The 106,499-nt window shown below is 69.6% G+C and carries 85 protein-coding genes, 1 tRNA gene and 1 riboswitch; of the genes, 39 read left to right on the plus strand and 47 right to left on the minus strand.

Translation table 11 applies throughout. The features are described 5' to 3' along the window. The first annotated feature begins 493 nt into the window (after nucleotides 1-493). The gene (locus CYJ26_RS08270; protein ID WP_101638261.1) at nucleotides 494-1,033 is read left to right on the plus strand and encodes a DoxX family protein; all 540 of its coding nucleotides are present in this window, start codon (nucleotides 494-496) and stop codon (nucleotides 1,031-1,033) included. Nucleotides 1,034-1,171: 138 nt separating this feature from the next. Here the strand turns inward: CYJ26_RS08270 and CYJ26_RS08275 are convergent, their stop codons facing one another. The 4 genes from CYJ26_RS08275 to gatC form a co-directional block, all read right to left on the minus strand. Further along, complete coding sequence (locus CYJ26_RS08275) at nucleotides 1,172-2,557, minus strand: NAD-dependent malic enzyme (protein ID WP_101638262.1); 1,386 nt, start codon at nucleotides 2,555-2,557, stop codon at nucleotides 1,172-1,174. A 326-nt stretch (nucleotides 2,558-2,883) separates the two neighbouring features. Next, nucleotides 2,884-4,380, minus strand: coding sequence for an Asp-tRNA(Asn)/Glu-tRNA(Gln) amidotransferase subunit GatB (gatB, locus tag CYJ26_RS08280; protein WP_006549300.1), 1,497 nt, complete (start codon nucleotides 4,378-4,380; stop codon nucleotides 2,884-2,886). A 1-nt stretch (nucleotide 4,381) separates the two neighbouring features. Beyond that, nucleotides 4,382-5,917: an Asp-tRNA(Asn)/Glu-tRNA(Gln) amidotransferase subunit GatA gene (gene gatA / locus CYJ26_RS08285; RefSeq protein ID WP_034236063.1), complete on the minus strand. Its 1,536-nt coding sequence runs from the start codon at nucleotides 5,915-5,917 to the stop codon at nucleotides 4,382-4,384. Continuing rightward, nucleotides 5,914-6,219, minus strand: a complete 306-nt coding sequence (gene gatC, locus CYJ26_RS08290) for an Asp-tRNA(Asn)/Glu-tRNA(Gln) amidotransferase subunit GatC (RefSeq protein ID WP_006549298.1) — start codon at nucleotides 6,217-6,219, stop codon at nucleotides 5,914-5,916. Before gatC ends, gatA begins: the two co-directional genes overlap by 4 nt. Before the next feature lie 182 nt (nucleotides 6,220-6,401). On the opposite strand from gatC, the gene CYJ26_RS08295 reads away from it, so the two are divergent. Beyond that, entirely contained in the window at nucleotides 6,402-8,240 is a 1,839-nt protein-coding gene (locus CYJ26_RS08295; protein WP_101638263.1) for a L,D-transpeptidase, read from the plus strand. Between the two features lie 80 nt (nucleotides 8,241-8,320). Here the strand turns inward: CYJ26_RS08295 and ligA are convergent, their stop codons facing one another. Both ligA and CYJ26_RS08305 read right to left on the minus strand, forming a co-directional pair. Next, entirely contained in the window at nucleotides 8,321-10,804 is a 2,484-nt protein-coding gene (gene ligA, locus CYJ26_RS08300; protein WP_034236100.1) for an NAD-dependent DNA ligase LigA, read from the minus strand. A 16-nt stretch (nucleotides 10,805-10,820) separates the two neighbouring features. Then, the gene (locus CYJ26_RS08305) at nucleotides 10,821-11,597 is read right to left on the minus strand and encodes an SOS response-associated peptidase (RefSeq protein WP_006549294.1); all 777 of its coding nucleotides are present in this window, start codon (nucleotides 11,595-11,597) and stop codon (nucleotides 10,821-10,823) included. 111 nt (nucleotides 11,598-11,708) lie between these two features. Between CYJ26_RS08305 and CYJ26_RS08310 the strand changes: the two genes are divergently transcribed. Together CYJ26_RS08310 and CYJ26_RS08315 are read left to right on the plus strand one after the other, a co-directional pair. Then, nucleotides 11,709-15,062, plus strand: coding sequence for an FtsK/SpoIIIE domain-containing protein (locus CYJ26_RS08310; protein WP_101638264.1), 3,354 nt, complete (start codon nucleotides 11,709-11,711; stop codon nucleotides 15,060-15,062). Nucleotides 15,063-15,324: 262 nt separating this feature from the next. Continuing rightward, nucleotides 15,325-15,573 carry a WhiB family transcriptional regulator gene (locus CYJ26_RS08315; protein WP_006549291.1) on the plus strand — a complete coding sequence of 83 codons (249 nt, stop codon included), beginning with the start codon at nucleotides 15,325-15,327 and terminating at the stop codon, nucleotides 15,571-15,573. 87 nt (nucleotides 15,574-15,660) lie between these two features. Here CYJ26_RS08315 and CYJ26_RS08320 read toward each other — a convergent pair whose 3' ends face one another. Next, nucleotides 15,661-17,121 (minus strand): sensor histidine kinase, encoded by a 1,461-nt coding sequence (locus CYJ26_RS08320; protein ID WP_024035037.1) that lies wholly within the window; start codon nucleotides 17,119-17,121, stop codon nucleotides 15,661-15,663. A 124-nt stretch (nucleotides 17,122-17,245) separates the two neighbouring features. Here CYJ26_RS08320 and CYJ26_RS08325 point away from each other — a divergent pair, with 124 nt between their 5' ends. From CYJ26_RS08325 to CYJ26_RS08350, 6 genes are all read left to right on the plus strand, one after another. Beyond that, a complete protein-coding gene (locus CYJ26_RS08325) occupies nucleotides 17,246-17,743 on the plus strand; it encodes a DUF2505 domain-containing protein (RefSeq protein ID WP_006549289.1) in 498 nt (165 codons plus the stop codon). A 129-nt stretch (nucleotides 17,744-17,872) separates the two neighbouring features. Further along, nucleotides 17,873-18,316 carry an OsmC family protein gene (locus CYJ26_RS08330; protein WP_006549288.1) on the plus strand — a complete coding sequence of 148 codons (444 nt, stop codon included), beginning with the start codon at nucleotides 17,873-17,875 and terminating at the stop codon, nucleotides 18,314-18,316. Between the two features lie 10 nt (nucleotides 18,317-18,326). Next, a complete protein-coding gene (locus CYJ26_RS08335) occupies nucleotides 18,327-18,998 on the plus strand; it encodes a hypothetical protein (RefSeq protein ID WP_006549287.1) in 672 nt (223 codons plus the stop codon). Then, nucleotides 18,995-19,882 (plus strand): thymidylate synthase, encoded by an 888-nt coding sequence (locus CYJ26_RS08340; protein WP_006549286.1) that lies wholly within the window; start codon nucleotides 18,995-18,997, stop codon nucleotides 19,880-19,882. The genes CYJ26_RS08335 and CYJ26_RS08340 overlap by 4 nt, the downstream gene beginning before the upstream one ends. After that, complete coding sequence (locus CYJ26_RS08345; RefSeq protein ID WP_006549285.1) at nucleotides 19,879-20,484, plus strand: dihydrofolate reductase; 606 nt, start codon at nucleotides 19,879-19,881, stop codon at nucleotides 20,482-20,484. Before CYJ26_RS08340 ends, CYJ26_RS08345 begins: the two co-directional genes overlap by 4 nt. 30 nt (nucleotides 20,485-20,514) lie before the next feature. Continuing rightward, the gene (locus CYJ26_RS08350) at nucleotides 20,515-21,834 is read left to right on the plus strand and encodes an MFS transporter (RefSeq protein WP_006549284.1); all 1,320 of its coding nucleotides are present in this window, start codon (nucleotides 20,515-20,517) and stop codon (nucleotides 21,832-21,834) included. A gap of 61 nt (nucleotides 21,835-21,895) precedes the next feature. Here CYJ26_RS08350 and CYJ26_RS08355 read toward each other — a convergent pair whose 3' ends face one another. Further along, nucleotides 21,896-22,198 (minus strand): DUF1304 domain-containing protein, encoded by a 303-nt coding sequence (locus tag CYJ26_RS08355; RefSeq protein WP_006549283.1) that lies wholly within the window; start codon nucleotides 22,196-22,198, stop codon nucleotides 21,896-21,898. 857 nt (nucleotides 22,199-23,055) lie between these two features. Here CYJ26_RS08355 and CYJ26_RS08360 point away from each other — a divergent pair. Beyond that, nucleotides 23,056-23,679 (plus strand): GntR family transcriptional regulator, encoded by a 624-nt coding sequence (locus CYJ26_RS08360; RefSeq protein ID WP_006549281.1) that lies wholly within the window; start codon nucleotides 23,056-23,058, stop codon nucleotides 23,677-23,679. Between the two features lie 159 nt (nucleotides 23,680-23,838). On the opposite strand, the gene CYJ26_RS08365 is transcribed toward CYJ26_RS08360, so the two are convergent. The 5 genes from CYJ26_RS08365 to CYJ26_RS08385 all read right to left on the minus strand — a co-directional run bounded on the left by CYJ26_RS08365 (nucleotide 23,839) and on the right by CYJ26_RS08385 (nucleotide 30,762). After that, on the minus strand, nucleotides 23,839-25,356 hold the full coding sequence (locus CYJ26_RS08365) for a carboxylesterase family protein (RefSeq protein WP_169305830.1): 1,518 nt from the start codon (nucleotides 25,354-25,356) through the stop codon (nucleotides 23,839-23,841). Continuing rightward, nucleotides 25,349-26,641: an MFS transporter gene (locus CYJ26_RS08370; RefSeq protein WP_006549279.1), complete on the minus strand. Its 1,293-nt coding sequence runs from the start codon at nucleotides 26,639-26,641 to the stop codon at nucleotides 25,349-25,351. The genes CYJ26_RS08365 and CYJ26_RS08370 overlap by 8 nt, the downstream gene beginning before the upstream one ends. Nucleotides 26,642-26,848: 207 nt before the next feature. Then, nucleotides 26,849-28,270, minus strand: coding sequence for a class II fumarate hydratase (fumC, locus tag CYJ26_RS08375; protein ID WP_006549278.1), 1,422 nt, complete (start codon nucleotides 28,268-28,270; stop codon nucleotides 26,849-26,851). A gap of 171 nt (nucleotides 28,271-28,441) precedes the next feature. Then, complete coding sequence (locus CYJ26_RS08380) at nucleotides 28,442-29,302, minus strand: purine-nucleoside phosphorylase (RefSeq protein WP_006549277.1); 861 nt, start codon at nucleotides 29,300-29,302, stop codon at nucleotides 28,442-28,444. Nucleotides 29,303-29,304: 2 nt separating this feature from the next. Next, nucleotides 29,305-30,762: a purine-cytosine permease family protein gene (locus CYJ26_RS08385; protein ID WP_006549276.1), complete on the minus strand. Its 1,458-nt coding sequence runs from the start codon at nucleotides 30,760-30,762 to the stop codon at nucleotides 29,305-29,307. A gap of 216 nt (nucleotides 30,763-30,978) precedes the next feature. On the opposite strand from CYJ26_RS08385, the gene CYJ26_RS08390 reads away from it, so the two are divergent. Then, a complete protein-coding gene (locus CYJ26_RS08390) occupies nucleotides 30,979-31,173 on the plus strand; it encodes a CsbD family protein (protein WP_034236111.1) in 195 nt (64 codons plus the stop codon). A gap of 105 nt (nucleotides 31,174-31,278) precedes the next feature. On the opposite strand, the gene mnhG is transcribed toward CYJ26_RS08390, so the two are convergent. The 7 genes from mnhG to CYJ26_RS08425 all read right to left on the minus strand — a co-directional run bounded on the left by mnhG (nucleotide 31,279) and on the right by CYJ26_RS08425 (nucleotide 38,817). Next, a complete protein-coding gene (mnhG, locus tag CYJ26_RS08395; RefSeq protein ID WP_006549274.1) occupies nucleotides 31,279-31,677 on the minus strand; it encodes a monovalent cation/H(+) antiporter subunit G in 399 nt (132 codons plus the stop codon). Next, a complete protein-coding gene (locus CYJ26_RS08400) occupies nucleotides 31,674-32,126 on the minus strand; it encodes an MrpF/PhaF family protein (protein ID WP_006549273.1) in 453 nt (150 codons plus the stop codon). Before CYJ26_RS08400 ends, mnhG begins: the two co-directional genes overlap by 4 nt. Then, nucleotides 32,123-32,770 carry a Na+/H+ antiporter subunit E gene (locus CYJ26_RS08405; RefSeq protein ID WP_006549272.1) on the minus strand — a complete coding sequence of 216 codons (648 nt, stop codon included), beginning with the start codon at nucleotides 32,768-32,770 and terminating at the stop codon, nucleotides 32,123-32,125. Before CYJ26_RS08405 ends, CYJ26_RS08400 begins: the two co-directional genes overlap by 4 nt. After that, entirely contained in the window at nucleotides 32,770-34,410 is a 1,641-nt protein-coding gene (locus CYJ26_RS08410; protein ID WP_034236074.1) for a Na+/H+ antiporter subunit D, read from the minus strand. The genes CYJ26_RS08405 and CYJ26_RS08410 overlap by 1 nt, the downstream gene beginning before the upstream one ends. Continuing rightward, nucleotides 34,407-34,835: a Na(+)/H(+) antiporter subunit C gene (locus tag CYJ26_RS08415; RefSeq protein WP_006549270.1), complete on the minus strand. Its 429-nt coding sequence runs from the start codon at nucleotides 34,833-34,835 to the stop codon at nucleotides 34,407-34,409. Before CYJ26_RS08415 ends, CYJ26_RS08410 begins: the two co-directional genes overlap by 4 nt. Next, a complete protein-coding gene (locus tag CYJ26_RS08420; RefSeq protein ID WP_006549269.1) occupies nucleotides 34,832-37,732 on the minus strand; it encodes a Na+/H+ antiporter subunit A in 2,901 nt (966 codons plus the stop codon). The genes CYJ26_RS08415 and CYJ26_RS08420 overlap by 4 nt, the downstream gene beginning before the upstream one ends. Nucleotides 37,733-37,884: 152 nt before the next feature. Beyond that, nucleotides 37,885-38,817 (minus strand): NADP-dependent oxidoreductase, encoded by a 933-nt coding sequence (locus tag CYJ26_RS08425; RefSeq protein ID WP_101638266.1) that lies wholly within the window; start codon nucleotides 38,815-38,817, stop codon nucleotides 37,885-37,887. 3 nt (nucleotides 38,818-38,820) lie between these two features. Here CYJ26_RS08425 and CYJ26_RS11140 point away from each other — a divergent pair, with 3 nt between their 5' ends. Beyond that, entirely contained in the window at nucleotides 38,821-38,943 is a 123-nt protein-coding gene (locus CYJ26_RS11140; protein WP_006549267.1) for a hypothetical protein, read from the plus strand. Between the two features lie 149 nt (nucleotides 38,944-39,092). Here the strand turns inward: CYJ26_RS11140 and CYJ26_RS08430 are convergent, their stop codons facing one another. Next, nucleotides 39,093-39,905: an IclR family transcriptional regulator gene (locus tag CYJ26_RS08430; RefSeq protein WP_006549266.1), complete on the minus strand. Its 813-nt coding sequence runs from the start codon at nucleotides 39,903-39,905 to the stop codon at nucleotides 39,093-39,095. Between CYJ26_RS08430 and CYJ26_RS08435 the strand changes: the two genes are divergently transcribed. Next, on the plus strand, nucleotides 39,889-40,899 hold the full coding sequence (locus CYJ26_RS08435; RefSeq protein WP_006549265.1) for an MFS transporter: 1,011 nt from the start codon (nucleotides 39,889-39,891) through the stop codon (nucleotides 40,897-40,899). The genes CYJ26_RS08430 and CYJ26_RS08435 overlap by 17 nt on opposite strands. A 139-nt stretch (nucleotides 40,900-41,038) precedes the next feature. On the opposite strand, the gene CYJ26_RS08440 is transcribed toward CYJ26_RS08435, so the two are convergent. From CYJ26_RS08440 to CYJ26_RS08450, 3 genes are read right to left on the minus strand one after another with little or no spacing between them, the layout of a single operon-like run. Then, a complete protein-coding gene (locus CYJ26_RS08440; protein WP_006549263.1) occupies nucleotides 41,039-41,821 on the minus strand; it encodes an ABC transporter permease in 783 nt (260 codons plus the stop codon). Between the two features lie 5 nt (nucleotides 41,822-41,826). Beyond that, entirely contained in the window at nucleotides 41,827-42,591 is a 765-nt protein-coding gene (locus CYJ26_RS08445) for an ABC transporter permease (protein WP_006549262.1), read from the minus strand. Next, nucleotides 42,588-43,583 carry an ABC transporter ATP-binding protein gene (locus tag CYJ26_RS08450; protein WP_006549261.1) on the minus strand — a complete coding sequence of 332 codons (996 nt, stop codon included), beginning with the start codon at nucleotides 43,581-43,583 and terminating at the stop codon, nucleotides 42,588-42,590. Before CYJ26_RS08450 ends, CYJ26_RS08445 begins: the two co-directional genes overlap by 4 nt. 129 nt (nucleotides 43,584-43,712) lie before the next feature. Between CYJ26_RS08450 and CYJ26_RS08455 the strand changes: the two genes are divergently transcribed. The 4 genes from CYJ26_RS08455 (at nucleotide 43,713) to CYJ26_RS08470 (ending at nucleotide 47,610) form a co-directional block, all read left to right on the plus strand. Further along, nucleotides 43,713-45,131 carry a sensor histidine kinase gene (locus tag CYJ26_RS08455; protein ID WP_180950875.1) on the plus strand — a complete coding sequence of 473 codons (1,419 nt, stop codon included), beginning with the start codon at nucleotides 43,713-43,715 and terminating at the stop codon, nucleotides 45,129-45,131. After that, nucleotides 45,128-45,868: a response regulator gene (locus CYJ26_RS08460; protein ID WP_006549258.1), complete on the plus strand. Its 741-nt coding sequence runs from the start codon at nucleotides 45,128-45,130 to the stop codon at nucleotides 45,866-45,868. Before CYJ26_RS08455 ends, CYJ26_RS08460 begins: the two co-directional genes overlap by 4 nt. Nucleotides 45,869-46,136: 268 nt before the next feature. Next, nucleotides 46,137-46,556 carry a PadR family transcriptional regulator gene (locus tag CYJ26_RS08465; protein WP_006549257.1) on the plus strand — a complete coding sequence of 140 codons (420 nt, stop codon included), beginning with the start codon at nucleotides 46,137-46,139 and terminating at the stop codon, nucleotides 46,554-46,556. A 16-nt stretch (nucleotides 46,557-46,572) separates the two neighbouring features. Next, entirely contained in the window at nucleotides 46,573-47,610 is a 1,038-nt protein-coding gene (locus CYJ26_RS08470; RefSeq protein ID WP_141560528.1) for a hypothetical protein, read from the plus strand. A 94-nt stretch (nucleotides 47,611-47,704) separates the two neighbouring features. Here the strand turns inward: CYJ26_RS08470 and CYJ26_RS08475 are convergent, their stop codons facing one another. Continuing rightward, the gene (locus CYJ26_RS08475) at nucleotides 47,705-50,854 is read right to left on the minus strand and encodes a VaFE repeat-containing surface-anchored protein (protein ID WP_034236078.1); all 3,150 of its coding nucleotides are present in this window, start codon (nucleotides 50,852-50,854) and stop codon (nucleotides 47,705-47,707) included. Nucleotides 50,855-51,125: 271 nt separating this feature from the next. Here CYJ26_RS08475 and CYJ26_RS08480 point away from each other — a divergent pair, with 271 nt between their 5' ends. Further along, nucleotides 51,126-51,518: an NUDIX hydrolase gene (locus CYJ26_RS08480; protein WP_006549254.1), complete on the plus strand. Its 393-nt coding sequence runs from the start codon at nucleotides 51,126-51,128 to the stop codon at nucleotides 51,516-51,518. Between the two features lie 106 nt (nucleotides 51,519-51,624). Here CYJ26_RS08480 and CYJ26_RS08485 read toward each other — a convergent pair whose 3' ends face one another. Then, on the minus strand, nucleotides 51,625-52,080 hold the full coding sequence (locus CYJ26_RS08485; protein WP_006549253.1) for a PIN domain-containing protein: 456 nt from the start codon (nucleotides 52,078-52,080) through the stop codon (nucleotides 51,625-51,627). A gap of 621 nt (nucleotides 52,081-52,701) precedes the next feature. Between CYJ26_RS08485 and CYJ26_RS08490 the strand changes: the two genes are divergently transcribed. The 3 genes from CYJ26_RS08490 to CYJ26_RS08500 all read left to right on the plus strand — a co-directional run bounded on the left by CYJ26_RS08490 (nucleotide 52,702) and on the right by CYJ26_RS08500 (nucleotide 54,228). Continuing rightward, entirely contained in the window at nucleotides 52,702-53,370 is a 669-nt protein-coding gene (locus tag CYJ26_RS08490; protein ID WP_081449208.1) for a tyrosine-protein phosphatase, read from the plus strand. Nucleotides 53,371-53,690: 320 nt separating this feature from the next. After that, entirely contained in the window at nucleotides 53,691-53,957 is a 267-nt protein-coding gene (locus tag CYJ26_RS08495; RefSeq protein ID WP_006549251.1) for a type II toxin-antitoxin system RelB/DinJ family antitoxin, read from the plus strand. A 4-nt stretch (nucleotides 53,958-53,961) separates the two neighbouring features. Beyond that, nucleotides 53,962-54,228: a Txe/YoeB family addiction module toxin gene (locus CYJ26_RS08500; protein WP_006549250.1), complete on the plus strand. Its 267-nt coding sequence runs from the start codon at nucleotides 53,962-53,964 to the stop codon at nucleotides 54,226-54,228. 864 nt (nucleotides 54,229-55,092) lie between these two features. Here CYJ26_RS08500 and CYJ26_RS08505 read toward each other — a convergent pair. Both CYJ26_RS08505 and CYJ26_RS08510 read right to left on the minus strand, forming a co-directional pair. Continuing rightward, nucleotides 55,093-55,166, minus strand: a tRNA-Met gene (locus tag CYJ26_RS08505). A 212-nt stretch (nucleotides 55,167-55,378) separates the two neighbouring features. After that, nucleotides 55,379-58,756 carry a UPF0182 family membrane protein gene (locus CYJ26_RS08510; protein WP_244902050.1) on the minus strand — a complete coding sequence of 1,126 codons (3,378 nt, stop codon included), beginning with the start codon at nucleotides 58,754-58,756 and terminating at the stop codon, nucleotides 55,379-55,381. A gap of 185 nt (nucleotides 58,757-58,941) precedes the next feature. Between CYJ26_RS08510 and CYJ26_RS08515 the strand changes: the two genes are divergently transcribed. Next, the gene (locus CYJ26_RS08515) at nucleotides 58,942-59,520 is read left to right on the plus strand and encodes a PPA1309 family protein (protein WP_006549247.1); all 579 of its coding nucleotides are present in this window, start codon (nucleotides 58,942-58,944) and stop codon (nucleotides 59,518-59,520) included. A 7-nt stretch (nucleotides 59,521-59,527) separates the two neighbouring features. Here the strand turns inward: CYJ26_RS08515 and CYJ26_RS08520 are convergent, their stop codons facing one another. Further along, nucleotides 59,528-61,003 carry a zinc-dependent metalloprotease gene (locus tag CYJ26_RS08520; RefSeq protein ID WP_006549246.1) on the minus strand — a complete coding sequence of 492 codons (1,476 nt, stop codon included), beginning with the start codon at nucleotides 61,001-61,003 and terminating at the stop codon, nucleotides 59,528-59,530. A gap of 173 nt (nucleotides 61,004-61,176) precedes the next feature. Here CYJ26_RS08520 and CYJ26_RS08525 point away from each other — a divergent pair, with 173 nt between their 5' ends. Both CYJ26_RS08525 and CYJ26_RS08530 read left to right on the plus strand, forming a co-directional pair. Then, nucleotides 61,177-62,376, plus strand: coding sequence for a YlbL family protein (locus tag CYJ26_RS08525; protein WP_412186118.1), 1,200 nt, complete (start codon nucleotides 61,177-61,179; stop codon nucleotides 62,374-62,376). A 234-nt stretch (nucleotides 62,377-62,610) separates the two neighbouring features. After that, entirely contained in the window at nucleotides 62,611-63,594 is a 984-nt protein-coding gene (locus CYJ26_RS08530; protein WP_050765676.1) for a hypothetical protein, read from the plus strand. On the opposite strand, the gene CYJ26_RS08535 is transcribed toward CYJ26_RS08530, so the two are convergent. After that, a complete protein-coding gene (locus tag CYJ26_RS08535; protein WP_040319763.1) occupies nucleotides 63,582-65,675 on the minus strand; it encodes an ATP-dependent helicase in 2,094 nt (697 codons plus the stop codon). The genes CYJ26_RS08530 and CYJ26_RS08535 overlap by 13 nt on opposite strands. 82 nt (nucleotides 65,676-65,757) lie before the next feature. Further along, complete coding sequence (gene nudC, locus CYJ26_RS08540) at nucleotides 65,758-66,831, minus strand: NAD(+) diphosphatase (protein WP_006549242.1); 1,074 nt, start codon at nucleotides 66,829-66,831, stop codon at nucleotides 65,758-65,760. A gap of 54 nt (nucleotides 66,832-66,885) precedes the next feature. Here nudC and CYJ26_RS08545 point away from each other — a divergent pair, with 54 nt between their 5' ends. Both CYJ26_RS08545 and mnmA read left to right on the plus strand, forming a co-directional pair. After that, nucleotides 66,886-68,184, plus strand: a complete 1,299-nt coding sequence (locus tag CYJ26_RS08545; protein ID WP_006549241.1) for a cysteine desulfurase family protein — start codon at nucleotides 66,886-66,888, stop codon at nucleotides 68,182-68,184. 196 nt (nucleotides 68,185-68,380) lie between these two features. After that, nucleotides 68,381-69,580 carry a tRNA 2-thiouridine(34) synthase MnmA gene (gene mnmA, locus CYJ26_RS08550; RefSeq protein WP_006549240.1) on the plus strand — a complete coding sequence of 400 codons (1,200 nt, stop codon included), beginning with the start codon at nucleotides 68,381-68,383 and terminating at the stop codon, nucleotides 69,578-69,580. Nucleotides 69,581-69,599: 19 nt separating this feature from the next. On the opposite strand, the gene CYJ26_RS08555 is transcribed toward mnmA, so the two are convergent. The 4 genes from CYJ26_RS08555 to CYJ26_RS08570 all read right to left on the minus strand — a co-directional run bounded on the left by CYJ26_RS08555 (nucleotide 69,600) and on the right by CYJ26_RS08570 (nucleotide 73,966). Next, nucleotides 69,600-70,427 (minus strand): hypothetical protein, encoded by an 828-nt coding sequence (locus tag CYJ26_RS08555; RefSeq protein ID WP_006549239.1) that lies wholly within the window; start codon nucleotides 70,425-70,427, stop codon nucleotides 69,600-69,602. Further along, a complete protein-coding gene (locus CYJ26_RS08560) occupies nucleotides 70,427-71,179 on the minus strand; it encodes an ABC transporter ATP-binding protein (protein ID WP_006549238.1) in 753 nt (250 codons plus the stop codon). The genes CYJ26_RS08555 and CYJ26_RS08560 overlap by 1 nt, the downstream gene beginning before the upstream one ends. Next, a complete protein-coding gene (locus CYJ26_RS08565; RefSeq protein WP_034236088.1) occupies nucleotides 71,176-71,556 on the minus strand; it encodes a GntR family transcriptional regulator in 381 nt (126 codons plus the stop codon). The genes CYJ26_RS08560 and CYJ26_RS08565 overlap by 4 nt, the downstream gene beginning before the upstream one ends. A gap of 223 nt (nucleotides 71,557-71,779) precedes the next feature. Next, nucleotides 71,780-73,966, minus strand: a complete 2,187-nt coding sequence (locus CYJ26_RS08570; RefSeq protein WP_101638270.1) for an alpha-galactosidase — start codon at nucleotides 73,964-73,966, stop codon at nucleotides 71,780-71,782. Between the two features lie 209 nt (nucleotides 73,967-74,175). Between CYJ26_RS08570 and CYJ26_RS08575 the strand changes: the two genes are divergently transcribed. Further along, a complete protein-coding gene (locus CYJ26_RS08575) occupies nucleotides 74,176-75,177 on the plus strand; it encodes a LacI family DNA-binding transcriptional regulator (protein WP_101638271.1) in 1,002 nt (333 codons plus the stop codon). 292 nt (nucleotides 75,178-75,469) lie between these two features. Next, entirely contained in the window at nucleotides 75,470-75,742 is a 273-nt protein-coding gene (locus CYJ26_RS08580) for a DUF1540 domain-containing protein (protein ID WP_006549233.1), read from the plus strand. 10 nt (nucleotides 75,743-75,752) lie between these two features. Here the strand turns inward: CYJ26_RS08580 and CYJ26_RS08585 are convergent, their stop codons facing one another. The 3 genes from CYJ26_RS08585 to CYJ26_RS08595 form a co-directional block, all read right to left on the minus strand. After that, nucleotides 75,753-76,673: a hypothetical protein gene (locus tag CYJ26_RS08585; RefSeq protein ID WP_244902052.1), complete on the minus strand. Its 921-nt coding sequence runs from the start codon at nucleotides 76,671-76,673 to the stop codon at nucleotides 75,753-75,755. A gap of 82 nt (nucleotides 76,674-76,755) precedes the next feature. Continuing rightward, nucleotides 76,756-77,814 (minus strand): electron transfer flavoprotein subunit alpha/FixB family protein, encoded by a 1,059-nt coding sequence (locus CYJ26_RS08590; protein WP_244902053.1) that lies wholly within the window; start codon nucleotides 77,812-77,814, stop codon nucleotides 76,756-76,758. A gap of 45 nt (nucleotides 77,815-77,859) precedes the next feature. Then, nucleotides 77,860-78,672 carry an electron transfer flavoprotein subunit beta/FixA family protein gene (locus CYJ26_RS08595; RefSeq protein ID WP_034236090.1) on the minus strand — a complete coding sequence of 271 codons (813 nt, stop codon included), beginning with the start codon at nucleotides 78,670-78,672 and terminating at the stop codon, nucleotides 77,860-77,862. Nucleotides 78,673-78,865: 193 nt separating this feature from the next. Here CYJ26_RS08595 and glgX point away from each other — a divergent pair, with 193 nt between their 5' ends. From glgX to CYJ26_RS08630, 8 genes are all read left to right on the plus strand, one after another. Then, nucleotides 78,866-81,196: a glycogen debranching protein GlgX gene (gene glgX, locus CYJ26_RS08600; RefSeq protein ID WP_006549228.1), complete on the plus strand. Its 2,331-nt coding sequence runs from the start codon at nucleotides 78,866-78,868 to the stop codon at nucleotides 81,194-81,196. Between the two features lie 831 nt (nucleotides 81,197-82,027). Then, complete coding sequence (gene trpS, locus CYJ26_RS08605; protein ID WP_006549227.1) at nucleotides 82,028-83,155, plus strand: tryptophan--tRNA ligase; 1,128 nt, start codon at nucleotides 82,028-82,030, stop codon at nucleotides 83,153-83,155. Nucleotides 83,156-83,482: 327 nt separating this feature from the next. Beyond that, on the plus strand, nucleotides 83,483-85,465 hold the full coding sequence (locus tag CYJ26_RS08610) for an alpha-1,4-glucan--maltose-1-phosphate maltosyltransferase (protein ID WP_231550214.1): 1,983 nt from the start codon (nucleotides 83,483-83,485) through the stop codon (nucleotides 85,463-85,465). Beyond that, nucleotides 85,462-87,024 (plus strand): phosphotransferase, encoded by a 1,563-nt coding sequence (locus CYJ26_RS08615; protein WP_006549225.1) that lies wholly within the window; start codon nucleotides 85,462-85,464, stop codon nucleotides 87,022-87,024. Before CYJ26_RS08610 ends, CYJ26_RS08615 begins: the two co-directional genes overlap by 4 nt. Beyond that, a complete protein-coding gene (gene glgB / locus CYJ26_RS08620; protein ID WP_006549224.1) occupies nucleotides 87,021-89,264 on the plus strand; it encodes a 1,4-alpha-glucan branching protein GlgB in 2,244 nt (747 codons plus the stop codon). The genes CYJ26_RS08615 and glgB overlap by 4 nt, the downstream gene beginning before the upstream one ends. Before the next feature lie 603 nt (nucleotides 89,265-89,867). Next, nucleotides 89,868-90,599: a hypothetical protein gene (locus tag CYJ26_RS08625; protein ID WP_006549223.1), complete on the plus strand. Its 732-nt coding sequence runs from the start codon at nucleotides 89,868-89,870 to the stop codon at nucleotides 90,597-90,599. Nucleotides 90,600-90,832: 233 nt separating this feature from the next. Next, entirely contained in the window at nucleotides 90,833-90,973 is a 141-nt protein-coding gene (locus CYJ26_RS10745) for a hypothetical protein (protein ID WP_006549222.1), read from the plus strand. Nucleotides 90,974-91,168: 195 nt separating this feature from the next. Beyond that, on the plus strand, nucleotides 91,169-93,535 hold the full coding sequence (locus CYJ26_RS08630; protein ID WP_006549221.1) for a glycogen/starch/alpha-glucan phosphorylase: 2,367 nt from the start codon (nucleotides 91,169-91,171) through the stop codon (nucleotides 93,533-93,535). 150 nt (nucleotides 93,536-93,685) lie between these two features. On the opposite strand, the gene CYJ26_RS08635 is transcribed toward CYJ26_RS08630, so the two are convergent. The 3 genes from CYJ26_RS08635 to CYJ26_RS10750 form a co-directional block, all read right to left on the minus strand. Beyond that, complete coding sequence (locus CYJ26_RS08635; RefSeq protein ID WP_101638273.1) at nucleotides 93,686-94,660, minus strand: tetratricopeptide repeat protein; 975 nt, start codon at nucleotides 94,658-94,660, stop codon at nucleotides 93,686-93,688. A 75-nt stretch (nucleotides 94,661-94,735) separates the two neighbouring features. Further along, nucleotides 94,736-95,752: a DUF8094 domain-containing protein gene (locus CYJ26_RS08640; RefSeq protein ID WP_180950877.1), complete on the minus strand. Its 1,017-nt coding sequence runs from the start codon at nucleotides 95,750-95,752 to the stop codon at nucleotides 94,736-94,738. After that, entirely contained in the window at nucleotides 95,752-97,146 is a 1,395-nt protein-coding gene (locus CYJ26_RS10750; RefSeq protein WP_101638275.1) for a hypothetical protein, read from the minus strand. The genes CYJ26_RS08640 and CYJ26_RS10750 overlap by 1 nt, the downstream gene beginning before the upstream one ends. Nucleotides 97,147-97,531: 385 nt before the next feature. On the opposite strand from CYJ26_RS10750, the gene CYJ26_RS08650 reads away from it, so the two are divergent. Continuing rightward, nucleotides 97,532-99,034 carry a coiled-coil domain-containing protein gene (locus CYJ26_RS08650; RefSeq protein WP_101638276.1) on the plus strand — a complete coding sequence of 501 codons (1,503 nt, stop codon included), beginning with the start codon at nucleotides 97,532-97,534 and terminating at the stop codon, nucleotides 99,032-99,034. 21 nt (nucleotides 99,035-99,055) lie between these two features. Here the strand turns inward: CYJ26_RS08650 and CYJ26_RS08655 are convergent, their stop codons facing one another. After that, the gene (locus CYJ26_RS08655) at nucleotides 99,056-99,421 is read right to left on the minus strand and encodes a GntR family transcriptional regulator (protein ID WP_006549215.1); all 366 of its coding nucleotides are present in this window, start codon (nucleotides 99,419-99,421) and stop codon (nucleotides 99,056-99,058) included. 80 nt (nucleotides 99,422-99,501) lie between these two features. Here CYJ26_RS08655 and CYJ26_RS08660 point away from each other — a divergent pair, with 80 nt between their 5' ends. Continuing rightward, a complete protein-coding gene (locus CYJ26_RS08660) occupies nucleotides 99,502-99,975 on the plus strand; it encodes a hypothetical protein (protein WP_006549214.1) in 474 nt (157 codons plus the stop codon). 292 nt (nucleotides 99,976-100,267) lie between these two features. Here CYJ26_RS08660 and CYJ26_RS08665 read toward each other — a convergent pair whose 3' ends face one another. The 5 genes from CYJ26_RS08665 to purH form a co-directional block, all read right to left on the minus strand. Then, a complete protein-coding gene (locus tag CYJ26_RS08665) occupies nucleotides 100,268-100,558 on the minus strand; it encodes a hypothetical protein (protein WP_101638277.1) in 291 nt (96 codons plus the stop codon). 354 nt (nucleotides 100,559-100,912) lie between these two features. Next, the gene (locus CYJ26_RS08670; RefSeq protein ID WP_006549212.1) at nucleotides 100,913-101,902 is read right to left on the minus strand and encodes a malate dehydrogenase; all 990 of its coding nucleotides are present in this window, start codon (nucleotides 101,900-101,902) and stop codon (nucleotides 100,913-100,915) included. A 573-nt stretch (nucleotides 101,903-102,475) separates the two neighbouring features. Continuing rightward, entirely contained in the window at nucleotides 102,476-103,804 is a 1,329-nt protein-coding gene (locus CYJ26_RS08675; RefSeq protein ID WP_006549211.1) for a dicarboxylate/amino acid:cation symporter, read from the minus strand. 214 nt (nucleotides 103,805-104,018) lie between these two features. Next, a complete protein-coding gene (locus tag CYJ26_RS08680) occupies nucleotides 104,019-104,372 on the minus strand; it encodes a DUF3017 domain-containing protein (RefSeq protein WP_082144820.1) in 354 nt (117 codons plus the stop codon). An 87-nt stretch (nucleotides 104,373-104,459) separates the two neighbouring features. Further along, nucleotides 104,460-106,211 carry a bifunctional phosphoribosylaminoimidazolecarboxamide formyltransferase/IMP cyclohydrolase gene (gene purH / locus CYJ26_RS08685; RefSeq protein WP_101638278.1) on the minus strand — a complete coding sequence of 584 codons (1,752 nt, stop codon included), beginning with the start codon at nucleotides 106,209-106,211 and terminating at the stop codon, nucleotides 104,460-104,462. 24 nt (nucleotides 106,212-106,235) lie between these two features. Beyond that, a riboswitch (ZMP/ZTP riboswitch) is annotated at nucleotides 106,236-106,322 on the minus strand. Between the last annotated feature and the right edge of the window lie 177 nt (nucleotides 106,323-106,499).

Genomic DNA, 106,499 nt, shown 5'->3' on the forward strand with positions numbered 1-106,499 from the left:
AACCAAGGCAGGCAAACCAAAACAAAACAAGAACAACCAACCCCAAAAAACCAGGGCCAGCCATCCCACTATGGCATAAAAAACATGACACACTATCGAGTTCTCAAACAACACACCCACCCGGATCTTGGTGACCTTCGGAAGGCCATCTCGCTCCGGCGAGCGACATCCGCAAGACTAAGACATTTGCAGTTTCGATGTCAACCTCAGGACCATTGATCCCGGTCACATCAGATGCGATCGTCATCTTGGGGTTAGGCGATCGATCGGGCTTTTGACTCGACCTCTCGGCGCAACGGGAAGTACTTTAGCCAGATGCCACCGGGCTTCGTCAACTTGAGAGAGCATGACCTGACCCACATAGGCAAGCCTAGCCACACCGACCCGATCTCCCACCTCCTCGCACAGAGAGCCCTATGGTTTGCGCCGAGTTGCTTCAACCCTCAACATCCCTGAGTCCGGCACAGCTGGGTTCTTAGACCGAGGAGGTCTGTTGGCTACATCCAACACCCCCGTCGTCTTCCAGGACGACATCATCACTCGCCCAGGCGCGCGCAAGGCCCGGGCGATTCTGCGCATCCTCGTTGGCTTCTACTTCCTGTGGGCCTTCACCGACAAGATGTTCGGGCTGGGCTTCTCCACACCTAGCGAGCGCTCAGTGCTCCATGGCGGTCGGCCTGCGCAGGGCTTTATCAAGGCGGTGCCCCAGGGACAGCCGCTGGAGTCCTTCTTCTCCCTGTTCGTCAACCCCGTCGGTGACTGGCTGTTCCTCCTGGGTCTGCTCGGCCTCGGCCTGGCCCTCATCCTGGGGATGGGGGTCAAGGTCGCCGGTGTCGCAGGTCCGCTGCTCATGGCGCTGATGTGGCTTGCCGAGCTCCCGCCGATTCACTCCGGCGAGGCGTCGAACCCGCTCATTGACGACCACTGGTTCCTGGCGCTCATCTTCGTCGTCGTCATGCTGACGCGAGCAGGCGACACCTGGGGCCTGGGACGCTGGTGGGCGTCCAAGGTCGGCGACAGCTGGCTGCGCTAGGGCCACCGGTTCCCGGCCTGGCCGGATAAGACGTTGGGGGTGCACACGATCCCGTGTGCACCCCCAACGTCTTATCCTTGTCTTGCCTCCGTTGCCGGTCCCAGGCTGTAGCCGCCTCAGGCCGGCAGCAGCCTCGGCTCAGGACTCGGCAAACTTGCGCACCGCGCGAGCCACGGCCTCAGCCACCCGGGTGTCAAAGGCACCGGGGATGATGTAGACGGGGCTGAGCTCCTCAGCAGCAATGACGCCGGCGATCCCGGTGGCGGCCGCCCGCAGCAGGTCGGTCGAGATGTCGACGATGCCAGTGTCCAGCAGCCCCCGGAACAGTCCAGGGAAGACCAGCACGTTGTTGATCTGGTTGGGGAAGTCCGAGCGCCCGGTCGCCACGACAGCCGCGTAGTCCGCAGCGCCGATCGGGTCGACCTCAGGAGTCGGGTTGGCCATGGCAAAGACGATGGCGTCCTTGTTCATGACCGCCAGGTCCTCGGGCTGAAGCAGGTTGGGCCCCGACACCCCGATGAACACGTCCGCGCCCGTGAGCCCCTCCTTGAGGGAGCCGGTGACCCCGCGCGGGTTGGTGTTCTCAGCCAGCCACTTACGGTGCTCGTTCATGCCCTCGGTGTGCGCACCGTCCAGCGCCCCGTCACGTCCGTAGCCAACGATGTCCGTGGCGCCGTGAGCCATGAGCAGCTTGGCAATGGCGGTACCGGCGGCGCCCACGCCCGACAGCACGATGCGCACGTCCTCGATCCTCTTGCCGACGATCTTGAGGGCGTTGATGAGCGCTGCCAGCGTGACGACGGCGGTGCCGTGCTGGTCGTCGTGGAAGACGGGGATATCCAGCTCCTCACGCAGACGTGCCTCGATGTCGAAGCACTTGGGGGCGGCAATATCCTCCAGGTTGATGCCGCCGTAGACCGGGGCGATCGCCTTGACGATCTGGATGATCTCCTCGGGGTCCTTGGTGTCCAGGGCAACCGGCCAGGCGTCAACGCCACCGAACTGCTTGAACAGCACCGCCTTGCCCTCCATCACCGGCATCGAGGCCTTGGGGCCGATGTCCCCCAGACCCAGGACAGCGGTGCCGTCCGTGACGACGGCGACCGTGTTGCGCTTGATGGTCAGCTGACGGGCGCGCTCGGGGTGATCGTAGATGGCCTTGCACACACGAGCCACACCAGGGGTGTAGACCCGGGCCAGGTCACGGCGGTTGTGGATCGGGGTTCGCGGCGCGATCTCAACCTTGCCACCCACGTGGGCCAGGAAGGTGGAGTCACCCACGTTGTGAACCGTCACGCCCTCCAGGGCCTTGAGGGCCTCAACCAGCTCGCCGCGGTGCTTGGAGTCGCGGGTGTCCGCGGTCAGGTCGACGATGAGGGTGTCACCGTCAGTGTCAGCGACGTCGACGCCGTTGACGATCGCACCGGTCGCCGAGGCGGTGTCCACCAGGGTCGTCACCGCCTTCTGTGAGGCGGGCACCTCCAGGTGAAGGGCGACGGTGTAGCTGGGGCTTGGCTGGGCCATGAGGTCTTCCTCTGCGTAAGCGGTCAGCGCAGACGCTGCGCGATTGTCGTTGCGGGACACCACGAGCCTAGTCCGAAGACGCGAACACCTGTTCACGCGGCGTCCACGTTTCGAGATGTTGCCGTGGGACGACGACGCAGCCTCCCCTCCCCGCACATCCGTGCCCCGGCCACCGGCTCTCCGTCAGGCCCACTGGACAGGCAAGGACCGCCAGCAGAGGCAGGACAAGGCGGAGCACAAGCAGCACAAGGGGCCCGGCTGGCAGGATCGCCTGCCAGCCGGGCCCCAGGGCGCAGAGCACTCGGCGGGGAGCACTCGTGCCTTCATCAGGCGCCGACGCGCTCCATGACCAGCTCACGCACGCGCTTGGCATCAGCCTGACCACGCGTGGCCTTCATCACGGCACCGACGATCGCCCCGGCTGCCTGGACCTTGCCACCGCGGATCTTGTCCGCAATGTCAGGGTTGGCGGCCAAGGCCTCGTCAACGGCAGCCAGCAGCGCCGAGTCGTCAGAGACAACCTCCAGGCCACGGGCCTCAACGACAGCCTCGGGGTCGCCCTCACCGGCCAGGACCCCCTCAAGGACCTGACGCGCGAGCTTGTCTGTCAGGCGGCCCTCGTCAACCAGCTTCTGGAGCTCGGCAACCTGCTCCGGAGTGACAGCCAGCTCCTCCAGTGCGACCTCCTGCTCCTTGGCGGTGCGGGAGAGCTCACCCATCCACCACTTACGGGCAGCCTGGCCAGAGGCTCCAGCCAGCGTCGTCGCCTCAATGAGCTCCAGGGCGCCGGCGTTGACGACGTCGCGCATCTCCTCATCCGCCAGGCCCCACTCCTCCTTGAGGCGACGGCGCTTGGCGGCCGGCATCTCCGGCAGGGAGGCGCGGATCTGCTCCACCCAGTCCCGGCTCGGGGCCACGGGCACGAGGTCAGGCTCTGGGAAGTAGCGGTAGTCGTCAGCGTCCGACTTGACGCGGCCTGGCTTGGTGGTGCCATCAGCCTGACCGTGACGGGTCTCCTGGAGGACCTCTCCCCCAGCCGCCAGGATGGCGGCCTGACGCTGGATCTCGTAGCGGATGACGCCGTCAATCCCACGGAAGGTGTTGACGTTCTTGGTCTCGGTACGCGTGCCCAGCGGGGCGTCAGGGCTCGGGCGCAGGGAGACGTTGACGTCGGCGCGCACGTTGCCGCGCTCCATACGGGCCTCGGAGACTCCCAGGGCGCGGAAGATGTCACGCAGGGTCCGCACGTAGCTCGCCGCGACCTCGGGAGCCTTGGCACCGGCGCCGATGATGGGCCGCGAGACGATCTCCACCAGAGGCACACCGGCGCGGTTGTAGTCCACCAGCGAGTGGTCCGCGCCTTCGATACGGCCGTCCGCACCACCAATGTGGGTGTTCTTGCCGGCGTCCTCCTCCATGTGGGCACGCTCGATCGGCACGGTGAAGAAGCTGCCGTCCTCCAGCTCGACCTCCAGGGCGCCGTCGAAAGCGATGGGCTCGTCCGACTGCGAGGTCTGGAAGTCCTTGGCCAGGTCCGGGTAGAAGTAGTTCTTGCGCGCAAAGCGGCAGGACTCGGCGATCTGACAACCCAGTGCCAGACCGATACGGATGGCGTACTCCACGCCCTTGGCATTGACCACCGGCAGCGCGCCAGGCAGGCCCACCGAGGTGGGGGTCACGCGGGAGTTCGGCTCCCCGCCGAAGGCGACAGGGGCGGCGTCGAACATCTTGGTAGCGGTGCCCAGCTCGACGTGCACCTCCAGGCCGATGACCGGGTCGAAGCGGCGCACCGCCTCGTCGTAGTCCATGAGCTCGTCAGCCATCTCAGGCCTCCTTCTCGTTCAGCTCGGGGGCGCGGTCCAGCAGGTGGCCGCCCCAGCTCTCCTCCAGCGTGGCCTCCAGGACAGCGCCCACCCGGTACAGGCGGTCGTCGGCCCGCTGCGGGGCGAGGACCTGGAAGCCGACCGGCAGGCCGTCGTCGCTCAGCCCGGAGGGCAGGCTCATGCCGGGGATACCAGCGAGGTTGGCAGGGATCGTGGTGACGTCCAGCTTGTACATCGCCAGCGGGTCATCCTTCTCCCCGAAGCGGTAGGCCGTCACCGGCGCCGTGGGCGAGACCAGGACGTCAAAGCGCTCCCACGCGGCGTCAAAGTCACGCTGGACCAGCGTGCGCACCTTCTGAGCGCTGCCGTAGTAGGCGTCGTAGTAGCCGGCGCTGAGTACGTGGGTGCCCAGGATGATGCGACGCTTGGCCTCATCGCCGAAGCCGGCGCCGCGAGTGGCTGCCATGACGGTCTCCGCCGTCACCGGACCGGATGTGGGCTCCACGCGCAGGCCATAGCGCATGCCGTCATAGCGGGCGAGGTTGGAGGAGACCTCAGCAGGCATGATGAGGTAGTAGGCGTCCAGCGCGTACTCCAGATGAGGCAGGGAGACGGTCTCGATCACCGCACCGGCCTCCTCCAGCAGCGTCAGTGCCGCGTGGAAGGAGTCCAGGACACCGCTGTGGTACCCCTCTCCCCCGTCCAGCTCGGCGATGACGCCGACGCGCAGACCAGTGAGGTCACGGCCGGCCTGGGCCGCACGCACCACTTCAGCCATGCCGCGCGGAGCGTCGGACAGCGAGGTCGAGTCCAGCGGGTCGTAGGAAGCCATGACGTCGTGCAACAGGGCTGTGTCCAGGACGGTGCGGGCCATCGGGCCAGGGGTGTCCAGAGACGAGGCCATGGCGATGACGCCGTAGCGCGAGACGGTGCCGTAGGTCGGCTTGACGCCGACGGTTCCGGTGACAGCCGCGGGCTGGCGGATCGAGCCGCCGGTGTCCGTACCCAGGGCAAGCGGGGCCTCAAAGGCGCCGACGGCGGCCGCCGATCCGCCCGAGGAGCCGCCCGGGATACGTCCCAGGTCCCAGGGGTTGGCGGTGCGGTGGAAGGCCGAATGCTCGGTCGAGCCACCCATGGCGAACTCATCGAGGTTCGTCTTGCCCAGGATCGGCATGCGGGTCGCACGCAGGTTTGCCACGGCGGTGGCGTCGTAGGGCGGGATCCAGCCCTGGAGGATCTTTGAAGCAGCTGTGGTGGCCTGACCGCGAGTGACAAAGAGGTCCTTGACCGCCACCGGGACACCGGTGAGCTCAGGAACCTCGCGTCCCTGGCTACGGGCCTCGGCCCGGGCGGCGTCCGCAGCGTCGGCGTCGGACAGGGCCTTGGCGGCGTCGACGTCCAGGAAGGCACCCACGGCGCCGTCGACGGCCTCGATACGGTCCAGGTGGGCCTGGGTGAGCTCGCGTGCGCTCAGGTCGCCGTGGGCCAGGGCGGCCGCCTGCTCAGCGGCGGTGGCCTTGATGAGGGAGGTGGTCATGAGGCGGAGTCCTCTCCCAGGATCTGCGGCACGAGGAACATGGAGTCCTCACTCGCCGGGGCACCGGCAAGAAGCTCCTCGACGTCGAGCGTGGGGCCCGGCACGTCCTCACGCAGCACGTTGGTCAGCGGAACAGGGTGTGAGGTGGCCGGAAGGTCAGGCGTGACAACGCTGGTAACCCGGGCGAAAGAGGACGCGACGGCGTCCAGCTCCCCGGCCAGGCGCGTCACCTCCTCATCGGTCAGGGCCACGCGCGCGAGTGCCGCGACTCGGGCGACCTCGTCCTTGGAGATGGCAGACATGCGGCTGAGTCTAGCCGGAGCGCCCGGTGCCAGCGTTACGGCACATGCACGATCTCACAGCATTGAGACAGCCAAGCTGATTGACAATCGGACTATCTCCCGTTGTCATGGGCCTTACAGACTCTGCGTCAGGTGGAGCATGACCGGGGTGGCCTCAGGTACCCCAGAACTGAGAAACAGGAATGCACGACGAGGAAACGGTCCGGGGCTCAGGATCCTCCGCCCAGCAGGCCGGTACTTCCACGACTCCGCAGCCGGCCCTGCCTACGCCCTACAGCGAGCAGACCAGCGTGCGTCGGACCTCAGTCTTCGGCGCGCAGCCGGCCTCCACCGGTGCCAGCACCGGTGGCGACACCGAGTCCCTGCCCGCAGTGCCTGCCGCCGCCCAGACAGCTGTGACGCCCAGCCCGTCAGCACCCAGCCCGCAGACGGCTGCCGCTCCCATGCCCGCGGCCGTCCCGCCTGCCACCAGCCAGACCTCGACGCTGCGCTCGGCCGCAACGCCTGCGGTCCCCGCGCCCGCCCCCGAGACGGAGAGCCCGAGTGAGCCGGCCGACGGCGACGGTGAGCGCACCGCCCGCAGCCACCGCTCCGAGCGCAAGAAGCGCTGGCCGCTGTGGACCGCTGCCGCGGCTCTCCTGCTCCTGGGCGTCTCCGGCGCCGGCGGCTACGCCTACGCCTCCCACTACGCTGACACCGCCGTGCCCGGCACGAGCGTGGGCGGGGTCGACGTCTCGGGCAAGACCCGAGAGCAGATCGTGGAGCTCGTCTCCAAGCGGGCCCAGGACGCCGCCGTCACCATCAGCGGTGACGTCGAGGCCACCGCCTCTCTGGAGGACCTGGGGACCACCATCGACGCCGAGGCCACCGCTGACGCCGCCATGGCGCGCTCGGCCGACGTCCTCGACCGCTTCAAGGCCCTGGTGACCGACAACAACGTCGCGGTGGTCACCACCGCCAACGCAGACACCGCGGCCTCCTACGCCGCCTCGCTGGTCCCTGAGGACCAGGCCAAGGCCGTGGACGCCACCGTGACCCTGGCCGCCGACGGCGCCAGCTTCACCACGACCCCGGCGGCCGACGGCACGGGCCTGGACCCGGCCCCGCTGGAGAGCACGGCTGCCAAGGCCGCCCAAACTCTCAGCTCGCAGACGGTCGAGCTGAGCTACACCACGGTGGCTCCGACCGTCTCCGACGCTGACGCCCAGGCCGCCGCGGACAAGGCCAACGGGCTGGTCGGCCTCGACGTCACGGTGGCGACCACCGACGCCTCCTCCAGCTTTACCGCCGACGCCCCGACTAAGGCCTCGTGGATCACGATCAAGCCCGGCCAGGACTCCAAGCCTGCGGTCTCGGTCGACGCCGCGAAGGTTGGGGAGTGGGTGGCGGCCCAGAGCGCCCAGGTAAGCAAGGACCCGGTCACCGGGCAGCGCAACGTCAACTCTCGTGGAGAGGTCGTGGCCACACGGGTCGAGGCCGTCAACGGCGTCGTCGTGTCCAACTCTGAGGACCTGACCAGCGCCATCACGCAGTCCCTGACTGAGGGTAAGGCCTACAGCGGCTCCTTCGTCACCTCCGAGGTGGAGGCCAGCTGGGAGGACCGTACGATCGCCGACGGCGCGGAGAACCTCATCTACCAGGCCGCCCCTGGGGAGAAGTGGGTCAACGTCAACCTGGCGGCCAAGACCGTGACGGCGTATGAGGGCGCGACCGTGGTCCGCGGCCCGGTCTCAATCGTCGACGGCGCCGCCGAGACCCCCACGATCACCGGCACCTTCAAGGTCTACCTGCAGTACGCCTCACAGACCATGCGCGGCAACAACGTCGACGGTTCGCGCTACGTCACCCCGGACGTACCCTGGGTGTCCTACTTCCAAGGCGGCTACGCCTTCCACGGAGCTCCGTGGCGTTCGAGCTTCGGCTACTCCGGCTCACACGGCTGTATCAACATGCCGGTCAGCGAGGCCAAGTGGATCTACGACTGGGCCGAGATCGGCACCACCGTCGTCAGCCACTACTGAGACCGGCGGTGCGGGAGCGATCCCGTCACGCACCATGACCGACGGCGGGGCCTGAGCCGGCCACCCGGCGGTCCGGAGCCTCAGTCCTCCTGCTCGGGGTCAGCGGCCGGACCGTGCTCAAGCAGGGCGCGGAAGCCCTCCTCATCCAGCACCGGGACCCCCAGCTCACGCGCCTTGGTCTCCTTGGAGCCGGCGTTGGCGCCGACGACCACGTAGCTGGTCCGCTTGGACACCGAGCCGGCAGCCTTTCCTCCCCGCGCGACGATGGCCTCCCTGGCCCCCTCACGCGTGAAGTGCTCCAGCGTCCCGGTGACGACGACGCTCAGCCCGGCCAGGGTCTGCGGCGCCGTGGTCGTCACCTCGTCCTGCGTGCGCACCCCGGCCGCCGCCCACCGGTCCAGGATCTCGCGGTGCCAGTCGACCTCCAGCCACTCCTGCCAGGCGGCCGCGATCGTCGAGCCTACGCCGTCGACCTGGCTGAGCTCGTCGAGGCTGGCCTGGCGCAGTGCCTCCAGCGATCCGAAACGGGCTGCCAGGGCGCGTGCCGCCGTCGGCCCGACGTGCCGGACCGACAGAGCCACCAGCACGCGCCACAGCGGCTGGGCCTTGGCGGCCTCCAGCTGAGCCAGGACCGCCGTGGCGTTCTTGCCAGGCACGCTCGCCTTCTTGACCTCGCCGTCCGGGGTGTAGGTCTGCTTGGTCCAGAAGAAGCGTGCCAGGCGCCAGTCCCCGGTCGCCTCGCCCCGGCGTCGGACGCTCTGGTAGACGAAGACCTCTGCCAGATCATCCTCACTCAGCTCGAACAGCCCGGCCTCGCCGGTGAGCACCGGCTCCTGCTCGCCGATCCCGTGCTCCTCCAGGTACGTCCTGGCCAGTCCCAGGCGCTGCGCCGGTGCCAGGCTCTCCAGGTCCTTGGTCCTCAGACGGATCCTGCCGCGCTCCGTCTCCAGGTAGCGTCCGGCCGCCAGCGCCGCGAGCGCCTCCTCTCGCCCGGCGTCGGGCTGGGTCAGGGCGGCAGCAGCCTCGTCCCCCAGGCCCTCGACGTCCAGGGCACCGCGCGAGCCGACGTGCGCCACGCGCTCGGTCACCTGCGCCGGGCAGGAGCGGGTGTTGGGGCAGCGCAGGTCGACGTCGCCCTCCTTGGCCGGGGCCAGAGGGGTGCCGCACGAGGGACAGGCCGCCGGCATGACGAAGACCCGTTCGGAGCCGTCACGGGCCTCGACCACCGGCCCGACGATCTCGGGGATGACGTCGCCAGCCTTGCGCAGGACCACAAGGTCACCGATGCGCACGCCCTTGCGCGTGACCTCCTCGGCGTTGTGGAGCGTCGCCCTGGCCACCGTCGACCCGGCGACGAGAACCGGCTCCATGATGCCAAAGGGCGTGACTCGTCCGGTTCTCCCAACCTGCACGTCGATGTCGAGCAGGCGCGTGTGCACCTCCTCCGGCGGGTACTTGTAGGCGGTGGCCCAGCGCGGCACGCGCGAGGTGTATCCGAGCCTGCCCTGCTGATCGCGCGCGTCGATCTTGAACACGATCCCGTCGATCTCGTGGATCAGGTCGTGGCGGTGCTCGGCGTAGCGCTCGATATAGGCCTCCCGCTCGGCGCGGCCGACGACGAGGGCGTTGTAGGGCGAGACCGGCAGACCCCACCCGGCCAGGAGCTCGTACCACTCGTGCTGGAGAGCCGGCAGCTGCTCACCCGGAGCCGGGGTGTAGGCCCCGATGCCGTGGGCGATAAAGGCCAGCGGCCGCGAGGCGGTGATGGCCGGGTCCTTCTGTCGCAGGGAGCCTGCGGCAGCGTTACGCGGGTTGGCGAAGACCTGGAGCATGGCCTCCTTGCGCACGCGCTTGCCGCCACCTTGCTCCTCCAGGGCGCGGTTGCGCGCCTCGCGGCGGGCGTTGTCCTCCTGGCGCTCACGGTTGAAGCGCGCAAAGGCCTCGACCGGGAAGTAGACCTCGCCGCGCACCTCGATGAGGCTGGGGACCTGGTCGCCGCTGAGCCTGTGGGGCACGCTGGCGATGGTGCGGACGTTGGCGGTGACGTCCTCACCCGTGGTCCCGTCCCCGCGGGTGGCCGCCCGCGTCAGTACGCCGTCGGTGTAGGTCAGGGCCACTGCCAGGCCGTCAATCTTGACCTCGGCGGTCATGGGCAGGCTCGCGTCTGCCACGCCCAGGTCCGCGCACACGCGCTCAGCCCACTCCTGGACCTCCTCCAGGCTGAAGACGTCCTGCAGGGAGTACATGCGCTCGGCGTGGGTCACCGGCGAGAAGGCCTGCGCCCGGCCTCCGCCCACGCTACGGGTGGGAGAGTGGGGCACGCGCAGCTGCGGCCAGGCTGCCTCCAGGTCCTCCAGCTCGCGGTACAACGCGTCATAGGCGGCGTCCGAGGTCGTCGACTCGGCGTCGAGCGCGTCATAGTAGGCGGCTCGTGCTCGCTCAACGAGCTCGGCCAGCTCCTCCCAGCGGCGTCGGGCTTCCTGCGGCACGGCCTCCGCGTCGTCCCTGGGGCCGTGCGGGGCGGGGGTGGTGGACTGGGTACTCACCGTCCCATCTTCCCTCATGGCCAGGCCCACCGGGTCAGGCCACGGGCTCGATGAGCTGGGGACCGCGCGAGCGGGAGGAGCTGATCTGGGGTCCTACCTCCCACCACCTCAGCGCCGGGCGCGCCCCCGCCAGGAGCGAGGCGACCTGCGTGGGATCGTGGAGCGTGGGATCGAGCCAGGAGTCGACTGCCGTGCGTGAGAGGACCACAGGCTCACGCTCGTGGAGCCAGGCCAGGTCCTCACGCGCCGGCCGGGTCAGGATGGTGCAGGTCAGCATCCAGGTCCCGCCGCGGTGGTCATGGATGCTGGGTCCGGGTCGCAGCGGCGGGTGGGAGGAGGGCACACGCCACCACGAGCACAGCCCGGCCAGCGCCAGCGGCTCCTCGTCCTGGCGGCACACGGCGTAGGGACGGGACCGGATCTCCTCCTCGCGGCCGCCCGCACCGGTCGGGCGGTGCCACTCGTACCAGCAGTCAGCAGGCACGACGGCACGGAAGGAGCGGAAGGACTCACGGAAAGTCGGCTTGCTCGCGGCGGTCTCACTGCGGGCGTTAAAGGCCCGGAAGGCCTGGCGAGCCTGGGTAGCCCATGAGGCCAGCAGTCCCCAGCGCGCGCACCGCAGCTGACGGGTGAGGTTGCCCGCCTGGTTCCCTGCGCCGTCAGTAGCCACACGCTCGACCACGACGCGCACGTCCGTGCCGGGAGAGATGTTCCATGAGGCCTCAACATCCTCCGGCAACGGCAGGGGCTCGGCGTCGAAGTAGCTCACCAGCGCCGCGCCGCCACTCCACGACCCGTAACGTCCGCACATGGGTCCAGGGTGTCACAGCCCGGGCTCCACAGGCACGTGCCGTGACACCCTCGGCACCGTCCGTCCACAGGCGCGCAGCAGCGGGACCCGCGGTCTTGGCATGGTGAGCCCATGACGACCTCCCCCGCAGCCTCAGCCAGGCAGGCACAGGCTGCGCTCGCCTGCACCTGGCACCTGGCGGTGGTCCGCGGGCCTGACACTGGGCTCGTCCTGGCCCTGCCTGCACAGGACAGTCTTGTGATTGGCAGGGGTGAGATCATCACCGACCCCTTCGTCTCGCGCCAGCACCTGCAAGTGCGCACCCGGTCCGCCTCCGTGAGCGTCAGCCTCGGCAAGGAGGGGCTCACAGCCCGCTGGCGGCGACGCCGTCTGGGGCCCCTCCTGCTCCCCAGCCTGGGAAGGCTCGGTCCTGAGTCCCGGTGGAGGCAGGGCGAGCGGCTGCGGGTGGGATCGACGTTGCTGGAGCTGCGACGTCGTCCCTCCCGGCTCGCACCGCACACCGGCCGCAGCCACCACAGGATTTCCTGGCAACGTCTGGTGATGATCGTGGGACCGCTACTCATGGTCCTGGCAGTCCTCGCCATGGTGCTCACCCGAGGAGCACCGGCCCGCAGCTGGTCGGCGGGTCTCATGGTGGTGCCGATGGCGCTGATGGCCCTCAGCCGCATCGGCACGCGCGAGGCAGGCGGCTCCAGCCGGCGGCGGGGAGCCACGGGCTGGAGCGGGAGGGACCCGGACCCGGCGCAGATGCTGCTCCTGCTGGCTCGGCCCCGCTCCGCCGCCTCCTCGCAGGAGGCCACCACCCTCACCGCATGGCTGGCGCGACGAGGCCGGCGCACCCTCATGGAGCTTGACCCTGGAGAGTGCCAGGCGCTGTGCGGGCCTCAGGCCGACCGGGTGCTCACCTGGTGGTGCGCCCAGCTCGTGGCGGCCGGACTGGCCATCGCGCGGCCCCAGGAACGGGGCTGGCAGCTGTGGTGGCGGGCGCAGGGGCAGCAGGCCAGCGGTGCCCTGGCTTGGTCCGAGGAGGGCGTACCTGCCAGTGCCACGGCTGTGCGCACCCAGCCCCGGTGGCCTCACCCGCCCTCCTCGGGCTGGGCCCAGGCGGCCACCGAGCTCATCACCCAGGCCTGGAGGGCACAGGCAGGCCTGGCTCCCACCGGCGTGGAGGGAGGACCGTGGGAGGACGGGCTGCCTGCGCAGGTGCCACTGTCCTCGATCATTGGCGTGGTGGACCAGGACCTCGTGGCTCGCCAGTGGGCCCGGCCGCCTCAGCCCGGACGCCTGCCAGCGGTGCTGGGCGTGAGCGAGCACGGGCAGGTAGTGGCCGACCTCGTTGAGCACGGACCCCACGCCCTGCTGGCGGGCACCACGGGCTCGGGCAAGTCCGAGCTGCTGAGGTCCTGGCTCCTTCAGCTCGCCCTCGCCCTACCGCCGCAGCGGCTCAGCCTAGTGCTGGTGGACTACAAGGGTGGCGCGGCCTTCGGAGCGCTGACGCAGCTGCCGCATACCGCCGGTGTGCTCACGGACCTCGACCCGGCACTGACCACGCGAGCGCTGGCCTCCCTGGAGGCGGAGGTTCGCCGCCGCGAGAGCCTGCTGGCCGACCTCGGCGTGGCTGACCTCGCTGCCTGGGAAGCCATGGCCTCACCGACCGCTGTGCCCGAGGAGCAGCCGGGCGGCACCGCCGGCGAGCGCTTCCTGGCCGGCTCCGGTGCGCCGGGTCCCCCGCCGCCCCGGGTGGTCATCGCCGTCGACGAGTTCGCAACCCTGGCCTCAGCCCACCCGCAGGTGCTGGACACTCTGGTACGTGTGGCGGCCCAGGGACGCAGCCTGGGGCTGCACCTGGTGCTGGCGACCCAGCGCCCCAGTGGGGCGGTGTCCCAGACGGTGCGGGCCAATGTCAGTGTGCGGGTGTGCCTGAGGGTGCTGGATGCGGCGGACTCGCGCGACGTCCTTGACCACCCTCAGGCCTCACTGCTCTCAGCGCATCCCGGACGGCTCATGGTCAGCGGGCTGGATGAGGCCGAGGGCCTGGTCCTGCAGGCTCCGTGGTGCGGGGCGCCTGTGGGCAGGCGCCAGAGCGTGGAGGAGATGGTGGCCGAGCTGGCTGCCGCGGCGCGTGGGTGCGGGACATGCCCCTGGCGCCCCTGGGCAGACCCGTTGCCTGAGCGCGCACGGCGACCGGGCAGCGTCGAGGCGGCGAGGCAGGCCGGCATCATGATGGCGCTGGTGGATCAGCCACACACGCAGAGCCTCGCGACCTGGTCCTGGTCAGCTGCCCAGCCGCTGGCCGTGCTCGGCTCGCCCGGTTCGGGTCGCTCCACAGCGCTTGCCTCGGCCGCCCTCGGCTTCCTGGCCTACGCCTCACCCGACGGCGTCAGGCCCGCCGGTCACGGCGTGCACCTGTGCGGCCTGCCCGATCACGTCATCCGGCAGTGGCCGGCCCTGGCCGACGGCGCCGCAGGGGTGGGCACGGTGGTCGGGGCGAGCGATCCCCGACGCCTGGCACGCTTGTGGGAGCTGGCCGCCTCCGGCGAGCTCCGCGGGGACCTGCTGGTGCTCGACGACGTCGACCGCCTGGCAGCCGCCGTCGACTCCTCTCGCGGTCCGGGCGAGGGGCTGGCCCTCCTGGAGTCCCTCATCCGCACCAGTGCGTCCCTGGGCACGCACCTGGCGCTCAGTGCTCCCCTGGCTGCTGCCTCAGCCCGCTGGGCGACGACGCTACGCACCCGCCTGGTGCTCGGCGCCAGCCAGGCGGGCCAGGCCGCTGTGGCAGGCCTGCCCCGTGGGGTGCGCACCGGCGACCTTCCCGGACGCGGCGTCCTGCTGGGAGCCGGGCCCGATCCGGCCCAGGCGCCGGAGTGCCAGGTCCTCCTGCCCGCGCCGGCAGAGGCCGGCCACGGCCCGGGCCCCATCGCCCTGAAGGAGATTCCGCGATATCTTCCGCTCGCTCCGCACGCTCCCGGTAGCAGCCCGCCTGCCCTGTGGGCGGTGGGTGGAGACCAGGCCCGGCCGATAGAGCCTCCCTGCGGCAGCGTCCTGGTCATGGGACCGGCAGGATCAGGGCGCTCGACGGCGCTGCGGGTGCTGGAGTCCGTGTGTGTCGGCCAGGCCCCGCTGGTGGTTGACGACCTGGACCTGTGCACTGCGGCTGAGCTCGGCAGGGTCGAGCAGGCGCTGGCCGAGGGCCGCACGGTGCTGGCCTCCGCCCTGACCGAGCGGGTAGCCACGAGCTTTCGCGGCGCCCTGGCCGAGCTGCGAGCCAGGGCGGATCTGGTGGTGCTGTGGCCGGGCGTGGGACCAGCGGCCCAGGCTGCCGGCGTGAGCCTGCGCGCGGTCTGTGACCCGCAGGCACCCACGCAGCCCGGTCGCGGGGCGCTGGTGCGACGTGGGCAGGCCATGGCGCTCCAGGTGGCCTGCCCCGTGCCCGCAGGCGAGGCCGTCTCGCGGGTTCGTGCGTGAGGGGATGAGGAGCCCAGTGGCAGGTCGGCACCGCCGTGAGCGGGCCCTGGCGTCAGGCATGCGCGTTCACGGCCTGATTTCAAGGATGCGTACCTGTGAGGATCACGACAGCATCTCGGACGTAGGTCTCATCGTGCATCTCTTGCCCTCCCTGTGCCCACGTGTGAAGGTTTCCCCAGAACGCGGTCACCCGCTGTTCACCTTCGAGGCGCGCCGCCTCAGCTGAGCAGCTGACTGCAGCACGACCCCGAAGGGAGCCCTCATGGACTGGCGCAGCCAGGCAGCATGTCTCACAGTTGACCCTGAGCTCTTCTTCCCCGTTGGCAACACTGGTCCGGCCATCGCCCAGATTGCCCAGGCGAAGGAGGTCTGCGCCCGCTGCGACGTCGTCGACACCTGCCTGAAGTGGGCGCTGGAGAACGGCCAGGACGCCGGTGTCTGGGGAGGCATGAGCGAGGACGAGCGCCGTTCGCTCAAGCGCCGGGCCGCCCGCGCCCGTCGCTCCTCCTGACCCCCCGGCCTCACCCACGCAAGGCGCCCCCGAAACCGCGGTTTCGGGGGCGCCTTGCGTTGCCTTACCTGGCCAGCAGCCCTACGCTCAGGACTCCTGCAGCCGGGCGTGGACGACGACGTCGGTGCCCTGGCCGCCGTCGGCCGGCTGCCAGCTGATCGAGCCACGCAGCTCGCCACGCACGAGCGTCTGGATAATCCGGGTCCCCAGCCCCGTCATGATCGTGCCCGGAGCCACGCCAGCACCGTCGTCGATGACGTGGACCTCCAGGTGGCTGCCCTCGCGCTGCGCCGTCACCGTCACCACGCCGTCGCGGTCCTCCAGACCGTGCTCGACGGCGTTGGTCACCAGCTCGGCGAGGACGGTGGCCAGGGCCTGGGCGGCATCAGCCTCGACCACGCCGAACTTGCCCTCCAGACGCGTGGTGACCCGTCCCGTGGCCGTAGCCACCGAGGCCGCCCCGCGCAGGATGGAGGAGAAGACCTCGTCAAAGTCCACGGTCTCGTCGACGTTGTGGCTCAGCGCCTCGTGGACGGTGGCGATGGTCGCCACCCGGCGCTCGGCCTCGGCCAGAGCCTCACGAGTCTCGTCGTTGGTGGCGCGCCGTCCCTGCATGCGCAGCAGCGCGGAGACGGTCTGCAGGTTGTTCTTCACCCGGTGGTGGACCTCGCGGATGGTGGCGTCCTTGTTGAGCAGCACCTGCTCCCGGCGCCGAATCTCCGTGACGTCACGTACCAGCAGCACGGCGCCGGCGCGGTGTCCGCCCAGCGTCAGTGGGATGGAGCGCAGGGACAGGAAGGCTCCGCCGACCTCAACCTCGGTCAGCCAGGCCTGACGTCCCATGAGCACCACGGCCATGGTCTCGTCCACCGGCGTGCGCTCGGGGATGATCGAGGTCACCGCCTCGGCGAGCTGGCGTCCCTCCAGCTCACCGTCGATGCCCAGGCGGTGGAAGCAGGAGTAGGCGTTCGGCGTGGCGAAGCGGACCCGGCCCTCGTCGTCGAGGTGGACCACGCCGTCGGCCACGCGCGGGGTGCCGTGGCGCATGACGGTGCCGGCGCCACGGATGGGGAAGGTGCCTTCGGCAATCATGGTGCACAGGGAGTCGGCCAGGTCTTCCAGCAGCTTGTCCCCCAGGCGACCACCGCGGATCAGCCCGACCGAGGTCTCGCGCGTCATGATCGCCACCGCGTGCCCGTCGCTGACCACCGGCACGTACTCCTCGCGCACCGCCGTCGTCCCGGTCCACTCCGGGTCTGAGGCCACGAGGATCTGCTCGCCGTCATAGGCCTCGACCGCCATAGCCTCGCGGGCCGTGGGCATGCGCCGCCCGATGACGTCCTCGAGGTGGACCGTGTTGCCGCCTGAGGGCCGGCAGTGGGCGATGGCGACGAAACGCCCCGAGTCCGTCTTGGCCCACAGGACGAGGTCGGACACCGACAGGTCGGCAATCACCTGCCAGTCGGCAACGAGCTGGTGGAGCCAGTCCAGGTCGGCCGGGCCCAGGTCAACAAGGCCACGGATAGCGAGAGGCAAGAGGTTTGACACACGTGGATCGTACCGAGGCAGCCACGACCTGTGCAGGAGGGACCAGTAGGCCCTGAGCGCAAGAGCTCGCCGGATCGACGCACCTGGCGTGAGGTGGCCAGGCACCACGTGGCAGGATCAAGGCATGAAGAAGACCGTGACGATCACCTACCCCGCTACCACCGAGCGCGTGGCCGCGATGCTCGCTGACCCCCAGTACCTGCGCCAGCGCCTGGGCAGGATCGGCCTAGAGGAGGCCGACGTCGACGTCGCCGCCCGCGGCCGCGGTTTCGTCTCCACGCTCTCGGGCACGGTCCCGCCCAGCCGCCTGCCGCAGGCCGCCGCACGCTTCGTACGCTCCGCCGTCGGCTTCACCCTCAGCGAGTCCTGGGACGAGCCTGCCGACGACGGCTCTCGCCGTGGCAGCCTCGACGTCACCGTCTCTGGCGCGCCGGTGCGCCTGGGGGCGAGCTCGCGCCTGGCGGCCTCCTCCCCGCAGAGCACGAGGCTGACGATGGACCTGGAGCTGAGCGTCAGCGTGCCGCTGATCGGGCGGACGCTGGAGGACAAGGCGATGGGGATGGTCGGCGCCGTGGTCGCTGACGAGGAGAAGCGGGCTGCCGCCTGGCTCGCCCAGCACTGAGCCGGCGTCGCCCGTCCGCGGGCCAGGCTCACCGGCTCGGGGACGCCCGGGGCTGCTGCTCGGCCAGCCCCGGGCGAACACGCAGGCGCGCACTAGTCCTGCTGCCGGGTGCCGTGACACGATCAGGCCATGACTGACACGCCCGACATCATCACCCCGACCGAGACCAACTCCGTATGGGCTGAGCGCACCGGCACACGCCAGTACCTGGCGCACAACGCGCGCGGCGGCGAGGTCCGTGTGGGGATGGGGCCAGGCGAGTTCTCCCCCGGCGAGCTGCTCAAGATCGCCCTGGCGACCTGCAACACCCTGTCCGCTGACCACCGCCTGGCCAAGGCCCTGGGCGAGGACTTCGAGGCCAACGCCATCTGCGCCTCGATCAAGAACGAGGAGGAGGAGCGCTACTCCGACCTCGACGTCCAGATCGTCACGGACCTGTCCGCCCTGAGCCCGCAGCAGCTGGCGACCCTTCACGAGCGCGTCGAGGGCGCGATCGAGCGTGGCTGCACGGTGGGCCACACCCTGGACAAGGGCGCGGCGATCCGTCTGCACCTGCTCGGTGACGAGGACTGAGGCACGAGCTGTGGCACGCCGTTCTACCGCCTTCGAGCGCGCGCTGGACAAGGCGCTGGCGATCCCGGCACGCCGTATCGAGGACAACGTCGCCCATATGCGACGCGAGTTCCCTGGATCCGACGTTGCTGAGCTCACGCACCGCGCCGCTGACCGCTTCCGCACTGAGTCCGGCCTGACCTCCGGAGCCGTTGGCGCCTCAGCCGCGCTGCCTGCCGTGGGCACCGGTACCGCCGCAGCACTGACGGTTGGTCAGACGGCGGTCTTCCTGGCCAGCGCCGTCAAGTACGTCCTCACCGTCGCCGAGCTGCAGGGCATGCGCGTGGTCGACACTGACAAGCGCCGCGCCCTCGTGCTCTCCGCCCTCCTGGGGCCCGACGGCGCCGAGGCCATCCAGGGATCCCTGGGCCTGTCCACCCTGTACTGGGCAGCACAGTCCCTGGCCCAGATGCCGATGCCCACGGTGCGCTCCATCAACGCCCAGCTGGTGAGGCGCCTGGCCAAGCGTCAGGCCGTGCGCGGCGGGGCGCTGGTCCTGGGCCGCCTCATCCCCTTCGGGATCGGGGCTGCCATCGGGTGGAGCGGTGGACGCGCGTTGGCCAACCAGGTCATCGAGGGCGCCCAGGCGGCGCTGGGGCCCGCACCGCTTGATACTGACGCCATCGAGGTGATCGAGGCATGACACTGCCAGTCCAGGGCGTGGCCTGCGCCCCCACCCGTTACCCGAGCCTGGCCAGGCTCGGCCTGCAGGCCCCCCAAGACATCGACGTCGCCTATGAGGAGCTGCTGGCCGAGGTCTTGCTCGACGGCGCGCCCAAGGGCGACCGGACCGGCACCGGGACCCGCTCCCTGTTCGCCCGGCAGCTGCGCTACGACCTGTCCCAGGGTTTTCCTCGCGTCACCACCAAGTTCGTGGCGATGAAGGCGGTCAAGGGCGAGCTGCTGTGGTTCCTGCAGGGCGCGAGCAACATCGCCTGGCTGCACGAGCAGGGCATCACGATCTGGGATGAGTGGGCGGACGAGCACGGTGAGCTCGGCCCGGTCTACGGCGTCCAGTGGCGCTCTTGGCCCAGCCGCCGCGGCGAGGCGATCGACCAGATCACCCAGCTGATCCACACCCTGCGCCATGACCCGGACTCGCGCCGGATGCTGGTCTCGGCCTGGAACGTCAGTGAGCTGGGCGCGATGGCGCTGGCTCCCTGTCATGCCTTCTTCCAGTGCTACGTGGCTGACGGCCGCCTGAGCCTGCAGGTCTACCAGCGCAGCGCCGACCTCTTCCTCGGGGTCCCCTTCAATATCGCTTCCTACGCCCTGCTCACCCACATGCTGGCCCAGCAGGCCGGGCTGGAGCCTGGGGAGCTGGTGTGGACCGGCGGCGACTGTCACATCTACGATAACCACCTCGCCCAGGTGCGCGAGCAGCTCTCCCGTGTGCCCCAGGCCTATGCCTTCCCCACCCTGCGGCTGCGCCACGCCGAGTCCATCGACTCCTACACGATGGAGGACATTGACGCCTCGGCGGGCTACCAGCACCACCCGGTGATCAAGGCTCCGGTGGCGGTGTGAGCGGCGTCGGCGCCGTATGGGCCCAGGACGCCCACGGTGTGCTGGGCGCGGACGGTGACATGCTGTGGCGGGTGCCGGCTGACTTCCGCCACTTCAAGGCCACGACGCTGGGTGGCGTAGTCATCATGGGGCGCACCACCTGGGAGTCGATCGGTGCCGCGCTGCCCGGACGCGCCAGTATCGTGCTCACCCGCGAGCCTGGGTGGACGGCGCCTGACGCCGTCGTCGCCGGAGGGCTGGACCAGGCTGTGGAGCGGGCAGAAGACCTGCTTGCCGGGCTCGGCCCTGATCCACGTGAGGAGGCCGTGCGCGCCCTGCCGCGGCTGTGGGTGATCGGCGGCGGCAGCGTGTACGCCCAGGTACTGGCCGCGGGGTGCGTGGACGAGCTGGTCATCAGCGTCCTCGACCTCGACGCCGCCGAGCGCGCTCGTCAGCGAGGGTTGGCGCCCACCCAGCTGGTCCACGCCCCGCAAATCGACCCGGCCTCCTGGCACCTCACGAAGGCCAGGGAGCCGGGGTCGGTGAGCGACCCGCCGGGTACATGGCGCCCGGTGTCCGGCGATGCGCGCTGGCGCGTGGACCACTGGCGGCGCCGTTCCTGAGTACCCACCCGGTTTGACGCCCAGGCGGTGATGGACCAAGGTGGCGCCGTGCCCGAGACCACCCCGCTGCCCTCCTCCCAGCCACGCTCGTTGGCCGCCTCTGCGACGCTGCGTGCCCTGCTCATCATCGTTCTGTTGACCTACGTGGCCCAGAACATGCTCAACGTCTCCATCGCTCCCCTGTCCCGGGCCCTGGATCTGGCCGAGTGGGTGGTCGGGCTGGCGGTCTCCGCAGCAGCGCTGTTCGTCACGATGCTGTCCCAGTTCTGGGGTCGGCGGTCGGTGGCCTGGGGACGACGGCGGGTACTGCTGACCTCCCTCAGCCTCGCGCTGGTAGCCGGAGGCCTGTTCAGCGCGGCAGTCGCGCTGCGCGCGGCAGGGATCGTTGGCGCGGTGGCGGCCTCCGCCGCGATCGTGGCGGCACGCGGCCCGTTCTTTGGCTCGGCGGTGGCCGCTATCCCGCCCACCGGGCAGGCGCTCATTGCTGAGATCACGCCTGATGAGGCCAGCCGTGTCAGGGGGATGGCGGCGTTTTCTGGCTCGGTCCAGCTCTCGATCATGATCGGCTCGGTGGTCTCCTCGGCCTTGGCGGCCTGGTGGATCTTCGCTCCCGTCCATGCCACGCCGTGGTTCATCCTCATCGCCCTGGTGGTGGCCTGGCGCTGGGTGCCTCGCGACGCCACGGTGGCCTCTGCCGCCGGCCGATTGCGGGGCCTGCGCAGGCGCGCCGAAGGGGCTGACGCCGCGACCGACCGTGCCCTGCCTCCGCGGGTCTCCTGGTTCGACCCGCGTCTGAGAGCCTGGATCGGCGTCGGCCTGGGCACCTTCTTCACCGCCGGGGTCGTCCAGATCACGATGGGCTTCCTGGCTCAGGACCGCCTGGCTCTGCCTGCCCAGACCGCGGTGTCCGTGACCGGCCTCATGCTGCTGGCTAACGCCGCCGGCGCCATGATCACCCAGCTACTCGTGGTACCTCGCCTGCGGTGGTCCCCACAGCGCCTGCTGCGCACCGGGACCCTGCTGGGACTGATCGCGCTCATCGCGCTGGCCGCGGCGCCGTCGGCCTGGCTGCTGGCGGTCTCGACCTTCGCGCTCGGAGTCTCCTCCGGGCTGAGTGGGCCGGGCTTTACCGCTGGCGGGTCGCTCGCCGTGACCGCGGCGGAGCAGGGCGGCGTGGCCGGGGTCCTCAATGCCACCGGCTCGATGACGTGGATCGTTGCTCCGGTCACGGCGACGGCGCTCTACGGCTGGCAGCCGCTAGCGCCCTTTGTCCTGTCCCTGGTGGTGCTGTCCATCTCGACGCTTCTGGCCTGGACCCGGCTGGAGCGCCGTCGCGCGACCATCGCGTAGCAGCCCGCCATCGGCCTGGCTGACCGGCGCGCAGCTAGCGGCCTGGCTGGCCGGCGCGCAGCTAGACGAGGAAGGCGAGCCCCAGGGCCACGCCCGCGACCGCTGCGTAGCCGCTGCCGGCCCACACCAGGGCGGCGCCGAGCAGCCCCTGGACCGCGAGGAAGAGGTTGTAGAAACCCTGGTTGTAGGCGTAGAAGGCGTGGGGCCGTGCTTCCTCGGGGGTGCCGCCGAAGGTCTTGCGCGCCAGCGCCCCCTCCCAGGCGATGGACTCCATGTAGAAAATGAGGACGTGCAGCACGCTGGCGAGGACGGTCAGTACGAGGCCGGCGTGAGCCAGCACGGGAGTGAGGGCAAGCTCGGTCATGGCGCCGATCCATGTGCGCGCTGAGGCCGCACTCGCCGCTCCCCCATCGCACCGCCCGCTACCCGTCAGCGCCCTTCGCTACCCCGCCGCGCCATCCGCTACCCCATCGCGCCACCCGCTACCCATCAACGTCCATCGCTACCCCGCAGCACGCGCCCACGGATAGCCAAGAACACCAAGGGGTAGCGAAGGCCAGGTTGGGGTAGCAAAGGCCAGGTTGGGGTAGCGACGACAGTATTGGGGTAGCGGGTGTGGTTCGCCGGTGCCCTCGTACCGGCGTCGTCGGGCTCATAGGAACGTGCCTGGCTGCTCGACATAGCGTTGTGCCAATTGGGGCGTACATGCCAGCCGCTGGGAGGCACGCCCCAATCAGCAAAGCACGTCACCCTGGAGAATCAGCCGGCCCATGCCAGATGCCGCTGCCCGAGCTACTCCTCGGCAGGCACGCACCATCCGGCCAAGTACGCCCTCATTCACCAAGCACGCCCCAATCAGCAAAGCACGGCGCCATCCGGATACTGGGAAGCCGTACAACTGGGAGGAGACCTCAGAGTCGGAAACTTCCAGCCTTCTCGCTGGGAACCCACACAACTGGAAGAAGGCCGCCAGGGGCGGGGACTTCCAGCACCCCCTCGCGGGGAACCCGCACAACTAGGAGAAGGCGGGCGCCGGGGCCGGGCCCCACCCAGGTCCTTGTCCCCTCACCGGCGCCCTCACCCCCGCGAGCACCTCCGCTACCCCGCCCTTTGCCGGTGTCTCCCCTCGCCCGTCCCTCTCCTGCGCCCTCGCCTCGCTGGAGCCCGTGTAGGGTGCTGGTGCCCGCGATCTCACGGCGACACTGACCCGGAGGAGGACCCGTGACCGCTCCCGAACGCATTACCTCGGCGCTGCGCCGGGCTATCCGCCAGGGGGAGCTTGCCCCGGGCAGCCTGCTCCCCCAGGACGAGCTCGCCCGCCGCTTCGAGGTCTCGCGCAACCCGCTGCGCGAGGCGCTGGCCGTCCTGGCCGGTGAGGGCCTGGTGGAGCTGCGCCCGGGCCGACGCGCCGTTGTCCGCCGCCTCACGCCAGCCGAAGTCGCCGAGCTCTACGACCTGCGCATCGCGATCGAGCCGACGCTGGCCGTTCCCGTGGTCGACGCCGCCTCGCCGCGTGCGCTGGCCAGTCTGCGCGAGCTCGCCGCGGTCACCCAGGCAGCCGAGGATCACAACGACTGGCTGGAGGCGAACTACGAGTTCCACCAGGCGCTGTACGCCCTGGCCGAGCGCCCTCGCACCCAGGCGTTGTGCGTCCAGCTGCTGGGAGCCTCCCAGCCCTACTCAGCGCTCAACATCGGCACGCTCGGCGGTCGGGCCAAGGCTGAGGCCGAGCACCGCCAGATGATCGAGGCAATCGACCAGCGCGACCCTGCCAGGCTGGCCGAGCTCTTCTGCCAGCACCTGCGTAACGCCCGGGACGCCCTCCTGGCATCCATGGCCGAGTAGGAGCCGCAGACACCGGTGGCGGGCACCCCACAGTGGGGTGCCCGCCACCTCGCGCCCGTCCGACGGCGTCGCTTCAGCACGCCGGCGGGAGCCCCCGCGTGTCTGCGGCGCCACGCCTCGCAGGCGGTCCGTCACGCTTCGCAGGCCGTGTGTCCCGTCTCAGGGCCGGCCGACCCCGTGCCACAGCTCGGTCATCATCCGGTAGTCACCGGCCGCGTCGAAGTCCTCACCCGCCACGGCGACGACGGCGCCCTGGCCAAGCCTGAGCTCCTCGACCCGCTCGGGTGCCGGGGCCTGCCCCGCTGGCAAGGCCGGCCAGCCGGGCTCACCGTCGGTGGCCATGTCCAGCACCCAGCCACGTACCTGCGCGTCACGGGCCTTCATCGCCGGGGTAGACTGCGGCCAGCTCGAGCCCAGCAGCGCCGGACCGTCACAAGCGTGACCCGCCTGGGCGCCGTCAGCCCGCCCGGTCATCGCCAGGTAGGCGGTACCGCCGGCTGCCGCCTGGGCCAGCGCAGCCCGCGCGGCCGGGAGGCGGTAGATCCAGTCGGTGAGCATGCGCTGACGCACCAGGCCTGGCGTGCTGCCCGCCTCACCCGTGGGAGCCTCAGGCAGGCTCGCGTAGTGCGTCACCAGGGCCTCAGCCTGTGTCCGCTCGACCCCCAAGTCCTCGATCTCGCTGCGCACAGCGTCCAGATCCACCGGGTCGAAGACCTCGGGGTTGCGGAAGGCGGAGATCTCGTCCCGGGTGGAGCACACGAGGATCGGCGTCAAGGCAGCCCGTCCCGCCTCCAGTGCACGCATGGGGTGCATGGCGAGTACACCGGTCGGCTCTGCGGAGTCGTCCACGATCCCCAGTGCCTGGGGCGCGGTGGAGTTGCGCTGCCCGATGTCCGAGACGGCGATCGTGGGCTGGGCCGCGAAGAGATCCGCCAGATCCGCCCGTCGCAGGGCCTGGGGATCGTGCTCGACGCCGAGCTCACGCAGGAAGGCGGCCGTCATCTCTTTGGCGCGCCATCCTGGGACCACGCGACTCATCCCGCCCGAGGCCAGAACGAGCCCGCTGTAGAGCCCCGCAGCCTCATCGATCGCGGGCAGAGCACCGGCGATGAAGGCGCCGGCGCTCTCCCCCACCACTGTGACCCGGCTCGGGTCCCCGCCGAAGGCTGCGATATGACGCCGGATCCAGCGCAGCGCGAGCACGGCATCGCGCAGGCCGAGGTTAGAGACTCCGTTGTAGCCGCCCAGGTGGGACAGCGAGAGGAATCCCAGCACGCCGGTGCGGTAGTTGGGAGCCACCGCGATGACTCCTCCGGTGCCAGCGAGCGCCGAAGCGTCGGAGAAGGCAGAGGAGTTCGCGCCGTGCTCGAAGCCGCCGCCGTAGATCCACACGACCACTGGCAGGGGCTCCTCGCCAGCCTCCTGGGGTGCCCAGACGGTGAGGTTGAGGCAGTCCTCGCTCACCGGCGCACCCGGGTCCTCGTAGTAGGGCAAGGGCTGGGCTGGGGCAGGCCCGGCAGTCAGGGCCTGGCCTGGCAGGACGTCCACCGCCCGCGCAGGCTCGAAGCGCTCAGCGCTGGCATAGGGGATCCCAGCCCAGCGACGCACCGGTCCGGTCGAGGCCTGGATCGTGCTGCTCAAGGGCAGGCGGGGCTGGCTCATCTCCGGCTCAGGCACGGCTCGCCACCGCCTCATCGCTGCCCTCGGTCAGGGCCGGGCCCTGGTCCTCACGCGCGCTGGATCGGTCAAAGACGAGCTTGCGGCCGGCGACGATGACCAGCAGCACCAGGGCGTAGGCCACCGCGTAGGAGACGACGTTGATGGTCAGGGACAGCTCGTAGCCTCCGGTGGAGTCGTGGAGCAGGCCGTGGACATAGACCATGATGGCGTTGCCCAGCGCCCCGAACAGGGAGACAGTGGACCAGATCGTGGCATAGTCCAGGCCGCCGAAGACACGGCGTACCAGCAACGGCAGGCCCACGAGCGCAAAGCCCTGCCCCATGCCGGCAGCGAAGGAGGCCACGGACAGCGGGCTCTGGCCGGAAACCAGGAGAAGCCCAGCCCAGCCGCCACCACCGATGAGCGCGAAGACCACCAGGGCGATGGGAGCCGGCATGTGGTCCAGCAGCACGCCGATGACGAACTTGCCCGCTGCCGCGCCCAGCAGGAGTGCGGAGAAGACGGCGCCGGTCGCCACCTCGGACAGGCCGCCGAGGTTGAGATAGGTCGGCACGTGCTGGACGAGGGAGGCCACGCCCTGGAGCAGCAGCACGATGACGACGAAACCGACAAAGGGCGCGCTGCGGTAGGCGCGGCGTGCCGGGACGCCGGAGTCAGCCGACTGCGCCGTGCTCGTGGTCGGGTCGTAACCGTAGGGGATGTCGACACCAGGGCGGCGCAGGCGCGTGATGAAGATGGTGAAGGGCAGAATCGTCACGCTCATGACGATCGCGGTGAGCACATAGGCCTGGCGCCAACCGTCCTGGGCAATCCACGAGCCGACCATCGGGGAGAAGATCGATCCGCCCACAGCCGTGAGCGCCCCGGTGATTCCCATAACCAGGCCCAGCTGCTTCTCAAACCAGTTGGCCAGCAGGATAGCGATGGACATGGAGACCGCCACCGTCTTGGTCACGCCCTGGACCAGTCCCACGAGGTAGAGCACCCACATGTCCTGGGCCGCAGCACCCAGCAGGTAGGTCGCCGCGGTCAGGGCGAAGGAGGTGGTCAGCAGGATGCGGGCGTCGACCTTGGCGAAGAGCTGACCGGTGACGGCCAGGATCGCGGCGCCAGCCAGGGAGCCGATGGTGGACATGAGGGAGACCTGCGAGATGGTCACTCCCAGGTCCTCGGAGATCGCCGTCCAGTACAGGCTGGCGGTGTTGATGGTCAGTCCGAATCCGACGACGGACAGGACGCAGCAGGCCACGAAGACCCACCAGGCGTAGTGAATGCGCTTCACAAGACACTTCCTTGTGCGAGGGGAGATTCTCCCGGGGCGGAAGAACTGCCCAAAGTGAACGCACTTTTGATTTCTGTACGCATTTTGAGGTGGCTTACAGGACGACGCCGCCCCGCACCTTCCAGCAGAAAGGTGCGGGGCGGCGTCGTTCAGCGCTGCGGGCAGCGACGAGCTAGCGGGCCGTGGCAGCCTGCGACGGCGACTGGCTCACTCGTCCGCGGCCGAGGGGTGGGTCATGTCAGCCGGGACCACCCAGGCATCGAACTCCGCCTCGGTGACGAAACCGAGCTCCAGGGCCGACTCGCGCAGGGACAGGCCCTTGTGGTGGGCGTTCTTGGCGATCTTGGAGGCCTTGTCATAGCCGATGTGGCGGTTGAGGGCCGTGACCTGCATGAGGTTCTTGTCCAGGTTCTCCTGGATCTTGGCGCGGTTGGGCTCGATGCCGTAGGCGCAGTGCTCGTCGAAGGACACGCAGGTGTCCCCCAGCAGCTGGATGGACTCCAGCACGCACCAGGCCATGACGGGCTTGAAGACGTTGAGCTGGAAGTTACCCTGCGAGCCGGCGAAGCCGACCGTGGCATCGTTACCGAAGACCTTGACGGCGACCATGGTCATGGCCTCGCACTGGGTGGGGTTGACCTTGCCAGGCATGATCGAGGAGCCGGGCTCGTTCTCGGGGATGATGAGCTCACCGATGCCGTTGCGCGGACCGGAGGCGTACCAGCGCACGTCGTTGGCGACCTTCATCAGGGCGTCAGCCAGCACACGCAGCGCGCCGGAGACGAGCACGAGGGCGTCGTGAGCACCCAGCGCCGCGAAGAGGTTGTCCGCCTGCTTGAACTCGATGCCGGTCTCCTCGGAGATCTTCTTGGCAGCCAGCTCACCGAACTTGGGGTGGGCGTTCAGGCCCGTACCCACCGCGGTACCACCGATGGCGAGCTCCCGGGCGCGCGAGTCGGCGTAGCGGATGCCGTCCAGGGCGAAGTCGATCTGGGCGACCCAGCCGGAGATGACCTGGCCCAGGCGGATCGGGGTGGCGTCCTGCAGGTGGGTGCGGCCCACCATGATGACGTCGTCGAACTCCTTGGCCTTGGCGTCCAGGGTGTTGCGCAGCCGCTCCACGCGCGGGTACATGCGCTGCAGCTCGTCGACGACGGCGATGTGCATGGCCGTGGGGAAGGTGTCATTGGAGGACTGGCCACGGTTGACGTGGTCGTTGGGGTGGACCGGAGTCTTGGAGCCCATGACCCCGCCGGCCAGCTCGATGGCGCGGTTGGAGATGACCTCGTTGGAGTTCATGTTCGACTGCGTGCCCGAGCCGGTCTGGAAGACGACGAGCGGGAAGTGGTCGTCCAGCTTGCCGGAGATGACCTCGTCACCGGCCTGGGCGATGAGGTCGGCGATGTCACGTGGCAGCTCGCCCAGCTCGGCGTTGGCCAGGGCGGCGGACTTCTTGAGCACGCCGAGCGCCTTGATGAGGGGACGGGACAGGACGAAGGTCTCGCGCCCGATGTTGAAGTTGGTCAGGGAACGCTGCGTCTGCGCGCCCCAGTAACGGTCAGCGGCGACCTCGACGGCGCCCATGGAGTCGGTCTCGGTGCGCGTTGCAGCGCTGGTCTCAGATGCCATGGGACCAGGCTAGCCGGGCACGCGCCGCCCGGCACGGGGACGGGTGTCCTACTCCTGCCGGCCCAGCACGCCAGGCCGGGCGAAGACGGCGGTGGCAGGAGGGGACCAGTGTCCTCTCCCGCCACCCCAGACTGTTGGCTACGCGCCTCAGGCAGCGGCCCGGTCCTCCGCTCAGCCCCTGGCGAGCTCGGCCACCACCGCGTCCACGCCGTCGGCCAGGGTGGCGTGCGCCCCGCGAACCAGGCGGACCACCTCCTCGGGGTCCGTGGCCTCGGCAGCGAAGGACAGGTCAGACACGACGCTCATCCCGGCCACGCGCACACCGAGCTGATGCAGGGCGATGGCCTCCAGGACGGTGGACATGCCGACGGCGTCCGCTCCCCCGCCAGCCAGCCACCGGGTCTCAGCCATGGTCTGGTACTCCGGACCCCGCAGGGCCGCGTAGGTTCCCTCACGCTCGGTCCTCTTTCGCAGGACCTGGGCCAGGCGCCGGTCCCAGACCTCGCGCACGTCAACGAAGACCGTGCCGTCAAAGGGAGAGGAGCCCGTGAGGTTGAGGTGGTCCGTGATGGTCATGACCTCGCCGAGCCGCCAGTCGCGCAGGCACCCGTTGGCGTTGACGAGCACCGCCGCGCGTACGCCCGCTGCTGCCGCGGCGCGAGCCAGCGCCACGACCGGAGCCGAACCGTGCCCCTCATACAGGTGCGTGCGGCCGTAGGCGACGAGAACGCGCAGGCCGCGGTCGCCGTCGTCGCCTGGCAGCGTGCGCCGGTAGGAGGCGAGCAGGTCCCGGTGGCCGGGGGCCGCCGGAGCCAGGACGCCGGGCAGGTCAGACAACGGCAGCGTCGCCTCGGGCTCGCCCCAGCCCTCCAGCGCGCCGTCAGCCCCCGAACCGAGTACAACGAGCAGGTCGTGGTGGTCAGCGCCGGTGCGCCGCGCGATCTGGTGCGCGGCATCCAGGGCCGGGCCAGGCCCGTCCGCCCCGCCTGAGAGGGTGAGCGCCTCCAGCAGGGTCGGCTCCGTCGTCGCCATGCTCAGCGCCCTTCCTGACGGCGCACGCGAGAGGCGCCGAGCACCAGGTGACCGACCAGGCCGATGACCAGAGCCGCGAGCACGCCGAGGTTGGCGTAGGCCCAGGCACCCTCACGCCCGCCCAGGGGCGCGAGCAGGTAGCCCTGCCAGGACAGCCACGAGGCGGCGGAGTTGACCACCAGCCCCCAGCCCACGCCCGATCCGAGGACCACCAACGCCACGGCCTCCCAGTTCACCGAGCCGTAGATCCCGTTCGGGGTGGCCAGGGCGGCCTCGTCGTAGTCACGCTTGCGCAGCAGGACCTCGGCGATCATGACGCCGGCCCAGGCGGCGATGACCACGCCGAGCGTGGTGAGGAAGCCCTGGAAGGGACCGAGGAAGTCATCGGCTCCGGCGACGACGGCGATCGTGCCGACCGTCATGATCGTGGCGTCGATGGCGGTGGCCACGTGCCGCTTGACCGGCAAGCCGGTAGCCAGCAGGGACAGGCCCGAGGAGTACAGGTCCATGATGATGCCGCCGGCCAGGCCCAGGATCGCCACGAGGGCGAAGGGCACGAGGAACCAGGTGGGCAGGATCGTGGTGAGCGCCCCGATGGGATCGGAGTCGATGGCGGTGCCGAGCTCAGGGTCACTGCCCACAAGCATGATGCCGGCCACCACCAGGACCACCACGGGCAGGGAGGAGCCAAAGGTGGTCCAGCCGACGACCCCGGCCGTGGAGGCCTTGCGCGGCAGGTAACGCGAGTAGTCCGCAGCCGCGTTGACCCAGCCGAGCCCGAAGCCGGTGACCACCATGACCAGGGCGCCGATGACAGCGGCGGCGCTGCCTGCGGGAAGCTCCGACAGCACGGAGAAGCTGATCTGCGGGGCGACGAGCACCAGGTAGATGACGGTGAGCACGCCGGTGGCCCAGGTGATCCAGGTCTGGACCTTCATGATGGTGTCGAAGCCGAGGATCCCGGCCGAGGCAGCCAGCCCCACCGTGATGAGGAAGCCGACGACCTGGGCACCGACCTGGTTGTGCCAACCTAAGGCCTGCAGGACGGTGGCTGAGGCGAGGGTCGCGGTGACGCACAGGACCGTCTCCCAGCCCACGGTGAGCATCCAGGAGATGGCGGCGCTCAGCCGGTTGCCGTTGTAGCCGAAGGCCGCGCGTGACAGGGCGAGCGTGGGGGCCGAGCCCCGCTTACCGAGGACCGCGACGACGCCGCACAGGCCGAAGGAGACCACGACGCCGACGACGCTGGCCACCACGGCCTGCCAGAAGGACAGGCCGAAGCCGAGCACCCACGAGCCCCAGGACAGGCCGAGGACGGAGATGTTGGCCGCGAACCAGGGCATGAAGAGGTCGCGCGGGCGGCCCTTGCGCTCGGACTCGGAGATGACGTCGAGCCCGGCGTTCTCGATGAGGCCGGCGCCGGTATCGGGCGCAGGAGATGGGGAGGCGGTGGAGGACATGAGGTCCCCTTCTGTGAGGGATGGCAGTGATGCCGTGGGACCGCCCCAGCCTATGCTTCGCCAGCGCACGAGGTGTCATGACACCCGACCGGTGCTCGTGGCCCCGGACACATCGCCCTGCGTGAACGGAGGAGGTCGATCACCGCGCAGACCGTGCCACGAGCCGGTGGGTATGAGAGACTGAGCGAGCATGATCCCCGACGAGAGGAGGCCATGATGGCTGACAGTGACGCGAGTTTCGACAAGCTCGCCGGCAAGGCCAAGGAGACCCTCGGCAAGGTCACCGGCGACAAGGAGACCGAGACCGAGGGCAAGCTGCAGAACCTCGAGGGCAAGATCGCCGAGAAGGTCGACGACGTCAAGGACACCGTCCAGGGCGTGGTCAACCGTCTCAAGGGCGACGAGGAGTAACCCGCTCCCCGGCCCCTGCGGCCACACGCAGCTCGGCGCCTGCCACCCTGAGGTGGCGGGCGCCGCTTGCGTGACGGGGCCCGGAGCCTTCCAGGCAGCCGCCGGCTAGGGCACCGGCGGCGCGGACAGGTCGTCGTCGACCCGGTCCTCAGGATGGAGGTAGCCCGCCTTCTCCAGATCCTGCGCCAGATCGTCCACGACGGCGTCACCCGCCTCCCACAGACCCGTGCGATAGGCGGCGCGAGAGACCATGTGCGCCGAGACCGGACTCGTCGCGATCTGGAAGGCGGCCACCAGCACGCACACGCCAGCAACCTGCCAGCTGCGCTGGGACACGACGATCCCGGTCAGGATGAGGAGCAGGCCGAAGACCTGAGGCTTGGTCGCTGCGTGCAGGCGCGTGATGACGTCCGGGAAGCGCAGCACCCCCACGGCCGCCGTGAAGCAGAAGAAGGCGCCCGCCAGGAGCAGCAGTGCCGCAACGAGGTCAGCAAAGGAGCTCATCGACGTCCCTCCGTGTCCGCGTCCAAGTCCTCGCCGTCCTCGGCGTCATCCCATGTCTGCTCGGCCTCTGGTCCCACGGTGGCGCAGGCCTGGGCCGCGTCCGCCGCCCGCTCCAGCGAGCCTCGCGTCTGACTGGCCGCGCCGGCGCCTGCCGTGGACCGTCGCAGGTCACGCACCTGCACCGATCTGAAGGAGATGAGCCGAGCGATGGCCACCGGCCCGGTAAAGCCGATGAGGCTGAGGACCACGAGGACCGGCAGGGCCGTGGTGGATCCGGAGATGACCACGTACAAGCCTGTGCCCGCCACCGTGACCGCGGTGAGCAGGTCGGTGGCGATGGAACGGTCCAGGCTGGAGGGACCCATCGCCATGCGCGCCAGAGCCATCACGGCCGCGACCACGAGCAGCACGAGTGTGAGGGCGTGAGCCACCCCGATCACCATCGTCATCGCCTCTCCTCCCCTGCCGCAGCACTGCCCGGTGCCGTCCCGTGCTCCGAGGCACGCAGGTGCTCGCAGGCCTGCGCGATCTCGTCGGTCGTACCGAAGGCGCGCAGGATCCTCAGCTCAGCCCGCAACGCCCCCGTGCGCTCGCGCGCGGCGTCACCTGGCACCATGTCAAAGATATGCATGTAGAGCGTGCGCGTGCGCCACCGCGCCTCGACCACCACCGAGCCAGGGACGATGGACAGGATCGTTCCCGTGGCCACCTGGTAGAGATCGGCGTCCGAGCTCAGTGGGACGGCCACGACGCCGGACCTCGGCTGGCGCCGCCAGGACAGGGCGAACCAGGCCAGCTGGACGGAGGCTCGTGCCAGGTCCCAGGTCACGGCACCCACGAGCCGCAGCGCCCCGATCGGGTGGATCCAGCCGGGCCACACGATAGCCGGCATCGGGAACAGGAGGGTGACGATCGTGGCGATGAGCGCGCCGCTGACCACCGTGAAGACACTGAGCCGGCCTACCAGGAGCACCCACACCGCCGTCAGCAGGACGAGGTTGACGCCCTTGCCGCTCAGGTCACGCGGGCGCCGCAGGCGTCGTCGGGCACGCGCAGCCCCTTCACGCGCGCGCAGGCTGATCAGCGGGTCCATTATCGTCCTCCCAGCACGGCGGTGACGTAACCGTCACTGAGCAGCATCGTGGCGGCGTGCTCGCAGAACTCGTACAACGGCCCCGCAGCCACGGTCAGGGCGAGTGAGACCACGATGAGCCCCAGGCTCGCCCCCACCATGACCCCGGGCATGGGCTCGGCGACGTGAGTTGGCCTCGTGGCGGCCGTGGAGGTGGCAGACGACGGCGAGACCACACCCTCCTGGGCCACCGTCACCGTGCCGGTGGGGACCGAGGCGGGCTGCGTCGTCGTGCCTGCGGGCTTGGAAGGCCGGGCCGAGCCCACCCGCCGCGCGCCCACCACACGGACCTCGCCCCAGAAGGCACGGTTCCACACCTTGGCCATGACGTAGAGGGTGAGCAGGCTGGCTACCACCGAGGTCACCACGAGTAGCCACGCCAGGGGCGTGCCCACCTGGGCACCGGCCCGCATGAGCCCGATCTTGCCGATGAATCCGCTGAAGGGCGGGATACCAGCGAGGTTGAGAGCCGGGATGCCGAACAGCAGCGCCAGACGCGGTGAGAGCGACGCCAGCCCGGAGACCTTGTCCAGCTCGGTCGAGCCACCCACACGCGCCATCAGTCCGGCGGTCAGGAACAGCGCGGTCTGAATGGTGATGTGGTGGGCCGTGTAGTAGATGGCGGCGGCCAGCGAGCCCGTGGTCGCCAGGGCGACGCCCATGATCATGTAGCCCACGTGGCTGACCAGGGTGAAGGAGAGCAGACGCTTGAGCTCGCTCTGCGCCACCGCTCCTAGGATGCCGACCATCATGGAGGCCCCGCCCACGATGAGCAGGATCGTGGTCAGCGGGCGCTCGGCGAAGAGCAGGGTCTGCACCCGCAGCATCGAGTAGACCCCGACCTTGGTCAGCAGGCCGGCAAAGACCGCGGTCACGGGGGCCGGGGCCGTGGGGTAGGAGTCGGGCAACCAGGCGGACAGGGGGAAGACCGCCGCCTTGATCCCGAAGACGGTGAGCATCAGCGCCTGAATCATCAGCTGCATGTCGGCCGGCAGCTGCGGCACGCGCTGGGCCAGCTCGGCCATGTTGACGGTGCCGGTGGCCGTGTAGACCACGGCCAGCAGGATGAGGAAGAGCGCCGAGGAGACGAGGTTGACCACCACGTAGATCGCGCCTGCCCGGATGCGCGGGCGGGTGGCGCCCATGGTGAGCAGGACGTAGGAGGCGAAGAGCAGGATCTCGAAGCCGACGTAGAGGTTGAACAGGTCCCCAGCCAGGAAGGCGTCCGAGACTCCGGCGCTGAGCAGGAGCAGGGTCGGGTGGAAGATCGACACCGGGGTCTCCTGGCGCACCTCCTCCTGGTCCTGTCCGGTGGAGAAGACCAAGACCGCCAGGGTGACGAGAGAGGCCACCAGCAGCATGAGGGAGGACAGGCGATCAGCCACCAGCACGATGCCTGCCGAGTCCGGCCAGGCCGCCACCCACAGGGTCTGGATCCCGTCAGTCTCGGTGAGATAGACGAGGAAGGCCGCCACGAGGACGACGGTGCCCAGCGCCGCCACGGACAGCGCGCGCTGGAGGCGGGGCCGGCGGCCAGCCAGCATCGCCAGGGCGGCGCCCAGCATGGGCACCAGCACGGGAAGAGTCAGGACGTTACTCACTCGCTGACCACGTCCTCACCGGTGTCGGAGAAGGTCTGCTCCTCGAAGGACGTCGAGGTCTCGTCACGCTGGGCGAGCTCGCGGATGCGACGGTCCTCGACGTCGTCACGCACCTCGTCATGGCCCGAGAGCTGGAAGGAGCGGTAGGCCATGGTCATGACGAAGGCGGAGACGGCCATCGTGATGACGATGGCGGTGAGCACCATGGCCTGGGGCAGCGGGTCCGTCATCGCCGACGGATCCTCCTGGCCCAGGATCGCCGGACGCCCGGCGCGGCCGGCAGCGACGAGGAAGAGGACGTTGACCCCGTTGCTCATGAGGATGACGCCCATGAGGATGCGCGAGAGCGAGCGCTCGGTGAGCAGGTAGACGCCACAGGCCACCAGCAGGCCTGCGACGAGGGCGAGGGTGAGATTGGCGGTCATGGACGCTGCTCCTGGGCCGGGGCGGTCACGGTTGAGCTGGGGCGGGGTACGGGGGCTCGATGCTCCCTGGCCTGGGCGTCAATGCCGGCTCCCAGGCTTCGGGCGTAGTCGAGCAGGACGCCGACGACAACGAGGTAGACGCCGACGTCGAAGACGGTGGAGGAGACCAGGTGAAGCTCCTCCCCCAGCACCTGGACGCTCACCTCGTAGCTCTGCAGGACGGTGCCTCCCAGCAGCGCGGGGGTCAGTGCTGAGACCAGAGCGATCAGCAGCCCGGCTCCCAGCAGGTGCCCGGCATCGATCGGCGCTGCTTCCTCCAGCTCGCTGGCACCTGCGGCCAGGTACCGGGTCACCAGCGCCATGCCAGCCACCAGGCCGGCTGCGAAACCACCGCCGGGGGCGTTGTGCCCGCGCAGGAGCAGCCACACTGACACCATCATCATCACGCCGAAGACGATCCGGGTGACGACCTCGAAGAGCAGGGAGCGTGCCGCTGGGCTGAGCGAGCGCGAGCCGCGCAGCCAGGTGTGGTCCTCCCCGGTGGCTCCACGTACCAGGCGGCTTCGTCCCGAGCCACGGGCCACGTGCCGCACGTTGCGCGAGCGCAGGAAGATCAGGCTCGACACTCCCGTGGCGGCGATAACGAGCACCGAGATCTCGCCGATCGTGTCCCAGGCCCTGGTGTCCACCAGGACGACGTTGACGATGTTGGAGCCGTAGCCGAACTCCTTGGCCGAGGTGTACAGCCCCGATGAGGCCGGCTCGGCCACGCGCAGGCTGGGGGCGATCAGCGCCAGCAGGACGACGACGAGCCCCACCGCCCCCGCCAGCTGGACCCGCCACCACCGGGTGGCGGCCAGCGGGCGGTTGGTGAAGTAGCGCGGCATGCGCCGTAGCAGCAGAACGAAGACCACGAGGGTCACGGTCTCCACGAGCACCTGGGTCAGGGCCAGGTCCGCAGCGCCATGCATCTGGAAGAGCAGGGAGACGCCGAAGCCGGTCACGCCCACGAGTAGGACGGCGCGTACTCGTCCGCGCGAGGCGGCGGCCAGCAGTGCGGCCGCCGCCATGACGACGGCGACGGCGACCTGGGCCAGCGAGTCCGCCCAGATGATGGTCCTAGGCCAGTTGGTGGTCAGAAGCAGGGGCGTTCCTACCGCGAGCACCGCCACGGTGAGGATCACGGAGAGGTAGACCGGCAGTGAACCGGCCTGGAGCCGCGAGATCGTCTCGACGCCGGCGCGCTCGACGGCGCGCACACCGCGCCGGTACCACTCGTCAGCCGGCACCACCTCGGGGAAGGTGGACTGGATACGGGCCACGCGCTCACGGGAGAGGAAGAGCAGCGTCCCTCCTGCCACCGCCACCAGCGAGGCCGCTAACGGTGCCCCCAGGCCGTGCCACAGCGCCAGGTGCGTCGTCGCCGATCCCAGCGGCATCGACTCCGCGTAGGGCTCCAGGACGTGACCGAGCCGGGAGGCGAGCAGGCCGCCGGCCAGGCTGCCCAGCGTCAGCAGCGCAGGCGCGATCAGCATGGCGCGCGGCGGCATCGTCAAGGTGGTCTCTGCCTTGCCCGGCTTGAGGGCCAGTGCTCCCCACACCAGGCGCAGGGAGTAAGCCATCGTGAGCACGGAGCCGAGCACGACGGCGATGAGGACCAGCACCGCCACGGCCGGGGACAGCCCGGTCCCGTCTCCCTGGGAGACCAGGGCTACCAGGGCCGCAAAGGCTGCCTCCTTGCCCACGAAGCCGAGCATGGGCGGCAGCCCAGCCATGGAGGCCGCCGCCAGGACCATGACAAGGCTGAGGCTGCGCATACGCCGTCCCACCCCGGACAGCTCGCGCAGGTCACGGGTGCCGGCGGACTTGTCGATGATCCCGATGATGAGGAAGAGAGCGGACTTGAACAGGGCGTGAGCGATCGTCATGGCCAGGCCGGCCAGCGCGGCCGAGCGCGTCCCCATCCCGGTCAGCAGGACCATGAAGCCGAGCTGGCTGACGGTGCCGTAGGCCAGGAGCAGCTTGATATCGGTCTGGCGCAGCGAGCGCCAGCCACCGATCAGCATGGTGACGGCGCCCAGCAGCCCCACTGCCAGACGCCAGCCGGGAACGGAGGAGAAGGCGGGCGCCAGCACGGCCACGAGGTACACGCCGGCCTTGACCATGGCAGCGGCGTGGAGATAGGCGGAGACCGGCGTGGCTGCTGCCATGGCGCCAGGAAGCCAGAAGTGGAAGGGCACCAGCGCCGACTTGCTCAGGGCCCCCACGAGCATGAGCAACGCTGCGACGGTAGCCAGCGCACCCGTCGGCGGTGCCGCCACGATGGCGGACAGGCTGAGAGTGGAGGTGAGGACCCACAGGATGACGATGCCGACCAGCATCGCCAGGCCGCCGATCGTGGTGACGATGAGCGCGGTGAGCGCCGCGCCTCGGTTGGCCTTGCGGGTGAAGTCGTTACCGATGAGCAGGTAGCTGTAGACCGTGGTCAGCTCCCACATCACGTACAGGACAATGAGGTCGTCAGCGCTGACGAGCCCCAGCATCGTGCCGGCGAACCAGGTCAGGAGGGTCAGGCACCGCGTGGCAGCCGGCCCTGGGCTGAAGTACCACCGGCAGTAGAGCAGGACCAGCGCACCGACGCCGGTGACGATGAGGGCCAGGATCCACTGCACCAGCCCCATTCGTAGCGTGAGGGAGACGCCGATCGTCGGGATCCAGGCCACTTGCGAGCCCAGGACGCCGCCGGAGGTGACCGTGCCAGCCTGCGTCAGGAGCCAGGCGAAGGACATGGCGGGCACCAGCGCCGCCGCAAAGAACGCCCGCGTGCCGATCCGGCGAGCCAGAAGGGGCACGACGCCGCCGACCAGCATGTGGAGGGCGACGAGGGCAAGCAGCACGTGAGGCTCCGTTTCGATCGCGGACAGGGGGGGGCAGGTCGCGGAGGGCGCTTATTTATTGTACCGATTGTCACCTGCGCCACAGATCGTCACCGCTGCAGGCGAACGTGGGAATAGGGCTGCCGGCCGCGCGTGAGACTAGGAGAACACCCTCACGCCGTGCGCGGGCTCCAGCGGACCAGGGCCTTGCCGCGCGCCTGACCACTCACCACCGTCTCCAGCGCCTGCGGGGTCTGCTCAGGTGGCAGCACCTGTCCCACTACGGGACGCACGGCGCCGTCGTCCACCATCTGGGCAATCCGTTGCAGCCCTTCTCGGTCAGGCTGGGTGAACAGGAAGCGGTAGGTCACACCCAACCTGGCTGCCTTGCGGCGCAGCCTGAGGCTCATCAGCCCCAGCACCATCCTCATGAGGCGTCCCGAGCCCATGCGGTCGGCGAGAGTCGGCTCCGGCGTGCCCGCCACGGACACCACCGTGCCGCCCTTGCGGACGACCTGGAGCGAGCGCTCGGTGATCTCACCGCCCTGAGTATCCAGGACGAGGTCGACCGGAGCGTGAGCCAGGACCGCAGTGAAGTCCTGGCTGGCATAGTCGATGTGCTCGTCAACGCCCAGCGCCTGCACACGCTCAGCGTCTCGGGCCGAGGCCGTGGTGATGACGTAGGCTCCCAGGTGCTTGACGACCTGGATCGCGATCGACCCCGCTCCCCCACCGCCACCGTGGACGAGGACCCGCTGACCCGCGCTCAGGCCACCAAGACCGACGAGCCCCTGCCACACCGACAGACCGACCACCGGCAGGCCGGCGGCCTCGACCAGCGCGAGCGTGGTCGGAGCCAGCGCGAGCGTCCGGGCGTCAACCGCGACGTAGGGAGCGAAGGTGCCCATGGCGCGCGGGCTCGGGAATCCGTAGACCCTGTCCCCGACGGCGAGGTCACCGACCCGGGAGCCGACCCGGACCACCTCGCCACTGAGCTCGGAGCCCATGACCTTGGGGAGGCGAAGCGGGATGAGCGACTTGAGCTCTCCCCGGCGCAGGCGCTCATCGAGGTGGTTGACGCCGCTTGCTGTGACCTTGACCAGCACCTCATGGTCAGCAGGCTCGGAGCGCTCATCGACCCCTCAACCGCCGAGCACGCCCCCCTGGGCAGCCCCGAGCTCGAAGGTCAGATCGCCGCACTGCGACGCGAGCACCTCGGAGCCCAGCACTGACGGCCCGTCAGCCGCACCTGCACTAGACGTCCCGCGTCACTCCCGAGCCCCCCCCGCGACCACGCGTCGACGCCTGAGCCCACACGAGCGCCGCGAGCCCCCTCCGCCTTGTCCGCCTTGACAGCCGGCGCGAGCGCGGCCGGAAGAGCCTAGTCCACGGAGGTGCCACCGAGGTAGCCGAGGTTGACGCTGATGCGGTCAGCAACCTCGAAGAGCTGCTCCTCGATCTCGCCACGGTCCAGCTCCTTGAGCAGGCTGACGCGCCCGGACACCGAGATGGCCGCACACACCTGACCGCTGCGGTCACGGATGGGCGCAGCCAGGCACACCCGCCCCAGCGCCAGCTCCTGCTCCTCAACGGCCAGGCCCGCATCCGCTACCTCACCGAGCACACGCGTGAGCTCCTCGTGATCGGTAACGGTGAAACGGGTGAAGCGGCGCAGCTGCGCACCCAGAAGCTCCACGCGCTGCGCCTGGGTGGTCCCCAGCAGCAGGCACTTGCCCAGCCCCGAGGCGTGCAGGGGGATGGTCGCCCCCACCATCGACTGGTTCTTCGGGGCGAGGTCCCCCTCGAAGTGGCACAGGTACAGACAACGGACGCCCTCACGCACCGCGACGTTCGCGCTCAGGCGGGTGATCCTAGCCAGCTCCTGGCACAGCATCCGCGACTCACGGAAGACCGTGTTGTGGTTGAGCTCGGCAGCCGCCAGGGCCAGCAGCCGCGACCCCAGGACGAAGTCCCGGTCGCTGGTCTTGGCCACGTAGCCGAGCTCCATGAGCGTGCCCAGCAGCCGGGTGGTGGTGGACAGCCCCAGATCGGCCGCCTCGGCGATCTCCGAAGCACGCAGGCTGGAACCATTGCCCGCAGCGAGCGCATCCAGCACCGCCGCCGCCCGCCCAATGGACTGGTGAACCTGCTGGCCAGCCGTCATCATCCTGACCTCGGTGTCCACCTTCCTCATCGGCGTACTGCCGACCTACAACCAGATCGGCGTGTGGGCCTCGGTCCTCCTGGTCGCGGTGCGCCTGCTCCAGGGGTTCGCCGCCGGCGGCGAGAGCTCAGGGTCCACCGCCCTGCTCCTGGAGTACTCCCCCTCCAACCGCCGCGGCCTGGTCACCAGCTTCATCGACGTCTTCGGCTTCATGGCCTTCCTGGCCGGGGCCGCGCTCGGCCTGTTCCTGACCACCGTGCTCGGCGAGGAGACCCTGCTGGCCTGGGCCTGGCGCGTCCCCTTCTGGATCGCCCTGCCCCTGGGCATGATCGGGCTGTACCTGCGTAACAAGCTGGAGGACACTCCCGAGTTCATCGCCGCCCAGAAGAAGGGCGAGATCTCCTCCTCCCCGCTGCGCGACTCCCTGAGCACGGCCTGGAAGGCCCTGCTGTTCTGCGTGGGCTTCGTGGTGGTCAAGTCCGTGGGCCACTGGCTCCTGCAGACCTTCATGACCTCCTACCTGTCGAACAACTTGCACTACAGCCGCACCCAGAGCTTCGCCGTCACGGTGATCGGCTTCAGCGTCATCGTGGTCCTGGTGCCCTTCTTCGGCTGGCTGAGCGACAAGGTCGGGCGCCGCCCACTCATGGCTGTCGGCTGCATCGGCTTCATCGTGGCCAGCTACCCCACGCTCATGCTCATGGGCTCAGGCCACTTCTGGGCAGCCGTGGGCGCGATGGCGATCCTGGGCACCTTCATGGCCGCCATCGACGGCGCCATCAACGCCGCGATGCCCGAGCTCTTCCCGACCAACATCCGCTACGGCTCGATGTCCATCTCCTACAACATCGCCGTGTCGATCTTCGGCGGAGTGACCCCGTACGTAGCAGCCGCCCTCATCACGTGGACGGGCAACACCTACTCCCCGGCCTACTTCATCGGTGCCGCCGCCCTCATCACCCTGATCACGGTCGCCGTGGCGCCCGAGACCGGTAAGCGCCCGCTGATGACCTCGGCCGAGTAACGCCGTCCCTAGGCTGTCTGCGCGGGAGCGTATGAGGCCTCACACCGCGACCGACTGACGACGGCGACCGCAGGATCCCAAGGCTCTTCCGCCTGGGCCTGCGGTCGCCGTCGTCTCTCATCCTCCCGGGAGAACAGCGTCAGCGGCGCCGCGCAGCCAGGAGCAGCAACCCCCAGCACACGAGCCCGCTGACCAGGCTTGCGGCCAGCACAGGCTCCAGACCGGCCCAGTCCAAGCCCCCGGCGTTGGCCATGGCATCAGACCCCAGGATCTGAGCGCGCGTGACCAAGGAGTAGGGCCATACCTGCGACAGCAGGCCCGACTCACGCGCCACCCCCAGACCCACCATCGTGCCCGCCAGCCCGAGCGCCACCGAGGCACCGAAGGACCGCAGGTGCATCGCCAGCAACGACTGCACGGCCACCAGCGGCAGGGCGGCAATCACCGTCACGCCGCTGGAGACCAGCAGACCGGCTGGGAAACCGCCCGGTAGCCCCAGGACGAGCGCCCCGGAGCCCCAGGTCAGCACGACCAGCACCACCTGCATCACGGCGACCGGCACCATGACGACCAGGGTCTTGGCCGCCACGACCCGTACCATCGACGCGGGCATCGTGGTCATGGCGTTCCACGAGGTACCTCGGTGCTCCGGCCTCCAGGCAGCACTGACGATGAGCGCCACTGCCACGGAGAAGAAGAACAAGGCGTAGAAGATCGTGACCTGGCTGGTCAGTGACCGCCAACCGGCGGACAGCACGCCCTGGTTGCCCACGTAGTTGACGGTGCCGGTGATCACCGTGAGCAGCGGCAGGAGCAGGACAAAGACCCAGGTCAGGGAACGACGCAGCTTCAGGGCCTCGGCCGCGAGCAGATCCCACCACCCCACGCTAGGAACGGGCAAGGGCGCCACCTGTGTACTCATGACGCTCACCTCTCGATCCGGTCCAGTCGAGCGGTGGCAGCCAGAAAGACGGTTGCCACCAGCACCAGGAAGCCTGCGACCCACGGCCAGTCCACGCTGGCATACACCATCACGCCGTCGGCCTCTGACTGCTGTACCGGCGTGATCATGGCCCAGTACCCCCAGGGCAGCACCCGCGCCAGCCAGGGCGGCGCGAGCAGGCAGAACAAGGAGATGAAGGAGCCGAGGAATCCTGCCCCCACGCAGATGATCTGGTTGTCCACCCAGGCAGCCAGCAGCACGTGCAGGGCGCAGAAGGCCAGGTCGAGCGCGAGCAGGCTGAGCAGGTAGCCGGTCCACGGGCCCGGCTGCGGTGAGCCGACGGCACCAAGCCGACCGGCAACCAGGACCGGGATCCCCACCTGGCAGGCCGCCACCGGCACGATGACGATCATCAGGACAACCGTCTTGGACCGGCAGAGCCGTCCGGGAGTCAGGCCGCCAGCCGCTGCGAGGTTCCAGCCTCCTGCGGTGTGCTCGACGTCGGTGAGTCGGCTGGCGAGCACGGCTGTCAGGATCGGGGAGACCAGAGCAGCGGCGACTGAGACACTCAGGAGCAGACGGGGCCAGGGATCGTGTGCCACGTTGACCAGGGCGGCGCGCTGCGCCGTCGAGACCGGCAGGCTGAAGGCGACGGCCACTACGCCCAGCACGGCCGCGACCGGCCAGAGCCGCAGACGCCTGATCTTGGCCACCTCCAGGCGCAGGGCCGTGATCGTGCGCACCGTCATAGCGCCTCCTGGCTACCAGTGAGGTCCATGAAGACCTCCTCCAGGCTCTGAGCCTCACGCCTGACCTCGTAGACCGGGACCTCAGCAGCGACCAGGCGTCGCAGGAGCTCTGCCACAGCCTGCGGCGTCAGCCCCGCGACCCGGACTCCGTCAGGCACCTGGCTCACGGCGCCTGCCGGAGCAATGCCCTCCAGCAGCCGAGCCTCCAGGTGCCTGGCGGGCGTCACCACCCGTACATCGGGCACCGAGCGCGCCATGAGCTCGGTCCGTGTTCCCTGGAAGACCAGACGACCACGGGACAGGATCCCCAGGACCGTCGCCATCTTGTCGATCTCGTCCAGCAGGTGGCTGGAGACCATGACGCTCACGCCCTCGGCGGCCAGCTCAACGAGCAGGGTGCGGACCTCCTCAATGCCGGCAGGGTCCAGCCCGTTGGTGGGCTCGTCCAGGACGAGCAGCTCGGGCTGACGGGCCAGGGCCATGGCGATGCCCAGACGCTGCTTCATCCCCATGGAGTAGCTGCGCACCAGGCGGTCCTTGTGCTCCGTCAGTCGCACCAAGGTCAGCGCTCGGTCGACCTGGGCGTCGGTCAGACCCAGCATCCGCTGGACCACCCTCATGTTCTCTGCCCCGGTGAGATGGGCGTAGCCCGGCGGCTGCTCAATCATGGAGCCGGTGCGGGCCATGAGGTCGGAGCGGTGGCGGCGGTCCAGGTCCTGGCCGAGCAGACGCACGCGTCCGCTGGTGGGCGCCATGATGCCGAGAAGCATCTTCATCGTCGTGGACTTGCCGGCCCCGTTGGGCCCCAGAAAGCCGTAGACCACGCCTCGTGGGACGGCCAGGTCGAGCTGGCTGACCACGGTGCGCGCCTTGGCACCGGACCCGAAGGTCTTGGTGAGCTGATGGGTCGTGACGGCGTGCTCAGCGGGGCCTGCGTCCAGGTCGGGGCACGCGCCCTGCCTGACCGGCGGCGTTGTGGTTCGTGATCTCATGACCCCCAACTCTTCTCACCACCGGCCGCCGTCTCGTCAGGCTGAGGGCTGATTTTTGTGGGCTGCGAGCGCGGGCGGTCATACCTGGGTATGACGACTCTGCCGCCTGGGGACCGTTACGGTGGGCCGGTGAGTGATGAGGTCAGGCAACGCGTCCGCCGGTGCCGGGACCGGCTCGTTGTGTCCCGCGCGGCACGAGCCGCGGCAGGCACCTGGCCCGGCTGGCCCGAGGTTGCGGCAGCCACGCTCGTGGTCTACGTCAGCGCATGGAACGGTCCTGACACCGAGACCACCGGTCTGGCTGCCCGCCTGGGTCTGGCTGCGGCCGAAGGCCTCTTCGTCTTCCTCGTCCTCGTGTGCGCCCTGGCGATCCTGGCACGCCGACGGGTACCTGGCGTGAGCGTGTGCGCCCTGGGCCTGGTGTGCACGGTCCAGGTCCTGGCCTGGGACAGGCTCTCGCTGACGGTGGTCCTCGCCGCTCTCCTCGCCGCACAGACAGCCACCAGCCGGGTTGGGCGTCCCTGGTCCTGGGTGCTGCTGACAGCCGGTTACCTCGGGGCAGGAACCGGAATCCTGCGCGTGGGCTACCTGGGCGGCGGGCAGAACCTGGAGTCCTTCCGAGCCGGGGTTCTCCTGGCCACCTCCTGGTCCTTCCTGACGGTGGCTGCCCTGACGGGGCTGCTGCGTCGTCGGGCCCGCGAGCGCCGCGAGCAGGCCGCCGAGCGGATCGAGCTCCTGCTGGCGCAGCGCGACGCCGAGCGGGCCCTGGCGATCGCCCGCGAGCGCCAGCGCATCGCGCACGAGGTGCACGACGTCGTCGGCCACAGCCTGGCCGTCATCGGCATACAGGCTGAGGCCGCCCGCGTGGTCATGCCTGCCAGCCCCACGCGGGCCGACGAGGCCCTGGAGGTCATCGCGCAGACCAGCCGCCGTGCGATCGACGAGGTCCACACCCTCGTGGACGTCCTGCGGGCTGACGACGCCGCGGCGCCTAGGGCGCAGAGCCAAGCCGACAACGCCCAGGCCGACGCTCCGGGCTCGCCCCTCCTCCCACCACGCCGGCTCCCGGCCGACAGACCGGTCCCCACGGCGCAGACTCGCGTCCTGACCACTGCGACGCCGGACGCTCCAGGCCTGGAAGGGCTGGTACCTCTGGTCTCCACGCTGCGCGGCACCGGCCTGCCAGTGTCCGTCGACCTTCACGACGCCCTGGCCTCGCCCTGCCCGGCCACGGTCGCTCAGTGCGTCTACCGGGTCGTGCAGGAGGCGACGACCAACGCGCTGCGCCACGCCCCGGGCGCTGCGATCTGCGTGAGCGTCCGCGGGGCCAACGACCAGCTCGAGGTCCGCGTCGCCAACGCCGCACCGGCCCGCAAGGCAGGTCACCGTGCGCACGCCGGGCACGAGGTCGCGCAGCGTCAGGGCGCTGGCCTGGAGACCATGGCGGCCCGCGTGGGCGACCTGGGCGGGAGACTGAGTGCCGGCCCGCTCGCCGAAGGGTGGGTGGTGGACGCCACGATCCCGTTGAGCGGTGCGGGAGAGCGATGAGCGTCATCCGTCTGGCCCTGACCGATGACGAGCCCCTGCTGACCGCAGGGCTCGCCATGATTCTGGACGCCCAGGACGACATGGAGGTGGTCTGGCAGGCCACCAGCGGCGCCCAAGCCCTGCGTCAGGTCCAGGATGAGCAGGTGGACCTCCTGCTGCTGGACGTCCAGATGCCCGGGATCGACGGCATCGAGACCACACGGTGCCTGACGTCGCAGGGATGGGGCGGCAAGGTCGTTATCTTGACGACCTTTGACACCGACGGCTACGTGCTGGGCGCTATCGAGGTGGGCGCCGCCGGTTTCCTGCTCAAGAGCACCCCGCCGCAGGAGCTGCTGGCAGCGATCCGGACGGTGCACGCCGGGGACTCAGTCATCTCTCCAGGTCCGACGCGCCGGCTGCTGGCAGCGGTGCGCGGTGGCGCCAGTTCTCTCCACGCGGCGCCGGCCTCCGCCCTCCACAGCGACCCCGGGCAGGTGATCACGGCGGAGGGTACGCCGCCTGCGGACCTGTCTGGACTGACGCACCGGGAGCGGGAGATCCTGCGGCTCATCGCCCTGGGGCTGAGCAACCAGGAGCTGTGCGACCGTCTGTGGCTGTCCATGCCCACGGTCAAGACGCACGTCTCGCACCTGCTGGCCAAGACCGGCGCCAGGGACCGCGTGCATCTGGTACTCACGGCGCTGCGCTGTGGCGCGGTGCGGTTTGACGAGGTGCTGACGCTGTCCGTTGCGTAAAGCGTTCTGCCCGGAGCGGCACCAGCCGGCCGACGACGAAGCCCGAGACTGCCTGGCACGCGCGCAGCCTGACAGCAGGGGCGTAGCAGCCCCGTGAGCTAGCACCGTCATGAGCCGCTCACCGTCGCCTCGGACCGCCACAGGCAGACCGACGACGGCATCTGGCTAGGAAAAAAGCCCAGGTGCCCGAGATCAGCGTCGCGTCATGCTCATTCGTCCGCCAAGCAGCTATATAGGCAATCTGACTACTCATCTTTACTATCTAGTAATGTCACCTGAGATCGTCCGGGGCCACACCACCGAGGGCTACCCTCCCGCGTGGCTCCGAGGCTTCCTCCCGGCCGCGGTCCTCGCCGTCATCGCCCGCGGCCGCACCTACGGCTACGCCATCACCCAGGCGCTGGAGGCGGCAGGACTCGGGCACATCAAGGGCGGAGCGCTCTACCCCGTACTCACCACCTTGGAGAAGGACGGGCTCGTGGAGGTCACCTGGGTCGCGGGCGACGGCGGCCCGGGACGCAAGATGCTCACCCTGACCTCCGCCGGCCGCCGCCAGCTGGAGACCTACTCCAGGCAGTGGGTCCAGTTCACCGGCGCCGTCGGCACGCTCCTGCTCGCCCCAACCGAGACATCCCTCTCACCCTCCCCCGTCCTGCACGCTGAAGCGCCGGACCACGATGCTCACTGACACCCGGGAGCCGATGATGACTGACAAGGACCGTCCTGACCTCAGCGCTGCCGACCATGCCTGGCTCGACCGCCTCACCCATGACCTGGTCCGCCGGGACGAGCTGAGCACCGCCACCGCCGTGCGCCTGAGCGAGCAGCAGCGCGAGGCCCTCCTCGCCCTGCGGGCCGAGGAGCGCGCCGAGGGCGCCGAACCCACCGACGTCACCGAGCTGTTCGGCTCTCCCACCGATGTCGCAGCCCAGCTCGCTGGCGAGACCGACGACAAGGAGGCACGCGCTGCGCAGGAGCGTCAGGAGGCCGGGGTCGTGGCACAGGTCTGCTCCGCCATGCTCCTCGCTGGCGCCTACTTCGTCCTCATCTGGCCCTTCAAGATCATCCTGTCCAGCAAGGAGATCCACTTCGGGCTAGAGCACGCACTCGCCTTCGCCGGGCTCATCGCCATGATGGGCGGAGTGGGGTCCGCCGTACGCACGGCCCTGCGCGGCCTAAGAGCCCTCGCCCTGCAGCGGGCCAGCGTCGCGGTCCTCGGGCTGGCGGTCTTTGTGTGTGCCGTGACGTCGAGCGGCTGGTGGCGAGGGTCGGGATGGCTGGGAGTCCTCTACGGCGCGGTCCTCGTCGCTGTCGGCTGGCGCTACGTGGACTGGGACCGCGAGGACCACTCTCGCCACGCCCGCCACGGCAGCTCTGAGCAGTGGTACGCCGAGCTGGACCGGCGCCTGGCCGTCTCTCAGATGGTGGACCGCCCCGTACGCGATCGTCTGGTTGACGAGACCCGCGCTCTGGTCGGCACCGCTGACCCCTGGGAGGAGATCGGTGCCCCAGGCTGGTGGGCCCGGCGACTGGTGCACGAGGGCGAGGAGGCTCACGTCTCCCACGAGCGCCGTTCCGGTCGCCTGCTCCTTGTCCTCGGGCTGCTGGCCGGCCTCGCGGCACTCGTGAGCTGGCTCTGGAGCAGCTGGTCCGTTGCCACGGCCTGGACGCTGTTGGCACTGCAGCTCTGCGTCATCGGTCTGACACGGCTGCGAGGCGCCGGCCGCAGGCGCATGAGCTAGGCAGAGCCTGCGAAGCCGCTCTTGCCTCCTCCCCACCAGGCTGGGCCCAGGCCTGCGCCGAGGACGTCCCTCGCAGGCCTGGGCCCGTCCCGTCTCAGCGACGGGTCCGGCTCAGCACCGTGCCCGAGCCAATGAGGCCGGCGGCAGCCAGCGCCACCAGCGCCACGGTCGCGCCGGTCTGGACCAGGGGCGGCAGGGGCTTGATCACGTGGACGGTCTGCGCGGCGTCGTCGAGGTCCTCGTGAGAAGCCAGGATCACCTGGCTACCTGGCTCGTAGACCCGCTCGAAAGCGACCAGCCGATGGTCGGCAAGCGTCCTGGCGTCAAAGGAGAAGCTGACGACCGCGCAGTCCGTGGCCGAAGAGGGCGTGAAGCTGGCCGAGGCGACCACCTCCTGCCCCTCCTTCCCGGTCAGCGGCTTGCCGGTCTTCTTGTCCATGAGCCGTCCCTGGACCTCATAGGTCCGCCCCGGCTCGAAGGTCGTCACGTTCTTGGGACACACCCTGTCCTCCAGCACCACAGGGCCGGGCGAGACCTCGTGGTCGCCGTCGGAGGAGTCCGTGAGCGTCGTCCCCACCTCGGGAACCAGCGCGCCCGTGACGGTCTGGCCCTCGTCCTCGATGTCGGTGTGGACGGCCACCGTGCGCCCGTCCAGGGTCACGTTCTCGAACATGACGATCGTCTTGCCGTGCAGCAACCGCGCCGGGATCCTCACCTCCACCACCGCGCAGTCAGACGGACCCGACGGCGTCAGCTGCGCCTGGCCCGTGAACGGACGGCCGTCATCATCCATGATGGGTTGGCCTGTCTCCTTGTCCATCGCCCGGGCCGTGAGGGTATAGGTCTTACCCACCTCCAGGGGCTTGCCCTCCTTCTGGCACACCTGGTCGGCAATCGTCACGTCCCCGGTCGCCGGCAGGACCTTGTCCCCGTCAGCCTTGTCACTCGCCGTCGTCTCGATCTCAGGCTGGACCGGCGGCGGCGCGACGACGTACTGCTCGCTAGCGTCCTCGACGGAGGAGGAGTAGGCCGCCGTGCGATCGTCCCCGGCGAAGTCCGTGACGAAGACGTAGGTACCGGGCAGGGCTGCGCCGTCGTCATCCTTCTTGACCTTGAAGGAGGTGGAGCCGACGTGGAAGTAGGTGCCGTTGCGCGCCGGGACCTTGACCGAGGCAATGAGCTCGGCCCGAGCCCGGTTGGCCTCGGTGACCTCCTGACCGTCAGGGAAGAAGAGCAGGGACTGCGTCATCTCCTTCTCATCGGCTTTGAAACCCATCCCTCCCTCAAAGTCACCGTGGTTGGAGGGGAAGCCCTCCACAAAGAGATCGTCAGAGAGGTACTCACCGCTCTTGGTGGCGTGGACCTGGATGGAGGAGTCAATCGTCGTGCGGTACACGGTGGAGGTGGTCTCCTCGGCCACGCCGTAGGAGTCGGCCCATCCAGAGGCGATCCAGCGCCCGTGAGCCGCCTGGTCCTCAGCCTGGACCTGCCACACCCAGGTCAGGAAGCCGGGGGCGACACTCTGGTCCAGGCAGGCCTGCACCTCCTGGCCCGGACCAGACGCGGTCACCTTGACGCTGCCGAGAGCCCTCGCCTCGGCCGGCACCTGCTCGGCGGTGACGGGCAGCACCTCCGGGTCGAGGCGGTAGGCAGTGGCCGTGTAGACCACCGGGACGTAGACGCCGTCGTCAAAGGAGTCGGCCGAGACCAGGCGGGTCCACTCCCCGTCCCGGTAGCTCGGGTCAGCCGCCGGGGTGAAGGTGTCGCACGGTGGTTCCTCCGGCTGGTTGACCTTCCAGCTCGAGACGTGCGAGGTCCCCAGGGGGCGGAAGTCGAAGTTCTCGCTGCTGGTCTCCTCAGGCAGTCCGTAGCCGTCCAGCCAGTCCGCAGCCACGTAGGACTCGTAGGCCCCTTGGTCGGCCTTGCGCACCTCCCACACCCAGGTGACAAAGCCCCTCTTGCCCAGCTCCAGCGAGGCCTCAAGGCTCTGATCGGGACCGGTGGCCGTCGCCGTGACCTCGCCGATCTTCTCCGCTCCCTGCGGCACCCGGTCCGTCTGGGCCGGACGAGTACGCGACCAGTAGGCGGTGGCGCGGTAGACGACGGGCACCGGCTGGCCGGCGTCGGTCATCCAGTGCGGATTGACGTAGGAGGTATCCGTGGCCGTGGTCAGGGTGTCATTGATGGCGCCGTCGGCATTGACCTCCACGGTGTGCACCTGCGAGGTGCCCAGAGGCTGGAAGTCGTAGTGCACGCGAAAGGGGGTTCCGGGCTGCTCAATGTCCAGCATCTCAATGCTGGCCTGCGGACCGCGGGTGATCATGTCCTGAACGGAGCCGTCATTGGCGTAGTAGCGCAGGACCTGACGCGGCACGCTGAAATGCGCCGAGTAGCTGACCTCTCCGTTGCCCGTCGCCGTCCAGGCCAGCGAGATCGGCTCCATGCCGGTCACGCCGGCCCAGGTCCCAGTGCCGGTGGTGTCAAAGACGGCTGGCCCCACCAGGGTGACCGTGACCGGGACGCCAGGAATCAGGCTGCCGTCAGTGTTGGTGGAGGCGATGCCTCCCACCTGCCCCGTCCGCACCGCGTCCTCACGCTGCGCCCCACCCGTGGCGAAGCTCTGCGGCGTCGACACCCGCGACTCGGCGGCGTAGGCCTCCGCCAGGGCGTAGGCCGAGGGGAACTTGGCAGGAATCTCGGCGATGATGCCCGCAGCCTGCGGGGCGACGTCATAGTTCGCGTGAGCCAGGATCGCCAGTGCGGCTCGGGAGTCGGCAGTGTCCACCGGCTCGTACTTGGTCAGGAGCCAGTACATCTGGGCGGGAGCGACCTTGAGCGAGGGCGCGGTGTCTCCTCGCTGGACCTGCTCGGTCAGCTCTCTGGCGTCCGCCATCTGTGCGTTGGCCTTGATCGGCACCGGCCCGAACTCGATGCACCAGTTGAGCACACCCGGCGTCACGGGGTCCGCGTTGGCTCCGAGCCAGTGATAGGTGCCGGAGGAATCATAGAAGGGGTAGCCCTCGCCGGTGTTTGGCGGGATCTTGGTGACCGCGGCCTGCGCTGGGGAGCGCAGCCCCAGGTCCTGGCCGAGCGGCAGGGCGCTCATGCCCGCCATGGCACTGGCCATGAGCGCGACCGCCGCGACGAGAGCACTGGCACGCCGCAACCTGTCAGGTCCCGGTAGCATCGTCCCCAGCCGTGAGCGGCGTGCTCCAGGCACGCGCGTGGTGGTCGTCTTGGCCATCTCCGTCTTCCTTTCGTGAGGATGGGTGAGAGACCCCGGTGCGCGAGCGTCGGTTTCCTAGGCCAGCAAGGCTCGCGTTCCGGGGCGTGTGTAGTCCGGTGTGCCGCTCACGGCACTCCTCGATGAGCCCGTGCCTCCGACGATAGGTGACAGCGGCGTTCCGCTCGTCCAGCCGTCCACACCCCCATTCCTGGCGTTCGTCTCCTTCCCTCCTGTGGAGCCCGAGCGCGAGCAGAGGTGACTGTTGGGGCGGCTGATAGGGTCACGAGCCGTGGGTCAGGAGATCATCGTCAGTGCCGTCATCATCCGTGACTGCAATGGTCGGCTCCTGACCGTGCGCAAGCGTGGAACACAGCTGTTCATGTTCCCCGGAGGCAAGCCCGAGCCTGGTGAGACTGCCTCCCAGACGGCGGCGCGCGAGGCCCGCGAAGAGCTTGGGATCGCCATCGATACCGAGGACCTGCAGCCACTAGGGATCTTCACCGCGCCCGCCGCCAATGAGGAGGGCTACGTGGTCCTCGCCCACGTCTTCAGTCACCCGTACGTGGATGGGGCGCAGCCGGCACATGAGATCGCCGAGCTGCGGTGGACTGACCTGACCGCGCCCTTACCGCAGGACCTGGCACCGCTCACACGCGTGGTGATCCCTGCCCTGATCAGCTAACCCCTGTCACGATCCCGGGCAACTTGCCCAGGCACCCCTCCACTCGCCCTGCCGCCCCGCGAAACCACCAGGCGCTCACCGCGACCACGAGTCGCACGCCAAGGAATCACCCGGGATCCTGACACCGCGTGTCTCCTACCGGCACCGCCGCCGACCAGGCGTGACACGATTCGGACGCACCGGCATCCCCGGACGGCGAGACCCCAGAGCTCGGCTGTGACATGCGCACGGGGTTGGGGCCGGTGTAGTCGGTGAGGTCGCGGATGCTCAGGAAGTCACTCTCCTTGAGGAAGTGGCACCACGGGGCCTGGGTGCCCTCGAACCGCAGGCGTCGACCACCGGACCAGCAGGCCAGCTCGACGTGGCAGGGGGTATCGGCGTAGACCAGTTCGATAGCAGGCGGGATGTCCTTGTCGCTGGTGAACACGATGGCGGCGTCGATGTTGCCCAGCATCGCGTACTTGACGACGTTGACGGCCAGGGCGACGTCGATACCCTTTTCGGCGGCAGGCTGGCTCGGCCACTGCGGCGGGTACTGGAGGTTGCTGCGCACGACGGTCACACCGGTGGCCTCCCAGTCGGCGGTCTGTCGGTCGTTCGCTCGGGCAGAAACCGCCTGCCGGGTGGGGTTGGGCGCCCTCGGTAGACGCGGGTCTCGACAAGCTCACTAGGACGCTGGCGCCGACTGACGAGGAACTCAGCGGTCTTCTTGGGCCAGATGTGGCCCTCGTTGGTGTTGAAGCAGCGCTTCGCCCAGCCTGCGACATTCTGGTAGTCGAAGAAGACAGCGACCCGATCCATGGGACCTCACTAGAGAAAAAACCCCGCCAATCCCGAAGGATGGCGGGGCAGAATGCGGCAGCTATAAGCACCCATGATCTGCCCCTGCAAGCCCTCGACAGCGGGCCGCGGCTAGGGCGATGTCAGGCCGGCTCCCGGCCGTCGGAGGGCAGGCATTTTGGGCAGAGTTTGTCGTCGCGTGTCGCGGAGTGTCCGTTAACGACCGTTTGGGGTCACGGCGAGCCACCTTGTCGGATTTCGTCAAGGTGCGGGCGTGATCCTCTGCGCTCGCTAAATGAGCGTGACAGTGCTTTTCCACCGAGAAGCAGACTTGTTCGTACTTGGAACGAGGGATGGCATTACCTAGCGTTGGGCGGGTGAGAGAGCTTGTGTAGGATGAGACATCCCAAACCTTCGAGACCTGGACGGAATCCGCACGTCAGCGGGCGTGACACGGTTCGGGCGCGTCGCCAGAGGCCCGCGCCGCGAGCGTCTGGACGCCGAGGGATGGGCCGCGGCGAGGGACTGGGGGCTGGCGACGGTCGTCGATCTGCGCTGCTCCTATGAGATCGGGTGGCGCCATGGGGACCCGGCACCGGTCGACATTCCCGACATGACAGTGGTCAACGCACCGACCGAGGACCATGACGACGAGGAGTTCCGTCGCGCGTGCTTCCCGATCCTCGATTCCCCGGAGTGCTGGACACACAACCTGCGGATCCTGCCCGCTCTCGTGCGCACCACGCTCGAGGCCATCGCTGCCGCCACACCCGGTGTCCTGGTCCACTGCAGCGCGGGCCGGGACCGTACCGGCATGGTCACCGCGCTCCTGCTCGCCAACGCAGGCGTGGTGCCCGACCTGGTCGCAGACGACTACGAGCTGTCCGTGCGAGCCGTGGCCGGTACCGCGAGCCATCAGCCCACCCACGATCGGCAGTCAACGTGGACCCAAGCACAGGCCGACGCCTGGACTGCGCAGGTGCGTCCCCACGTTACCCACTTCGCCCATGCGGCGCCGGCGCACCGCCTGCCGGTCCTCAACCACCGCGCCGTGTCCACCCTCACCAGGTAGGGCCGAGCAGGCGGAGCTGGGCGAGCTCATCGCCTGGGCTACCAGCACACACACTCAGGCCGAGGCCGCTAGCGGTAGCGACAGCGCGTTGCGCCGCCGGACCGCCTGGGGACAAGGACGTCCCAGTACGGAGCCTGACTGTGTCCACATGTGCCAGATGTGCAGTATTTGCACCCAGACGAATATGTCGCCAATCACACCTCAGTTTGACGTCTGAACCACACCCGCGTACTCCGCGACCCGCGGAGGCCTCACGCCGACATGTTCTTTACACTGAGGGGCGGACGCTTTACGATTCGCAACGAAGGAGAGGTGATCGCATGACAACACACACCGTCAATGTCAACTTCAAGGTCGACCCTGACCTGAAGGCCCAGGTCGAGGAGGTCGTGCGAGAGATGGGCCTGACCATGACCACCGCCCTGACGGTGTACATGCGCAAGATCGCTATGGAACGCCGCATCCCCTTCGAGATCACCGCCGACCCGTTCTACCACCCCGCCAATATCGCCCACCTGGAGCACCTGAAGACCGAGCTGGACGCTGGACGCCTGCCCCTGTCCGACCACGCCCTCATCGAGGAGTGACGCGGTGGCGGACCGGACCCTGACATGGGCCCAGGCAGCCTGGGACGACTACCTGGCCTGGCAGCAGCAAGACAGGAAGACCCTGCGCAAGATCAACGCACTCATTCGCGACACCATGCGGCACCCCTTCGAGGGCACCGGCGCTCCCGAGCCGCTGCGAGGGAATCTGACGGGCCTGTGGAGCCGGCGCATTGACAAGGCCAACCGCCTCGTCTACCAGGTCCGTCAGGACACCATCATCATCCTCGCCTGCATGGGGCACTACAGCTGATCCTCCACACCAGCCCCTCCTTCCGCGTCGCCCTCGGGTCAGGCCGCCTCGGCCGACTGCTCCAGGAGCTGAACCACCTCTTCGTGACGCTCCTGGCCTCCACCGTCCTAGGTGTACTGATCGCGGAGGTTGGTTAAGCGGGTGATGGGTGGCTTGTTGTCACAGGCTGACAGTGCCTGGGTTGGGAGGGCACATCCCTTGATGCCTCCGGCCGGCCAGCGCCCGCCTCCCCGCCGGCGCGGCAGTCTCTGAGCCACCACACCGTGCAGACAGCACCGCACAGCGGCGACCCAGCCTGCCTGCAGACTCATGAGCGAGCAGCAGTACTCGCCTCGCACTCACCACAGCCGTGCCTCTTGCCCTACCAGCTCGCCCGCAGACGCCGGCGACGCGGCCGAAGCAGCGGATGATGCGGAGGCCGATGTCGGTGTGAGCAGTCGTTCAATCTCCTCACGCGGAAACCGCTTCCGCCCGGTAGGCAGCGTGACAGCCTGGATCAGACCATTACGAGACCAACGCCACAACTGTGCCCAGCTCAAGCCAGCCCAAAGAAGAGCAGCAGCTCCGAGAACGACTTTGATGTCGCAGTCGGCTTCACGGTGCAGCAGTACCTATTCACAAGGCGGATGACTCGCTCACACCTGGGAGAGCTCCTTGGCCTACCAGGGCCAAGCATCTCAAACCGCCTACGCGGCAAGATCAAGTGGACCGGCGAAGACATTGCTCTCACTGCATCAGCACTCGGTGTAGCCCTCACTGATCTGTATCCAGTCCGCATGGATGACGGTTCGTGGGTTCCCGCTCAGTTCGTGCCCGGGCAGCAGAAAGCCCCGGCACCTGCTGGTGCCGGGGCTCCCTCTCTCGTAGCGGGGACAGGATTCGAACCTGCGACCTCCGGGTTATGAGCCCGGCGAGCTACCGAACTGCTCCACCCCGCGTCGGCGAAAGCAATACTAGGCGCGCCCACTCCCCCATTTCAAACCCGTACCCCGTGCCTTTACTCACCCGCGTGTGAGCCAGCCCCCCCCCGGGTCTCATCGGCTTGTCCGGACAGAACGACGGCGCAACAACCTGGCCGCTGCCAGGGCGCTGCGCCGTCGTCACCGGAAAAGGTTGCTGGGCACCCGCGAGGCGCCCAGCAACCTCTCCCCTACTTCTTCAGCTCCTCCTGAGCAGCCACCGCCCGGTTGAGGGCGTCGTTGAGCCGGGTCTGGGCCTCGCCGTAAGCGGTCCAGTCCCCGTTCTTCATGGCCTCGTTCGCAGCCGTCATCGCGCTGCGCGCATCAACCAGCGCCGTATCCAGCCTCGTCTGGGCGTCGCCGGTGGCCGCTCCCTCACCAGGCGCCGGAGTATCTGCCTGCGTCGGCTCGGCCCCAGCTGCCTCACTCGGGGCGGCGGACGCCGCGGCGCCGTCACCATCCGCAGCGCCGGCCGCCGCCTGCTCATCGGAGGTGTTGTTGGCCGCAGCCGCGTCACCGTCAACCACGTCCTCACCGGTCTGGGCACCCGAGTCACCACCGAAGACCTGGTCAAGGGCCTCGGACAGCGTGTCAGCGAAGCCGACCTTGTCACCGAAGGAGACCAGCACCTTGCGCAGCAGCGGGTACTGCGTCCCCGAGGAGGACTGGACGTAGACGGGCTGGACGTAGAGCAGGCCACCGCCCACCGGCAGCGTGAGCAAGTTGCCCTTAATCACCTGCGATCCCTGCTGGCTGAGCAGGTTGAGGACCTGGGAGGCGGTGGAGTCAGAGTCGAAGTTGTTCTGCACCTGTCCCGGGCCGGAGACGTTGGACGAGCGCGGCAGCTCCAGCAGCCGCAGCTTGCCGTAGTCAGGGTTACGCACCCCGGGCTCGCCCGAGGCGGTCTCGGAGTCCACCGCCATGAAGCCGGTGAGCACGTTGCGGTCCGTGTTACCACCAATGATGTAGACGCTGGACAGCGAGAAGGAGGCCTTGTCCTGATCCGGCATCTTGAGCGTGAGGTAGTAGGGCGCCTGGGCTCCCGCACCGGACTTGGTCGGGTCGTCCGGGACCTTCCAGAAGTCACCACCGGAGTAGAAGTCCTCAGGGTTGGTGACGTGGTACTTCGCCATGACGGTGCGCTGGACCTTGAACAGGTCCTCCGGGTAGCGCATATGCGCCATAAGGTCGGCACTCATCTGGCTCATTGGGGTCACGGACCCGGGGAAGACCTTGGACCAGGCCGCCAGGATCGGGTCCTGCTCGTCCCACTCGTACAGGGTCACCGCACCGTCGTAGGCGTCCACCACGGCCTTGACCGAGTTGCGCACGTAGTTGGACTTCTCCGGCGCCCCCAGCAGAGAGGCCTGCCCGGTCGTCGCGTCAGACATCGAGTCCTCCAGGGACTCGTGCTGGGCGTAGGGGTAGTTGTTGGTCGTCGTGTAGCCGTCGAGGATCCACACCACGCGCTTGGGGGTGGAGGGATCGTCGTCGTCATCAACCACAGCCGGGTAGGGGTTACCGTCCAGCGTCAGCCACGGCGCCACCTTGGACACGCGCTGAGCGGGGTTGCGGTTGTACAGGATCTGTGAGCCGTCACGCACCTCCTGGGAGAACAGGATGTTCATCTCCTGGAAGCGCACGGCGTACAGCAGCCGGTTCCACGGGTTGGACACGTCCGGTCCGCCGTTGCCGGCAAAGGTCGTGTTGACCTGCCCCGAGTCCGACTTGTCGTCGGGGTAGTCCAGCTCGCGCGGGCTGCCGCCGTCGTCACCGCCCACGATCGAGTAGGACGGCGACTGCTGACCGAAGTAGATCCTCGGCTCGTACTCCCCCAGGTCACCAGAGGAGGGAATCCCGCCCTCCCAGAACGAGGGGTACCCGCCCGAGGCGACCGTGTTGCCGTAGGCCGTGACCATGCCGTAGCCGTGGGTGTAGACCGTGTGCTCGTTGATCCAGGTGCGCTGGCCCGCGTCCAGGCCGTCAAGGTTGAGCTCACGCACGGCGATCACCGTGTCTCGCGACTGTCCCTCGACGTTGTAGCGGTCGACGTTGAGGCTGGAGGCGAAGGAGTAGTACTGCTTGTTCTGCTGCAGCTGCTTGAAGGTCGCCGAGACCAGGTTGGGGTCCAGCAGACGGATCGACGTCGTCGACTCCGCGTCCTCCTTGAGCTGGCCCGCCTGGGCGGTGGTCGCGGCGTTGTAGTTCGTCGTCTCGATGCCGTCCAGGCCGTAGGCGGTCAGGGTGGCGTTGATGTTGCGCTGGATGTAGGGCGCCTCCTCACGCTGGGCGTTGGGGTCGACGACGAAGCGCTGGATGACCAGCGGGTACCCCGTGCCGATCAGCAGGGCCGAGGCGATCATGACGACGACGCCGGTCACCGGCAGCTTCCAGGACCGTGCTCGCACCGAGGCGATGAAGAGCACGGCGATCACGGCCGCGATCGCCGCCAGGATGGCGTTGGCGGGGATGACGGCGTTGACGTCGGTGTAGCTGGCGCCGTCGAACTTCGTGTTCGAGGAGTACAGCGCCTGGTAGCGGCTCAGCCAGTAGTCGGCGGCACGCAGCAGGGCGAACAGCGCCAGGAAGACCGACAGGTGGATACGCGCGGCCTTGGTGAAGTGCGGCTGGCGGGCCACGGAGATCCCGCCGTACAGGTAGTGGACCACCACGCTGGCCAGGCCGGCGAAGATGACCACCCTGCTGAGGTAGGACACCACCGTGGTCAGCACCGGCAGGATGAAGACGTAGAAGGACACGTCCAGCCCGAACTGCGGATCAGTGGTCCCAAAGGACTGGGAGTTGAGCGCCAGCATGACCTCACGCCAGTGCGGGACCAGCTCCAGCCCGGCAGCGAAGACACCCAGCAGCGCCGGCACGATGAAGGTCAGCGGCTTGCGCATCGGCTCGAAGGCCGTGCGGTAGGACTCCAGGTTCCGGGAGGCCTCGTCATAGGGCAGGGTGATCTCGCGCGCCCGGTAGGCCCGCGTCATAGCCGCCAGTACCGCCAGGAACATGATGAGCGTGCCGACGATGAACATGGCGCCCGCCGCGATCCACTGGGTCCACACCACGCGCGAGAAGCCGAGCTGACTGAACCACAGGACCTCAGTCCAGGTACGCGACAGGAACAGGAGCACCACGGCCAGTCCTGCCAGGATCATGATGGTCAGCGCCAGCGGCCCTGGTCCGCGGCGTCCCTCGCGTCCACGCGAACGCGGCGTGCCGGATCCTCCAGCGCCGTCACCGCCGTCGCCCGAGGCCTCGCCCGGCCGGTCGGCACGCCCGGCAGCACCACGCCCGGCGGCGCCGGAGCGAGCACCGCCGAAGAGCACGGTCGGGTCGAATCCGAAGGGGAAGCCTGCGTCCTGAGGCAGCTCGTCATCATCATCAGGAGGGCTGCTCCGCCTGGCGGCAGGCTCAGAAGCGCCGTCCTCCTGCCCGTGGTGGGGCGTGCGGGTGGCGTCGGGCTGGAAGAACCCGCCACGCACACGATCCTCGCGGCTGGAGGCAGGGTCCTCCTGGTCGCCGGGCTTGTCAGTGGGCTCGTCGTCGGGCCTGGTACTCACGTTCACTCCGTGTCGTGGTTGGCGCTGCGCGAATGCGCACGGGCTCCGGCCTCGGGTGCCGGACCCGCCCATCGTCCCACAGGTCACGCCAGCCCCACAAAGGCGCCCTCCCGGCACCCGGCGCCGTTGACGACGCCGCTGCCCCCGGCACACGCCCTCGCTGCGAGTGCCGATAGGCTCAGAGCATGTCTGACGCGTCCTCTTCCGCCACCCCCTCCCCTCTGCCCGCCGCGCAGGCCGCCCTGGCCCGCGTCGTCGCTGAGGTCGAGGAGCACATGTCCCACCGCGGATGGGACGCCCCGGTGGCCGTCTTCGCCCTCGTGCGCACGGCCGCCGCCCTGGAGGCGGACCCGGACCTGGCTGCGGTCCTGGATGAGGAAGCAGTGGCTGAGGCCAGGCAGGACCAGCACGCGCTGACCGTCATCGAGCAGGAGCAGCTGCCCGAGGCCACGGACCTGGAGGACCTGCTGGCCCAGCTCGCCTGGCCCGAGACCGTGGACGGGGTGGCCCTGAGCGTGGAGCGAGTGAGCCTGCCTCCCTCGGCGGAGGAGGAGGCTGTCTCCATCGCCGACCCACAGGAGCGGCTCGCTTTCCTGCAGTCCCACCCCGCACGTGACGACGTGCGGATCGTGGTCGGGGTGCTGCGCAGCGGGGAGGCGTGGTGCGCGGTACGCACCCGCTCCCACGACCGCACTGACGCCGTGGTCCAGGGCGAGGCGATGGTGCCCGGTCTCATTGAGGCCCTGGGCGCCACCTTCGCCTGAGCGGCTCTCAGTCCTGGTTCGCCTCCCCGAGGCCACCGGGGTTGTTCTCGTCAGCCTGGTCCGCGCCATCGGCATATCCCAGGGTCCCGTCCAGCAGGGAGGCGAGGTCCGCGTCGATCTGGGTGTCCAGGTCCGCGGCGGCGCGACGCATCGTGAGGAGGTCCTCGGGGCTGGCGAGCTCGGCCGCCGTCGGCATGACATCGGGGTGCTGCCAGAAGGCGTCCCGCTCACCGTCGCCGACTTCCTGGCCCAGCAGGGTCCACAGCCGCGCGGCCTCCCGCACGCGCCTGGGCCTGAATTCCAGGCCGATGAGCCGGGCAAAGACCTGCTCGGCGGCCCCGCCGGCCAGGCGACGACGACGCAGCATCTCCTGCAGCGCGACCGCATGAGGCAGGTGAGGAGCCGTCGCCCGGGCGGTGACGACCTCGACCCAGCCCTCAACCAGCGCGAGCAGGGTCTCCAGCTTCTCCAGAGCGTCCTTCTGCCCCTGGGTCTCCTGCGGGGCGAACATGCCAGACTCCAGGGCCTGGCGGATCGCCTCCGGGTCGGAGGGGTCAACCTGGGCGACGGCGGACTCCACGGCAGCGGTGTCAATGCGGATCTCGCGGGCGTAGGACTCCAGGGCGCCCAGGACCTGGCCGCGCAGCCACGGCACGTGCGCGTACAGGCGCGCCGTCGCGGCCTCACGCACGGCCAGGAACATGCCTACCTCCTCCTCGCTGGCCTCCAGGCCCTCGGTGAAGGCTGCCACCCCGGCCGGGACCAGGGCAGTGCCCGGCTGACGGCTCAGCGGCAGGCCGACGTCGGTGGCCGAGACGGTCTCAGCCGCAAGCTCACCAATAGCCCGCCCCAGCTGCAGCCCGAAGGCCGTCCCCGCCATCGAGCGCATGACCCCGGACAGCGCACCGATCTGGCGAGCGGTGTCCCCGGAGATCTCCTCATCATCGGCGGCCTGACGCAGCTGGCTCATCTGGTGCTCCAGCGCCGTGGCCAGGGCACCGGTGGCCGCCTGGGCAACCGGCGCGCACACCTCCTGCCAGGTGGGGAGCGTGCGCTCGACCCACTCGCTGCGTGACCAGGCCTCCCGAGCACCGGGAGCGGGCATGAAGTCCGTTACCGTGTCCAGCCACAGGTCGGCCACGCTCAGGGCCTGGCGGCTCTGTTCGGCCACGGCCGCAGTGATGGTGGGGTCACCTGGCACACGGGCGGTCTGGAGGGCGAGGTCCTTGCCCATGGTCCAGTTGACGGCCTCACCGGAGGAGGCGGTGGCCAGCAGCTGCTGCATCTGGGCCTGCATCGCCATCATCTGCCCGGGGCTCATCTCAGACAGGTCCGGCAACGCCCCCATCCGGGCCAGGTCTGCCGGGTCCACGCCGGAGGCCCGCAGCGCTCCGACGGCGTCGCCGGCGACCTGCGGTCCGAACAGCGAGGACAGCATCTGCTCGATCTCGTGGAAAGGGTCCTCATGGGCGGAGCTGGACATGGCTTCCTCTCGGTTGGTGCCCGAACGCGTCGGGTACGTGCCGCAACGCCTGTATGCTCCCACGCCTTCCTGGACGCCAACCGGATATGAGCCGAGTACGCCCATGGCGCTCACCGGCCCGCGCCCTGGCGTCGCGCAGATCACGCAGCGTGTTCCCAGGGTCCTGCCCCATGATGATCGCCGTGACCAGCCACTTCACCTCCTCCGACGGCGCGTGGCCCGCGCCCAGCCCTCGCCGGCACCGGCGTCGTCCTCGCCTGCGTGGGTGGGTCATCGCCCTCGTCCTCGCCGTCGTCCTGGCGGTGGCCGGGGCCACCATCCCGGTCAACGCCGTCATTGAGAGCCCCGGACCGACCTGGAACGTCCTGGGCTCGGCCGACGCCGCCGGCTCCGAGACCGAGTCAGGCCAGTCCGCCTCCATCATCTCCGTTGAAGGCACAACAACCTACCCGGCCGCCGGTGCGCTGCGGATGACGACGGTCGCGGTCCGTGGCTGCCCGGGTTACCCCGTCACCACCTTCGACCTCATCGCAGCCTGGCTGAGCCCGGAGCAGGCTGTGGTCGACCGGGAGAGCGTGTGCCCCTCGTCGATGAGCGCCGAGCAGGTTGAGCAGGCCAACCAGGCCCAGATGACCAGCTCAGAGCAGGCCGCGGTGGTTGCCGCGCTCCTGGAGAGTGGTCAGGCGACCCGCACGATCCTGACCATCCAGTCCATCGCCGAGGAGCAGAAGACGGCTGATGTCCGCTCGGGGGACGTCCTGGTCTCTCTCACTCCTGCTGGCGCCCAGACCACCACCATCAACTCCTTCAGCCAGCTACGCGAGCGCATGAGCACCATCGCCCCGGGTACCTCAGTCACCCTCGGTCTCCAGCGCGACGGCGAGGCCACCCAGACCACGCTGACCACCATCGCCCCCAGTGACGAGGATGGCGACGGCGAGCCGGACTCCTCAGGCTCGTTGCTCGGGCTCATGCTCCAGGTCAGTGCTGACTCGCCGGTCACCGCCTCCTTCGGCCTGCAGGACGTGGGCGGCCCCAGCGCCGGGATGATGTTCGCCCTGGGGATCATCGACTCCATCACTCCCGGCGACCTCACTGGAGGCAAGGACATCGCCGGGACGGGCACGATCTCGGTGGATGGCAGCGTCGGCCCCATCGGCGGGATCGCCCAGAAGATGGTGGGTGCCAAGGAATCCGGATCCGCCTTCTTCCTGGCGCCGGCTGACAACTGCTCCGACGTTGTTGGCCACGAGCCGGAGGGGATCCAGGTCTACGCGGTCGCTACCTTGCACGAGGCGGTCCAGGCCGTCCAGGCCATCGCCTCGGGGGACACGAGCTCGCTGAGCAACTGCCAGGCCTTCCTGACCCGTTAGGCCGGCGCGCGGCTGCTCACCGCGCGCCTACCCGCTACGCCCAGCAGCCGGCACTGCGACCGCAGCTGTGGATAACCTGAGCCGGCAGACGCCTGACCGGCGGTTATCCACAACCCTTCTCCTTCCTCTGGCCACAACGGCACCGGGGTGCGAGGCTCAGCTCACGCCTGAAGACGCCGAGTCCTTCTCCCGGATACGGCCACTTTCAGCGGTGGGCGAGGCAGGAAGGTTGTCATGCTGCGTGTACGAGGTCAGTCTCCGGTGCTGTGGCGTGGTCCGGGGCAGTGCCAGATCGGCGTCGATCCCGCCCAGGCACTCGTCCTTGACGATCTGACCGACTGCGAGCAGCATCTGCTCTTCCGCCTCCAGGACGGAGCCAGCGCTGAGGACATCTACCGGGCCTCACGCGCCACCCACACGCCCTTGGCCCGCGCCCACGCGCTGGTTCGCCTCCTGCGCAGCGAGGGAGTCCTCCTACCGGACAAGGACCGTCCGCATGACTGCGACGAGTCCTACTGGGAGCACCTGGTGCGTTCGCCTACCGAGCGTGTCCGCCAGCTACGTGAGTGCACCGTCGCGCTCCTGGGCGCTGGCCCGCTCACCGCGGAGCTGGCGGGCCTGCTCGCCGAGAGCGGGGTCGGCGCGATTCTCACCGAGGACGCCGGTCTGGCAGCAAGCCTGGAGTCCTCCTTCCCCCTGCTACGCAGCTTCACCGACAAGCCCTCCGGCCCCGACCTTGCTGTCCTCATCGACCCCTACGTCATCGATCCGATCCGCGAGCGCGCCCTCACCCAGGCCGGAGTACCGCACCTGAGCCTGACCGTCAGCGAGCTGACGGTCAGCATTGGTCCGCTCTTTGACGACTCGTCACCCGTGTGCCGAACCTGCTTGGAGCTGTGGGAGTGCGAGGCGGACCCGTGCTGGCCGGCGCTCGCCACCCAGGCACGTCTGCTGCCTGCCCCACCCTTAGAGAGGTTGCTGATTCACCACGCTGCCGCCGTCGCCACGCGCGCGGTGCTGGAGTGCCTGGTGGACAACCCCGGCGCCTGGCGGGGCCTGAGCGTGGATATCAGCGCGCTCAAGCCCTTGGGGGTGGTCCGCCAGTGGCAGCCTCACCCGCAGTGCCTGTGCTCGCTCACGCGCCAGGCTGTCCAGCAGGAGCCAGACAGCCTCTCAACAGCCGCCCCTGCAGCAGTCCAGGGTGCTCAGGACGAGTGATGCTCGCGCACCACCCGCAGGAGGGCGTCCCCGTACTCGGCCAGCTTGACCGGCCCGACCCCGTGGACGGCGGACAGCTGCGGCAGGGTCGAGGGCTTGAGGATGGCGATGAGTCGCAGGGTCGAGTCTGCGAAGACGGAGTAGGCCGGCACGGACTTGCTGCTGGCCACCTCCCCACGCCAGCGGCGCAGCTCCTCGAACAGGGCCACGGTCGAGGCGTCATTCTCCGCCTCGAACTCGGCAGCTGCCTGACGCCTGGAGGACCTGGGCGAGGAGAGCTTGGCGGCACGGGGCGGCGTGGGCTCCGCCGTCGGCCAGATCCCGGTCAGGAAGCGTGAGGGCTTGCGGCTGGCACGTGAGCCGGTGGCGCGCGCCCGGGCGTAGCTGAGGACCAGGTGCTCGCGCGCACGCGTGACAGCCACGTAGAGCAAGCGCCGTTCCTCCTCGATCCCTTCCGGCCCCTCGGCCAGGCTGATCGGCAGCAGTCCGTCCGTGACCCCGACGATGATGACGGCGTCCCACTCCAGTCCCTTGGCCGCGTGGATCGTGGACAGCGTCACGCCCTCAACGGCAGGGGCGTTCTGGGCCTGAGCCCGTTCCTCCAGCTCACGGACCAGTCCGCCCAGGTCCGCCCCGCGCGTGGAAGCAAGATCGTCCGCCAGCTCAACCAAGGCGTTGAGGCTGTCCCACCTCTCGCGCATAGCACCGCGGGGTGAGGGAGGCTGAGGAGCCCAGCCGACCCGCGCAAGTACGGTGCGTGCGTCCTCACCCACGTCCCCGCTGAGCTGACCGCGCTCGGTCGTCGCCGCCGCGCGCAGGCGTCGCATGGCGGTACGCACCTCCTCGCGCTCGAAGAAGCGTGCTCCTCCCCGCACCAGCCGCCCGATACCGGCCTCGGCCAGAGCCTGCTCAATGGCCGGGGCCTGGGCCGCGGTACGGTAGAGAACCGCGATCTCGCTGAGCGGGACCCCGGCCGTGTGCAGCCGGCGGACCTGAGCCACCACGCCCTCGGCCTCGCAGACGTCATCCTCGTAGTCGGTGAAACGCACGGCCGGACCGCTGGGACGCTGAGCCACCAGCTCAACCGCTCCGGCCGGCAGCGCCAGCCGGCCCGAGCGCCGTGGACGTGAGAGCACCCGGTTGGCCAGCGAGACCACCTGTGGGGTCGAGCGGTAGTCCCGCGTCAGCCGCACGGTGCGGGCACCGGGATACTCCGAGGCGAAGCCGGTGAGGTAACGGGGAGTGGCCCCGGTGAAGGAGTAGATCGTCTGGGACACGTCCCCCACCACGCACAGCTGGCTGCGCCGCTCCCCCAGCCACAGCTGGAGCAGACGGTGCTGGAGGGGCGAGACGTCCTGGTACTCGTCCACCACGAAGTGCTTGTACTGGCCACGTATCTGCGCCGCCACGTCCTCCCGGCTGCGCAGCACCGCCACCATGAGCAGCAGGACGTCCTCGAAGTCGATGACCTCGCTCTCAGTCTTGACCTCCTCGTAGGCTTCATACAGTCGCGCCACCGTGTCCAGGTCCAGCCCGCCGGGCGCGGTGCGGCCGGCCTCCACAGCTCGCTGGGCGTAGGTCTGCGGACGCGTCATCGTCACCTTGGCCCACTCGACCTCGGCAGCCAGGTCTCGCACGAAAGCGCGGTCGCTGGGAAGCCCCAGGCGCCGGGCCGCCGTCATGACCAGACCGGCCTTCGTCTCCTGGACGCGGGGCCTGCGCCCGCCGATCACCGTGGGATAGAAGTAGTCCAGCTGACGCAGCGCCGCGGAGTGGAAGGTGCGTGCCTGGACTAGGGGCACCCCCAGGTCCGCCAGCCGCGAGCGCATCTCCCCGGCCGCCCGCTGGGTGAAGGTGACGGCCAGGACCTGGCTGGGCTGGTAGGCGCCGACTCCCGCACCGTAGGCGATGCGGTAGGTGATGGCCCGGGTCTTTCCGGTGCCGGCTCCTGCCAGCACGCACATCGGCCCTTCCAGGTGCTCAGCGACCTCACGCTGGTCCGGGTCCAAGGCGTCAAGAAGCTCCTCGGGGCTGCGAGGTCGCGGCGTCGAGAGACGTGGAGCGCTGGCTGGCTGGTTCATCGGTGACAGCCTGCCACGATCCACCGACATCAATCACAGCCCGCTCCCGCACGCCCGCCCCGTCCCCGCCTGGGGACAGCGGTCACTGCACCGCGTCGTACCAACGGTCGATGAGCATGCGCGCGATCGACGTCCTCCCGGGCAGGACGAGCGTGCCTTTTCTCACGGCCTGGTCGAGCTCGTCCCGGCTGAGCACCCGCACGTCAGTGACTTCCTCGCCGTCGGGCCTGGCCGTAACCTGGCCGGGCTCCAGCCAGGCGCGGTAGCCGAGCATGAGGGAGCGTGGGAAGGGCCAGGGCTGGGTGGCCACGTGCTCGACCCGCGCCACCCGTAGCCCGGTCTCCTCAGCCACCTCGCGCACCACCGCCGCCTCCGCGCTCTCACCGGCCTCAACGAAGCCGGCCACCGTGGAGTAGCGGCCGGGCTGCCACGCGGCGCCGTGGACCAGGACGATCCGGTCACGCTCATCGGTGACGGCCATGATGACGGCGGGGTCCGTCCGCGGGAAGGACAGCGCACCGCAGCCCGGACACTGACGTGCCCAGCCGGCCTGGACGATCTGCGTGCACTGCCCGCAGGCCGCGCAGTACGGGGCGCTGGCGTGCCAGGTGGCCAGGGCGACGGCCGGGGTCACCAGCCCGACGTCGTGCGCCGTCATCGCGGCCCCCACCGCACGCAGCGCCGAGGCCGGGTAACGCTGTGTCAGCGCGGCCAGGTCAGGCCGCGAGCGCGCGGCCCCCTCGGCGTCGCCGGGCTGAGCGGCCTCGTTCTCAGGCGGGACGACGGCGGCCACCCAGCTCACGCCGTCAGCCTGCCCGAGGTAGAAGGTCACCAGGCCCGCCAGGTCGAGGTCCGTGGCTGACAACGGTGCCAGGCTCGGTGCGCCCTGGGCGGAGGTGAATCCGGGTGAGCCGGCCTGTGCCGGGGTCAGGCCGTCGGCAGGCAGGTCAGGGTGGGCGGCCGGCGCATCGAGGTGAACGCGGCCGCGGGCGTCAACGAGGACCAGGCGGGTAGCGGGGTCAGCGGCCAGGCGCTCCAGCAGGCCCGGCTCGCTGCGCCGGGCGGCGTCACGGTCGGTGCAGCTGCGCGCCAGGGACAGCTCAGGGGCCGGGGTCTGGGGGCAGGTTCCTGAATCCGGCGGCGGGAGTGTCTGCATGCCTGAAGCCTAGGCGCGACAGTTCGCGTCAGTGGCCCCGCCTACCCTGGTGCCATGTCCGCTCACACCGCGCCTCCCCCGGCCTCACGGCCCTCCCCTGCCCTAGGGCAGGCGGCTACAACGCCGCGTGGAGATGGGCGCGTCTACCTCGATTACGCCGCCTCAGCCCCCGTCCGCCCTCAGGTCGCCGAGCAGGTCGCGCAGGATCTGGGCTCAGGCCTGGGCGGGTGGGCAAGCCCGTCGGCGCAGCACGCCTCAGGTCGACGCGCCAGCGCCCTGCTGTCGCAGGCTCGTGCACGAGTCGCCCAGGCCCTGGGCGCGGGCCCCCACGAGGTCTTGTTCACCTCAGGCGGCTCGGAGGCGGACTCCCTGGCTGTCATCGGCCGGGTCATGGCAGCCCGCGCCGCTGGCGTGGAGCGTCCGCAGGTCGTGATCAGCGGCGTCGAGCACCCGGCTGTGGCGGACTCCGCCCGGGTGGCGCAGTCCCTGGGCGCCGAGCTCACGGTGCTGGGTGTGGACGCGGCTGGGCGGGTGGACCCGGCCCGGGCCGCCTCGGCGCTCGATCCCGGACGCACGGCCCTGGTCAGCGTCATGACGGCGAATAACGAGACCGGCGTGGTCCAGGACGTGGCCGGGATCGTCTCCGCCGTGCGGCAGGCGAGCCCCGGGGCGCGTCGTGGCGGCCCTGAATGGGTCCCGGTCCACACGGATGCCGTGGCCGCCGTCGCTCACCTGCCCGTTGACTTTAATGCCTGGGACCTGGACGCGCTATCCCTGTCCGGGCACAAGCTCGGGGCACCAGTCGGCGTCGGCGTGCTCGTCCTGCGCCGTGAGGTCGCCCTGACCCCGGCTGCAGGCGGCGGCCGCCAGGAGCGTGGGATCCGCTCAGGAACCCAGGACGTCGTCGGTGCCCGTGCCCTGGCGCTGGCCCTGGAGCTGGCTGTGGCCGAGCGTGAGAGGGAGGCCGCGCGCCTAGAGAAGCTGCGCGCCCACCTGCTGGCTGGCGCAACAGCGCTGCCCGGCGTGCGTGCGACGCTGCCGGTGCAGGCCCCTCACCTGCCCGGCACAGCGCATCTGACTTGCCAGGGGGCTGACTCCGAGGCCCTGCTCATGGACCTGGACCTGGCCGGCATCGACGCCTCGGCCGGCTCAGCCTGCCACGCCGGGGTCACCCAGCCTTCCGCCGTCATGCTCGCCATGGGCCATGACGAGGCGACGGCGCGCTCCACCCTGCGCGCCACGATGGGTCGAGCCACCACGGCCCAGGACGTGGACCGGCTGCTGGCGGCGCTGCCTCACGCTCTGGAGGTGGCGCGTCGGGCAAGTGCCCTACGCCGAGGCAGCGCAGGCTGAACCCGCACGAGCCGTGTCCAGGGCATCGAGGTCAACCCGCTCAAGGCCGGTTGCCATCAGGTCTGAAAGGTCACGGCCCCACCCCTCGCCAGTGGCCAGGCACGGAGGCTAGGCTCCCGTGAGCCCGGGAACGACGCCCCGGCTACCGGCCTGTCTGTCGCTTCGCCGCGCCAGGCCACCGACGTCAGGAGGAACCATGCGCGTGCTCGCTGCGCTGTCAGGCGGAGTTGACTCCGCCGTCGCCGCTGCACGCGCGGTGGAGGCCGGGCACGAGGTGGTGGGAGTCCATATGGCGCTCACCCGTCACCGTGCCCAGACCCGCTCGGGCTCACGCGGGTGCTGCTCGATCGAGGACTCCGCGGACGCACGCTGGGCCGCCGAGATCCTCGGCATCCCCTTCTACGTGTGGGACCTGTCTGAGGAGTTCGAGGACAGGGTCGTGGCGGACTTCCTGTCCGAGTACCGCGCAGGACGCACACCCAACCCCTGCGTGCGCTGCAACGAGCGGGTCAAGTTTGACGCCCTGCTGGAGCGCGGCCTGGCGATGGGCTTCGACGCCGTGGCCACCGGCCACTACGCCCGGCTCACCGGGGGCGCGAGCTCGGGACGCCCCGGAGACACCCACGACCTGTGCCTGTCCCGCGCGGCTGACGCTGCCAAGGACCAGTCCTACGTGCTGGCTGTCTCCGGACGTGAGGGCCTGTCCCGAGCGCTCTTTCCCCTGGGTGATGCCCCCTCGAAGGCTGCCGTGCGCGCGGAGGCCGCCGAGCGCGGGCTGCCGGTAGCGGACAAGCCGGACTCCTATGACATCTGCTTTGTGGCCGACGGCGACACCCGTGGCTTCCTCCAGCGCTCGCTCGGCACCCAGGAGGGCACGCTGGTCAGCCCGGACGGTGAGGTCCTGGGCACGCACGAGGGCTACTTCGGCTTCACCGTCGGCCAGCGCAAGGGACTGGGCCTGACCCGCCCAGCACCCGATGGCCAGCCGCGTTACGTCATCGCCACGCGTCCGGCCACCAACGAGGTCGTCGTAGGCCCGCGCGAGCTGCTCTCCCGACACGAGATCGAGGCTGACGCCCTGGTCCTGCTGGCGGACCCGACCGCGCTGGGACCGGCCACGCTGCGCACCCAGAGCCCTGGCGGCCAGGGAGGTCCGGAGAGTCCGGGTGAGGCAGCCCCCGGCGTGACCGAAGCCGGCATGGGCTGGGCCGGCGTCGCCGTGCAGGTGCGCGCCCACGGCCGGCCGGTGTCGGCTGACGTCACTGTTGACCCGTCGTCGACCACCTTGCACGCCCGGCTGCACGAGCCGCTGCGGGGCCTCGCGGCTGGGCAGAGCGTCGTCGTCTATGGCGGTGCAGACGGCGAGCAGGTCCTGGCCCAGGCAACCGTCGCCTGAGCCAGGACGCCTCACCGGCTCAGCGCAGGCTCGTGTGCTTCTCAATCGCTGGCACCGCCCGCCAGGCAAGCACTGCTGCCAGGACCAGCGGCACCGGGAGGAAGCCCAGCCCCAGGACCGAGGGATCCTCACCCGTGCCCCACGTCGCCACCATGGAGGGCAACGACCCCTCCCACACGATCTGATGGCTCGGCAGGTCCAAGCCGACTGGCACGACGATGATGGCCGCCACCGTGAGCACCTGGCCGATGAGGTAGACCGCGAGAACGCCGATCACCGGCGCACCAAGCCCCATGCGGTTCCACCTGGCCTTGGCACCAATGGACATGACCGCCTCGATGATGACGATCCAGGCCAGCATCTGCAGGATGAGGAAGGCCACGAAGCCCCAGAAGAACCCAACCCCGATACCGTCGATGACCTCACGCAGCGGAGCGAAGACGCTACTGACCTCCGCCCCGCGAGCCCAGGCACTGACCAGGACCGCTGCCGTCACGCCGAGGGTAGCGAAGACCACTGAGACCAGGCTCGCTGCCAGGCTGAAGAGCACCTTGGCGCCGAAGACCTCGCGTCCCCGAGCCGGAACAGCCATCGTGAGATAACCACGCTGGCCGTACATTGACTGCCAGTAGTCGATCAGCTCGCTGACCACAATGATCGGAATTGCGATCAGGAACGCGCCCATGCTGGCGCCGAAGGTCAACGTGGTCAGGGAATCGGCCCCCATGTGTGCCGGCACCGCCCCGATTGCTGAGGCTCCCAGGCCTGCGACCGTTAAGATCGCGAAGACCTGGCCATAGGTCCGCCCCTTGAGGATCACCTCCTCCTTGAGCAGCGTGGCAAGCATCAGCGGTACTCCTTCCTAAACAGGGCGTCCAGGCCCATGCCGTGCTTCTCGCGCAGGTCGTCGGCGTCGCCAGCCAGCAGCAGCCGGCCGGCATCGAGGAAGACGGCCGAGTCCACGATGGATTCGACGTCGGCGATGAGGTGGGTGGAGATGAGCAGGAGGGCCTCGGGATCGAAGTCGGCCAGGATGCCGTCGAGAATGACCTCGCGGGTGGCAGGGTCCACCCCGGAAATCGGCTCGTCCAGGAGATAGACCTCGGCACGGCGGGACATGGTCAGCGCGATCCGCAGCTTCTCCCCCATGCCCTTGCTCATCTCCTTGAGCGTGCGGTCCTGAGGCAGCTTGAAGTGACGGACCAGCTCACGTGCCTTGTCCTGATCGAAGTCGGCGAAGAGCCGAGAAAACTGGTCAGTGGCTGCTGACGCGGTCAAGGACTCAGACAGGAAGGCGGCGTCGGGGAGGAAGGCGACGCGAGCCTTGGACGCCGGACCGGGCGCGTAGCCGGCCACGCTCACCTCGCCGTCGTAGTCGGACAGCACACCGGCCAGGATCTTGAGCAGGGTGGTCTTGCCTGAGCCGTTGGAGCCCATGAGGCCGGTGACGCGGCCTGCCGGCAGGGTCAGGCTGAGGTCGTCAAGCGCCGCCATCGTCCCGAATCGCTTGGTCAGGTGACGCACGACGACGGCGCTGCGGCCGCTTGATCCGGGAACCAGCGGGATGGCGCCGCTGGGCTGGGAGTCGGCGGGGGTCATGTGTTCTCTCCTTCGGCATGAAGATCGGACCAGCGCACCGCGAGCAGGCGGGTAACCTCCTCCAGGCTCATACCGAGCCCGGTCAAGGAGGTGAGGTAGGCGTCGGTGGCCTCGGTGGCCAGCTCGGCACGGACTGCGTCCAGGACAGCACCGTCAGCGGTGACGAAGCGTCCGGCGGTGCGCTCGGCTGCGGTCAGCCCCGTGCGGTCAAGCGCGGCAAGCGCACGCTGGACCGTGTTGGGGTTCACGCCGGCGCTTGAGGCCAGCTCGCGCACACTGGGGATCTTGCTTCCCGGCGCCCACTGGCCCGAGACGATCCGCAGGCGGAACTCGGCGACGAGCTGGACCCAGATCGGGCGCGAGTCGTCAATCTGCATCAGGCTCCCCACCTCCCATCTGTATTGGTGCATTAATACAGTGACACAATCGGGTGTGCTCGTCAACCCCTCCCGTGGACAGACAGACCTCCGGCCCGGTGGTAGTCCGCGACGCCATGGTGTCGCGGACTACCGCCGGGCCGGAGACGAAAGAGAACCAGCGCGATCAGCCTGGGCCAGCCTCAGCACGCAGCTCAGGCGGACCCAGGTCGCGGCGAAGGCGTCAGACCCGCTCGATCTCGATGAGCAGCGCCTGGTCAGGGTTGAGTGCCGGAGCCACCAGGCCGACGCTGCCCGCGACGGCACCGGTGACCACCACACCCTCGCCGTCGTTGAACCACGGCGGGGCCACCAGGCCGCTCGGCGCCTGCCCCAGCACACGCGGACGCACGCGGTAGCGTGACCGGCTCTCCAGACCCGGTAGGCGGAGCACCCCCTGGTGCGCCAGCGGGCTGCGCTCCAGACAGGCCACCTCAAAGACACCCTCCGAGCCGTCCTGCGCGACCACGCCGTGCAGCCACATGGTCGCATCCCCGATCTCGTCGCGGTAGACCTTCCCGGTCAGCAGGGTGTGGCGGTGCTTCTTGTAATAGTCGACCCACAGCGCCAGGGCGTCAAGCTCGTCCTGGGTCACGCTCGTCAGGTCCCACTCAGCCCCCATGTGTCCCCACAAGGCGGTGCAGGCGCGGAAGCTGACGTCGTGCTGGCGGCCGGTGGTGTGCGAGCGGTGGGAGGCCACGTGGGTCCCCAGGCGCTCGGGGGCGATGAGCTGCTGGGTCCAGCGCACGATCGACTGGCGCTCGTGCGGGTCGATGTCATCGGAGACCCAGAAGCGCTGGGTGTGGCGCACCATCTCCAGGTCGATCCGCGCCCCGCCGGAGGAGCAGGACTCGATCTCCAGACCGGGGTGGTCAGCACGCAGGCGGTCCATGAGGGCCAGCGCCGCCCGGGTCTGCGCCGAGACACTGGCGCGCCCACCACGGGTGCGGTCCCCGCCGTCGAAGACGTCACGGTTGTGGTCCCACTTGATGTAGGAGATCGGATACTCGGTCAGCAGGGCGTCCATCTGCGAGTGCACGTGCTCCCAGGCCTCGGGGATCGCCAGGTTGAGCACGTACTGGTGGCGCCAGCTCAGCGGCAGCTCCTCGCCCGCCGCCATGATCCACTCCGGGTGAGCCCGGGCGACGTCGGAGTCGAGGTTGACCATCTCCGGCTCGAACCAGAGCCCGAACTGCATCCCGAGCCCGGTCACGTGGTCCACCAGCGGACCCAGCCCGTCCGGCCACACCTCGTCGGAGACCACCCAGTCGCCCAGGCCAGAGGTGTCGTCACGGCGCGAGCCGAACCAGCCGTCGTCGAGCACGTAACGCTCGATGCCCACCTTTGCGGCCAGGTCCGCCAGGCGCAGGAGGGTGGGCAGGGAGTGGTCAAAGTAGACGGCCTCCCACACGTTGAGCGTCACCGGCCGCTCGGGCGACGGCGAGGTGTCCAGGCTGCGCTGCCAGGTGTGCAGGCGCTGGGCTGCCTCATCCAGGCCGGTGCCGTGGACGAAGTGCAGCCACGGGCCGGTGTAGGACTCGCCGGGTGCCAGGCTGACCTCGCCGGGCATGAGCAGCTCACCGCCACCGAGGACCTGGTAGCCCTCAGGCAGGCGGTCCAAGTAGGTGCGGTGGTTGGCGGGGCAGGCCACGTGCAGCCCGCGCAGCTCGCCCCCACGGAAGTCGAAGCCCTCCTGGCCGCACACCAGGACGCCGGTGGCGTCAAAGCCTGTGCGGCCGTGCCTGCCCTCGCGCAGGTAGGTGCCGAAGGTCGCACGGTGGCGCTGGGGGCTGCGCTCACGCCCCCACCGCCCGGTCAGGTCCAGGACGTCATCGTGCTCCAGGGGCACCGGCAGCGCCAGGCTCAGCTCCTCCAGCGCGTACTCCCCCTCACCCTCGTTGGTGAGCGTGGCCCGCGCCTGGACGACGCCGCCAGCAGCCACATCGAGCTCCACGCTCAGGTCCAGCCCCGCACCGGCGTCCGCCATCTCGACGACGAGGCTGGCGCCCTCCAGGGACCGGACAGTCCCTTCCACGACCTCCTCCTCGCCGCCCTCAGCGTTGCGAGCCACCACCCTGGTCACCGTCAGGCGCGGGGACCAGGCCGTGCCGTCCGCGCGGCGCCCGACCAGCCCCGGCCGCCCCGACCAGCCGGTCCAGGCCGCCGGCAGGATGCTCGGCGCCGTGACGAGGTCCGGATCGTTGTCCACCTTCATCCGGGCGATCACGTCCTCCAGCGCGGCCAGTGCCTCCTCATCCAGCGGGCCGAGATCGGCACCCCAGTAGGGAACCGTGGGCAGGCCCGAGGGGTCAGTCGCCAGCACAAGCGAGGTGCCGTCATGGCGCAGGTGCACGGTACGAGTCAGCTTCATGCGTGGTCCTTGTTCTCGTGAGCTCTCATCCACAAGCGGCCGTCCGCCTCGACGCCGCCACGGCGACCGATCCCGGTCGCACCTCGAACTCTATACGCATAGAATGCTTCGTGGAAGCCCTTTCCACACAGGTTCGTTCCGCACAACGGCCCCAGCCCCACTCCCCGCTAGGCTGCCCGTACCAGCCACCGCCACCGAAGAACCACGAGATGACCCCGGACCACCGCCCTGCCTCACCGACCCAGGCTGACGTCGCCCGCGCGGCCGGCGTGAGCACCGCCGTCGTCTCCTACGTGGTCAACAACGGCCCCCGCCCGGTCTCACCCGAAGCCCGCGAGCGCGTGGAGGCAGCCATCCAGGCGCTTGGCTACAGCCCCAACGCCTCGGCGCGGGCCCTGCGCTCAGGAGCCTCCCGGTTGCTGGGCGTCTGCGCGCCAGGAGCGCGCAACCCCTACCACGCCGAGCTAGTCGAGCACGTGGCGACCGCGGCCGACCAGGCGGGCTACGGCACCCTGCTCATGACTACCGACGCCTCGCCCCGTCGCGAGGACGAGCTCATCACAGCGCTTATCGACCGCGGCGTGGACGGGCTCATCATTTCCCCCACCAAGGCGCCCCAGGCTTACGACCACCTCACACGCCACCTGCCCACCGCGCTGCTGTGCGCCGCCGCCCCCTCAGCCAGCCACCACACGATCGGAGCCGACCTTGAGGACGGCGCCCGGCAGGCGGTGACCCACCTCATCGGCCACGGGCACACCAGCATCGCCCTGCTCATGGCCCCGCTCGACTCCTGGGACCTCAACGGCCGCGTCCGGGGCTGGAAGGCCGCGCTGGCCGAGCACGACCTCCCCCAGGTCCTCATCGAGACCACCGAATGGAGCCGGGTCGCCGGCCGGCGCGCCATGCTCCAGCTCCTGGACACCCCCACGCCGCCGACGGCGGTGCTCGCCGGATCCGACCTGCTGGCCCTGGGCGCCCTGCGGGCCCTGTGGGAGCGGGGCATGACCGCGCCCCGGGACATGGCCCTGGTCTCCACCGACGGCACGGAGTCGGTCCTCATGAGTACCCCGCGGCTGACCACCCTGACCCAGCCCTTCGAGGCCATGGCCGCGGCCGCCGTCGATGCCGTCACCGAGCCGCAGCGCAAGGCCACGTTGACGCTGTTCCCCATGAGGCTGGAGACCGGCGAGTCCTGCGGATGCGCCTGACCATCCTCCGGCTGAGGATCGGAGCACCTTGCCTGCCGTCTGGGCAGGTTCTCCTCAGCAAGGCTCGGCTCATCTCATTAAGAAATACGGCACATGCGCAAGAACGGGCCTCCGGTTTTACGAAAAGACTCCGTCACTTTAGTTATGCATGCCATTTTTCGCCTGTCATTTCAACGTTTTATTTGACTCAAGGGAGTTGACGAATTTCGTCACTTGCCCACCGCTGGACACCGCGCCACCCTCGATTAACAACAACCGCACCGGCCATCGGCCGCTAGGAGAGGAACCGACTATGTCGACCGTCACTGCAATCAAGTCCTGCGCCACCACCACCTGCGCCTTCAACCACGGCGGCTGCACCGCCTTCGCCATCACCGTTGACGGCGAGGCCGCCTGCTCGACCTTCATCAACCTCGACGCTCGCGGCGGACTGCCCGTGGCCGAGGCTCACGTCGGCGCCTGCCAGCGCCTGGAGTGCGTCCACAACGCCGACCTCATGTGCACCGCCGAGGCGATCTCGATCGGCCAGGACAAGGCTGCCTGCCTGTCCTACGAGGCCCGCTGAGCGCAGACCTTCAGGAACCGAGCAGCTGCGCCACCAAGGCGTCCTGGACCATCTGCCGCAGGACCGGCGCCACCTGACAGGCCCGCTGGGTACCTGACGGCAGCTGGACCAGGATCGTGTCCACGCAGCTGCGACTCAGCCGCATGAGCGTGACCGCGTCCGGCGCCACGTCCACGCACAGCACGCGCCCCCACAGCGAGGAGCACAGGCCCTGAGCCGGTCGGTGGGAGCACACGAGGCCGGGCACGGTACCCTCGGCAACCCCCGAGCACAGGACGTCGAGCGCGCCGTCGCCCAGCTCGCCGATCTCCTCCTGGGCGCTGACCTCATCGAAGGCGCTCCACAGCAGCGCCGGGGAGCCCGCGGCGTCCGGGTCAAGAACCTCGGTCATGGCGTGCCCGGACACGCCCAGGGCGTCATGGACCATGACCCGCCCGGTCTCGATGACGCCCAGGCGCCCTCCTGGTGCCTGCGCCAGCGAAGCAAGCTCCAACAGGGGATCCTCACCCGTGATCGGGCAGTGGCAGCCGGCCGCCTCCCCGGCGAGCACGAGCTCAGTCTCGGCCTCCCCGAGCCAGGTGAGGGTGCCCAGCAAGTGAGCGCTCGCCGTCGTGATGCGCAGCCCCGCCTCGGCGGCCTCCAGGGTGACGTCGAGCCGGACCTCGGTGGCTGTTGCGCAACCCACCTGAGCCAGGGCATGCCCGGCTCCAGGGTGGGCAGCCACGAGAATCCGCCCGTCCGTGTCCAGGGCGTGCAGGGCGATGAGCGACTCGGCCTCGGCAAAGCGGTATGCGGTCACGGTGGCGCAGCCTGCCCCGGACAGGAGCCTGCGCGCCATGCGTCGCGAGGCCACGTCAAGCGGACTCACCAGCGGCTGCTCGGCCGGGCGATCGGCACGGTCAGACGGGGAGGGCTTGGCCGAGGGTGTCACGGTTCCTCTTCCTGGGACGGCTGATGTCTCAGGTAAGGCTAGCCTGACACCCCCGAAGGCGCCAGGCCCGTCTCGCTCACGCTCAGTCGCGCAGCCGAGCCAGCTCCTCAACCAGCTGCGGGACGACCTCCCGCACGTCACCGACGACGCCGTAGTCCGCCATCTCGAAGATCGGCGCCTCAGAGTCGTCGCACACAGCCACGATCGTGCCCGCACCCTGGATACCGCTGGTGTGGTGCACGGCGCCGGACACGCCCAGGCCGATGTACAGGCGCGGGGCGATCGACAACCCGGTCTGGCCGATCTGGGCGCTGCTCTCGATCCACCCCTCGTCACAGGCCACGCGCGTGGCGCCCACGGCCGCGCCCAGAGGGTCCGCCAGCGAGTGGACCAGGTCAAAGTCGCCGTCGACGCCGCGTCCGCCGACCACCACGGTGCGCGCCTGAGCCAGGTCCGGCCCCGAGGCGACCGAGGCCTGCTCACGCGAGACCAGGCGCACGGACAGGGACTGCGGGCTGATCGCGGGGTCAAGCACCTCCACGGCCAACGGCTCCGGCCGCACCTCGCGGTCCAGGTCCCCGCCCTCGATGCCCGCCGCGGCGAAGGCGCCAGGCCGCACGGCCAGGACCGGGGCAGCCTCGCCGGAAGAGGTCAGGCGCATCGTCGTGGACCAGGAACCGGACAGCACGAGCCTGGAGGCGTGCAGCGCGCCGTCGCGCACCTCAACCTCGGCCACGTCACAGGTGGCGGCCGAGCCCAGCACGACGGCGGCGCGACCGGCCAGCTCCTTGCCCCGGTAGTCCGAGACCACGAGGGCGGCAGCCGGGCGCACGCGGCGCACGGCAGCGACAAGGGCGTCCGCCGCCACGCCGGCCAGGGCCTGAGCCCCCTCCAGCTCGGCGGCGAGCAGGCGCGTGGCGCCGGCTGCTGCCAGCAGGGCGGAGGCGTCAGCACCCACCGTTCCCAGCACGAGGGCGACGACCTCCCCACTGGTCAGGTGCCGGGCTCCAGCCAGCAGGTCAAGCGCAGGGCCGGTGGGACGGGTGTCAGTGGTCTGGGCGGCCCCCAGGCCACCGGGGGCGTCAGCAGGGGCCTCAAGGTCGACCAGGACGAGGATCGGGTCAGTGAGCATGTCAGTCATCGCTTCTTCAGTCTCTCGCGTGCGGGTGTGCGGGGCGCGCCCGGCTCACACCAGCTTGTTGTCCACCAGCCAGGCGGCCAGGTCACGGCCTGCCTCGCCGGCGTCGGTGCGGATGATGCCGGCCTCGCGAGCCGGTCGGGCCTCGGAGTCGACGACGGCGATCGCCGGCCCGGCTCCCGCCTCCAGACCCAGCTCGGCCAGGTCCCAGGTGTCCACGGGCTTCTTCTTGGCCGCGCGCATAGCGGCGAAGTTGGGGTAGCGCGGCTCGTTGGCCTGGTCCGTCACCGAGACCAGCGCCGGGGTCGGGGCGGCCAGGACCTCGCGCAGGGTGCCGGTGGCACGCGTGACGAGCACCTCGCCGTCGTCGCTCGCCTCCAGGGCGCTGGCAAGGGTGAGGGCCGGCACGCCCAGGGCTGCGGCGAGCGCGCCGGGCAGCATCGAGGTCATTGAGTCCAGCGAGGCCATGCCTGTGATGACGAGGTCGACGTCACCGGTAGCCGCCTGGTCCTCCTCGCGCGGCGAGGCCGGGTCCACCCCACCGATGCGTGCAATCGCAGCAGCCAGCGTGCGGGCGGTCGCCACGACGTCGGCCCCCGCCAGGGACTCGTCGCTCACCAGCACGCCGGAGTCCGCCCCCATCTGCAGGGCGCGGCGCAGGCCGTCCTCAGCGTCCTCGGGACCCATGGTCAGGGCCACGACCTCACCGCCCAGCTCCTCGACCAGGGACACCGCAGCCTCGACGGCGTTCTCGTCAAGCTCGTTGAGGACGTCCTCCTCGCCTCGCACGAGGAACCCGTCCTCCATGCGGCGATCGGACTGGACGTCGGGGACGTGCTTGATGCAGACGACGATTTTCATGCAGCCAAGGTTGCCATACCCGCTCCCAAGCACCAGGGGGCCGAGGCCGCTTGAGACGCACCGCACCCCACGGACGCGCTCATGGCCGAGCCCGGTCCTGGCCCACGAGCCCGGCCATGAGAAGGCCCGCAACCTGCCATACGTGTGACACAGCACTGCCTCCAGGTTGTTCGTCCCACGGACTACGGAGACAATGACAGGCATGTCTGACTCGCCCACCGTGCTGCCTGCAGCCCTCAGCCCCGAGGACGCCCGCGACCGCACACGCCTGGGCGCCACCATCGAGGCCGACGGGACCAGCTTCGTCGTCGTCGCCCCTCACGCCACCGCCGTCGACCTGTGCCTGCTGCGCACCGACGGCACCGGCCGAGTCCTGGCTGAGGAGCGGATCGGCATGCACGGGCCCGGGCGCGGGGCGTGGGGCGCCTTCGTCCCCGGCGTGGGGGCAGGCCAGCGCTACGGCTACCGCGTCCACGGACCGTGGAGCCCTCACGAGGGCGTTCTCGCCAACCCGAACAAGCTTGTGCTCGATCCCTACGCCCGGGCGCTTGAAGGCGCCCCACAGCTGGGCCCGGAAATCTTCGCCCACGAGGTCGACGAGCAGCTGCGCCCGCTATCCCAGCCGATGACGCCCTCACCCCTGGACTCCGCCGGGCACGTGGCCATCGGCGTGGTCACCGGCCCACCCGCCTTCCCGGTGGTGCCCGGCCCCCGCACCGCGCCGGAGCAGACCGTGGTCTACGAGACCCACGTCAAGGGCCTGACCCATGACATGCCCGGGGTACCGCCTGAGCTGCGCGGTACCTACGCCGGTCTGGCCCACCCAGCGACGATCAGCTACCTCACCTCCCTGGGGGTGACCACGATCGAGCTGCTGCCCATCCAGGCCTCCTTCTCCGAGGTCTTTCTCCTCAAGCACTCGCGTACGAACTACTGGGGCTACTCCACGCTCAGCTACTTCGCCCCCGAGGCCTCTTACGCCACCGCCGCCGCGCGCGAGGCCGGCCCGCAGGCCGTGCTTGACGAGCTGCGGGGCATGGTCTCGATCCTCCACGAGGCCGGGCTCGAGGTCATCATGGACGTGGTCTACAACCACACCTGTGAGTCGGGCGTGGACGGACCGAGCCTGAGCCTGCGTGGCCTGGACAACCTGGAGTACTACCTCCACTCCCCCGGTCGCCCCGCCCAGTACGCCGACGTCACAGGCACCGGCAACACCGTGGACTTCCGCTCCACCCGGGCCGTCCAGCTGGCGCTGGACTCCCTGCGCTACTGGGTCAGCGAGATCGGCATGGACGGCTTCCGCTTTGACCTGGCGGCGACGCTGGGGCGTGAGGGCTCGGAGTTCAACCCGCGCCACGCCCTGCTGATCGGCATGGCCACGGACCCGGTGCTCCAGCGTGCCAAGCTCATTGCCGAGCCCTGGGACGTGGGGCCGGGTGGGTGGCGCACCGGTGAGTTCCCCGACCCCTTCCACGACTGGAACGACCGCTACCGCGGTACCGTGCGCTCCTTCTGGCTCTCTGACGTCTCCGCCCTGGCCAAGGGCCTGCCCGGTTCGGATCTGCGGGACCTGGCCACGCGGCTGTCAGGCAGCGCGGACCTGTTCTCCGGTGGGGAGTACCCCGGTGGCCGCGGACCGCTGGGCAGCGTCAGCTTCGTCACCGCCCACGACGGCTTCACCCTGCGCGACCTGGTCTCCTACGACTACAAGCACAACGAGGCCAACGGGGAGGACAACCGCGACGGCACCGATGACAACCGCTCGTGGAACCACGGCTTCGAGGGACCGGTGCCTGAGGGCATGGACGGCGGCCCGATCGAGGTGCTGCGGCGCCGTTCCACCCGCAATGTGCTGGGCACGCTGCTGGTCTCGGCGGGCACGCCCATGTTGCTGGGCGGGGACGAGATCGGCCGTAGCCAAGGCGGGAACAACAATTCCTACTGCCAGGACTCGCCGGTGTCCTGGTACGACTGGGACCTGGCCACCTGGCAGCGTGACATCCTGGCCACCACCCGCTACCTGCTGCGGCTGCGCCGTGAGCATCCCGTCATGCGCCCGACCGTCTTCGCCACCGGTCAGCCGGTGGGCGAGGACACGATCGCGGACCTGGCCTGGTACCGCGGGGACGGTGAGGCGATGGAGACCGCGCAGTGGCACAACCCGCACACGCGCGTGGTCCAGATGCTGCGCTCGGGCGCCCCGGTAGGCGATGACGACCTGCTCGTGGTCATCAACGGCTCGCTGGACCAGGTGGAGGTGACGCTGCCTGGCGCGCACGGTCGCGACTGGCACCTGACCTGGGACTCCTCGTGGGCGGTACCACGCCCGCACACCTCAGCCTTCGCGCTGGCGCGCCGGGTTGGGCGCGGGCCCGCCGGCCGGGCGCATGTGGCGGCCTCGGTGGAGGCGCAGGCCGCGCGGACTGGTATGACAGACTGCCGTCAGGACCGCCCCGGGGACACCACGACCCTGGACGCGCTGAGCCTACGGCTGTACCTGTCCGGCGAGCAGCTCGTCTAGAGGGGCTCTCCTAGAAGGGCTCGTCTAGAGGGGCTGGTCTAACGGGGCTGATCGAGAGGAGCTCAGCTCAGTGCTCTTCCGTGGGAGGTCGCAAATGCTGCTGCGAGGAGGAGCGGACCTGGCAGGGTGTCTGCCTGCGGCAGGCTGCCGACGCTGACCCGGCCACAGGCGCCGGTTCTTCCTACTGCCGTTGGTCTGCCTGCCGATGCCAGCCCGCCCTGCCGCCACCCGCCTGCCCACGGAAGCCAGCCCGCCTCCAGACGCCTGCCCGTCCTACCACCACCGACCTCGCGCCGCGCATAGTCCACCTAGCGGCGTGCTTTCATCTCGTTGGGGCGTGCTTTGCTGACTGGACCGGCGTTCTGCTGATTGGTGCGTACTTGTCAGGCGCTGGCAGGCACGCACCAATCAACAGGGCACGTAGCAATCGACAACCGTGCGTCTCAAAGCAGGATCCGCTGCCCGCACGGGCCGTGGGCAGGCACGCCACAGTCATCCAAAGCACGCCACAGTCATCCAAAGCACGCCGCAGTCGCCGATGCACGCCGCCATGACCGATGCGCGTCATTATCGGGACGGTGGGGTCACCCAGGCACGCCGCCGGCAGCCACGCCACAGTCACCCAAAGCACGCCGCAGTCGTCGAAACACGCCGCCATCGCGACGGTGGGGCGCCAGACGTCACCCAGGTACGCAGCCATCACCCAGCCACGCCGCCATCATGGCGCGGCTCAGGAAAGGACACGTTGACGGCCCACAGCGCCGGTGCGCTATCAGCCCTAGCGTGGGACCCTCGGCTCGAAGCCGGTGGGCCCTCGCCTAGGATGGCGCCATGACGCAGACTCCGGAGCCCACCGCCCCCACCAAGGCCGAGGAGGCGCTTGCCGGCGCCACCTCTGGCGCCTCCCTCGCCCGTTCCATGGCTCGCAGCACCGAGATCGAGGCGGACCTGGACGTCAACCCCGGCCGCTACCGCATGCTCACCGGCGTGCGCCCCACCGGCAACATGCACCTGGGGCACTACTTCGGCACCATGCACTCCTGGGCCAAGATCCAGGACCGCGGTGTGGATACCTGGATCCTCGTGGCCGACTACCAGGTCATCACGGACCGCGACGGCGTGGGTCCTATCCGCGAGCGCGTCCTGTCCCTGGTGGCGGACTCCCTGGCCGTGGGCGTAGACCCCGAGCGTTCCACGATCTTTGCGCACTCGGCAGTGCCCGAGGAGAACCAGCTCATGCTGCCTTTCCTCTCCCTGGTCACCGAGTCCGAGCTGCACCGCAACCCCACCGTCAAGTCTGAGCTGGAGGCTACTGACGGCCGGGCGATGACCGGCCTCATGCTCACCTACCCCGTTCACCAGGCGGCGGACATCCTCTTCTGCCAGGCCAACCTCGTTCCCGTGGGCAAGGACCAGCTCCCCCACCTGGAGCAGGCACGTCTGATCGCCCAGCGCTTTGACAAGCGCTACGGGCGCGCGGTCAAGGAGCACCCGGTCTTCCGCCGCCCCGAGGCCCTGCTGTCTGAGGCCCCGCTGCTGCTGGGTCTGGACGGGGAGAAGATGAGCAAGTCGCGCCACAACACCATCGAGCTGCGCATGAGCGCGGACGAGACCGCCAAGGCGCTGAAGAAGGCCAAGACGGATTCTGAGCGCGTCATCACCTACGACCCGGTCGGCCGCCCGGAGGTGGCCAACCTGCTGACGCTGGCCTCTCTGTGCGGCGCGGGCACGCCCGAGGAGATCGCCGAGCGCATCGGTGACGGCGGCGCCGGCACCCTGAAGAAGGTCACCACCGAGGCGGTCAACGAGTTCTTCGCTCCTATCCGTGCGCGTCGGGCCGAGCTGGCGGCGAATGAGGACTACCTGCTGCAGGTGCTCCACACCGGCAACGAGCGCGCCCGCGCGGTGGCGAGCCAGACCCTGGACGCCGTGCGCACCGCGATGCACATGGACTACTGACTGCTGTCACGATCCCGGGCGTTTTGCCTACGCCACCGCAGCAGCCCAGCGCTCCCCCTTGGAATGACGTCATCGGGTCGCTGATTCGGCGGTGATCCCCGGCCTGCCCGAACAGATCGCCCGGGGTCGTGATACTGAACCTGCGGGCGCGCACCGTCGGGTAGCCTTGTGCCTGTGACGCGCAACACCAGTTCCAAGCCCCGGTCCGTTTCCACCAGCCACGGCGCTCGCCCGCGCCCCTCGGCCGCGTCCGCCGCAGCGGGGCAGGCAGCTCCCACCGCCCCGGCCTGCGCCGTACCAACCCCGGAACCGGCGCCTTTCTCCCTCATCGGGCGCATCCCGGTTACTGAGGTCTTCCCCGTGGTCGAGGACGGGCGCTGGCCGTCCAAGGCAGTGGTCGGCGAGGTCTTCCCTGTACGTGCCACGGTCTTCCGCGAGGGCCACGACCGCTTCGGAGCCACCGCGGTCCTCATCCGTCCCGACGGTACCGAGGGCCCCAGCGTGCGCATGGCGGACATCGCCCCGGGCCTGGACCGCTACGAGGGCCGCCTGGCCGCGGACGAGCCCGGAGACTGGGGCCTGCGCGTGGAGGGCTGGTCTGACCCCTATGCCACCTGGCGTCACGATGCCGAGATCAAGGTCCCGGCCGGTATCGATGTTGCCCTCATGCTGGAGGAGGGCGCTCGCGTCCTCACCCGCGCCGCCGAGGTCCCCGGCCGCCCCGCCGACGACGTCGCTCGCCTGACCTTGGCCGCCGCCACCCTGCGCGACCAGGCCCGTCCCACCCACGAGCGCCTAGGCGCCGGCATCGCCCCGGAGGTCACCGAGGCCCTGGAGCGTCTGCCCCTGCGTGACTACGTCTCACCGTCACCCACCTACCCCCTCCAGGTGGACCGTCCCCGTGCCCTGACCGGCTCGTGGTACGAGATCTTCCCGCGCTCGCTGGGCGCGCGCGTGGACGAGCACGGGCACTGGACGTCCGGCACCTTGCGCACGGCGATCAAGGGCCTGGACCGTATCGCCGCCATGGGCTTCGACGTCCTCTACCTCACGCCCATCTCCCCGATTGGCGTGACCAACCGCAAGGGTCGTAACAACACCCTGACCGCCCGCGAGGGTGACCCGGGGTCGCCCTACGGCATCGGCTCACCCGATGGCGGCCACGACGCCATCCACCCCGAGCTGGGCACCTTCGAGGACTTTGACGCCCTGGTAGCGCGCTCGCACGAGCTGGGCATGGAGGTCGCCCTGGACCTGGCCCTGCAGTGCTCCCCCGACCACCCGTGGGTCACCGAGCACCCGGAGTGGTTCACGGTGCTCGCTGACGGCTCGATCGCCTACGCCGAGAACCCTCCCAAGAAGTACCAGGACATCTACCCCCTCAACTTTGACAACGACCCGGAGGGCATCTACCAGGCCATCCGCGAGGTGGTGGAGACCTGGATCGAGCACGGAGTGACGATCTTCCGTGTGGACAACCCCCACACCAAACCGCTCAGCTTCTGGCAGCGGCTGCTGCGCGAGGTCCACGCCGCCCACCCCGAGGTGCTCTTCCTGGCCGAGGCCTTCACCCGCCCGGCGATGATGCGCACGCTGGGCAAGATCGGCTTCCACCAGAGCTACACCTACTTCGCCTGGCGCAACACCAAGGAGGAGCTGACCGAGTACATGGTCGAGCTCTCCCAGGACACCGCCCATGTCCTGCGCCCGGCCTTCTGGCCCACCACGCACGACATCCTCACTCCCTTCATGACCAACGGGAAGGTGCCAGCCTTCAAGCTGCGGGCCGTACTCGCCGCCACGCTGTCCCCCACCTGGGGCATCTACTCCGGCTACGAGCTGGCCGAGTCCACCCCGCGCCCGGGCTACGAGGAGCAGATCGACAACGAGAAGTACGAACTCAAGCCCCGCGACTTCGCGGCGGCCCGGGCCAACGGCATCGAGGACCTGCTCACCCGGCTCAACGCCGCCCGCGCCGCCCACCCGGCCCTGCGCCAGCTGCGGGACGTGTGGTTCCACGGCACCAGCGATGACGCCCTCATCGCCTACTCCAAGCGGGTGGAGGCCGCTCACTCACCCACCGGGCGCGATGACGTGGTCCTCACGGTGGTCAACCTTGACCCCCACCACGCGCGCGAGGGCCAGGTCTACCTCGATATGGCACAGCTCGGCCTGCCGCCGGACTGTGGCCTGCGAGTGACCGACGAGCTGACCGGCGAGGTCTTCGCCTGGGGAGCCGTCAACTACGTGCGGCTGGATCCCTACGCCGGCCGAGCCGCCCACGTGCTGCACGTGGAGCCCTTGCGATGAGCCCGCGCCCCTGGCCGGGAACCGCCCAGATCCTGCCCGAGTTGCTCTCCTGGGCGTCCACGCGCCGCTGGTTCCCGCTCAAGTCCGGCCCGGCCCCGCAGGCCTCGACCACGCGCGTGGTGGTCGACGCCGAGCTGGCCCCCGGCGTCCATGACCTGGTCCTGGCCCTGCCTCGCCCCTCCCAGGGCGAGGCCGCCACAGGTGCCACAGGCGACGCAGCCGCCGGAACCGATGGAGCCACCGGCGTGGAGGACGTCCTCCTTCACGTCCCGCTCGTGGCGGAGGACGCCGACGCGCTGCCCGGCCTGACCGGTCCCAAGGAGGACGCCCAGGCGGCAGGTTTCGTCCTGGCGGACGGCACGAGCGCGATCGTGGACGCTCCCCACCACCCCGCCTTCTGGCAGGCCTGGGCCGCCGCTGCGATCGCCGCCGGCTCCACGCTGAGCGAGCAGGCGGCCACCGCGATCATCCAGCGCGCCGAGCGCCTGCACGTGACCACCGGGGAGCAGTCGAACACGAGCGTCATCCTGCCCGCGCCCACGGCCGGCCCTGGGCGAGATCCGGCCGCTGTCCCGCCCGAGGACCTGGCCACCGGCGACCTCATCGTCAAGCTCTTCCGCGTGCTCGCCCCCGGACGCAACCCCGACGTCGAGGTCTCGGTGGCGCTGGCCCGCAGCGGCTGGGACCGGGTACGCACGCCGGTGGCCTGGTCCGTCCTGGAGCTGCCCGGCACCGGGCAGGACGGCCAGGCCGCGACCGCCGACGGCGCCGTGGCCACCACCTTCGTCCCCCAGGCCACGGACGGTTTCGAGCTCTTCTGCTCCCTGGCAGGAAGCGACGACGGTGAAGGCGGGTCACGCCGTCTGCTCGCCACTGGGCTGGCTCGGGACCTGGGCGCCACGACCGCGCAGATGCACTCGTACCTGGCCGCCTCCTTGGGCGTGAGCGAGCCGGCAAGCCCCGCTGAGCTGCGCCGGGGCCTGGCCCAGCGCGCCCACTGGGCGCTGGCCGAGGTTCCCTCCCTCCAGGAGCGGCTGCCGGGCCTAGCCGACCACGTCGCCCAGGTCCTGGACGCCGTCGCAGCACTGGACCGCCTGGAGATGGCCACGCGCGTGCACGGCGACTACCACCTGGGCCAGACCCTGCACGAGGACCAGGACCCGGGGCGCTGGTACGTCCTGGACTTCGAGGGCGAGCCGTTGCGTCCGTTGGCTGACCGACGTCGGCCTGACCAGCCGCTGCGGGACGTGGCCGGGATGCTGCGCTCCTTCGACTACGCCGCCGCCGTCGGCCAGGCTCGCGACCCGCGGTGGCTGGAGGCGGTGCGTGAGGCCTTTACTGCCGGCTACCGCCAGGTGCGCCCGGCGGGCACGGCCGCGGCCCGCCACCGGGCCGACGTGCTGCTGGCGGCCCTGGAGCTGGACAAGGCGCTGTACGAGGCCGTCTACGAGGCTCGTAACCGTCCGGACTGGCTGACGATCCCGCTAGCTGGGATCAGACAGATCATCGGTACAAAATCCCCCGCCAAGGACTCTGCCCGTGGGAGAGTGGAGGTATGAACGACGTCACGCCCTCCCACGCTGCTGACCTGCCGACCGGCCCCGACGCCGCCGGGGTGCAGCCTGTTCCCGTCGAGTCCTGGGTCCTGTCAGACGTGGCCTACGCCCGTTACCACAACCCTCACGGGGTGCTGGGCGCCCACGTGGGCGAGGACGGCGTCACGGTGCGCACCGTGCGCCACCTGGCCGACGCCGTCGCCGTGGTCACCCAGGACGGCACCTACCCGGCCCGTCACGAGCAGGAGGGCGTGTGGGTTGCCGTCCTGCCCGGGGACACGGTCCCGGACTACCGCCTCGACGTGACCTACGGCGAGGAGACCACACGGGTGGATGACCCCTACCGCTTCCTGCCGACGCTGGGTGAGATGGACACCTATCTCATCTCCGAGGGTCGTCACGAGGAGCTGTGGGAGGTGCTGGGCGCCCACGTCAAGCACTACAACGGTCCCATGGGCGAGGTGGAGGGAACCGCCTTCGCGGTGTGGGCCCCCAATGCCCGGGCCGTGCGCGTGGTCGGCGACTTCAACTACTGGGACGGCACGGCCAGCGCGATGCGCTCGCTCGGCTCCTCCGGCGTGTGGGAGCTGTTCATCCCGGGCGTGGGGGTAGGTGCCCGCTACAAGTACGAGCTGTGCTTCGCCGACGGCTCGTGGCACCAGAAGGCTGACCCGATGGCGCGAGCCACCGAGGTGCCTCCGGCCACCGCCTCGGTGGTCACGGACCTCTTCCACTCCTGGCAGGACCAGGAGTGGATGGACCAGCGCAGCCAGGCCGATCCCCACGCCGGCCCGATGAGCATCTACGAGGTGCACATCGGCTCCTGGCGCCAGGGGCTGGGATACCGGGGACTGGCGGACGAGCTTGTGCCCTATGTCAAGGAGGCCGGCTTCACCCACGTGGAGTTCATGCCGGTGGCTGAGCACCCCTTCGGTGGCTCCTGGGGCTACCAGGTGACCGGTTACTACGCTCCGACGGCGCGATTCGGCACCCCTGACGACTTCCGGTACCTCGTGGACCGGCTCCACCAAGCCGGCATCGGCGTCATCCTGGACTGGGTGCCCGCCCACTTCCCCAAGGACGAGTGGGCGCTGGCTCGCTTTGACGGCACGGCCCTGTACGAAGACCCGGACCCCCAGCGCGGGGAGCACCCGGACTGGGGCACCTACATCTTCAACTTCGGGCGCAACGAGGTGCGCAACTTCCTCGTGGCCAACGCGCTGTACTGGCTGCAGGAGTTCCACATTGACGGCCTACGCGTGGACGCGGTGGCCTCGATGCTCTACCTGGACTACTCCCGCAAGGAAGGCCAGTGGCACCCCAACCAGTTCGGTGGCCGGGAGAACCTGGAGGCCATCAGCTTCCTGCAGGAGGCCACCGCCACCGCCTACCGCAAGAACCCGGGGATCGTCATGATCGCCGAGGAGTCCACCGCATGGCCGGGCGTGACCGCACCCACCGAGTACGGGGGCCTGGGCTTCGGGCTGAAGTGGAACATGGGGTGGATGAATGACACCCTGCGCTACCTGGCGGAGGAGCCGATCAACCGGCGCTACCACCACGGAGAGCTGACCTTCTCCCTGGTCTACGCCTTCTCCGAGCAGTTCGTCCTGCCGCTCAGCCACGACGAGGTCGTCCATGGCAAGGGCTCGCTGCTGTCGAAGATGCCGGGTGATCCCTGGCAGGAGCTGGCCGGTCTGCGGGCCCTGTACGCCTACCAGTGGTCTCACCCGGGCAAGCAGCTGCTCTTCATGGGCCAGGAGTTCGGTCAGGGTGCGGAGTGGAACGCGGAGAACTCGCTGGACTGGTGGATCCTGGATGATCCGGGCCACCAGGGCCTGCTCCACCTGGTGCGTGATCTCAACGCCTTCTACCAGGACTCACCCGCACTGTGGGCGGATGACTTCTCCCACCGCGGCTTTGAGTGGATCGAGGCCGGGGACGGGGACCACAACGTCCTGTCCTACCTGCGCAAGGGGGTCGGCCCGGATGGCCGGGCGGACCTGGTGGTGGCGATCGTCAACTTCGCCGGCACCCCGCACGAGGGTTACCGCGTGGGGCTGCCCTTCGCCGGAGGCTGGGACGAGGTCATCAACACCGACGCCGTGGACTACGGCGGCTCAGGCGTGGGCAACCTCGGGCACGTCGAGGCTGAGGAGCTGCCGTGGAACGGCCGACCGGCCTCGGTGCGCCTGCGCGTTCCCCCGATGGGGGCGATCTTCCTGCGTCCTAGCAGGGACTAAGACCGATACTCGGGGCCGGGAGCACGTCTCCCGGCCCCGACCGGTCTGCCCCGACCCACCGCCCCCGCCAGGTCTTCTCGCTCCTCTCCCCCGTCCCCGCCCTCTTCCTGTTCTCTCCCCGTCCTCCCCCCACCCCCTCCTCTCCTCCGTCCACTCGGCCTCCTCCCCAGCTTCCATCCCTTCCCACCACCTGCACAGTCACGACTGACGCGAAAGATCGTGCCGAGATGACACAGCCCCCATAGCCATCAGCAGCATCAGGCAGCCAGGCCTCCCCCGGCGCCACTCCGTCTCAGGCGGCACCGTTTCCTCTGAGCTCACACAACGCCGCGACCGCACCGACCGCTCCTGGACCAGCAGGCGCTCCGGCCCGGCTCCAGCCGCTCAGCTCAGCCTCGTCAGCCCCCCGCTTTCACGCCGTCGGCCGCCACGGCCCCAGGCTCGACGGCGCAGGCGCCAGGTCCCGCAAGACCGTCCAGCTTCCCGGGGGCTCCGGGACAGGGAGGGATGCCAGGCCAGCCTGCGCAGTCAGGTGCCCCGTTCCAGCCCGGGCAGCCGGGTCAACCAGGGCAGCCGGGCCAACCCGGACAGCCCGCCGAACCCATGTACCCGGGCCAACCCGGTCAGGCTCGCCCGTCCTCCCGCCCGAGTTCGGGCACCATCGTCGCGATCGCGCTCGGCGCCCTCCTCCTCATCCTCATCCTGGCTGGCGGAGGGCTGTGGTGGGCCAAGTCCCAGCACACCGCCGAGGCCCTTGTCCGTGACTACGTCGAGGCGATCGCTGATGGCCGGGCAGATGATGCCACCGACATGATTCCCCTCATGGACTCTGGGGACGTAGACCTGACCTACCTGCGCGACAGCTACCTTCTCAACGCCGACTCCCGCATCACGATCGACCGGGTCTGGACCTCGCAGGCCCCCGACGGCGCGCAGGCCGTGGTCAGCGTCGGCTACAGCCTGGACGGGGCCTCCTACCGCTTCGACTTCGAGGTGGTGCGCACAGGCAAGACCCTGGGGATCCTCGATCACTGGGAGATCCGCACCCCCATGGTCAGCCAGATGAGTATTGCCACGGGAGGGATCGACTACTACGTCTTCAGTGGCGGCTCAAGCTACCTCGATACCAACAGCACGTTGACCTACTTCGTCTATCCGGCCCTCTACTCCCTCACGCTCAGCAACGCGGGCATCGAGGACACGATCCCTGTCCAGGCAGCAGCGCAGCCAGACGCCATCTCATCGACGCAGACCACGAGCTGGGGCTGGACTCCGGCTCCGGCGGATCCAGCTCGTCTGACGGCTCCAACGGCTCCACCAGCGGTGATTCCCTGACCTCCACGGACGCCGGATCCTCCCAGACCCTTGACGTCAGCAGGTATGAGTCCCAGGCGCTGGCGGCGGCGGTCGACTTCGTCAACACCTGTGGCTCAGTCAAGGACGCCGCGAACCTCACCGCCTCCTGCCCCACCGAGGTCCGTAGCACGAGCCTGTACTGGCTCAAGACCACGCAGACCCCCACCAAGATCGTCTCGACCTCGGGCTCCCGCTTCACCACGGACGAGGCGGTGATCGAGGTCCAGGAGATCGCGACAGACGCCAACCCCAACCCACCCAGGATCAACCTGCGTTTCACCGTCACCGGCACGATGACCATGGATTCCTCGGGCCAGCCCAGCTTCGCGCTGTCCTACTCCTACGCGAGCTAGCAGGTTGGTCAGGCCCCTCACCCACGCACCTGCACACTCGCCGTCAGGAGGAGCTGGCGCCGACGCCGTCCGGTGGAGTTTCGCCGTCGGCCAGGCTTTGTGCCCAGGCAGATTTCAGCCACAGCAGGTAGGCTGTACACGTTGCTGCAAGCAGTTTCAGCAACGTTCATCCGTCGTATGGACAAGGGATAGACAATGACGCAGAACCTGGCCTCCACCGTGCCCTCTCAGGTGCGGGCGGTTTCCGGGCACCCCGCTGGCGCCTCCACGGAGATGGAGGTCTGGCAGGGGCTGTCGGCCGCCGTCGTCGATGCCATCGCGGACAACTGGTACGCCACCGAGCAGCGCTACCGGGCCGGCCGCATGGAGCACTACTTCTCCGCCGAGTTTCTCATGGGACGCGCCCTGCTCAACAACCTGACCAACCTCGGGCTCGTTGACGAGGCCGCCAAGGCCGTGGACTCCTTCGGCCGTAACCTCAGCGACGTCCTGGAGCAGGAGCCTGATGCAGCACTGGGCAACGGAGGCCTGGGCCGCCTGGCTGCCTGCTTCCTTGACTCCTGCGCCACCCTGGACCTGCCGGTGGCCGGCTACGGCATCCTCTACCGCTACGGCCTGTTCAAGCAGCTCTTCTCTGACGGCTTCCAGACCGAGCACCCCGACGCCTGGATGGAGGAGGGCTACCCCTTCGTCATCCGTCGTGAGGAGGCTCAGCGCATCGTCCGTTACAACGACCTGACCGTGCGCGCCATCCCCTACGACATGCCGATCACCGGCTACGGCACGAAGAACGTGGGCACCCTGCGCCTGTGGAAGGCCGAGAGCATGGAGGAGTTCGACTACGACGCCTTCAACTCCCAGCGCTTTACCGACGCGATCGTCGAGCGCGAGCGGACCGCGGACATCTCCCGCGTCCTCTACCCCAATGACACCACCTACGAGGGCAAGCTCCTGCGCGTGCGCCAGCAGTACTTCTTCTGCTCCGCCTCCCTGCAGGAGATCGTCGAGAACTACGTGACCCACCACGGTGAGGACCTGCGCGGATTCTCCGACTACAACGCCATCCAGCTCAATGACACCCACCCGGTGCTCGCCATCCCCGAGCTCATGCGCATCCTCATGGACGAGCACGGCCTGGGCTGGGACGACGCCTGGGCCGAGGTCACCAAGACCTTCGCCTACACCAACCACACCGTGCTGGCCGAGGCCCTGGAGACCTGGGAGATCTCCATCTTCGAGCGCCTGTTCCCGCGCGTGCTGGAGATCATCTACGAGATCGACCGTCGCTTCCGCCTGGATCTGGCCGAGCGCGGCGTGGACGAGGGCACCATCGACTACATGTCCCCGGTCCACGGCGGCATGGTCCACATGGCCTGGATCGCCTGCTACGCCTCCTACTCCATCAACGGCGTGGCCGCGCTGCACACCGAGATCATCAAGCGTGACACCCTCAAGCAGTGGCACGCGATCTGGCCCGAGCGCTTCAACAACAAGACCAATGGCGTGACCCCGCGCCGCTGGCTGCGCCAGTGCAACCCGCGTCTGTCCGCCCTGCTGGACGAGGTCACCGGCTCGGACGAGTGGGTGCGGGACCTGTCCATCCTGGCTCAGTACACCGACGCCGCAGACGAGACCGTCCTGGACCGCTTGGCGCAGGTCAAGCACGCCAACAAGGTGGACTTCGCTGCCTGGGTGGCCGCTCGCGAGGGCGTGGAGATCGACCCTGACGCCGTCTTCGACGTCCAGATCAAGCGCCTGCACGAGTACAAGCGCCAGCTCCTCAACGCCCTGTACATCCTGGACCTGTACTTCCGGATGAAGGAGGACCCGACGCTGGAGGTGCCCAAGCGCGTCTTCATCTTCGGCGCCAAGGCCGCCCCCGGCTACATCCGGGCCAAGGCCATCATCAAGCTCATCAACGCCATCGCTGAGCTCGTCAACAACGACCCCGTGGTCTCCCAGACGATCAAGGTCGTCTTCATCCACAACTACAACGTCTCCCCGGCTGAGCACATCATCCCGGCCGCCGACGTCTCCGAGCAGATCTCGATGGCCGGTAAGGAGGCCTCGGGTACCTCGAACATGAAGTTCATGATGAACGGGGCGCTGACGCTGGGCACGCTGGACGGGGCGAACGTCGAGATCCTGGACGCCGTGGGTGAGGACAACGCCTACATCTTCGGCGCCACCGACGACGAGCTGCCCACCCTGCGCGCCAGCTACGACCCGGTAGCCACCTACCAGACGGTCCCCGGCCTCAAGCGCGTCCTGGACGCCCTGACCGACGGCACGCTCCACGACAACGGCTCGGGCTGGTTCGCCGACCTGCGCCGCAGCCTGCTCGAGCCCAGCCACGAGCCGGCCGACGTCTACTACGTGCTCGGCGACTTCGCGGCCTACCGCGAGGCCAAGGACCGTATGGCGGCCGACTACGCCGACCAGCGCGCCTGGCAGCGCAAGGCCTGGATCAACATCACCCGCTCGGGCCGCTTCTCCTCCGACCGCACGATCAGCGACTACGCCCGCGAGGTGTGGAAGCTGACCCCGGAGCCGATCGCCTGATCCACTGGCCGCGTCTAGATCGCCTCTAGACCGACCCTTCATGTGAGAGACCGGCACCTACAGAGCTTGTAGGTGCCGGTCTCTCACATGAAGGGTCGGTTCAGATCCCAGGTCAGACTAGAACTCAGGTGTCAGGCCAGAGCACAGGCCTCAGAACAGCAGCGTGGCCAGCTGGCGGCGCGCCCGGGCAACCTCAGGGGTCTGCTGCCCGATGACGTCGAAGAGCTGGAGCAGCCGCACACGCGCCGTCTCCCGCTCCTGCCCGCTGTGGGAACGCACGGCATCCAGGGCGCGCCCCAGGGCACCGTTGACGTCCCCCAGCGCCAGCGCGGCGTCGGCACCGGCCAGCTGCGCCTCGACGTCGGCACCGTCGGCGTCAGCAGCAGCCAGCAGCGCGTTGGGGTCCTTGCCGTCCATCCGCGCGAGCATCCGGATCTGGTCACGCGCAACCTTGAGCTGATCGTCGCCGGGGTTCTGGGCGATGGCGTGGTCGTAAACCTCGATCGCGGCGTCAAAGTCACCCCGCTCAATCGCCTCGCGGGCCTCGCGCTCCACCTCGGTCTCCTCCGGCTCGGCCGGCTCAGCCTCGGGCGCACCGTCGACGGCGATGCGCCCGGTCACGCCGTTGGCCGCAGCCACCTGCAGGAGCTGGTCAAGCAACCCGCGCAGCTGGTCCTCGGGCATGGCGCCCTGGAACAACGGCATGGGCTGGCCAGCCAGCAGGGCGATCGCCGTGGGCACGGCCGTGGCCTGGAGGGCCTGCGCCACCTCAGGGGCGGCGTCGACGTCGACCCTCGCCAGCTCGAAGCGGCCGCCGTACTCGGTGGCCAGCTTCTCCAGCAGGCACGCCAACTCGGTGGAGGCCTGCGAGCGCGGGGTGTGGAGAACCACGACCACCGGCACCTGCGTGGAGACCTCAGCAACGTCACGCAGGTTCGTGGCGTCAATATCGACCACGAGCGGGGCCGGCAGAACCGGTCCCTCGCCGCCGGCAGCCCCGGCCTGCGGGCCGCCGGCGCCTGCAGCACCCGCCGCACCGCCCGGGCCTCCCGCCGCGCCGCCCCCAGCACCGGCGCCCTGGCGCGGTGCGAGGGAGGACAGGTCAACGGCTCCGAACATGCTCATCTGACGTTCTTCTTTCTTCCTGGTCCTGTGGCCACACGCTCATCCCGGTCAGGCACTGCCGCCGGGCGAGCATCCTTACTCAGACTCCTGGGGCGCGGCGGCGTCGTCGCGCGAGGCCGAGGCGAGCACGAGGTCCGCACCCAGCACCACCGCCGATCCCCCAGCCTCAGCCGAGGGGATCGAGAAGGCGATCATGACGTCGTAGGAGGCGGTCACGGTACCACGCACCTCAGTGTCACCGCCCAAAAGCTTGCCGACGTTCCCGCCGACGTTGAGCGTTGAGCCAGCCACGGTCTTGGTGTAGGTGGTGGCGAAGGACAGGGTCGTGGCCACCAGCGCCCCGCCCTCGGTGGTGCGCAGCCCCTTGAAACCGTCCTGGCCGGCGGTGGCGGTCACGGAGACCGTGCCCATGCCGGACAGGTCGACGCCGCGCTCGGAAGCCACGCGCTGGCGCAGGGAGTCGTCAGCAAAGCCCAGGGAGTTGTCCCCCTCCGGGTTGTTGAGGAGCTCGATATAGGCGGCCAGGACCTCCTGCGGGGTCGCCACGAGCCCCGTGGAGTCGGCGTCGACCTGCTCCGAGCCCACCGAGGCGGTGGAGGTGGCCGGCACCTCGACGCCGGCGAACAGACGCGCCCAGGACCACAGCTCGAAGCTGTCACGGGCCGTGTCCTGAGACAGGACGAGCAGGTAGGGCGGCTCGGTGTCTGAGACGGGCTCAGTGATGGTCAGGGCCGCCCGCGGGAAGCCAGCGGTCAGCCCCACCGCGCCGGCCTGGCTGGTGGTGGAGAAGGCGTGGATGAGGGAGTCGTCCCCCGCGGCCTGGGCGACGGCGTACTCGGCCGCGCGGACACGGGCGGCCGGTCCGGTGAGATAGCCGGCCAGGGCCTCGCGGTTCTTGGCGGAGTCCGCCGAGGACAGCCCCTGATCAATGCGCTCCAGGATCGCCGTGAGGCGATCGGCGTCCAGGACCGGGCGCGGGGTGGCACTCGTGATGACCGACGGCGTCGCAGGCACGTCCTGCGAGCAGGCGGCAAGCGTGGCGGCAGCGGCGGTGGCCGCGGCGCCGAGAAGGAAGTGGCGGCGGGTAGTCATCAGGCGTTCTCCTCACCCTCTGCGGCCGGGTCCACAGGGTCGATAACGGCGGTGTCCTGGCCGGCGCCCTCGTGCGCGGCGGACTGCGGCGCCTCGGCGTCGTCGGCTTCCTCAGCCTCCTCACCCTCCGGCGTGGCCTCAGGCTCAGCAGACTCGCTCGCCTCGGTGTCCTGGAGGGACTCAGCCGGGGCCTCGTCAGCCAGGCTCAGTGCCTCGGTAGTCTCCAGCTCGCGGCCGGCGCGCAGGGCGCGCACCGTCTCCTCGTCCAGGCTCGGGACGACGGCGGAGCCTCGCGGCGCGCCGGCGGCCTCCAGGGCCTCCTCGTCCGTCACGGGCTCGGCAGGCAGCTCAGTCTCCGTCCTCGCCTCCAAGCCGGCCTCCAGGCCGGGCTCCTGGGCGTCAGCCGACTGCGAGGAGCCCGCAGTCTCGTCAGCCTGGGGGACGGCCGGGGCGGCCACGCCGTCGACGTAGACGATGCCGGTGCGCGGGTCGATCCACTCCTCGCCGGCGGCCTCAGCGCGCTCCTTGTCCCGCACCTCGCGGCGGGTGAGCGGGCGGTTGGGGTCGTTGACGGCCGGGATGCCCATGGTGGCGGTCGAGTCTGCCGTGGCCAGGCGGGCGGCGCGCTCGGCGGCGCGCTGACGGCGCTGCTCGTCGGCGTGACGCATCTGGATGTCCAGCAGCAGGCCGAAGACGCCCAGCAGGATGAGGATGCCGCCGATGACCAGGCCCGGGATCAGCCAGGGCGTGGACACCGAGCGGGACCAGGTCAGGGTGAGCGTCGGCGCGGCGGCGCTGCCGTCCGTGGCGGCCAGGACCACGAGGTCGGAGTCCGTGGCGTCCAGGTCCATGGTCGCGGTGTCCGCCTCGGTGACCGAGGTCTGCCACACATCCGCGCCCGCCGGGTCAGCGCCCGAGCTGGTCAGCGCCGTGCAGCCCGCAGAAGCGGTGGCGGCCTCCCTCGGCGCGGCAGAGGCAGCCTCGCTGGCCTCCTCGGTGGCGGTTGAGGAAGCCGCGTCCGTGGCGCTGGCGCTCGCCGTCGCCGTCGGGTCTGCCTCGCAGCGCTCGGTGACCTCGGTGGTGGCCAGGGTCTTCCAGTCCTTCAGACCGGTCACTGAGAGGTACGGGTCGTCAGCGAGCCAGGCGTGGGCGTCAGCAGAGTAGCCCACGGCCAGGGTGACGTCCTGGCCCTGCGAGGTCGCGGTGACGGTGACGTCAGAGTTGACCAGTCCCAGGACGCCGGGCTCGACCAGGACGTAGGGCTGGTCGGTGGTGGCTGGCAGGGTCGCCTCGGCGGTCGAGCTCGGACGCCACACGGTGGCGGAGCACACGGCCAGGGCGATGACGACCAGTCCTGCGGCAGCGGCGATCGCACTCACGATACGTCGGTTCACGACGCGGTCTCCTTGCTTTAACGGACAGGGGCCCGACGCACCCGCCGCGAGGGCGGCTGGGGCGAGGCTGGGTGGCCGCACAGGAGGCGTGCTCCCGGGTCCACCTGGGCACTTCGGACAATCCAGAATCCCACGCGAGCGACCTTGGCGCAGCAATGACGGGCAAGATCACAGGATCCTGCGCCCTGAGCGGAACGACTCACAGTCCCGCTCCGGCCCGTCCTTCACCTCCAGGCCGCTCGTCCCGACGGCGTCGGCCGGCTCCGGCAGAGCGCCGCCGGCAAGCCCGGCCACGCCAGTTGGCACCGAAACAGCACAACGACGCCCGTCCCCGATACCCTGTCCTCGCAGACGGCGCGCGGCCGTCAGGAGAGAGGACACAGACGTGACTGACGGGACCGAGGCCTTCACGATCACGATGCGCGGTTACGACCGCGCCCAGGTTGACCAGCGGATCGAGACCCTGCGGCGTCAGCTCGCTGACGCCCGCCGCGAGGTCGAGAGCCTGGACCAGCGCACGATGACGTTGGCCGGCGAGCTTGCCGATGCCCAGCGCCGCCTGCGCGAGACGGACACCCCCTCCTACGCGGGCCTCGGGTCGCGGATCGAGCAGCTGCTGCGCAGTGCCGAGGAGCAGTCGGCCACGGTCCTGTCCAAGGCCAACGCCGAGGCCGAGACCCTCCTGGCCCGCACGCGCACCAACGCCAAGCGCGTGAGCGAGCAGGCTTCCACCGAGTCCGCCACGCTCCTGTCCGACGCCCGCCGCGACGCTGCCGAGCTGCGCTCTCAGGCCGAGGCGGAGTCCTCCACGACGCTGGCCAACGCCACGGCCCGGGCCGAGGAGATGGTCGCCTCCGCCCAGCGCAAGGCTGACCAGGTCACCGCCAAGGCGCAGGCTGAGGCCACCACCGTGCGTGACAGCGCCGAGCGTGAGGCCCAGCTCGTCGTCGCCCAGGCGAAGAAGGAGGCCACCGAGCTGCAGATCTCCGCCGAGCGCGAGGCCGCTGAGACCCGCCGCGCCGCCACGGCTGAGGCCGATGAGCTGCGTGCCACGAGCACCGAGGAGGCCGAGAAGCTTCGCTCTACCACGGCGGCTGAGGCCTCCACGCTGCTGGACAAGGCTCGCGCGGAGGCTGAGGCCCTGCGCCGCGAGGCCAAGGAGGAGACCACGACGCTGCGCCGCGCGGCCACTGCCGAGGCCGAGGCCGCGCGTGCGGAGGCCACCGAGCTGCGCCAGCAGACCAGCCTGGAGATCGCGGCCCAGCACGAGGCCGCTGCCCAGGAGGACTCCGACGCGCACAAGGCTGCGGCCGAGCGCATCCGCGTCATGAACGAGCAGGCTCAGCAGCAGGCTGAGGAGGCTGAGGCTCGCCTCCAGGAGGCGATTGAGCGCGCCGAGGCCGTGCGTGTGCGGACCGACGCTGAGGCCCGCGACCGCCAGGCCGAGGCTGAGCGCCAGTCAGAGCAGATCCTGCAGGCCGCTCGTGCGCAGGCGGCTCAGATGCTGGAGTCCGCACGCGCCGACGGCGAGGCGCGCCTGTCTGCCGCCGAACGTCAGGTCGAGGAGCTCGAGCGCCAGCGCGACTCGGTGGCCAGCTACCTGGAGGAGATGCGCGGGGTCCTGGGCAACGCGGTGCCGCAGGTGCCGGTCTTCTCCGACGTCATCAACCAGGCCCTGCACCCTGCCGAGTCGGCCTCTGCCGCCTCCGCAGCCTCGGCCGGGGAGGCGCGCACACCGGCACCCGCCCCCACGGAGGCGGACCTGGCTGCCGCTCCGGGCGAGGGCGAGCAGACCACCGAGCCGGTGTCCGTTGAGAGCCTGCGCACCGAGCAGGCCGAGGAGCCTGCTTCGAAGGAGGCGACCTCGCAGGACGCGACCGAGGCCTGAGCCAACCGAGGTCTGAGGCCCTCAGGCCGTCCAGACGCGCCGAAGCAGTTCAGCGGCCTCTTCCTGGCTGACTCCCAGAGCACGCATCTGGGTCACGAAGGCGGAGGCCGCTTGCTGCGCCTGGGAGCCCGACTGGTCGCGGACAAAGGTACCCAGGCGTCCGCGTCCCTCGATCACGCCCTCGGCCTCCAGGGTCCGGTAGGCCTTGGCCACCGTGTTGACGGCTAGCCCCAGCTGGTTGGCCAGGGCGCGCGTGGACGGCAGGCGGGTGCCGGCTGCCAGGCTCCCCTCCTCCACCTGACGGCGTAGATCGTGGCAGATCTGGGCGAAAACCGGCTCGGCGGAGGCCGGGTCGACGGCGAGGGCAAGGTCCGGGGAGGTCGTCATGGCACCAGTGTGCGCCACGCCGGACGCCGTCGTGCGCTGGCCGAGGCCGAGACCGCGCCGTCACCCTCTACGCTGAGGCCATGACCGCTGACTCCCCCACGCCCCAGAGCCCTGACGACTCCAGCGAGGACTGGGCCGCACGCCGTCGTGAGGCTGCAGCAGAGCGTGCCCGGCTGCTCCAGGCCCGCCAGGCGGCTGAGCATGAGCGCGCCGGGCGCATCATCGCCCTTTTTCTGCAGGTCGCCCGCGCGGAGGGGCTCGCGCCGCAGCCGCTGCGCGTGCAGGGTTATGGCGGTGGCAGCGCGCGCACCGAGCTCAGTGGCTGGTACCTGCGTGCTGACCAGACGGTCGGCATCGATACCGATGGGCGCTTCTACGTGCTGTCGATGCGCCTGTCACTGCGCGAGAAGCTCATGGGTGCCAAGCCGGTGGCTGAACCTGCCCCGATGACGATCGGCGAGGGCGGCCGCGACGGGGACATCGTGCCGCTGCGTTTCGCCTTGGATCGGCTGCTGCCGGGCTGGGAGGAGCGCTCCCCCGAGCCCCTGCCCTGACCGCCCCGAAGCCCGCCGCCAACACACCGCCACCCCGCCCAACGCCGATTGCGGCGTGCCTTCACCCACGAGTACGTGCTTCCCCGATTCAGACGTGCCCAGGACGACCGCCCACGCACGCCACAATCACCAACCCGTACACCAATCCCCCAAAGCACGCCGCATTCACCAGCACCCAAGCCCCACAGGCACGCCGCAAACCCTCAACGCACGCCACAATCACCCAGCCGCGCACCACTCACCACAACCCCACCGGCCGAAGCCCACCGCCAACGCCTGGGCCGAGCAGCGCTCACCACAGATGGCGTTCCCAGCAGGAGGTGTGCCAGTGCCGGCGCTCTTCCAGCCCACGGTCGGTCCCAAAGAGTGACTCGTTGGACCAGGCCACCACATGCGGCGTCCCCACGATGATGGTGCGATTGCAGGCAGGGCAGGTGTACGGCTTGGAACCGCCCGAGACGTGACGAACGGTGAAGTCAGCTCCCCCAGGACCGGTCTGGGTACGTGGCATCGAGGACAAACGCTCCATCCGCAGCGGGATATGCCCTCCGCTGTAGGGACGCTTAGAGCTTCGCCTGGCCATGAGACCGACTCTAGCCCGCTGCTCAGCGCCGCTGCACCTGCCCCACCCCGTCGCTTCAGGCCCTGGACCGTCGATCACACGGCGCGCAGCATGGGGATCGACTGTTCAGGGCCTGAACCGACGCGAGGGTTCTCCCACCGCACGATCCCCGCAACGCACGCTCGACCGCACCCAGCCCCATCCAACTCCTCCAGCCCAGTTCCCCCAGCCCAACTCCCCCAACGCAACCTCCCCCCCCCCGAAAACACAGGTCCCGGCAGCCGCATACAGCAGCTGCCGGGACCTGTTGCCAGCCCAGGGGCGCTCAGCTCAGCACCCCGGGCTCACACGTGCTCACAGCACATGGAGTGGGACTCAGATGAGGCCCATCTCCTGCACGGCGTGCTTCTCCTCCAGGAGCTCAGCAGCCGAAGCGTCGATCTTGGCGCGGGAGAAGTCGTCAATCTCCAGGCCCTGGACGATCTTCCACTCGCCGTTCTCGCTGACGGCCGGGAAGGAGGAGATGATGCCCTCGGGCACACCATAGGAGCCGTCGGACATGACCGAGGCGGAGGTCCAGGAGTAGTCCTTGACGCCCAGGCACCAGTCACGGACGTGGTCGATCGCGGCCGAGGCAGCCGAGGCAGCCGAGGAGGCGCCGCGAGCGGCGATGATGGCCGCACCACGCTTGGCGACGGTGGGGATGAAGTCCTCCTCGACCCAGGCGCGGTCCGCGAGCAGCTCGGTAACGGGCTGGCCCTTGACGGTGGCGTGGGTCAGGTCCGGGTACTGCGTGGAGGAGTGGTTACCCCAGATGGTGACCTTGTCCAGGTCCGAGACGTGGGCACCGGTCTTGGCGGCCAGCTGGGCCAGGGCGCGGTTGTGGTCCAGGCGGGTCATGGCGGTGAAGCGCGAGGCCGGCACGTCCGGGGCGTGGGAGGCAGCGATGAGGGCGTTGGTGTTGGCCGGGTTGCCCACGACCAGGACCTTGATGTCCTCAGCGGCGCCGGCGTTGATGGCCTCACCCTGGGGGCCGAAGATGCCGCCGTTGGCCGACAGCAGGTCCGAGCGCTCCATGCCGGCCTTACGCGGCATCGAACCAACGAGGAAGGCGATGTTGGCGCCCTCGAAGGCCTTCTTCGGGTCGTCGAAGATGTCGACAGAGCCGAGCGTGGGGAAGGCGGAGTCGAACAGCTCCATGGCCGTGCCCTCGGCGGCCTTGACTGCCTGCGGGATCTCAAGCAGGCGCAGGTTGACGCGCTGGTCCGGGCCGAGCAGGGCGCCGGAGGCGATGCGGAACAGCAGCGCGTAACCGATGTTGCCGGCGGCACCGGTGACGGTGACGTTGACGGGGGCGTTAGCCATGAAGGACTCCTTCTAGGACTGGTTGGACTGACCAGGCCGTGCGCGCACGACCCAGTCACGCGGGCCGCGCGGGGCGCTGCCCATGGAAAAGCCTACGGCCCCGGGGCCGAGCGCGTCAGGGACGATGGGCGGTTCAGCGTTCGCCCGCGGCGTCATCCACGTCACACAGGACGCGCTGAGCTGACGTCTCCAGTATGTCCTCGCCCATGACATGCGCGATCTGAGCCCACAGTATCGATCCTGCACCTCGCCAACGCGAGCTCACGCCCCCGCCCGGGCGCTCCCAGCATCCCAACGAGTTTTTCAAACAACTCGCCAACAACTCCCCACCCGTCTAGCCCGACGGCGAAGCCAACCTTTCCCCGCTATCTCACCAAATCAGCCAGTTCTCCGTAGGTGTTCCACAGTTGTTTGCAGCCCTCGCCCCAACCTCGGTGTCCTAACCTCCGAGCCCCAGGCCCTCTGGCCACCCCAGACGCACTGTCGCCGCCGACGCTCAGGTCACCCTGCGCGTCGACGGCGACAGTATCGAGAAAGACAGCCTCAACCGAGGCCAAGCCAGCCCTAGCTGACCTACTTGTCGGCCTGGCCGTTAGCCTGCGCGGAGGCCGCCAGCGCCTCGGGGCTGACCACGCCCTCCACCGCTACACGGTTGAGGTAGGCAACCCCGTCGAAGGACAGCTCCCGGGTGTTCTCCGGGTCGCCCTCGGCACCGATCTGACCGCCCGCCATCTTGTCGATGACGATCGCGATCGCCCCGTCACCAGTGACGTTGGTCGCCGTACCGAAGGAGTCCAGCGCGATGTAGGTGGCGATCATGAGCGCCACCTGCGCGTCATCAAAGCCGAGCATCGAGGACAGCAGTCCGGTGGCCGCCATGATGGCACCACCGGGCACACCTGGCGCGGCCACCATGGTGATGCCGAGCATGAAGATGAAGCCGGCCCACTGCGTCACGGAGACGTCGATCCCCTGGGTCAGGCAGATGGCGAAGGCAAAGGCGAAGATCTTCGAGGTGGACCCGGCCAGGTGGATCGTGGCGCACAGCGGCACGGTGAAGGAGGCCACCGCGTCAGACACGCCGTTCTTCCTGGTCTGGGCAAGCGTGACCGGAATGGTCGCCGCCGAGGACGAGGTCCCCAGAGCCGTGAGGTAGGCCGGCAGCATGGTGACCAGTGCCTTGACCGGGTTCTTGCGCCCGATCGCCCCAGCCACGCCGTACTGCACGCTGAGGATGACGACCTCCAGCACGAGCACCACAACCACCACGCGCAGCAAGGTGCGCATGATCGCCCAGGCCTCACCGGTGTAGGTGAGGTTCAAGAAGATGCCGAAGATGTGCAGCGGCAGCAGCGGGATGATGATCTTCTCGATGAGCGTGGTGATGATGGCACGGAACTCGATGAAGCCCTTGCGCAGCACACCGCGCGGCACCATGGACATCCCGATGCCGATCACGAAGCTGAGCAGCAGCGCCGTCATGACACCCACGGCCGCAGGCATCTCCACGGTGAAGTAAGTGGTCAGCGCGCTTCCCGGCTCCTCAACGTCGTCCAGGGAGTGCCCTCCCAGCAGGGAGGGGAAGACCGTGGCGCACATGAGGTAGGTGAGGAAGCCGGAGAAGAGGGTAGACCCGTAGGCGATCGCCGTGGTGATCCCGAGCCACTTGCCCGCCCCGCGCCCAAGGTCCGCGATAGCGGGAGTAACCAGGCCGATGATGATCAGCGGGATAGCGAAGTTGAGGAACTGGCTGAACAGGGCGGAGAAGGTCGCGAAGACGCGGCCGATCGCCTCGGGAACCAGAGGGTTACCGCCCACCTTGATCGAGCCCAGGACCAGGGCCAGGATGATGGCGACGATGACCCACACGAGGATCCCGCCCTTGGCAAGGAAACGTCGCAAGGCGGAGGGAGACGTGGATGCTACGGGAGTCTGCGTGCTCGACATGGAGCGCCTTCCGGTCACGGGGATGGGAACGGGCGGCAAACAAGCGCCCTGTGGGGCAGCATCGCATACCGGCTGCTCATCACGACGAGGAGTTTCGCGTGGTGAGCAGCAGTCTATGAGGTCGTGCGCCGCCTCACACGGTGAACAGCAGCTGGCACTCAGGAGGCGCTCAGACGATGGCGGGAAGGGTGGCGTACCAGCTCAGCGCCAGGACCGCTAGTCCCAGCAGGACGCCGAAGGCGACGTCGAAGCCACGCGAGCGGGCGGCGATCCATGTGCCATCGGGCCGCATGATGCGCACGATGGCGAGGACGATCACCTCCAGCCCCAGCCAGATGACGGCGATGCGGTTATAGCCGAGCATGGCGATGAGGGGCACGAGCAGGGTGGCCAGGGCCGTGGCGACCACGGCGAGCGTGGAGTAGGGCTCGTGGTGGCGCTCAGCCCAGCCGGGTCGCTTGTGGCGCAGGCAGGTCTTCTTGCCTGCCCGCTCACGCCCCTGGCCGTCACTCACGCAGGCCATGGTAACGATCCGGCCTGCGTGCGCGGCGACCGGCGGCGGCGCGCCGGGCAGTTTCCCGTGCCCGACGGCGCCGCCCCGGGCCCCGGATCAGTGGGCGAAGTGCCGGTTGCCGGTGAGGTACATAGTCACGCCCGCGGCCTTGGCCGCGGCGATGACCTCCTCGTCGCGGATAGACCCGCCGGGCTGGACCACGGCCTTGACGCCGGCGTCGATGAGCACCTGGAGGCCGTCAGCGAAGGGGAAGAAGGCGTCGGAGGCGGCCACGGCACCGCGGGCGCGCTCGGGCGCCTCGGCGTCCAGGATCTCGGAGGCGTCCGCCCCGCCGACGGCGCCCTTCTCCTGCTTGTCCGCGGCGGCGTCCCCGGTCTCACGCAGGCCCAGGGTGTTGGCGCGCTCGACGGCGAGCTTGCAGGAGTCCACGCGGTTGACCTGTCCCATGCCGACTCCCACAGTGGCCCCGCCCTTGGCGAGCAGGATGGCGTTGGAGCGCACGGAGCGGATGGTCTCCCAGGCGAAGCGCAGGTCTGCCAGGGTCTCCTCGTCCGCGGCCTCGCCGGCCACGAGCTCCCAGCTGGCGGGGTCGGTGTCCCCGGCCTGGTAGGTGTCCCGCTCCTGGATGACGGCGCCGCCGGAGACCTGCTTGATCTCGTAGCCCTCGCGCGTGGGAGGCTCGACGACGAGCAGGCGCAGGTTCTTCTTGGTGGACAGGATCTCGACGGCCTCGTCCTCGAAGGCGGGGGCGGCGACGACCTCGGTGAAGATGGGCTTGACCTGGCGTGCCATCTCGGCGGTGACGGTGGCGTTGGTGGCGATGACGCCGCCATAGGCGGAGACGGGGTCGCAGGCGTGGGCCAGGCGGTGGGCCTCGGCCACGTCCCCGGAGGCGGAGACAGCGATGCCGCAGGGGTTGGCGTGCTTGATGACGGCGACGGTGACGGCGTCACCGTGGTCGTAGGCGGCGCGCACGGCGGCGTCGGTGTCCGTGTAGTTGTTGTAGCTCATGGCCTTGCCGTGGAGCTGGCGGGCACCGGCCACTCCCCCGCGCTCGCCGACGGTGCGGTAGACGGCGGCGGCCTGGTGGGGGTTCTCGCCGTAGCGCAGGGTGTCCAGGCGCTCGTAGCCCACGCCCACGTAGCGGGCGGGTGCGGCCGGCGTGGTGGCGTCGCCGGGCTCCTCGGTCTGCTGGGCGAACCAGGTGGCCACCGCCGCGTCGTAGGCGGCGGTGTGGGCGTAGGCGGCGGCGGCCAGGCGCCGGCGCTGGGCGAGCGTGAAGCCGCCGGCGGCGACGGCCTGGGCGGCCTCGGCGTACTCGGCGGGGTCGGTGAGCACAGCGACGCCCGGGTGGTTCTTGGCGGCGGCGCGGATCATGGAGGGCCCGCCGATGTCGATCTGCTCGACGCAGGCGTCGAAGGGAGCGCCGGAGGCGACGGTGTCCGTGAAGGGGTAGAGGTTGACGACGACGAGGTCGATGGGGGTGACCTCCAGGTCGCTCAGCTGAGCCATGTGCTCGTGCTTGCGGCGGTCGGCGAGGATGCCGGCGTGAACGCGGGGGTGGAGGGTCTTGACGCGGCCCTCCAGGCACTCCGGGAAGCCGGTGACCTGCTCGACGGGCGTGACGGGCAGGCCGGCTCCGGCGATGGTGGCGGCGGTGGAGCCGGTGGAGACGATCTCGACGCCGGCCTCCACGAGGGCGCTGGCGAGCTCGGTCAGGCCCGTCTTGTCGTAGACGGAGATGAGGGCCCGGTGTACGGGGACCTGCTCGGGGTTGATCAGTCCCTCGGTGGGGACGGGCTTGGTGGGCACAGCCTGGGCTGTGGGGACGGACGACGGCGTAGCCATGCGCTCTCCTGGTGCGATCGGTCGGTAGGGCGCCCAGGCGGGCGACGCCCCTTCGGTGGATCGTGGTCGCTCCCCGGTGGTACCCCACCCTCGCCAGTTGCGACCGGGTGGAGTCTATCGCGCACTCTCCCCGCGGGCTGTGGCAGGAGGGCCGACGGCGGTGGGTAGCCGGCAAACGCCGGTGGGGCCGGCGGAGAGAGGATCTCTCCGCCGGCCCCACCGGGTCAGCGTCGGTCTAGTACCGCTCGCGATCAGGCCTCGTCACGACGACGCCGGGCCAGCAGCCCC

Origin of the sequence: Actinomyces urogenitalis (assembly GCF_002861525.1) — a bacterium.
Classification (GTDB): Bacteria; Actinomycetota; Actinomycetes; order Actinomycetales; family Actinomycetaceae; genus Actinomyces; species Actinomyces urogenitalis.

Bases quoted from the DNA above. Each gene is read 5' to 3' on its own strand.
- CYJ26_RS08275 (WP_101638262.1), bottom strand. From the start codon at position 2,557: ATGGCCCAGCCAAGCCCCAGCTACACCGTCGCCCTTCACCTGGAGGTG.
- gatB (WP_006549300.1), bottom strand. From the start codon at position 4,380: ATGGCTGACGAGCTCATGGACTACGACGAGGCGGTGCGCCGCTTCGAC.
- gatA (WP_034236063.1), bottom strand. From the start codon at position 5,917: ATGACCACCTCCCTCATCAAGGCCACCGCCGCTGAGCAGGCGGCCGCC.
- gatC (WP_006549298.1), bottom strand. From the start codon at position 6,219: ATGTCTGCCATCTCCAAGGACGAGGTCGCCCGAGTCGCGGCACTCGCG.
- CYJ26_RS08295 (WP_101638263.1), top strand. From the start codon at position 6,402: ATGCACGACGAGGAAACGGTCCGGGGCTCAGGATCCTCCGCCCAGCAG.
- ligA (WP_034236100.1), bottom strand. From the start codon at position 10,804: ATGAGGGAAGATGGGACGGTGAGTACCCAGTCCACCACCCCCGCCCCG.
- CYJ26_RS08305 (WP_006549294.1), bottom strand. From the start codon at position 11,597: ATGTGCGGACGTTACGGGTCGTGGAGTGGCGGCGCGGCGCTGGTGAGC.
- CYJ26_RS08310 (WP_101638264.1), top strand. From the start codon at position 11,709: ATGACGACCTCCCCCGCAGCCTCAGCCAGGCAGGCACAGGCTGCGCTC.
- CYJ26_RS08315 (WP_006549291.1), top strand. From the start codon at position 15,325: ATGGACTGGCGCAGCCAGGCAGCATGTCTCACAGTTGACCCTGAGCTC.
- CYJ26_RS08325 (WP_006549289.1), top strand. From the start codon at position 17,246: ATGAAGAAGACCGTGACGATCACCTACCCCGCTACCACCGAGCGCGTG.
- CYJ26_RS08330 (WP_006549288.1), top strand. From the start codon at position 17,873: ATGACTGACACGCCCGACATCATCACCCCGACCGAGACCAACTCCGTA.
- CYJ26_RS08340 (WP_006549286.1), top strand. From the start codon at position 18,995: ATGACACTGCCAGTCCAGGGCGTGGCCTGCGCCCCCACCCGTTACCCG.
- CYJ26_RS08350 (WP_006549284.1), top strand. From the start codon at position 20,515: ATGGACCAAGGTGGCGCCGTGCCCGAGACCACCCCGCTGCCCTCCTCC.
- CYJ26_RS08355 (WP_006549283.1), bottom strand. From the start codon at position 22,198: ATGACCGAGCTTGCCCTCACTCCCGTGCTGGCTCACGCCGGCCTCGTA.
- fumC (WP_006549278.1), bottom strand. From the start codon at position 28,270: ATGGCATCTGAGACCAGCGCTGCAACGCGCACCGAGACCGACTCCATG.
- CYJ26_RS08380 (WP_006549277.1), bottom strand. From the start codon at position 29,302: ATGGCGACGACGGAGCCGACCCTGCTGGAGGCGCTCACCCTCTCAGGC.
- CYJ26_RS08385 (WP_006549276.1), bottom strand. From the start codon at position 30,762: ATGTCCTCCACCGCCTCCCCATCTCCTGCGCCCGATACCGGCGCCGGC.
- CYJ26_RS08390 (WP_034236111.1), top strand. From the start codon at position 30,979: ATGGCTGACAGTGACGCGAGTTTCGACAAGCTCGCCGGCAAGGCCAAG.
- mnhG (WP_006549274.1), bottom strand. From the start codon at position 31,677: ATGAGCTCCTTTGCTGACCTCGTTGCGGCACTGCTGCTCCTGGCGGGC.
- CYJ26_RS08400 (WP_006549273.1), bottom strand. From the start codon at position 32,126: ATGACGATGGTGATCGGGGTGGCTCACGCCCTCACACTCGTGCTGCTC.
- CYJ26_RS08405 (WP_006549272.1), bottom strand. From the start codon at position 32,770: ATGGACCCGCTGATCAGCCTGCGCGCGCGTGAAGGGGCTGCGCGTGCC.
- CYJ26_RS08415 (WP_006549270.1), bottom strand. From the start codon at position 34,835: ATGACCGCCAATCTCACCCTCGCCCTCGTCGCAGGCCTGCTGGTGGCC.
- CYJ26_RS11140 (WP_006549267.1), top strand. From the start codon at position 38,821: ATGGTCAGCAGGCTCGGAGCGCTCATCGACCCCTCAACCGCCGAGCAC.
- CYJ26_RS08430 (WP_006549266.1), bottom strand. From the start codon at position 39,905: ATGAGGAAGGTGGACACCGAGGTCAGGATGATGACGGCTGGCCAGCAG.
- CYJ26_RS08440 (WP_006549263.1), bottom strand. From the start codon at position 41,821: ATGAGTACACAGGTGGCGCCCTTGCCCGTTCCTAGCGTGGGGTGGTGG.
- CYJ26_RS08445 (WP_006549262.1), bottom strand. From the start codon at position 42,591: ATGACGGTGCGCACGATCACGGCCCTGCGCCTGGAGGTGGCCAAGATC.
- CYJ26_RS08450 (WP_006549261.1), bottom strand. From the start codon at position 43,583: ATGAGATCACGAACCACAACGCCGCCGGTCAGGCAGGGCGCGTGCCCC.
- CYJ26_RS08460 (WP_006549258.1), top strand. From the start codon at position 45,128: ATGAGCGTCATCCGTCTGGCCCTGACCGATGACGAGCCCCTGCTGACC.
- CYJ26_RS08465 (WP_006549257.1), top strand. From the start codon at position 46,137: ATGTCACCTGAGATCGTCCGGGGCCACACCACCGAGGGCTACCCTCCC.
- CYJ26_RS08470 (WP_141560528.1), top strand. From the start codon at position 46,573: ATGACTGACAAGGACCGTCCTGACCTCAGCGCTGCCGACCATGCCTGG.
- CYJ26_RS08475 (WP_034236078.1), bottom strand. From the start codon at position 50,854: ATGGCCAAGACGACCACCACGCGCGTGCCTGGAGCACGCCGCTCACGG.
- CYJ26_RS08495 (WP_006549251.1), top strand. From the start codon at position 53,691: ATGACAACACACACCGTCAATGTCAACTTCAAGGTCGACCCTGACCTG.
- CYJ26_RS08515 (WP_006549247.1), top strand. From the start codon at position 58,942: ATGTCTGACGCGTCCTCTTCCGCCACCCCCTCCCCTCTGCCCGCCGCG.
- CYJ26_RS08520 (WP_006549246.1), bottom strand. From the start codon at position 61,003: ATGTCCAGCTCCGCCCATGAGGACCCTTTCCACGAGATCGAGCAGATG.
- CYJ26_RS08525 (WP_412186118.1), top strand. From the start codon at position 61,177: ATGATCGCCGTGACCAGCCACTTCACCTCCTCCGACGGCGCGTGGCCC.
- CYJ26_RS08530 (WP_050765676.1), top strand. From the start codon at position 62,611: ATGCTGCGTGTACGAGGTCAGTCTCCGGTGCTGTGGCGTGGTCCGGGG.
- CYJ26_RS08535 (WP_040319763.1), bottom strand. From the start codon at position 65,675: ATGAACCAGCCAGCCAGCGCTCCACGTCTCTCGACGCCGCGACCTCGC.
- nudC (WP_006549242.1), bottom strand. From the start codon at position 66,831: ATGCAGACACTCCCGCCGCCGGATTCAGGAACCTGCCCCCAGACCCCG.
- CYJ26_RS08545 (WP_006549241.1), top strand. From the start codon at position 66,886: ATGTCCGCTCACACCGCGCCTCCCCCGGCCTCACGGCCCTCCCCTGCC.
- mnmA (WP_006549240.1), top strand. From the start codon at position 68,381: ATGCGCGTGCTCGCTGCGCTGTCAGGCGGAGTTGACTCCGCCGTCGCC.
- CYJ26_RS08555 (WP_006549239.1), bottom strand. From the start codon at position 70,427: ATGCTTGCCACGCTGCTCAAGGAGGAGGTGATCCTCAAGGGGCGGACC.
- CYJ26_RS08560 (WP_006549238.1), bottom strand. From the start codon at position 71,179: ATGACCCCCGCCGACTCCCAGCCCAGCGGCGCCATCCCGCTGGTTCCC.
- CYJ26_RS08565 (WP_034236088.1), bottom strand. From the start codon at position 71,556: ATGCAGATTGACGACTCGCGCCCGATCTGGGTCCAGCTCGTCGCCGAG.
- CYJ26_RS08570 (WP_101638270.1), bottom strand. From the start codon at position 73,966: ATGAAGCTGACTCGTACCGTGCACCTGCGCCATGACGGCACCTCGCTT.
- CYJ26_RS08575 (WP_101638271.1), top strand. From the start codon at position 74,176: ATGACCCCGGACCACCGCCCTGCCTCACCGACCCAGGCTGACGTCGCC.
- CYJ26_RS08580 (WP_006549233.1), top strand. From the start codon at position 75,470: ATGTCGACCGTCACTGCAATCAAGTCCTGCGCCACCACCACCTGCGCC.
- CYJ26_RS08590 (WP_244902053.1), bottom strand. From the start codon at position 77,814: ATGACTGACATGCTCACTGACCCGATCCTCGTCCTGGTCGACCTTGAG.
- CYJ26_RS08595 (WP_034236090.1), bottom strand. From the start codon at position 78,672: ATGAAAATCGTCGTCTGCATCAAGCACGTCCCCGACGTCCAGTCCGAT.
- glgX (WP_006549228.1), top strand. From the start codon at position 78,866: ATGACAGGCATGTCTGACTCGCCCACCGTGCTGCCTGCAGCCCTCAGC.
- trpS (WP_006549227.1), top strand. From the start codon at position 82,028: ATGACGCAGACTCCGGAGCCCACCGCCCCCACCAAGGCCGAGGAGGCG.
- CYJ26_RS08615 (WP_006549225.1), top strand. From the start codon at position 85,462: ATGAGCCCGCGCCCCTGGCCGGGAACCGCCCAGATCCTGCCCGAGTTG.
- glgB (WP_006549224.1), top strand. From the start codon at position 87,021: ATGAACGACGTCACGCCCTCCCACGCTGCTGACCTGCCGACCGGCCCC.
- CYJ26_RS08625 (WP_006549223.1), top strand. From the start codon at position 89,868: ATGTACCCGGGCCAACCCGGTCAGGCTCGCCCGTCCTCCCGCCCGAGT.
- CYJ26_RS08630 (WP_006549221.1), top strand. From the start codon at position 91,169: ATGACGCAGAACCTGGCCTCCACCGTGCCCTCTCAGGTGCGGGCGGTT.
- CYJ26_RS08635 (WP_101638273.1), bottom strand. From the start codon at position 94,660: ATGAGCATGTTCGGAGCCGTTGACCTGTCCTCCCTCGCACCGCGCCAG.
- CYJ26_RS08640 (WP_180950877.1), bottom strand. From the start codon at position 95,752: ATGACTACCCGCCGCCACTTCCTTCTCGGCGCCGCGGCCACCGCCGCT.
- CYJ26_RS08655 (WP_006549215.1), bottom strand. From the start codon at position 99,421: ATGACGACCTCCCCGGACCTTGCCCTCGCCGTCGACCCGGCCTCCGCC.
- CYJ26_RS08660 (WP_006549214.1), top strand. From the start codon at position 99,502: ATGACCGCTGACTCCCCCACGCCCCAGAGCCCTGACGACTCCAGCGAG.
- CYJ26_RS08665 (WP_101638277.1), bottom strand. From the start codon at position 100,558: ATGGCCAGGCGAAGCTCTAAGCGTCCCTACAGCGGAGGGCATATCCCG.
- CYJ26_RS08670 (WP_006549212.1), bottom strand. From the start codon at position 101,902: ATGGCTAACGCCCCCGTCAACGTCACCGTCACCGGTGCCGCCGGCAAC.
- CYJ26_RS08680 (WP_082144820.1), bottom strand. From the start codon at position 104,372: ATGGCCTGCGTGAGTGACGGCCAGGGGCGTGAGCGGGCAGGCAAGAAG.
- purH (WP_101638278.1), bottom strand. From the start codon at position 106,211: ATGGCTACGCCGTCGTCCGTCCCCACAGCCCAGGCTGTGCCCACCAAG.